Raw genomic sequence first — 113,772 nt, forward strand, 5'->3', positions numbered from 1 at the left:
AACAGCGGCCGCCCGCCCTGGGCGGGTACGGGGAACACGGAGGAGGCTCGCACCGGCCGACCCTACCCCGTTCGGACGGCTCGATTCCGTTCTCTGGGAGCACACGGGGCGGAACTCTCAAAATGTGGATTCTGTCGTGACCCGGAGATACTGTCCATTCCTCTGAACGAGTCATAGGAGTGTGTGCACGTGCGCTGGACACGGAATGTTCGAGTGGGCGCGGTGCTCGCCGCCGCCGTCCTCGGTATGACCGCCTGTGGGGGTGGCGACGACGCGGCGGCCCCGGCCGCGCAGAGCAAGGGCGGGGCGCCGATCGTCGTCGCCTCCTTCAACTTCACCGACAGCCTTGTCCTCGCGGAGCTGTACGCGAACGCGTTGGAGGCCAAGGGCTACCCGATCACCCGCAAGCTGAACCTCGGTTCGCGCGAGCTGATCTACCCGGCACTGAAGTCCGGCGAACTCCAGTTCATCCCGGAGTACCAGGGCGCCGCCATCACCACCGGCTTCGGCAAGGACGCCGCGAAGGACGCGGCGGGCGAGCACGAGCAGCTCAAGAAGCTGTTCGAGCCCGACGGCATCGGCCTGCTGGACTACTCGCCGGCGGAGGACAAGAACACCTACATCGTGAAGGCCGACCTCGCCAAGGAGAAGGGCCTCGCGAAGATCAGCGACCTGTCCAAGGTCGACAACGTCATCGTCGCGGGCGGGCCGGAGTGCGAGAAGCGGCTTCCCTGCTTCAAGGGCTTCACGGACGTCTACAAGCTGAAGGCGACTTTCCAGACCGTGCAGGAGGCAGGCCCGCGCGTCGAGCAGCTGCGGTCAGGCAAGGTCACCGTCATCCCTGTCGACTCGGTGAGCCCGCTCGTCAGCGACCCGCAGTTCGTGGCGCTGGAGGACGACCTCGCCATCGTGCCGACCGAGAACGTCGTGCCCGCGGTGAACAAGAAGGTCCTAGACGAGCGCGGCGCCGACTTCGCGGCCGCCGTCAACGCCGTGAGCAAGGCCCTCGACACGGTGCAGCTGCGTGAGCTGAACAAGCGCGTCGACTCGGACGGCGAGAAGCCGGGCGACGTCGCGAAGGACTGGCTGAAGGAGAAATCCCTCATCTAGCCCCCCGCGCACGCCATGAAAGGTCCTTTCCTTGCAAAATTCGCAAGGAAAGGACCTTTCATGGCATCCGGGGTCGGGGGTGGCGTGGCGCCGCACTCGCGTGATCAGGCGCCGCACACCTGAGTGCGGCCTCCAAGCACGTGAGTTCCGTCCCTGATCACGCGAGTCACGTCCTTGATCACGCGAGTCACGCCCACCCTCACGGCGTCTGGGGGCGGGGGCGCTCGCTCCTCCTGCGCCCGGCGGTGGAATCGTGGACGCTGTCTTGCAACACGGGTGAAAGGGAGTGGGATGGGAAAGGTCACGGCCATCGCGGAGCGCACCATCGAGGCGCCGGCGGACAAGGTCAGGGCGCTCGTCGCGGACTACGCCGAAACCCGGCCGAAGCTGCTGACGGAGCACTACCGCGACTACGAGGTCACCGAAGGCGGCGTCGGCGCGGGCACGAAGGCGAGCTGGAAGCTGCAGGCGACGTCGAAGCGTGTGCGTGACGTCGCCGCGACGGTGACCGAGCCGTCCGAAGGCACCCTCGTCGAGACCGACGCGAACTCCAGCATGGTCACCACCTGGACCGTCCGCGAGGTGCCCGAGGGCAGCCTCGTCCGCATCGAGACGAGCTGGGACGGCGCGGGCGGCATCGGCGGCTTCTTCGAGAAGACCTTCGCGCCCGGCGGCCTCAAGCGGATCTACGAAGGAGTGCTCGGCAAGCTCGCCGAGGTCGTGTAGCGCTCGCCACAATCGGAATGGTCGCCCCGGTTAGCTCGTTGTACCCGTCGTGAATACGGGGCGATCGCCCCGCTTGAGGTTCGCAACAGACTTGGAGTTACCTCGTGAACGCAACCGAGATCCGGCTCGCCTCCCGTCCGCACGGTGTCCCGACGCTGGAGAACTTCGAAATCGCCGACGTCGAGATCCCGACGCCGGTGCAGGGCCAGATCCTGGTCCGCAACCAGGTGCTGAGCGTGGACCCGTACATGCGCGGCCGGATGAGCGACGCGAAGTCCTACGCCGAGCCGTACGAGGTCGGCAAGGTCATGCACGGCGGCGCCGTCGGTGAAGTGCTCGAGTCCACCGTGGACGGTTTCGAACCGGGCGACATCGTGCTGCACGGCCTCGGCTGGCGTTCGCACGCCGTCGTCGACGCCAAGCACGCGGTGAAGGTCGACCCCGAGGCCGCGCCGGTCACGGCGTACCTCGGCGTTCTCGGCATGACCGGGCTCACCGCGTACGCCGGGCTGCTCGACGTCGCGGAGTTCAAGGAGGGCGACACCGTCTTCGTGTCCGGTGCGGCGGGCGCGGTTGGTTCCATCGTCGGCCAGCTGGCGAAGCTCAAGGGCGCGAAGCGGGTCATCGGCAGCGCGGGCACGGACGACAAGGTCAAGTGGCTGACCGACGAGCTGGGCTTCGACGCGGCGTTCAACTACAAGGACGCCCCCGTCATCGAGCAGCTGCGCGCGGCGGCGCCCGAGGGCATCGACGTGTACTTCGACAACGTCGGCGGCGACCACCTCGAAGCGGCCATCGACTCGATCAACCTGCACGGCCGGATGGCGATCTGCGGGATGATCTCGGTCTACAACAACACCGAACCGGCCGCGGCGCCGCGCAACCTCGCGTCGATCATCGCGAAGCGGTTCACCATGCGCGGAATGCTCGTGGGCGACCACTTCGCGCTGCAGCCGCAGTTCGTCAAGGAGGTCGCGCCGCTGGTCGCCTCCGGCGAGCTGAAGTACTCCGAGACCATTGTGGACGGTATCCGCAACGCGCCGCAGGCCTTCCTGGACCTGCTGGGCGGCGCGAACACCGGCAAGATGCTGGTCCGCGTCTGACCCGCCTCCCGATGCTATGAAAGGTCCTTTCCTTGCAAATTTTGCAAGGAAAGGACCTTTCATAGCGCGCGCGAGGGCTCAATACTGGGTCGTGAGGGCGCCTTCGGTCAGCGCGGCGTCCAGCGCCTCCGCCGTGACGTCCAGCTTCATCTGGTCCCGGAAGATCTGCCCCGCCGTCGGCAGGCTGGAGCGCTCCGGCCAGGTGTCCGGCTTCCACAGCGCGGACCGCAGGAAAGCCTTGGCGCAGTGCATGTACAGCTCTTCGACCTCGATCAGGATCGCCAGCGCCGGGCGCTTGCCCTTGACCACGAGGTCGTCGAAGAACGGCGCGTCCGCGACCAGTTTCGCGCGGCCGTTGATGCGCAGCGTCTCGTTCATGCCCGGCACCAGGAACAGCAGCCCGGCGTGCGGGTTGTCGAGGATGTTGGTCTGGCTGTCGAGCAGCTTGTTGCCCGGCCTGTCCGCCATCACCAGCGTCTTGTCGTCGAGCACCTTGACGGACCCGGCCGGGTCGCCGCGCGGGGAGACGTCACAGGTCCCGTCGGACGACGCCGTCGCCAGCAGGTAGAACGGCGAGTGGTCGATCAGCGTGCGCGCGTGCTGGTCGATGCGGGGAATGATCTTCCCTCGCGTCCGCTCGGCCGGGTGGCCCAGGTGCTCACGGAGCGCTTCGTGCGTCTCGATCACTTTGATCTCTGAGGTCCCCATGACCTCAGTGAACCACTAGAAGACGACAGTTCGGTTTCCGTGCACCAGGACGCGGCCCTCGAGGTGCCATCGCAGCCCGCGCGCCAGCGTCACCTTCTCGATGTCGCGGCCCTTGCGGACCATGTCCTCGACCGAGTCGCCGTGGTCGACGCGGATGACGTCCTGGTCGACGATCGGGCCCGCGTCGAGGTCGGCGGTGACGTAGTGGCAGGTCGCGCCGATGAGCTTCACCCCGCGCGCGTGGGCCTGGTGATACGGCCGCGCGCCGACGAACGACGGCAGGAAGCTGTGGTGGATGTTGAGCGCCCGCCCTGCCCAGGCCTCGCACAGGTCCGCGGGCAGGACCTGCATGAACCGGGCGAGGACGACGGCGTGCGGGTCGTGCTCGTCGACCAGTTTCCGCACCTCGGCGAAGGCGGCGGACTTGGCTTCAGCGTTGCCGGAGGGGAACGGGACGTGGTGGAACGGGATGCCGTGGGCGCGGGTGATGTCGCCCAGCGACGTGTGGTTGCCGATGACCGCGGCGACGTCGACGTCCAGTTCCCCGGACGCGACCCGGCCGAGGAGGTCGTAGAGGCAGTGCCCGGCCTTCGAGACGAGGATCACCGCGCGACGTCGCTCACCGGAGTCGCTGACCTGCCAGCTCGACTCGGCCGAAAGCGACTTCGCGACCTCGGCGAAGCGTGCGCGGAGTTCGGTGGCGTCGAACGGGAGCGAGTCGGCGCGGACGACCTGGCGGGTGAAGAACCAGCCGGTGTCCGGGTCCGTGTGGTACGCCGCTTCGACGATCCAGCCGCCGTGCTCGGCGAGGAAACCCGAGATCCGGGCGATGATCCCGGTGCGGTCAGGACAGCCGAAGGAGATCACATAGCGACGTTCAGGGTTCGACACACAAACCATTGTCGCCGGTCTCGGCCGCCGCGCGGCGCCGGGTCAGGATGCGGACGCGGACCCGCCGCCCGATCTCGATCGCCGCGACCAGCACCAGTCCGAGCGCGAAAGACAGCAGAAGGCCCTTCTCCGGTTCGTCGGCGAAGGCCGCTCCGCCGACGAGACCGATCAGGACGCTGTACACCGCCCAGACGCTCGCACCGACGGCGTCGAGCCAGACGAATTTGCCCGGCGGATAGCCGAGGCTGCCGTTGGCGAGGCCACTCGCGACGCGGCCGCCGGGCAGGTAGCGGGCGGCGAGGATCAGCAGGACGGCGTTGCGCCGCACCTGGATCTTCGCCCATTCGTAGCGCCGGATCCCGTCCGGACCACGCTGGAGGCGGGCGAGCGCCCGCGGGCCCGCGGCGGCGCCGACGGTGTAGCCGAGGCAGTCGCCCACCCAGGCCCCGAGCCCGGAGACCAGCGCGAGCAGCGCCAGCTGCGGGAAGTCCGGGCCGATCAGGACGGCGACGGTGATGACCGTCGTCTCGCTCGGCATGAACGGCAGGAGCGCGTCCAACCCGGACACGAGGAACACGATCACCCACAGCCAGGGTGATCCCAGCGTGCCCCGAAGCAGCTCGGTGACGTACTCCAGCAGTTCCACGGTCCCATGGTGATCACCGCAGGTCGCTACGGGGTGACGGAGTGGGGTTATACCGGTGAATTCCCGCTAAGGGACCAGTCCGCGGTCACTCGGGGCGACGGCGGACCAGGGCACGGTCAGCTCGCCGAGCCGCCACCGCGACGGCCGGTTCAGCACCGGCCAGCCTCTGCCGGTGAGCAAGTGCACGGTATGCGCCCAGCGGGCACGGACGCCGAAGTTCTGGTGCGGCGCCGCCGTCGCCCAGCAGACGTCCAGAGCGGACAGCAGCTCGTGGACCCGTTCGCCGGGGACGTTGCGGTGGATGAGGGCCTTGGGCAGGCGTTCGGCCACTGTGGACGGACGCTCCAGGCTGGCGAGATGGACCGACAGGGTCAGCGTGCGCGGCCCGTCGTGCCCGACCGCGACCCAGGTGCTCAACCGTCCGATCTCATCACAGGTGCCTTCGACCAGTAGTCCGCCGGGCGCCATCGCGTCCAGCATCAGCGACCAGGCCCCCGGAACCTCGGCTTCGTCGTACTGACGCAGCACGTTGAACGCGCGCACCAGCACCGGCCGCGTCCCGGCGAGTTCGAACCCGCCGCGCCGGAAGTCCAGCCACGGCTTGTCGACGGCGGCCTGCGCGACGGCGACCCGTTCGGCGTCCAGTTCCAGGCCCAGCACCCGGACGTCGCGGCGGACGGACCGCAGCCACCGCGCCATCTCCACAGTGGTCACCGGGGAAGCGCCGTAGCCGAGGTCGACCACCAGTGGTGCGTCCGCGCGGCGCAGCAGCCGCGTCACGGCCGGGTCGCGCGCGAGCCACCGGTCCACGCGGCGCAGCCGGTTGGGGTTGGTCGTCCCGCGTGTCGGTGCCCCGACCGGCTTCAGCGCTCGGCCAGCCACTTCGCGACGAATTCCGCCTCGCGTTCCAGCAGCTTGGTGACCTGTTCGGCGATCACGCTCTCCAGCTTCCCGCCGACGAACGGGATCCGCACCTTGACCTCGCCGCTGTTGACCAGGGTCGTCTGCTCACCTTCGCCGGTCAGCGACGTCTTCGCGGTGATCTCGCCCGGCACGCTCTGCACGGACGCCGTCGCGGAGCCGGTGTACCCGGCTCCGGAGGCCTTCCAGGTCTGCTCGCGCTCGACGATCAGATCGCCCCGGTGCAGCGTCCGCACGGCGGAGGGGAGCTTGTCCGAGCTGATGCCCTGACGCAGCTTGTAGCGCACGCCGTCCTCGGCCGGGACGTACTCCAGCAGCTCCGCGTCGTCACCGCCGATCTGCTCCAGCCTGGCCCGCAGAGCCGCCTCGCCGGCGACCGCGTCGAACGTGGTCGAGAGGTCTGCGGAGAACGCTGAGCGGTGCTCGATACGGGAGGCCATGGCGCCAGACAGTACCGTTCACGGGCGTGAGCACTGCCGAAACTCCCACTCAGCACGCCGCCCTCGCCGATCACACCACACTGCGGCTCGGTGGCCCGGCGCGGCGTTTCGCCGAGGCGAAGACCGCGCAGGCCCTGGTCGACGCGGTCCGCGAGGCCGACGACGCCGGAGAGCCGATCCTCCTGCTCGGCGGCGGCTCGAACCTCGTCGTCGCCGACGACGGTTTCGAGGGCGCGCTGCTGAAGGTCGGCAACATCGGCTGGACCCGTGACGGAGATCTCGTCGAGGTCGCGGCGGGACAGAACTGGGACGATTTCGTCGAGGGCCTGGTCGCCGAGGGCGCCGGCGGGCTCGAATGTCTCTCCGGGATCCCCGGCTCGGTCGGCGCGACGCCGATCCAGAACGTCGGCGCGTACGGCTGCGAGGTGGCCGAGTCCCTGGTCTCGGTCGACCTCTACGACCGCGCCGCCCGCGAGGTCCGCACGCTGACCGCCGAAGAACTCGGGTTCGGCTACCGCACGTCGATCCTGAAGGGGACCGACGCGGGCGTAGTGCTCACAGTGCGCTTCAAGGTCACCGAAGACGGCCTCTCGGCCCCGATCCGCTACGCCGAACTCGCTCGCACGCTCGGCGTCGAGATCGGTGATCGTGTCCCGGTGGCCGAAGCACGCGAAACGGTCCTCGGGCTGCGTCGCGGCAAGGGCATGGTCCTGGACACGGACGACCACGACACGTGGAGCGCGGGCTCGTTCTTCACCAACCCGATCATCGGGGAGGCGCGGCTGGCGAAGGTGCTGGCGGGGATCGTGGACGTCGTCGGCGAGGACGTGCGCGTGCCGCAGTACCCGGCGCCCGGCGGCACGAAGCTGTCCGCGGCATGGCTGATCGAGCGGGCCGGGTTCGGGAAGGGCCACGAGGGGCCCGGAGGCCGGGTCTCGCTGTCGACGAAGCACACGCTCGCGCTCACCAATCGGGGCAAAGCGTCGACAGCGGATCTCCTCGCCCTGGCGCGCGAAGTGCGCGACGGCGTCGAGGCCCGCTTCGGTGTCTCGCTGCACCCGGAGCCCCTGCTCATCAATTGCTCGCTCTAGCGGCGACCCGCGTGCCAGGCATTTCGTTATGCAAACCAGAAAATCGCGAACAACCCCGAGCCGTCTCCGTGCGTCTATCACTCCGAGGGGCGAGGGTGAGTTCCGTCGCCACGGGTAACGTCGGAGAGGCCCCCAGCGCTGAGCGGGTAGAAGCTCGCGGGGGGCTTATGGGAGGTACACGGTGATCGAACGGCGCACGGTGTTCAAGGCCGCGCTCGCCGCGGGCGCGGCCATGCTGGCCGCTGCCTGCTCCAGCGAAGAAGGCGGCAACGCCAAGCCGGAAGGCAGCAGTGGTGGCGGTGAGCAGGAGGCCGCGCCGGTAGCCAAGATCACCGCCGAACCCGCCGCCGACGCCAAGGACGCCCCGGTGGTGACCCCGGTCGTCGTGAAGGTCGCCGACGGCAAGCTCACCGAGGTCAAGGTCACCGCCGACGGCGGCAAGGACGTCAAGGGCGAGCTCTCCGCAGACGGGCTCACCTGGACCAGCTCCGAGGCCCTCGGCTACGGCAAGACGTACACCTACGCCGCCAAGGCCACCGGCAGCGACAACAAGCCCGCCGAGTTCAAGGGCACCTTCACCACGCTCAAGCCCGCCAAGGAAGTCCGCGCCACGCTGAACCCGGCCGACAACGCCGAGGTCGGCGTCGCGATGCCGATCAGCGTGAAGTTCGCGTCCCCGGTCAAGGACAAGGCGGCCGCCGAGAAGGCGCTCAAGGTCAAGACCGACAAGGACGTCGAGGGCTCCTGGGGCTGGCTTTCGGACACCCAGGTCGACTGGCGGCCCAAGGAGTACTGGCCCGCCAACATCACGGTCAACGTCGAGGCGAAGCTCTACGGCGTCGCGCTCGGCGGCGGCGCGTACGGCAAGGCCGACGTCACCACCAAGTTCAAGATCGGCCGTAACCAGGTGGTCAAGGTCAACACCCCCGACCACACGATGAAGGTCTACCGCGGCGGCGCGGAGTCGGCGAGCTACCCGTGCTCGAACGGCCTCGACGGCGACGTCCAGCGGAACACCCCGAACGGCACGTTCATCGTGATGTCGAAGGAGCCGACGGCGCGGTTCGACAACGCGCGCTACGGCTACACCAACGTCAACAAGAAGTGGGCCTGCCGGATCTCGAACAACGGCGAGTACATCCACGAGAACCAGGACAACGCGGCGAACATCGGCAAGTCCAACACCTCGCACGGCTGCGTGAACCTGCTCGAGGCGGACGCGAAGAAGTACTTCGACTCGGCGCTGATCGGCGACCCGGTCGAGATCACCGGTTCGAAACTGGGCAGTCCGACCAAATCGGACGTCAAGAACTGGTTCTACGACTGGAAGTCCTGGAAGGCGCTCTCCGCGGTCAAGTAGCGGGTCAGGGCGCCGGGGTCGAGTCGGTCGGGTTGGTCGTGAGTGTTTTGTGCCGTTCTAACGACACTTACCACTCACGACCACCTGTACCGACGCGTCACCGCCGCTTTGGTCACCGCCGCTTTGGTCACCGCCGCTTTGGTCACCTCAGGTGGAGGCGTGAAGGCCCCCTTCACTACACCGTCAGGGTAGGCAAGGGGCCCTTCACGGACTGGGATCAAGCGCAGCCAGAACCCAGTAGGTACTTAAGACACTCTTGGCCCTAAGCCGAATCGCCACTCACGACCCCCGGCCACCTCGGTACCGGGCCTGCCCGCCGCCTACCGCCACTTCTGGCGGGTAGGGACCACCCCGGCCGACCTCCTAAAGTGCGAGGCATGAAGACCGAGGTAGTCGGCTACGGCGGGACCCGCATCGGCCTGTGGGTCGAGGGCGCCGAGAACACCCGTCCGATCGTGTTCGTGCACGGCTGGGCCCAGTCCTCCCGGGCCTGGGCGCCGCAGCTGGCGGACCCCTCGCTCAGTGAGCGGTTCCGCCTGGTCGCGATGGACCTGCGCGGCCACGGCGACTCCGAGGTGCCCTCCGCCGGCTACGACGATCCGCGTGTCTGGGCCGAAGACCTCGCCTCCGTCCTCGACTTCGCCGGTGACGACGCGATCGTCGTCGGCTGGTCCTACGGCGGGCTCGTCATCGCCGACTATCTCCGGGTGCACGGTTCCGCCCGGCTCGGTGGCGTCGTCCTTGTGGGCGCGATCACAGAAATCGGCAAGAACCGGCCCGGCGGCAAGGTCGGGCCCGCCATGCGCGAGGCCATCCCGGCGGTGCTGTCGGACGATCCGGCGGTCGCGATTCCCGCGTTGGTGCAGTTCAGCGCGGGGATGACCGCCTCCCCGGTGTCCGGCACGCTCACCCAGTCGCTGCTCGGCGCCTGCCTCTCCACGCCGCCCGCGGTGCGTTCCGCGCTGTTCCGGCGCGACGTCGGGAGTGAGGATGTTCTTCGCGATCTGGACAAACCGGCGCTGATCGTCCATGGTCTCGCGGACGCTGTGATCGATCCGACGTCGGCGGAATACGCGGCCGGGAAGATTCCGGGGGCCGTCGTGCGTTGGTTCCCTGAGGTGGGGCATCTGCCGTTCGCCGAAGCGGCGGACGAGTTCGGTGAACTGCTGCGCGGGTTCGCCGATCAGTAGGACTTCAGGAGTGTTGACCAGGTGACGATCCCTCTGCACGGGTTCGACGCCGCGCCCAGGCGCGTCGCGGTGCTGTCCTTGCACACCTCTCCGCTGGAACAGCCGGGTACCGGCGACGCCGGCGGGATGAACGTCTACGTGAGCCAGACGGCCACCGAGATGGCCCGTCGTGGCGTCGAGGTCGAGGTGTTCACGCGGGCGACGTCCTCGGACCAGCCCCCGGTCGCCGAACTGGCGCCCGGTGTCCTGGTCCGGCACATCCCGGCCGGGCCGTTCGAGCCGCTGGGACGCGACGAGCTGCCGGCGCAGCTGTGCGCGTTCACCGCCGGGGTGCTGCGGGCCGAGGCGTTCCACGAGCCGGGCTACTACGACCTCATCCATTCGCACTACTGGCTCTCCGGCCAGGCGGGCTGGCTCGCCCGTGACCGCTGGGGCGTGCCGCTGGTGCACACCGCGCACACCCTGGCCAAGGTCAAGAACGCCGCGCTGGCCGAAGGCGACACCCCAGAGCCGCGCACTCGCGTGATCGGTGAGCAGCAGGTCGTCGAAGAGGCGGACTGCCTGGTCGCGAACACCCGCGTCGAGGCCCGCGAGCTGATCGAGCTGTACGACGCCGATCCGCACGCCGTGCACGCCATCCCGCCCGGCGTCGACCTCGACCGGTTCACCCCCGGTTCCCGGTCGGCCGCGCGCCGCGCGCTGGGCCTGCCGCAGGACGCGATCGTGCTGGCCTTCGCGGGCCGGATCCAGCCCTTGAAGGCGCCGGACGTCCTCCTGCTGGCCGCGGCCGAGATGCTGCGTGAGCGGCCGGAGCTGGCGTCGCGGCTGGTCGTGCTGATCGTCGGCGGCCCGTCCGGGACCGGGCTGGAGCAGCCGCAGGCCCTGCGCGAGCTGGCCGTCTCCCTCGGGATCGAGGAGCAGACCCGGTTCATGCCGCCCCAGCCCGGCCGGGCGCTGGTCAACGTCTACCGCGCGGCCGACCTCGTCGCCGTGCCGAGCTACAACGAGTCGTTCGGGCTGGTCGCGCTCGAGGCGCAGGCCTGTGGGACACCGGTGATCGCGGCCGAGGTCGGCGGGCTGCCGGTCGCCGTCCCGCACGGTGTTTCCGGGCTGCTGGTGCCTTCGCACGATCCGAAGGACTGGGCGGGCGCGCTCGCGAACGTCGCGTTGCGGCCCGGCTGGCGTGCCGAACTTTCGGCCAACGCCGTGGTCCACGCGCGGCGCTTCTCCTGGCGCCGGACGACCGACCGCCTGCTGGACACGTACGCTCAGGCGACCGGCGCGTTCCGGCGTGCCCTCGAACAGCGCGCGGAGGTGGCGGTTTGACGCTCGACGAGACCTTGCGGTCCTCTTTGGACAACGCGGGCCTGGAGTACGACAGGCGCGGCGAGGGAAAGTACTTCGTCACGTTGCCCGGTACCAAGAAGCTGCAGACCAACTGCTGGCTGGTCGCCGGGGATCACGCCTTCGCCGTCGAAGCCTTCGTCTGCCGCCGCCCTGATGAGTCCCATGAGGATGTTTACCGCTTTCTGTTGCGCCGCAACGCGAAGCTGTACGGCGTGCACTACACCGTGGACGCGATGGGCGACATCTACCTGGTCGGCAAATTCGGTCTGGACACGGTGACCGAGTCCGAATTGGACAAGATCCTCGGGCAGGTGCTGGAAGCCGCCGACGGCGATTTCAACACGCTGCTGGAACTCGGGTTCGCCGAGTCGATCAAACGCGAATGGGACTGGCGTGTCTCGCGTGGAGAGTCGCTCGCGAACCTGGCGGCGTTCAAGCATCTCGTCGAGCCTTCGAACGGGCACGAACCCGGAGCCTTGACCGACTCGTGACCCGGATGGTGCAACCGGCCTGAACCCGGTTCCGTCTCTTTCCGCAGCACTGGAGGGAGATGGACCGATGTACAAACGATTGAGATGGGTGGCCGTAGTCGGCGCCGCACTGGCGCTGGCGGGCTGCTCGGCGAGCGAGCCTTACAGCGAATCCGCCGCGATGCCGATGACGGCCGACGGGAAGCAGGGCGTGCCGAACCAGGGGGCGCCGAACAAGGGCGCCACCGACAGCGCGGGCAAGGCGGGCCAGGAGAAGGCGCCCGCGGCACAACCGGGGATCGCCGACCGCAAGCTGGTGCGCACGGCGAGCCTGGAGCTCACCGCGCCGAACGTCGCCGATGTGCTCTCGCAGGTGCGCGTCATCACCCAGGGCGCCGCCGGCTACACCGGGCAGGAGAGCACCCAGGAGAAGCGGGCGTCGGTCAACGTCATCGTGCCCTCCGAACGCCTCGACGGCGTGCTGGACCAGCTGGGGAAGCTGGGGAAGCAGGTCCGGCGGGAGGTCACCGCGACGGACGTGACCGACCAGATGGTCGACGTCGATTCGCGGCTGGCCAGCCAGCGGGCGAGCGTCGAGCGCATCCGCGCGTTGCTCGCGAGGGCGACTTCGGTGTCCGAGATCGCCTCGGTGGAGAGCGAGCTGACGAGTCGCGAGTCCGAACTCGAGTCGCTTCAGAAGCGCCGCGAAAGCCTGGCCGGCAGTGTCGCCATGTCGACGATCTCGCTGCAGGTGAAGGCGGAGACCGTCGCGGCCGCGGAGGAAGAAGCCCGCAGCGGGTTCTTCGGTGGCCTGGCCAACGGCTGGGACGCGTTCCTGACCTTCGGCGGCGGCCTGCTGACCGTGCTCGGCGCGATGGCGCCTTTCCTGCTGGTCTTCGGTATCCCCGCGGCCGCGCTGGTGTGGTGGCTGCGCAAGCGGCGCCGTCAGCCGGAACCGGCGATGGCGACCGCCTCGGAGCTGCCGTCCGCGCCTCCGCTGGACTGAAATGAACAGGCGGGACGGCTCGAGGGAGGGGGGAGTCGCGATCTCGAGCCGCCCCGCTGAAGTTCCCGCCAAGGTGGACCCGGTGACGAGGGGGATGCCAACGGGGCCGGCGGGCGCCGCGACTCGGCAGGGGGGAGACGAGTCGCGGTCGTCACCCGCGTCGAGCCGGGGAGTGCGTGGAATCCGGCCGCGCGGGACTTAGTCAACCTGTCAGATCTCCACCTGTAATCACAAGACTACCGGTTACTCCGTTCGAGTGAACTTCGAAAACCGGGATAACGGAGTGCAGCCTGATTGCCGGGGATTTGGACTTGTTGGCAACCCGTCTTCTGGACGGGTGAAGGTGTTACTCGCGGGTAACGCACTCTCTGTAGAAGAAAGCGCAATCCCAGCCCTCTGACCGGCGCTTCCGCTCTCTCTGGCAGGCTGAACCCCATGGCTGAGCTTGGGACTCTGGTGCTGCTGCGTCACGGGCAGAGCACGTGGAACGCCGAAAACCTGTTCACCGGCTGGGTGGACGTGCCGCTGTCGGACCAGGGCGAACAGGAGGCGCGCAAGGGCGGGCAGCTGCTCGCGGAGTCCGGCCTGCTGCCGGACGTCGTCCACACGTCGCTGATGCGCCGCGCGATCTCGACCGCGAACCTGGCGCTCGACGCCGCCGATCGGCACTGGATCCCGGTGAAGCGCGACTGGCGTCTCAACGAGCGCCACTACGGCGCGCTGCAGGGCAAGAACAAGAAGCAGACCCTGGACGAGTTCGGCGAGGAGCAGTTCATGCTCTGGCGCCGCTCCTACGACACCCCGCCGCCCCCGATCGACCCGGCCGACGAGTTCAGCCAGGTAGGCGACGCGCGCTACGCCGACCTCGGCGACTCCGCCCCGCTGACCGAATGTCTCAAGGACGTCGTCGCGCGGCTGCTGCCGTACTGGGAGACCGAGATCGTGCCGGATCTGCGCGCGGGCAAGACCGTGCTGGTCGCCGCGCACGGCAACTCGCTGCGGGCGCTGGTGAAGCACCTCGACGGCATCTCCGACGACGCCATCGCCGGGCTCAACATCCCGACCGGCATCCCGCTGCGCTACGACCTCACCGAGGACCTCAAGCCGGTCACCGCCGGCGGGACCTACCTGGACCCGGAAGCCGCCAAGGAAGCCGCGGCCGCCGTCGCGAACCAGGGCCGCTGACCCACGCAATTCGGCACCTGGTTGCGATAGTTCGAAGCACGAACCATCGCAACCAGGTGCCGAATTGCGTCAGGGGAGAGCCTGGACCGATTCGATCCCGGCGGCTTTCCAGCCTTCGGGCAGGCGCTTGAGGCGCAGGACGATCGGCAGGTACTTCTTCGTGGCCTGCCCGGCCGCGTCCGTGACGTCCGTCGCCGCGTAGAGCAGCACGCTCGCCTTGTCGTCCACGACCTCCATGACCCCGACAGCGGGGTTCGGCGCCATCGACGCCTTCGTGCCCGCTGCGCGGAACTGGGCGATCCGCGCCGCCTTGTCCCGCTGGAAGCCCGTCAGCAGCTCTCCGGTCGAGACGGACTCGTAGCGGGCGTAGCTGCCTTCCACATCGGCCGGGTTCACGTTCAGCAGGACCTCAGCGGCGCGCAGAGCGCCGTCACGGGCCGAGTCCCGCACCCGCGCGAGCGCCCGGTCTCCCGCGCCCGGTTTCTCCGCCGCCGGCGGCGATCCGGCCGGGTTCACCTTGATTTCGCCGATGCGCCAGCGTTCGCCCTCTCGCACCGTCGCGAGCAGCACCGACGCGATGCCCTTGCTGGTGCCACCCGCCCTCGTGCTGCTCTGGTCGAGCACGGTCAGCACGCGCGCCTTGTCCGGCGTCTGCTCGACGGCGGCCGAGACGATCACCCGCGTCACGAGCTTGATCGGCTCCGGCGAGTTCCGGACCTCGGTGAACAGCTTCGCGATCTCGTCCCGCGCGCCCGGTGTCAGGTTCTCGGCGAGCACCTTGTCGTAGGCGGGCGCGGCCGTGCTGTCGTAGGAGAACACCGCTTCGGTGGCCGTCTTCACCGCCGTCAGCACCGACGCCGTCCGCGACGGATCGACCAGCGCGAGGTTGGCGGGCGGGCTCTCCGGTTCGGGCCGGGCGGTGCCGGAGACGCCGGTGGTGCAGCCCGCGAGCGCGAGCAGCACGGCGAAACCCGCCCAGCGCCTCACAAGAGGCCGAGTTCCCGAGCCCGCGCGTCGACCTGGAGCCGCGAAGTCACGCCGAGCGCGACCAGCAGCTCCGAGACGCGCCGCTGATAGGTCCGCACGCCCATCCCGAGGCTCTTCGCGGCCTTGTCGTCCTTGCAACCGGTGGTCAGGAACTCGAGGATCTGCGGTGTCTCCCGCCGGATGTCGGCGAACCGCGCGTCGAACGTCTCCAGCGTGGCGGCCGCCAGCCAGGCGGTCTCGAACAGCGACAAGATCCCCTGGACCAGCTCCGGGCGCGAGATGACGCTGTACGAGCGCACTTCCTTGCCCTCGTCGCCCGCCATGATCGCGACCCGCTCGTCGAGCAGGATCGTCTCGTTGATCTCCTCGGTGCCGATCCGGATCTGCGCGCCGAGACCGGAGAGGTGGTGCAGGTGCTGCGCGGTCTGCTCGTTCAGCAGGACGCCGGGGCGGTACAGCTTGCGGACACGTTTGCCGGACAGCAGCCGTTCGCCTTGGCGCGTGAGCGACGGCCGGGAAAGCGCCCAGGTGTAGAGGTCGTCGGCCGCGCACGCGATGTCGGTCGCCGCGACGAACAGATGAGCCGTCCGGTCGAACAGCTCTTCTTCTCCGCGAATCAGGGAGATGTCACTGACGAGTTCCACGGCGACAGTCTTCCAACATTCTCCGGCGGCCGTGACGGGAACGTCGCTATTCGCCCGTGAGTGGGACGATCTCCGCCCGGATAGTCACGACGAAAGTCGGGATCCGGGCACGGGCCGCCGACGAGGTCCCCGTTTCGGGTGACCCCTCTCACCCAGGAGATCTCGGCCAGGGATCGGTCACGTGAACGGGGGCTGACCTGCAGGCGAACAGGGTCTCCCCAGGTGTCATAGGCATCACGAGTACGCAGCCGGGACTAGGCCAAAAGGCTACCCGCACGCTTACGATTCCCCTGTGACCACGCCTGTTGCACTCGCCCTGGCCGTCGGCGGACTGATCGTCGGTGTGGTCGTCGGCTTCCTGATCGCGAGGGACCGCGCCCGCCGCGAGGAACGGCGCCCGACCGGTCCCACCGTGGCCGAACTGCTCGAACGCCTCGTGCGCTCCAGCAACAACGGGGTCGTCGTCCTCAACAAGTTCGGGGACATGGTCCTGCACAACCCACGTGCCTACGAGCTCGGCCTGGTGAAGGTCAACCAGGCCGATCCGCGGGCTCGCAAGGCCGCCGAGCAGGTGGTCGAGACCGACGACCCGATGGAGATCGACCTGTCCCCGCTGGAGGCGAGGGGCCGTCAGCCCGAAGCCGTCCTCGGCGAGGTCCGCCCGCTGGGCGACGGGTTCACCGTGGTCGAGGCCGTCGACCACTCCGAAGCGATCCGCCTCGAAGCCGTCCGGCGGGACTTCGTCGCGAACGTCAGCCACGAACTGAAGACGCCGGTGGGCGCGATCGCGCTGCTCACCGAGGCTGTCCTCGACGCCGCGGAGGACGTCGAGGAGGTCCGCCGGTTCGGCGGCAAGATCCTCCGCGAATCGACCCGGCTCGGCCAGCTCGTCACCGAGCTGATCGCGCTGTCGCGGCTGCAGGGCGCCGAGCGGCTGCCCGACCTGAACGTGGTCGAGGTCGACGCCGTCGTCCGCGAGGCGCTCGGCCGGACGACGCTGTCGGCCGAATCCGCCGAGATCACCATCACCACCGACTCGGCCAGCGGGCTGCTCATCGAGGGTGACCGGACGCTGATGGTCACCGCGCTGTCGAACCTGCTGGAGAACGCCGTCGCGTACTCGCCGGCGGGCAGCCCGGTGTCGATCAGCAGACGGCTGGTCGACGGCAAGGTCGAGATCGCGGTGACCGACCGCGGCATCGGCATCGCCGAGGACGAGCAGCAGCGTGTCTTCGAGCGGTTCTTCCGCTCGGACAAGGCGCGGTCGCGGTCGACCGGCGGCACCGGGCTGGGGCTCGCGATCGTCAAGCACGTGGCCGCCAACCACGGCGGTTCGGTCGGCCTCTGGAGCCGTCCCGGCACCGGGTCGACGTTCACCCTGCGGATCCCCGCGCACATCGGCGCCGAACCGGCCGCGGCGCCGAAACAGGCTCCGCCGGCATCCCGGCCGGAGAAGACCCCCGAGCGGACACCCCGTCTCGTGGCAACAGGGCAAGAAAGCCCCGACCATGGAGGAAACCTGTGACGAGGGTTCTCATCGTCGAGGACGAAGAGTCGTTCGCCGACCCGCTCGCGTTCTTGCTCCGCAAAGAGGGCTTCACCGCCGCCGTCGCCGTGACGGGGCAGCAGGCGCTCGAGGAGTTCGACCGCAACGGCGCCGACATCGTCCTTCTCGACCTCATGCTCCCCGGTATGAGCGGCACCGACGTCTGCAAGCAGCTCAGGCAGCGTTCCGCGGTGCCGGTGATCATGGTGACCGCACGCGACAGCGAGATCGACAAGGTCGTCGGACTGGAACTGGGCGCCGACGACTACGTCACCAAGCCGTACTCGGCCCGCGAGCTCATCGCGCGGGTGCGGGCGGTGCTGCGCCGCGGCGGCGAGCCGGGCTCCGAAGGCGATCTGGCGCCGCTGGTGCTGACCGCCGGGCCGGTGCGGATGGACGTCGAGCGGCACGTGGTGACCGTCGACGGCCAGGAGGTCTCCCTGCCGCTGAAGGAGTTCGACCTGCTCGAATACCTGCTGCGCAACGTGGGCCGCGTGCTCACCCGCGGGCAGCTGATCGACCGGGTGTGGGGCGCGGACTACGTGGGCGACACCAAGACGCTCGACGTCCACGTGAAGCGCCTGCGGTCGAAGATCGAACCGGACCCTGGTTCGCCCCGGCACCTGGTCACGGTGCGTGGCCTGGGCTACAAGTTCGAGACGTGAGCTGAAGGGGACTTTCCCCGCATAGGACGAGGCGAAGGGCGCTTTCCCCGCATCGCATGTGGGGAAAGTCCCCTTCAGCCCCGGCCTCCTGCGATACAGATCACGGTTACGGTTTCGTGACCTGACGTGGGGGCGGGTACCGTAGACGCTCGTGCGCCTAGGGGTCCTCGACGTCGGTTCCAACACCGTCCACCTGCTCGTGGTCGACGCCCACCGTGGCGCCCACCCGACCCCGATGCATTCCGAAAAGGCCGTCCTCCGGCTCGCCGAGCAGATCACCCGCAACGGTGACCTGAGCCGCGCGGGCGCGGACAGCCTCGTCCGAGCGGTCGAATCGGCGAAGGCGGCCGCGGCCAGGCTCGGCTGCGAAGACGTCATGGCGTTCGCCACCTCCGCAGTCCGCGAAGCCAAGAACGCCCCGAAGGTGCTGGCGAAGGTCCACGAACAGACCGGCGTCGAGCTGAAGGTGCTCTCCGGGATCGACGAATCCCGGCTCACCTTCCTCGCCGTCCGCCGCTGGTTCGGCTGGTCGGCGGGAAAGCTGCTCGTGCTCGACATCGGCGGCGGCTCGCTGGAGGTCGCGATGGGCCGCGACGAGGAGCCGGATCTGGCCGAATCGCTTCCGCTGGGAGCGGGCCGGACCACCCGGACGCGGTTCCAGCACGACCCGCCGACCCGCTCGGAGCTCATCGCGACTTCGGCGTGGCTCGAAGAACAACTCGCCCCGCTCGCGAAGAAGGTCGCCAAATTGGGTGAACCCGATCGTGTCGTGGCGACGTCGAAGACCTTCCGGTCCCTCGCCAGGCTGACCGGAGCGGCGCCGTCGGCGGGTGGGCCGCATGTGCGCCGTACCCTGACCGACACCGCGTTGCGCCAGCTCATCGCGTTCATCTCCCGGATGACCGCCCATGACCTGGCACAACTCGAAGGGGTCAGCGCCGGCCGCTCGCACCAACTGGTGGCGGGCGCGCTCGTCGCACAAGCCACCATGCGGGCGCTTTCCCTGGAAGAACTGGAGATCTGTCCGTGGGCGCTGCGAGAAGGTGTCATCCTTCGACGGCTGGACCATTCGAACGGTGCGGACGAGACTGTGGGCGGCAGCGCCCGACTGGACTTAGTCGACGGAGAACGGGCACGGTGAAGAGGTGACGGAAATGCGGATGACGGTGGATAGCGCGCGCGACGCCGCCGATGCCCCGTCGTGTGCCGGTTCGCAACGGCCGGAGCGCGCATTGGACAGCACGGTATGACGGACGAGACAGAGAGCGGCCAGCCACAGAAGACCGTGGCGGAGCTGCTCGCACAGCATGGAGCCCAGCCCGAGGGCGGCCGCCGCAGGCGACGCCGCGCGGCCGACGACGAGGACGAGGCTCCCGAGCCTCCCCGCGGCCGACGCGCGCCGTCGGTGAGCGACACCGCGCCGCAGGCGATCATCGACAGGGTGTCCGGCGACACCCCGCCGCCGCCCAACCGTCCTCCGCGCCGTTCGCGGCCCCAGGACTCCGGACAGCGTCCGCTTCCGCCGCAGCAGCAGGACTCCGCGCCGCTGCCGGTGCCGCCGAACGCCGCGACCCCGACCCGGCAGACGCCGCCGGTGCGCCCGCCGCAGCCGCCGCAGGAGCAGAGCGGCTATCAGCAGCGTCCGCCGCAGCCTCCGCAGCAGTCGGGCCAGTTCGTGCGGCCCGCGCCGCCGCAGGAGCAGAGCGGTTACCAGCAGCGTCCGCCGCAGCCTCCGCAGCAGTCGGGCCAGTTCGTGCGGCCGACTCCGCCGCAGGAACAGTCCGGTTACCAGCAGCGTCCGCCGGACTCCGAAGGACTGCCTCCCCGTGGCCGTCCGCGGCCCGCGGACCCGGAAGAGACCCGCGGTGCGGTGCCGCCGGTCCGCCGTCGGCCCGAGCCGCCCGCGGGACCCCCGTCCGCCGGCTTGTCGGCGAGGCTCGACGGGGCCGACGCCCCGCCCGAAGACGTCCAGGACCAGCCCGGCCCGATGGCCAGCGGCGCGTTCCAGACCCCGCCCGCCCAGCCGGCGCGGCGCCGTCGTCCGGCGGCCCGTCCGCCGCAGCCGAAGGCCGAGCCGAGCACCGAACAGTTCGCCGCGGTCGGCGACGAGACCGGGGTCGATCCCGAAGGTTCCGCGCCCGCCGAACCGGCGGCACCGCCCGCCGGGCTCGCCGGCTGGCGCAAGCGCAGGCAGAAGGTGCAGTCCGAGGACACCGAGATCGGCGGGATCCCGCCGGTGCCGCAGCCGGTCGAACCGGACATCGATCCCGAACCGGACCAGTTCGACGCCGGGCCCCCGACCATGGGTTCGTCCCACCCGCCCCATCCCGCGCCGATGCCGTTCGTGCCGCCGCATTCGCTCGACGACCGCGAACGGCAGGACAACCTCGACGAGTACGAGAGCGAGTTCGCCGACCCGGCGTACCCCGACGGCGGCCCGGACTTCGCCCGTGACGACTACGGCTACCGCGCCGACGAGTACGAGGACGACTACGAAGACGACCGGGCCGACGCCAGCGTCGATGACGTCGACGAGGACGAGCCCGAGGCACCCGCCGAGAACGCGTCACCGGGGAAGCAGTGGCTGGCGCTGGCCGGTCAGCTCGCCCTCGGCGTGGTCGGCGGCGCCGGGGTCTGGCTGGGCTTCAACTGGCTGTGGGTGAACATCCCCGCCGCCGCGCTGGTCGCCGCGCTGCTGGTGATCGTCGCGCTGGTGTGGATCGTCCGGAAGATCCGCCGGGCGGAAGATCTGCAGACCACGGTGCTCGCGGTGCTGGTGGGACTGGTGGTGACGGTCTCACCGGCCGCACTCCTGCTGGTCGCTCGTTAGCGGCCTCGGGAAGGATGCCGGAATGGTTCAGCAGATTCCGGTGGGGATTTCGACCGCGTCCGTCTGGCCCTTGAAGGCGGGGACGGCCTTCGAGCTGGCCGCCGACCTCGGCTACGACGGTGTCGAGGTGATGGTCTGGGCCGACCCGGTCAGCCAGGACGTCTCCGCGCTGCGTCGCTGGTCGCGCCGCACCGGGGTGCCGGTAATGTCGATCCACTCGCCGTCGCTGCTGATCACCCAGCGCGTGTGGTCGCCGGATCCCGAGGTGCGCCTGCGGATGTCCGTGGACGCGGCGCTGGAACTGGGCGCGCGCACGGTCGTGGTGCATCCGCCGTTCCGCTGGCAGCGCCGCTACGGCGACGCGTTCGGCGACCTCGTCGACGAACTCGAAGAGGAGAGCGGCATCGAAGTCGCGGTCGAGAACATGTTCAAGGTCCGCCCGCCCGGCGGATCGCGGACGTCGCGCGTGTCGGCCTTCCGGCCCTCGATCGACCCTACGGACGTAGGGTTTCGCCACTACACGCTCGATCTGTCCCATACAGCGGCAGCCGGTATGGACGCCCTCGCGCTCGCCGAACGCATGGGTTCCGGGCTCACCCACGTCCATCTGGCGGACGGCACGGGCCTCCCGAAGGACGAGCATCTGGTGCCCGGACGCGGGATCGAACCCTGCGCCGAACTTCTCGAAAAGCTCGTGAACAGCGATTTCTCCGGACAGATCGTGTTGGAGATCAACACCCGACGCTCGCCGAACGCGGCACAGCGGTCAAGGGATCTCGCGGAGTCACTCTTGTTCGCGAGGTTCCACCTCGGCCAGTGACAAAGATCGTCCCCAGGTGCGGAGATTCATTCCTGCCTGCGCCCGAGGCGCTGGTACACGTAAAGTTCCGACCGTGAACCAGCTGCGCTTGTTGATCTCCCGCACCCCGATGGATCGGCTCGTGGCCTGGGTCAGTGCTCGGTGAACGCGTCCGACGACACGGGCACCTCCTTCGACGCGGCTTGCGCGACGAGATCACTGGGTGACGGCACGTTCACGGCGGTACTGCGTACCGAATGGTCGATCGGCGGGCATCCGCACGGCGGCTTCCTGATGGCCTTGATGGCGCGGGCCGCCCTCACGTTCCTGCACGAACGCGGCGAACCGCCGTCGGAGCCGCTGGCGATCAGCGCGGAGTTCCTGCACCCGCCCGCGGTGGGGCCGGTGTTGCTGCGCATGGACGTCCGGAAGGTCGGAAGGCGCGCCTCGGTCGTGGCGGTCCTGCTGGAGCAGCGGGGCCGCAGCTGTGTCGAGGCCAGGGTGACCACCGGGCGGCTGCCGATGCGGCGGCCGGAGTGGACCGACGTCCCGGCCATGCCCGCGGAGCCGCCGCCCGGCGCGGTGCCCGTGACCGGCGAGACGTCCGAAGGCCTGTTCAATCTCGCGAAGGGCTGCGAGGTCAGGCTGGATCCGGCGAGCGTCGGCTATCTGCACGGCCGGATCGGCGATCCCCCGAAGATGCGGCTGTGGGTCCGGCCCCGGCACGGCCTTCCCGATCCGTACTTCGCGCTGCTCGCGAGCGACGTGAACCCGCCGGTGGTCTACAACCTCGGCCGGGTCGGCTGGGCGCCGACCGTGCAGCTGACCGCGTTGCTGCGCACCCGGCCGGCGCCGGGGTGGCTGCGGGTGGTCGTGCAGGCCCAGTCGGTGCACGAGGCCTGGTTCGATTCCGACGCCGTCGTCGTGGACTCGCAGGGCAGGCTGGTCTGCCAGGCGAGGCAGCTGGCGCTCGCCCCGGCACCCGGGGGCTGACGGCGGTTTGGCACGCTGAACCGCATGAGTGTGATCGCGGTTCTGGGTGCCGGGAAGATCGGGGAGGCCCTGCTCTCGGGCCTGCTGCACGGCGGGCACAGCCCCGACGACCTGCTGTTCACCGAGCGATATCCGGCGCGCGCGGCCGAGCTGACCGAGCGCTACGGCGTGCACGGGAGCACCGTCGCCGACGCCGCGCGCCGGGCCGACGTGCTGGTCGTCGCGGTCAAACCGCAGGACATCGACCCGGTGCTGGACGAGCTCGCGCCGCTGCTCGGCAAGGAGTCGCTGGTGGTCTCGCTCTGCGCGGGCCTGCCGACCGCCCTGTACGAGCGCAGGCTGGCCGAGGGCGTCCCGGTGGTCCGTGTCATGCCGAACACCCCGATGCTCGTCGGAGAGGCGATGAGCGCCGTCTCCGCGGGCGCGCACGCGACCGCCGAGCACATCGCGGTGGTGAAGGACCTGCTTTCGCACGTCGGGCAGGTCGTCGAGGTGCCGGAGTCGCAGCAGGACGCCGTGACGGCGCTGTCGGGATCCGGGCCCGCGTACTTCTTCTTCCTGGTCGAGGCCATGATCGACGCCGGGATCCTGCTCGGCCTGCCCCGCGCGCTCGCCGGGCAGCTGATCATCCAGTCGGCCGTCGGCGCGGCGAAGATGCTCGCGGAGTCCGACGAGCACCCGGTGCTGCTGCGTGAAGCCGTCACCTCGCCCGCCGGGACGACCATCAACGCCATCCGCGAGCTGGAGAAGCACGGCGTCCGCGCGGCGCTCTTGGCCGCCATCGAGGCCGCGAAGGACCGCTCGACCGAATTGGGCCGCGCCCACGATCCCCGCAATTAGTCACCTACTTGCGGGGCCACCTGCTCGCGCGTGACCTCGACCGGCGCAAGTAGGTGACTAATTGCGGGGATCGGACGGGCCCATCTCGGTGACTCGCGTCGCTTTAGCCACATGTGTCCCGCTACTCTCAGGAGAGCACGTGCGTGTCGATACCACAGGTGGGGAAGCCGCGTGGCGCGACACGTGTCGAAGGGCACGGTGATTCATGCCGTCGAACAAGAAGGATGATCTGCCCTCAGTGGGTCAGGTCCAGTTCCTGACGGTCGCCGAGGTGGCCACGCTGATGCGGGTCTCCAAGATGACCGTCTACCGCCTCGTTCACTCGGGCGAGTTGCCCGCGGTGCGCGTCGGGAAGTCGTTCAGAGTGCCCGAAAAGGCCGTTCACGAATATCTGCAGGGCGCGTACTTCGACGTGGGCTGAGGCTCGCTTCGCGGAGCACAGCGTGCCCGCCCGAGGGCGTCTTCCGGGGCGCGAGTACCCTGGAAGACCGCTCGTGCCTGTGCGCTCCACCCGTTGGACGCTGCGCCGGGCAGCGTGACCGACGACGAAGGAAGGAGCGCTCTATGGGTTCTGTGATCAAGAAGCGCCGTAAGCGTATGTCGAAGAAGAAGCACCGGAAGTTGCTGCGCCGGACGCGCGTTCAGCGTAGGAAGGCCGGCAAGTAAGACACAGCCGGTGAGTGGCCCGTCCAGTTTCTGGACGGGCCATTCCCATTTGGTGGACGTTTTCCGCCCATTCGAGTGAGACGTGCATCCCCTCTGCGAGCGGCGGGTTAATAGCATGTAAGCGCTGGCTCGACTACCCCTAATGAGCGGTAACATCTCAAGGGCAGCCGCGCGATGCTTCCAGTGAGTGCAGGTACGCGCACGCTCGGTAGATCAATTCGCGCTCAAGGTCATCAGGACCCCGTGATCAAAAGTCCGAGAACAGCCTAAAGACGCAGGGAGTCCTATGCCGTCGAACATCGTGCTCGTGACCGGGGTCGGGGGAGACCTTGGCGGGAAGCTGCTCGCCAGACTCGGCAACAATCCGGAGTTCGAGCGGGTGATCGGCGTGGACACCACGCCCCCGCAGAAGTCGGTCCTGCAGCGTATGGGGCGCGCTGAATACGTACGGGCCGACATTCGTAACCCGCTGATCGCCAAGGTGATCAGCACGGCCAAGGTCGACACCGTCGTGCACGCCTCGTGCACCGCGCATCCGGCCGGGCCCGCTCGCCGTACGGCGATCAAAGAGGTCAACGTCATCGGCACGATGCGGCTCCTGGCGGCCTGCCAGCGCTCGCCGCTCGTGCGCAAGCTCGTGGTGAAGTCGACGGCCGCGGTCTACGGGGCGGGCGCGCGCTCGCAGGCAGTCTTCACCGAGGATTCCGAACTCATCCCCACCTCGACTAGCGGCTACGCGAAGGACGCCGTCGAGATGGAGGGGTACGTCCGCGGGCTCATGCGCCGCCGACCCGACATCACGACGACGCTGTTCCGGTTCGCCAACATCATCAGCCCCGAGATCGACACCGTGCTCTCGCGCTACTTCGCGCTGCCGGTGGTCCCGACGGTCTTCGGCTACGACGCGCGGATCCAGCTGCTCCACGCCACGGACGCGCTGGCCGTGTTCGAGCAGGCGACGCTGAAAGACAAGCCCGGCGTGTTCAATGTCGGCTCGGAGGGGGTACTCACGCTGTCTCAGGCGATCCGGCGAGCCGGCCGGGTCGAACTGCCGATGCCCAGCGGTGTGGTGCCGTCGGTCGGCAAGGTCCTGCGCGGAGCGAGGGTGGTCGACTTCTCCGCGGACCAGGTCCGGTTGCTGAACTTCGGCCGCGTCGTGGACATCACGAAGCTCAAGAAAGAGTTCGGCTACACCCCGCGGTGGACGACGCGGGAAGCGTTCGACGACTACATCACCGGCCGCGGGCTCAGGCCCGTGGTGGACGGAGGCAGGCTGGCAGGGTTCGCCGACAAGGTCCTCGTGGCCGCGGCGACAGGGCAGGCGGGGAACCGGTGAGCAGGCCCCACGAGAACACCCCCGAAAACTCTCACGAAGGCGAGGCGGAAGACGTGAGCGGCGCTGAAGCGCAGGTCATCCCGTTGCACGGCCCCGGCAGAGAGAAGCCGGACCCGGCCGCCCAGGCGGATCGGGATCTTCGCGAGTCCGAAGAAGCGCGAGAGCAGCTGGAGCAGGAGCGCCGGGCGGACGCGCCCGTCGTCGAGTTCCCCGGAGCGGCGCGGATCTCGCCCGCCCGGACCCGCCCGGCCGACGCCGACCTCCTGCCCGCCTCGCTCCGGACGGCGCTGGGGTTCCTGCGGGACAGGCTGACCGGTGACTACACCGTCGACGAGTTCGGCTTCGACGCCGAGCTCACCGAGACCCTGCTGTTGCCGCCGCTGCGCGCGCTGTACGAGAAGTGGTTCCGGGTCGACACCTTCGGCGTCGAGAACCTGCCCACCGACGGCGGCGCGCTGCTGGTGTCGAACCACTCCGGCACGGTGCCGCTCGACGCGCTGATGACCGCGGTGGCCGTGCACGACCACGCCCCCGGCGGCAGGCACCTGCGCGGCCTCGGCGCGGATCTGGTGTTCCAGGTCCCCCTGGTCGGCTCCTTCGCCCGCAAGTCCGGGCAGACGCTCGCCTGCAACGCCGACGCGGAACGCTTGCTGCGCAAGGGAGAACTCGTCGGTGTCTGGCCCGAAGGGTTCAAGGGCATCGGGAAACCATTCTCGTCGCGGTACAAGCTGCAGCGGTTCGGCCGCGGCGGTTTCGTTTCCGCCGCGCTGCGGACCGGGGTGCCGATCATCCCCGTGTCGGTCATCGGCGCGGAGGAGACCTACCCGAAGCTCGGCGACATCAAGCTGCTCGCGCGAGTGCTCGGCCTGCCGTATTTCCCGGTGACGCCGTTCTTCCCGCTGCTCGGCCCGCTCGGCGCTGTCCCGCTGCCGACGAAGTGGAGCATCGAGTTCGGCGAGCCCATCCGCACGGACACCTACGACGCGGACGCCGTGGACGACCCGATGCTGGTGTTCACGCTGACCGACCAGGTGCGGGAGTCGATCCAGCAGTCGCTGTACAAACGCCTTTCGCAGCGGAAGAGCGTCTTCAAGGGCTGACGCCTACGCAATTAGTCACCTACTTGCGCTGATCGTGTTCACGCGCGAGCAGGTGCCAACGCAAGTAGGTGACTAATTGCGTAGAGGCGGGTCAGCGGCGCCGGTAGGCCATGCCGGCCGCGACGGCACCGGCCACCGCACCGACGCCGAGCACCGAGGGCACGCCGATCTTCGCGGCCTTGCGTCCGGTCCGGAAGTCGCGGATCTCCCAGCCGCGAGCCCGCGCGACGTCGCGAAGACCGCCATCGGGGTTCACCGCGACCGCGGTCCCGACGACCGACAGCATCGGCACATCGTTCTGCGAGTCCGAATACGCCGTGCAGCGCTTGAGATTCAGCCCTTCGCGTGACGCCAGCGCCCGGACGGCGTGGGCTTTCGCGCGGCCGTGCAGCAGGTCGCCGACGAGACGGCCGGTGTAGACACCGTCCTTGGTCTCCGCGACCGTGCCCAGCGCGCCGGTGAGGCCGAGGCGCCGCGAGATGATGGCCGCGAGTTCGATCGGGGTCGCGGTGACGAGCCAGACGCGCTGCCCGGCGTCGAGGTGCATCTGCGCGAGCGCCCTGGTGCCGGACCAGATCTTGTCCGCCATCAGCTCGTCGTAGATCTCTTCGCTGATGTCGGTCAGTTCCTGCACGGTGCGACCGGCCACAAAGGACAGTGCGCGCTCGCGGTGGGTTTTGATGTCCTCCTTGTTCTCCCGGCCGCCGAGCCGGAATTTCACCTGCTGCCAGACGAATCCGGCCAGATCGGCGGACGTGAAGAACTTGCGCGCGGCCAGGCCGCGGGCGAAGTAGAAGATCGACGCGCCCATCATCATGGTGTTGTCGACGTCGAAGAACGCGGCCGCTGTCAGGTCCGGCGGAGCGGGCGGCGCGGGCGGTTCGAGGGCTTGTGCGGACGCGGTCGCCATGGCGGCCTCGGCCGATGCCTCGCCCGCGAGCTCGGCCAGCCGTTCGAGCTCTTGACTCTTATCCCTGCCCCGCCAAACTGACACGCACACCGCCTCCGGAATCCCAGGTGCCTGATGCACAGCGTAGCGAGCGGCCGACCACCCTGTCCCGGGTGTGGTGCCTCCCTCATCAACACCGTGTCAGCCGATGGTTATCGGCGGTAATCCCGGAATGAGCGGTGGAATCGAAATCAGCGGCGGCTTCGGCGTGGTGGTCGCCGGGGGCGATGTCCTCGTCGTCGGGCCCGGCGTGGCCACGACGGGTGGCGGTGTTCCGCCCGCGGGTGGCGTGAGCGGTCCGGTCGGGGTCGCCGTGTCCACGGCGGACGACGGCGGCACCGAGGTCGGCGACGGCGACCCGGCCGGTGCCGGCGACGGCGCGGGCAACGTCACCGGCGGCAGGACGGCGTCGGAGGAGCCGGGGTTGCGGACGCAGTCGCCGGCGGCCGGGACGGCGCCCAGTTCGTCGGACGAGCCCGTGGTGATCGTGTAGCAGACCAGCCGCGAGCCGAGATCCGACGTGCGCGTCTGGACCTTGTCGAGCAGGACACGGGCCGCGGCGAACTTGTCGCGTGCCTCGGCGGGCGCGTGCCCGACCTGGAGGCCGAGCCGGTCGGACTGCTGCCGCGCCCAGGTGCGGAGTTCGGCGAGCCGGGTCTGGCCGCCCTGATCGGTGACGACCGAGGTCAGCTGGGAGACGCCGGCCCGCAGGTCGGTCTCGAAATCGGCGAGGCCGGTGAAATAGGCGCCGGTGGCCGCGCCCTGCCGGGTCAGTTCGTCGAGTTCGCCGACGCGGTTCGCGGCGAACTCCAGATGCTTCTTCGCCTTGTCCCGCTCGTCGAAGGTGAGCCCGAGCGAGGCCGATTCACCCGCCCGCTTGATGCCGTAGAGCGGATCACCCGGCAACGCGTCCTTGGACAGCAGCAGGGTGATGCCACCCAGCGCGAGGACGAGCGCGACGGCGGCCGCGGCGAGGTTCGCGACGGCGTGACCACGACGCTTGGGCGAGGCCTCGGCTTCGGCGAGGCGTCCGGCGATCTCGTCTCGGATCCGCTGCCGGGTCTCCGCGTCGGGCGCGCCACCGGCGCCCAGCTCGCGCAAACCGCCGACGAGTGCGAGTTCGTGCGCGAACTCGTCGTCCGGGGTCTCGGCGCCGCCGTCGACAAGGTCCGCGAAGCGGTCACCGTCCGCCCGCTCACGCGCGAACCATCCCGGCACGCCCACGGCGAAGTCTCCATCTGCTCAGCCCGGTCCTGACACCGGTCTGGCTGGGAAAACGAGCGGAGGCGCCCAAGGGTTACGGCAAGGCCCGGTGAGGGACAAATATGGGACGTTAGCGCAATCCGGTGGGCAGAAGTTGTGCCAAACGGCGTACCGCGCGGTGCTGGAGGGCCTTGATGGCGCCTTCGTTGCGCTTCATGATCGCCGCGGTCTCGGCGACCGAAAGTCCCTGCATGAACCGCAGCACGATGCACTCGCGCTGGTCTTCGCCGAGTTCGGCGACGCAACGCAGCAGTTCGGCGCGGGTGGCGCGGCTGATGGCCTGCTGCTCGGGACCCACGACGGCCTGCACGCCGACGTTCCCGATCGGTGCCCCGTTCGGCTCGGCGACCTCGTCGGTGACGACCTCGAGGCGGAACCGGCTCGACTTCACGTGGTCGAGGATGATGTTGCGCGCGATGGTGACGAACCAGGCGCCGACGTCACGCCCCTGGTAGCTCACCGACGTGATGCGGCGCAGCGCGCGGAGGAAGGTCTCGCTGGTGACGTCCTCGGCGAGGTCCCGGTCGCCGAGGCGGAACAGGACGTAGCGGTAGACGACGTCGACGTAGCGGTCGTAGAGCCGTCCGAAGGCGGACGTGTCGCCGCCTTGCGCGGCGCTGACCAGCTCCCACGCCTCGGCCTTCGCGGCCTCGGCGGCGGCGTCGTTTTCCTCGACCTTGGCCCGCGACGGCGCGGCGGGGAAACCGCTCCGGCGGAGGATGTGGCCCGCCAGCATCGAGACGGGGTTCGGCGCGGGAAGAGTCACGCGGTACCTCCCGTTCCGGACAGGGAGAACCGGCCCGCATGTCCCACCGCCGCGTGGGCCTGCAAGATCTGCACGTCCGGACTCCCTTTCTCACCATCGAGTGATCAACACCACTCGACGACGCCCAGCAGCATACGTGTAGTTACCGCGAAGTAGGTAGCGGTGCCGGGGTTACGGAACTGCGACGAAAGCGAGTGACACCCATGACGGTGGGGGAGATGACAAACTGGCAACGCCGTTCACTCCAGGGAAGAGGTTCGCAGTTGAGCGCGGAGCAGGTTGCCGATCCAAGTGTGCCCACCTTGCTCGCCGAGGCCGCCCGGCAGTGGCCAGGGAAGGCGGCCGTCCACGAGACCGGCGGCGGGGTCGCGCTGACCTGGGCGGAACTCGACAACGCCGCCCACGCACTGGCGCGCGCCCTGCTCGACGCGGGAATCGAGCGCGGCGACAGGGTGGCGCTGCGGCTGCCGACGTCGGCCGCTTTCGCCGTCTCGCTCTTCGGGGCACTCCGGGCGGGCGCGGTGGTCGTCCCGATCTCGCCGCAGGCTCCGGTGGCGGAGCTGACCGGACTGCTGGAGCACAGCGGCGCACGGCTCGTTCTCGAACGCGAGGCGACCGAGGAGCTCCCCGATGAGGTGACAAGCCTCTCACCGCCCGTTACTTCGGATGGAGCAGCCGAACCGGTCGACGCGGCCGGTGCCGGGGAGGACATAGCGGTCATCTCGTACACCTCCGGCACGACCGGCCCGCCGCGCGGCGTGATGCTGTCGCACCGGGCGCTGCTGGCGAACCTCGACCAGCTGAGCCGGATCGTCCCGACGCCGCTCGTGCACGGCGACCGCGTGCTCATCACCATCCCGTTGTTCCACGTCTACGGCCTGGGGCCCGGCCTTCTGCAGACCACTTCGGTCGGGGCGACGGCGATCCTGTCCGAACGGTTCCTCGCCGAGCGGACCCTGGCCGACTGCACCGAGTACCGGGTGACCTCGATCGCCGGCGTGCCCGCGATGTACGCCGAATTCGCCGCGATGGACCCCGACGAACTCGGACAGGGCCTTTCCACCGTTCGGCGGATGACCTCGGGCGCGGCGCCGCTGCACCCCAAGATCCTCACCGCGCTCCGCGGCGCCACCGGGCTGGACGTCTACGAGGGCTACGGCCTCACCGAATGCGCGCCCGTGGTCACCACGACCCTGGTCACCGGCTACCCGAAGCCGGGTTCGGTCGGGCGGCCGCTGCCCGGCGTCGAGCTCCGGCTGGTCGACAGCGACGGCGACGCCGAGCCCGTCCCCCAGGACCCGGACGAACTCGGCGACGCCTTCGACGAGGACGGCGGCACCGGCCTGGTGTCGATCCGCGGCGCGAACCTGTTCTCCGGGTACTGGCCCGACGGCTCGCACGGGCCCGGCGAGGACGGCTGGTTCCGCACCGGCGACGTCGGCTACCTCGACACCGACGGCGACCTGCACCTGGTGGACCGCGCCAACGACCTGATCATCGTCAACGGCTTCAACGTCTTCCCGCACGAGGTCGAGAACGTGATCTCGATGCTGGACGAGGTCGTCGAGGCGGGAGTCGTCGGTGTCGTCGACGAGCGGACCGGTGAGGCGGTGAAGGCCGTCGTCGTCCCCGCGCCGGGCGCGTCGCTCTCGGAACAGCAGGTCGTCGAGCACTGCGCGGAGCACCTGGCCGGGTACAAGGTGCCGCACACCGTCGAGTTCGCCGAGTCCCTGCCGCATTCGGCCACCGGGAAGCTCCGGCGCCTTCGCCTCAGGTAAGGATTGACGCATGGCGCACCACGTGACCGTCATGACCCGCACCGGCTGCCACCTGTGCGAGGTCGCGGAACAGGACATCGAACGGATCTGCGGCGAACTGGGCGTCGCCTGGTCGGCGCAGGACGTCGACAGCGACCCCGAATGGCGGGCCGAATACGGCGACCGCGTGCCGGTGATCCTCGTCGACGACGCCGAGCACGGCTACTGGCGCGTCGAAGAGGACAGGCTTCGGAAAGCACTGGCGTAACACACTCGTAAGGGGCGATCGGCCGACCCGAAGCGCCTTTCGCTCCGAAGATGGAATCGTGGACGAAGAACGCAGGCTCACCTTCCGGCAAGCCGCTCTGACCGGGCTCCTGTCACTGGCGGCCGCCCTCGGCGTGGGGCACCTCGTCGCGGGCTTCGTCGGGTACACGGCCTCGCCGTTCGTCGCGGTCGCGAACTTCGTCATCGACCACAGCCCGCACGCGGTGGTCGCCTGGGCGGAACAGACGCTGGAGACCTGGGACAAGCCCATCCTCAAGATCGGCTTGGCCGTGGTGCTGGTGCTGGTCGCGCTGCTCGCCGGGCAGCTCTCGCGCCGCAAGCCGCTGCCGGGCCAGGTGCTCGTCGGTGTCCTCGGCGCGGCGGGTGTCGCCGCCGTCTACGTGCGCACCGACCTCGGGCAGATCGCGCTGCTGGCACCGGTGGCCGCGACGGTCGCCGGGCTCGTCGTCTTCACCCGGCTGCACCTGTTCTTCCGCCCGAAGGTGTTCTTCGATGATCGCGAAGGCGAGGGGCCGGACCGGCGGAAGGTGCTGATCACCGGCGCCTCCGTCGCGGCGGGAGCCGGTGTCGCCGCGCTGACCGGCCAGCTCGTCGGGACCAGGAAGAACGCCGCGGACTCGCGGGCCGCAGTCGGCAGGCTCGTCGTCGCGCGGACAGCGCCGCCGATCCCGGCGGACGCGGACTTCGTGAAGTTCGGGACCCCGCCGTATCTCACTCCTTCGAAGGATTTCTACCGGATCGACACCGCTCTGGTGGTCCCGCAGGTGCGCGCGGAGGACTGGAGCCTGCAGATCCGCGGCATGGTCGACCGCGAGGTCACCTACCGGTATGAAGACATCCGCTCGCGGCCGCTGATCGAACGCGACGTCACGCTGTGCTGCGTCTCCAACGAGGTCGGCGGCCCGTACATCTCCAACGCGCGCTGGATCGGCGTCGACCTGCGTGACCTGCTGCTCGAAGCGGGCGTGAAACCCGGCGCCGAGCAGATGTTCGCCACCAGCGTCGACGGCTGGACCTGCGGTACCCCGGTCGAAGCCGCCTTGGACCCGGCGCGTGGCGCGATGCTCGCGATCGGCATGGACGGCGAACCGCTGCCGATCGAGCACGGCTTCCCCGCGCGCATCGTGATCCCCGGGCTGTACGGCTACGTGTCCGCCACGAAATGGGTCACTGAGCTGGAGATCACCACCTGGGAAGAGCGTCAGGCGTACTGGCTCGACCGGGGCTGGGGCCGTGAGGGACCGGTGAAGACGCAGTCGCGGATCGACGAGCCCGGTTCGGCGGTGAACGCGGGCAAGGTCGTCGTGTCCGGGACAGCCTGGGCGCAGCACACCGGCGTCGCGAAGGTCGAGGTCCGCGTCGATCAGGGGCCGTGGCAGGAGGCCGTCCTGTCCACCGAGACGTCGAAGGACACCTGGCGGATGTGGTGGACCGAAGTCCGGGTCGGCCCTGGTCAGCATCAGATCGCGGTCCGGGCCACGGACCAGTCCGGCTACACGCAGACTCAAGAACGTGCCGGCACCGTGCCCGACGGCGCCACCGGCTGGCACACGGTGTCTTTTAACGCGCGCTGACGGAAACCTTTCGCAGGGCGCCTAGGCCGACCTGCATGTCACCCAGGTGCGATGGGCGCCCTGCAAAACGTTGCCGTGAGCCTTCGGCCCAAAAGAGGCGCGCGCTGGTGAAGTCCCTCGTCGCGCTGACGCGCTCCCGAGTGACGGTCCGCCGATGCCGGTAGAAGCCCTACGCGACCTTCGACACAGCACCTACCAGTGACTTTGTGCCTGCGTTCACAAGTGGCTACCGTAGATACGTCGCCTCCGACAGCGCCCGGCATCGAACCGGACTCAGCGCCGCGGGTCAAGAGCCGATTTCCAGGTTCAGGCGAATCATGTCGTCAGCAGGACCAGAGGAGCGGACAAGCGTGGTGTCGCAACGAGGCCGGCGCACCCGGGTGACACCGGACGCCGACAACGCGCCCACCGCGGAGATGCCCGCCGTCGAGGCCACCGCCGAGCCGGAAGCTGTCCGCGCGAAGTCGATCCCCGAGGCCGCCGTCGCCCGCCTCGCCGTCTACCTTCGCGTCCTCTCCGGACTGGCCGAGCAGGGCGCGACGACGATCTCCAGCGAGGAGCTCTCGCAGGCCGCGGGCGTCAACTCCGCGAAATTGCGCAAGGACCTGTCCTACCTCGGCTCCTACGGCACCCGCGGCGTCGGCTACGAGGTCAGCGTCCTGGTCAGCCAGATCGAACGGATCCTCGGCCTGACCCGCAAGCACAAGGTCGCCGTGGTCGGGATCGGCAACCTCGGGCACGCGCTGGCCAACTACGGCGGGTTCCCCGGCCGCGGCTTCCCGGTCGAGGCGCTGTTCGACCTCGACCCGGATCTGGTCGGCGTGCCGGTCGGCGGCCTCCTGGTCTCGCATCTCGACGAGATCCCCAAAGTCTGCGCCGAACGGCAGATCTCCATCGGCGTCATCGCCACTCCGCCCACCGCCGCGCAGTCGGTCTGTGACCGGCTTGTCGCAGGTGGCGTGCAGTGCATCCTGAATTTCGCCCCGGTGGTGCTGCAGGTTCCGGCACATATCGAGGTGCGCAAGGTCGATCTCGCGGTCGAGCTGCAGATCCTGTCGTTCCACGTCGCTCGCCGCGCCGATCTGGCCGCTAACGGCAACGGCGGAGGGGACGGTGGCCCCGGAGGCGCCGAGAATGGCAGCGTGAACGGCCACGGCAACGGAATGGTGGTGCGCTGAAATGAGCGTGTTGGCGGTCGGGCTCTCGCACCGCAGTGCCGAGCTGAGCACCCTGGAGCGCGTCGCGGTCCCCGCGACCGACGTGACCAAGGTGCTCCACGAACTGCAGCAGGCCGAGCACGTCAGCGAGGCGATCCTCGTCTCGACCTGCAACCGCATCGAGGTCTACGCCGTCGTCGAGACCTTCCACGGTGGCCTCAACGACGTCTCCGACGTGCTCGCCCGCCAGGCCGGGATGCAGCCCGCGGACCTCTACGAATCGCTGTACGTGCACTACGCGGGCGCCGCGATCGAGCACCTGTTCTCGGTCACGTCCGGACTGGACTCGATGGTCGTCGGCGAGACGCAGATCCTCGGCCAGATCCGGTCCTCCTACGCCACCGCGCGCGAGGCGGGCACCGTCGGCCGCACGCTGCACGAGCTGATCCAGACCACGCTGCGCGTCGGCAAACGCGTCCACTCCGAGACCGGGCTGGACCAGCTGGGCGCGTCGGTCGTCTCCGAGGCGCTGGCCGCCGCCGGTGACATCGCCGGCAAGCACGCGCTGATCGTCGGCGCCGGTTCGATGGGCGCGCTGACCGCGTCCCACCTGCGCAAATCCGGGATCGGCGAGATCACCGTCGCCAACCGCACCGAAGCCAGGGCCGCCCGCCTCGCCGCCGCGAGCGTCGAGCAGGGAGTGCCCGCGAAGGCCATCCAGATGAGCGGGATCGCGGCCGCCGTCGCCGAGGCGGACGTCGTCGTCTGCTGCACCGGCGCGAACGCCGCGGTGTTCACCGCCGAGCACGTCCCGGCTCGCGCCGGGCGGCCGCTGGTCGTCTGCGACCTCGGCCTCCCGCGCGACGTCGACCACGACGTCGCCGAGCTGGCCGACGTCACCGTGGTCGACCTCGAAACCATCCAGCGCCGCATGCGCGAAGCGGGCACCCCGACCACCGAACGCCAGACCGCGAAAGCCACCGGCATCGTGCTCGACGAGGTGCGCGAGTACCTCGCCGGTCAGCGCAGCGCCGAGGTCACCCCGACGGTGACGGCGCTGCGGCGCCGGGCGGCCGAGGTGGTCGACGCCGAACTGCTGCGGCTGGACAACCGCCTGCCGGACCTCGAAGCCGGGGTCCGCGAGGAGGTCGGCCGCACGGTCCGCCGCGTGGTCGACAAGCTGCTGCACGCGCCGACGGTGCGGGTCAAGCAGCTGGCCGCCGAGACGGCCGACACCGACTACGCCAACGCGCTGCGCGAGTTGTTCTGCCTCGACCCGCAGGCGCCCGCCGCCGTGGCGAGTCCCACCGCTACGAAAGACAGTGATCAGTGAGCAGAGTCATCCGTATCGGGACGCGCGGCAGCAAACTCGCCCTCGCGCAGACCGGCACCATCGCCGACGCCCTGCGTGCCACCGGGGCCGAGGTCGAGCTCGTCACCGTGACGACGCCCGGTGACAAATCGTCCGCGCCCATCCCGACGATCGGGGTCGGCGTGTTCACTTCCGCGCTGCGCGAAGCCCTGCTGCGCGAGGAAGTCGACGTCATCGTGCACTCGTACAAGGACCTGCCGACGAAGCCGGAGCCGGGCATCACGCTCGCCGCCGTGCCGCGCCGCGAGGATCCGCGTGACGCCCTGATCGCCCGTGACGGGCTCACTCTCGGTGAGCTTCCGCCGGGTTCGACCGTCGGCACCGGCTCGCCGCGGCGCACCGCGCAACTGCGCTCGCTCGGTCTCGGTTTGGAAATCGTGCCGATCCGAGGCAATATCGACACCCGCATGCGCAAGGTGATCGACGGAGAGCTCGACGCCGTCGTCCTGGCGCGTGCCGGACTGGCCAGGATCGGCCGGGCGGAGGAGATCACCGAGACCCTCGACCCGATCCAGATGCTGCCCGCGCCCGCACAGGGTGCGCTGGCGGTGGAGTGCCGGACCGGTGACGTGGACATCGAGCACCTGCTCGGGTCCACAGTGGACGATGAAGGCACTCGTGCCGTGGCGACCGCCGAGCGGGCGTTGCTCGCGGCATTGGAAGCCGGATGCAGTGCACCGGTCGGAGCGCTGGCGGAGATCGTCGAGGACCTGGACGCCGAAGGGCGGGTCGTCGAGCGGATCTCGCTGCGGGGCACCGCCGCCGTCGAAGGGGACGGGGACGCGGTCGACATGGTGCGCGCTTCCGCGCTCGCCGACATCCGTGATGCTGAACAGCTCGGCCGGACACTGGCCGCCGAGCTGCTCGACCTGGGGGCGGGCGCGCTGTCCGGCCCCGCCCAGTGAGTCAGAACGTTGAAGGTAGGGCCGCGATCGACTGCGGCCGCTCAAGAGGAGAACGCACAGATGACCCCCGCGCGTAAGACCACCGGGCGTGTCGCCTTCGTGGGCTCGGGCCCCGGTGACGCCGGTCTGCTGACCGTCCGCGCTCAGGAGCTGCTCGCCAAGGCCGAGGTCGTGGTGACCGACCCGGACGTCCCTTCGGGCGTCCTGGCCCTCACCGCCGAGGGCGCCGAAGTGCGCCCCGCCGTCGGCGAGGCCACTGAGGTCGCCAAGGACCTGGTGAACGAGGCCAAGGCCGGACGGCTGGTGCTCCGGCTGATCGCCGGTGACCCGCTGACCCAGCCCGCCGTCGTCGCCGAGGTGCAGGCCGTTTCCCGGACCAGCGCCGTCTTCGACATCATCCCGGGCGTCTCGCCCGGCGCCGCCGTCCCGGCGTACGCCGGTGTCGCGCTCGGCGGCACCCACACCGAGGTCGACGTCCGCGGCGACGTCGAATGGGCCGCACTGGCCGCCACCCCGGGCCCGATCGTGCTGCACGCGACTTCGGCGCACCTCGCCGAGGCCGCGTCCGCGCTGACCGAGCACGGACTGGCGCCGACCACCCCGGTCGCCGTCACGTCGAACGGGACTATAAATACCCAGCGCACTCTGGACACCACGCTGGCCACCGTCGCGAACGAAGCGGGCGAGCTCGTCGGCCCGCTCATCGTGACCATCGGCCAGGCCGTCGGCCAGCGCTCGAAGCTGTCGTGGTGGGAGTCGCGCGCGCTGTACGGCTGGAAGGTCCTGGTGCCGCGCACCAAGGAGCAGGCCGGTGAGATGGCGGAGCGGCTTCGCGGCCACGGCGCCACCTCGCACGAGGTCCCGACCATCTCGGTCGAGCCGCCGCGCAGCCCCGCCCAGATGGAGCGCTCGGTCAAGGGCCTCGTCGACGGCCGCTACCAGTGGATCGTCTTCACCTCGACCAACGCCGTCCGCGCGGTGTGGGAGAAGTTCGAGGAGTTCGGCCTCGACGCCCGCGCGTTCTCCGGCGTGAAGATCGCCTGCGTCGGCGAATCGACAGCCGCGAAGGTGCGCTCCTTCGGCATCATCCCGGAGCTGATCCCGGAGGGCGAGCAGTCCTCGGAAGGCCTCCTCGCCGAGTTCCCGCCGTACGACGACGTGCTCGACCCGGTCGACCGCGTGCTGCTGCCGCGGGCGGACATCGCCACCGAGACCCTTTCGGCCGGCCTGCGTGAACGCGGCTGGGAAATCGACGACGTGACGGCGTACCGCACCGTGCGGGCCGCGCCGCCGCCAGCCGAGACCCGCGAGATGATCAAGACCGGCGGTTTCGACGCGGTCTGCTTCACCTCGTCCTCGACCGTGCGGAACCTCGTCGGCATCGCCGGCAAGCCGCACACCCGCACGCTGGTCGCGTGCATCGGCCCGAAGACCGCGGAAACCGCCGTGGAATTCGGGCTGCGGGTCGACGTCCAGCCCGAAAAGGCCGACGTCCCGCACCTGGTCGACGCGCTCGCCGAGCACGCCGCGCGGCTCCGCGCCGAAGGTGCGCTTCCGCCGCCGCGCAAGGCGAAGCGGGCCCGCCGCTCCTGATTCCGTGAAAAGCCCCCTTTCCACATTTCGCGTGGGAAGGGGGCTTTTTCGTTCCTTAGTGAGTCCTTACCGCGTGTGAAGCGATGGGTCGTAGCTTCGTGGCTTCGACAATCACTGGGGAGTGATCATGAAGGCTCTTGCACGGGCCGCCGCCGTCCTGGGTGTGCTGGCTCTCGGTTCCGCCGGATTCGCGGGCACGGCGGCCGCGGCTCCCGGATCGTTCGAGGTGTGCGGCCCGCTCGGCTGCGCGGCGCAAAGTATCCGGACCACCATCGGTCGGGGAGAGGCGTTCGCCACGCTGACCGACAACTCGCCGGCGTCGACTCTCATCGCGCAGTTCATCGTGTCTCCGCCGACTCAGGTCTCCATCATCCAGGTCGGCGATGGGGAGACCGTGGCCGTGATCATGTTGCCGAGCACTTGGCGTCGGCTGACGGTGAAGGCCTGCGCCGACAGCATGGTCAACTGCAACAGCGAGTCCATCATCCGGCTGCCCTGATCCACTCGGTGCCGCCGCCCTGGTCGCTTCATGTACCAGGGAAGCCGTGAAGGCCTCCTTCCCTACCGTCAGAGTAGGGAAGGAGGCCTTCACGGACCGCGCCTGAGCCGGTAGGTACCGAAGACACCTGTGGCCAGAACCGTCCTCGCCGCTCACGAGGCTTCCAGCGCCTGCGGACCGCCTCTCAAGCGAGCCGGAGTACCGTCGGAGGGGTGTTTCCTGAGCATCGTCCCCGCAGGCTCCGTACCACTCCTGCCATGCGAAGGCTGGTCGGTGAGACGACGCTGCGCCCGCACCAGCTGATCCTCCCGATGTTCGTGGCCGAGGGCGCCGACGCGCCCCGCCCGATCGCCAGCATGCCCGGTGTCGTCCAGCACACCCGCGACACGCTGCGCAAAGCCGCCGTCGAAGCGGTCAACGCCGGTGTCGGCGGCCTGATGCTGTTCGGCATCCCGAAGACGCGTGACGCCGAGGGCTCCGGCGCGATCGACCCGGACGGCATCCTCAACGTCGCCCTGCGCGACTTGAAGGCCGAGCTCGGCGACGCGACGGTCCTGATGGCCGACACGTGCCTCGACGAGTTCACCGACCACGGCCACTGCGGCGTCCTCGACGCCGACGGCGGTGTCGACAACGACGCGACCCTGCGCCTGTACGCGGAAATGGGTCTGGCGCAGGCGGAAGCGGGGGCGCATCTGCTCGGCCCCAGCGGCATGATGGACGGCCAGGTCGGCGTCATCCGCGCCGCGCTCGACCGCGCCGGGCGCACGGACACCGGGATCCTCGCGTACTCGGCGAAGTTCGCCAGCGCGTTCTACGGCCCCTTCCGCGAGGCCGTCGACTCGCAGCTGAAGGGCGACAGGAAGACGTACCAGCAGGATCCGGGCAACGTGCGCGAAGCGTTGCGCGAAATCGAGCTGGACATCGCCGAGGGCGCCGACATGATCATGGTCAAGCCCGCACTGTCCTACTTGGACGTCATCAGGGCCGCCGCCGAGGCGTCGCCGGTTCCCGTGGCGGCGTACAACATCTCGGGCGAGTACGCGATGGTCGAAGCCGCCGCGGCGAACGGCTGGATCGACCGCGAGCGCACGGTCCTCGAGGTGCTGACCTCGATCCGCCGCGCGGGCGCGGACATGATCCTCACCTACTGGGCCGCCGAAGCCGCTGCCTGGCTCGACTAGGCTGCGTCGCGTGAGCGACAGCGAAGCGGGCGAAACGGACGACGAGCGCCGCAAGCGTGGACGGGCGCCCGACCCGATCCTCCCTGGCATGGTGCCGCCGAAGATCACGGCGCCGAAGCCGGTCGCCATCTCGTTCTGGCTGTGGATCCTGGCCGGGGTCGTCCTGGTGGCGGGGCAGATCGCCCTGCTGGTGCTGAGAGACGAACTGACCACCGGGATCCTCAAGCAGATCAAGGAGAACCCGGTCCCCGGTCAGCCCGCCGACCCGGCGCTGGTCGCTTCCGGCGTGAACACCCTGCTGTGGATGCTGTTCGGCGGCGCTGTCACCTTCGCCGTCCTGTTCGCGTTGTTCGCCTACAAGGCCCGCGAGGGAACACGATCGGCCCGGACGGTCCTGACCGTCGGTGCCGTCTTCCTGGTGCTGGTGGAACTGCTGATCCTCCGCGGCTCGCTCAACGTGTTCCTGCTGGTGTCCACCTTGCTGGTGGCGATCGCGCTGATCCTGATGTACCTGCCCAGCGTCTCCGACTTCTTCCCGAAGGTCGGGCGCAAGCTGCCATGACGCCCGAGCCGGCTGCTCTCTACGGCGAACCCGGCGTCGGCTGGACCGCGCTGCTGTGGGCACCGCTGTTCGCCGCCGCCGGGCTGCTCGCCGAACTGGCGACCGGCGGACCGGTCCACTGGCCGGCCTGGCTCCTCGTCGCGGCGGGGCTGGTGCTGATCACCGTGCCGTGGGTGTACGCCCGCCGCCGCTATCTCTCGCTCGAAGTCACCGCCGACGGCTTCCGGCAGGGCCGGGAAACCCTGGAAGCGGCCCGGATCGCCGAGGTCCTCGGGGACGAAGAGACCCCGGTCGGATCGCGGGTCCTCGGCGGCGGCTGGACGATCCCCAAGAAGCACGGCGAAGTCGGGTTGAAGCTCGAAGACGGTGTTTTCGTCCGCGCCTGGGCCAAGGATCCGGACGCGCTGCGCGAGGCTCTCGAGGATTTGGTGCGTGCCCGCACCACAGAGTCATGAGAAACTGCTCACCGTGATCGACCTTCCCCAGCCGACCGGTGCCGATCTGTGGCCACCGGAGGACGCCCGGCCCGCGGCCCGGCTGCACAAACCCCTGCGCGCCCTGGTGGGGGCCGTCGAGCTGATCCTCGCCGCGCTCGCGGTGTGGGGCGCCTTCGCCTGCTGGAAGGCCGGCGTCGTCCCGGTCGTGATCACCTACAACGAAACGACGATCCTCGAATCGCAGCGCTACTTCGGCGGCCCGCTCGCCGGCGCCATCGGGCTGGGCCTGCTGGCCGCGATCCTGGTGGTGGACGCCATCCGCCAGTTCCTGCTCGCGGTCCGCGCCAAAGGGCGCAAGCCCAAGGACTAGTTGAGCCAGACGACGGCGGCGTTGACCGCGGTCGAGAACAGCAGCCACAGCAGGTACGGCATTAGCAGCCAGGCCGCGAGCTTCGACCGGCGCGCGAACTCCATCATCGTGATGGGCACCACGAAGTCCAGGACGACGACGTCGGCCAGCGCCAGGGCGTGCGCGCTGCCGGCGAAGAACAGCGGCGTCCACAGCAGGGTCAGCAGCAGGCAGAGGCCGTAGAAGGCGAAGCCGCGCGTTTCGCCGTCCGTCCGCCAGTAGCACCAGCCCGCGACGGCGACCACCAGGAGCAGTGCCGACCACACCGGGCCGTAGAGCCAGCCCGGCGGCGCCCACGACGGGCGGGCCAGCGCGTTCTGCGCTTCCGGGCGGGTGGCCACGGCGAGCGCGGCCACCGCTCCCACGATCGCCGACAGGGCGACGAATCCGGCCAGGGCCTGCCAGCGCAGGCGACGATGGTGGGTCGGCGGTGATGGCACCGTGGACACGTGGATTCCTCCGCGAGGGTTTCGACGGGAGTGCTTCCCACCCTAGTGGGGCTGATCACGCGACGCCCGGGACCGCGAGGACTCGGCGGCGGGTGTCATCCGGGATTTGCGAGACTGGGGACGTGACTACCGGAGTCGATCAGTCCAAGGCATGGTTCGAACGAGCGAAGGCCGCGATCCCGGGCGGGGTGAACTCCCCGGTGCGGGCCTTCAATTCCGTCGGCGGAACCCCGCGGTTCATGGTGCGCGGCGAGGGCCCGTATCTCTGGGACGCCGACGGCAACCGCTACGTCGACCTGGTCTCCTCGTGGGGGCCGATGATCCTCGGGCACGCGCATCCGGACGTCGTCGCCGCCGCGCGCGAAGCGGCCCTCGACGGGCTGTCGTTCGGCACGCCGACCCGCGGTGAGGTCGAACTGGCCGAGGAGATCATCGGGCGCGTCGAGCCGGTCGAGCAGGTCCGCCTGGTCAACTCCGGCACCGAGGCGACGATGAGCGCGATCCGGCTGGCCAGGGGGTTCACCGGCCGGGCGAAGATCATCAAGTTCGCGGGCTGCTACCACGGTCACGTCGACGCGCTGCTCGCCGAAGCGGGCTCCGGCGTCGCGACCCTCGGTCTCCCGACGTCGCCCGGTGTCACCGGCGCGCAGGCGGCCGACACGATCGTCCTGCCCTACAACGACCTCGACGCGGTCCGGAAGTCCTTCGCGGACAACCCGGACTCGATCGCCGCGATCATCACCGAAGCCGCGGCGGGCAACATGGGCGCCGTCGCCCCGGCCGAAGGTTTCAACGCCGGGCTCAAGGAGATCGCGCACGGACACGGCGCGCTGCTGATCATGGACGAGGTGATGACCGGGTTCCGCGTCTCGAAGGCGGGCTGGTTCGGCCTCGACGGTGTCGCGGGCGACCTCTACACCTTCGGCAAGGTGATGTCCGGTGGGCTGCCGGCGGCGGCCTTCGGCGGCCGCGCCGACGTGATGGCGAAGCTGGCCCCGGGCGGTCCGGTATACCAGGCGGGGACGCTTTCGGGGAACCCCGTCGCCGTCGCCGCCGGACTCGCGGCGCTGCGCGCGGCCGACGACGCCGTGTACGCGGCCCTCGACGCCAACGCGAAGCGGCTCGGCGACCTGTTCGACCGGTCGCTGACCGAGGCGGGCGTCGCGCACACCGTGCAGTACGCGGGCAACCTGGTCAGCGTGTTCTTCAGCGAGAACCCGGTGACGGATTACCCGGGCGCGCAGGCCTCGGAGACCTGGCGGTTCCCGGCGTTCTTCCACGCGCTGCTGGACAACGGCGTGTACGGGCCGCCGAGCGCGTACGAGGCGTGGTTCGTCAACGCGGCCATGGGTGACGCCGAGTTCGAGATCATCTCCTCCGCGCTGCGCATGGCGGCTCGCGCGGCGGCCGAGGCGGTCCAGGCGTGAGCGAGACGACGATCGTGCACCTGCTCCGCCACGGTGAAGTGCACAACCCGGACAAGATCCTGTACGGCCGCCTGCCCGGCTTCAAGCTCTCCGACCGCGGTCAGCGCCAGGCGCTGACGGTCGCCGAGGCCGTCGCGAAGCACGACATCACGCACGTCGTCGCTTCGCCGCTTCAGCGCGCGCAGGAGACCGCGGCGCCGATCGCGGCCGCGCACCGGCTCGACGTCGACACCGACGAACGGCTCATCGAGGCGGACAACCAGTTCGAGGGTGAGCGGGTCGCCGTCGGCGATGGGGCCCTTCGCCAGCCGAAGCACTGGCCGAAGCTGGTCAACCCGTTCCGGCCGTCGTGGGGCGAGCCGTACGTCGAGATCGCGCACCGCATGCTCGGCGCGATCTACCGGGCACGGCAGGCGGCCGAGGGGCACGAGGCGCTGTGCGTCTCGCACCAGCTGCCGATCTGGACCGTGCGGCGGTTCCTGGAGGCGAAGCGCCTCTGGCACGACCCGCGCGTCCGGCAGTGCTCGCTCGCGTCGCTGACCAGCCTGGTCTTCGAGGGCGAGGAACTCGTGCGGATCGTCTACAGCGAGCCCGCCGGCACGACCGACCCGAAGGTGACCGGGGCATGAAGCGCGCGCTGGCGGCCTTGGCGGTGCTGCTGCTCGTCGTCACGGGTTGCAGTACCGGCAAGGACGCCGTCGTCACCGGCGGCACGTTCAACTTCGTTTCGCCGGGCGGGAAGGTCGACATCACCTACGACGTCGCGGACCGGCAGCCGTCGCCGACGCTGTCCGGCGACGATCTGATGAACGAGGGCAAACAGCTTTCGATCGCCGACTTCCCCGGCAAGGTCATCGTGCTGAACCTGTGGGGCCAGTGGTGCGGGCCGTGCCGTGTCGAGGCGCCGGAGATGCAGAAGGTCTACGACCAGACCAAGGCGTCCGGTGTCCAGGTGGTCGGCATCGACCTGCGCGACAACGACCGGGCCCCGGCGCAGGACTTCATGCGGGACCGGAAGCTGACGTATCCGTCGATCTACGACCCGTCGGGGCGGACGCTGCTGCAGCTCTCGGGCTATCCGCGCAACATCATCCCGTCGACGATCGTGCTGGACAACCAGCACCGCGTCGCGGCGGTGTTCCTGCGGGACCTGCTGGCCTCGGACCTGCTGCCGGTCGTCCAGCGCCTGGCCGCCGAACCCGCCTGACGCCGGCGAGTGGTTATCCTCCTCACCTCAGCCGTTCGAAAGCGGCTCTGAACTGGGGAGAAGGAAATGACGACCGCTTCGGACGTGCCCAGATCCGGTCAGCGTGACGCCGAGGCCATGATCGCGGAGGCCAAGAAGGCCTTCTGGGTCATGGTCGGCGCGCTCGTGGTGCTCTGGTTGATCCAGATCTACAACGCGGTGGACGGCTACAGCCTCATGTACGAGTACGGGACGCGTGCGCGCGAGGTCAGCTCTTTGCCGACAGTGCTCACCGCGCCGCTCCTGCACGCCAGCTGGGGACACATCGAGTTCAACTCGGGACCGCTGTTCATCTTCGGGTTCCTCGCGGCGTATCGCGGGGTGAAGAAGTTCCTCAGCGTCACGGTGCTGATCGCGGTCCTGAGCGGCCTCGGTGCCTGGACGCTCCACGACTCCGGCACGGTCGGGGTCGGCGCGAGCGGCCTGGTCATGGGGTACTTCGGATACGTCCTCGTGCGCGGGGTCTTCGACCGGCACAAGATCGACATCGTCATCGGGCTGGTGATGGCGCTGTGCTTCGCCTACCAGTTCGCCGGCCTGTTCCCGCAGGACGCCGGGATCAGCTGGCAGGCGCACCTCTTCGGGTTCCTCGGCGGCGTGATCGGCGGCTGGGTGTTCCGGGACCGCCGTCCCAAGCCCGAGGTCACGGCGCCCGCTTTCCCCACCATCCCGCTGACCCCGCCCGACTCCCTCAAATAACGCAATTCGTCATCTAGTTGCGGTCCTTGCGCGGGGCAACTACCGCAAGTAGATGACGAAACGCGGGGCGAGGAGCCGGGACCAACGTCCTGACCGGGTGCGACGTAGGTCCCGTTGAGGACGCCCCGGCGTTTTCACTTCGACCACACTGCCTACGCTCAGCCGGGTGAACTCCGTTTCCGAGCTGGCCCTCTCCGGGCCGTTGCTGCTCGCCGCGGGTGTCGCGCTGCTGGCCGGGACGATCTCCTTCGCGTCGCCGTGCGTCGTGCCGCTGGTGCCCGGGTATCTCGCGTACCTGGCGGCGCTGGTCGGCGCGGACGCCCCCGCGGTCAGCGCCGACGAGGAGCGCAAGAAGGGCCGCTACGCCGTCGTCGGCGCGGCGGCGTTGTTCGTGCTCGGGTTCACCGTCGTCTTCGTCGTGACGCTGGGGACGCTGGTCTGGATCGCCGACACCGTCGCGCTCAACATGGACCTCCTCCAGCGCCTCGGCGGCGTGCTGACGATCGCGATGGCGCTCGTCTTCCTCGGCTGGATCCCCGGGCTGCAGCGCGAGTTCCGGTCCCACCACGTGCCGCGCGGCGGACTGTGGGGCGCGCCGGTGCTCGGCGCGGTGTTCGGGCTCGGCTGGACGCCGTGCATCGGGCCGACGCTGTCCGCGGTCATCTCCATGGCCAGCGCCACCGGCGGGGCGGCGGCGCGCGGTTACGTGCTGATCCTGGTCTACTGCCTCGGCCTCGGCCTGCCGTTCCTCCTCATCGCGTTCGGTGCCCGCTGGGCCGTCCGCGCCACCGACTGGCTGCGCCGCCACGGCCGTCAGGTGCAGATCTTCGGCGGCGCCCTGCTGCTGATCGTCGGCGTCCTGCTGGTGACCGGGCTGTGGGGCGACATGACCGGCTGGATCAGGAACACCCTCGTGACCGACCTCAGGCTGCCCTTGTGACCACCGAATACCGCCCGACGCCGCTGAAGCGGGTCCTCGCCTTCCTGCGCAACACCTGGCGCGGATTGACGTCGATGCGCACCGCGCTGGTGCTGCTGTTCCTGCTCGCGCTCGCCGCGATGCCCGGTGCCCTCCTGCCGCAGCGGAACCTCAACGTCGCCAAGACCGACGAGTACATCGCCGCGCACGGCTGGTGGGGCGAACTGCTCGACCGCACGCAGTTCTTCGAGGTCTACGGCAGCGTCTGGTTCTCGGCGATCTACCTCCTGCTGATGGTCTCGCTCATCGGCTGCCTCGCGCCGCGCAGCCTCGAATACGCGAAGGCGATGCGCGCGAAGCCGGTGCTCGCGCCGCGCAAGCTCTCGCGGATGCCGCACCACCTGTCCACCACGACCGATCGGACCCCCGAGAAGGTCATGAAGGACACTCACGCGCTGCTCAAAGGCTGGCGCCGCGTCGAGCGCGAAGAGGTCGACGGCGTCCGAAGCATCTCCGCCGAACGCGGGTACCTCCGCGAGACCGGCAACCTCGTCTTCCACTTCGGCATGCTCGGCCTGATCATCTTCTTCGCCCTCGGCAAGATGTTCGGCTACGAAGGCCAGGTCATCGTCCAAGCCGACAACAGCCCGTGGTGCAACTCCGGCATCCTCGGCTACGACACCTTCAACGCCGGGCTGCGCGTCGACGGCACCGACCTGAACGCCTTCTGCATCCGGCTCAAGGACTTCGAAGCGCGCTACACCGCGACAGGGCAGGCGAACTACTACCACTCCAACATGGAGTACCAGTCCGGCGAAGACCTGAAGACCGGCGCGTGGAAGCCGTACGGGCTCGAGGTCAACTCGCCGCTGCGCACCGCGGGCGACCGCGTCTACCTGCTGAACTTCGGCTACTCCCCGAAGTTCACGGTGACCTTCCCCGACGGCACCGTGCGCACCAACATCACGCCGTGGCGTCCCGCCGACGAGCCGACGAAGCTCTCCGAAGGCGCGACGAAGATCGACCAGCCCGGCATCACCGACCCGATCGAACGCCGCACCCGTCAGCTCGCGATCACCGGCCTGCTCGCCCCGACGGCATTCATGCACGGCAACGTGCTGACGTCTTCGCGGCCCGAGGCGAACAAGCCGGCGGTGGCCGTCGACATCTACCGCGGCGACCTCGGCCTCGACGCCGGCCGCGGGCAGTCGATCTTCCAGATCGACCAGTCGCTCGTCGCGGACGGCAGGCTCAAGAAGCTCACCCGGCAGAACCTGGACCAGGGCCAGGAGACCGTGCTGGACGACGGCACGAAGGTCCGCTTCGACGGCGTCGGAGAATGGGTCGCCATCCAGGTCTCGCACGATCCGGTGCAGGGCTGGGTGCTGGTCTGCGCGGTCGCGATGCTGATCGGGCTGGCGGGATCGTTGCTGGTCAAACGGCGCCGGGTGTGGGTGCGGGTGACCCCGGCGCGCGAAGGTGAGACAGGTACCGTGATCGAGGTCGCCGGGCTGGCGCGCACCGATCAGGCGGGCTACGGCGAAGAGTTCCAGCGGATCAGCGGCAAGCTGGTCCAGGGGCAGAGAGGCAACTAGAGGTCATGCCGATCAACGAGACGCTGTCCCAGTACAGCGACTACTCCTACACCACCGCGACGGCGATCTACGTGCTCGCGCTGATGTTCACCCTGGTCGAGCAGGGTTTCGGCGCGAAGGGCCGCCTGGCGGCGGAGCGCAGCAAGCAGCGCGTCCGCGAACTGGTCGGTGCCGGCGGCCCGTCGGTGACCACCGTGACCCCCGCCGAACCTCCGCGTGAGGTCGGCCGCCCCGAGCGCATCGGCCGCATGGGCGCCGCGCTCCTGGTGCTCGCCGCGCTGCTGCACCTGGCCGCGATCGTGCTGCGCGGGTTCGCCGTGCACCGCGCGCCGTGGGGCAACATGTACGAGTACGGCATGGCCACGACCTTCATCGCGGTCCTGACCTGGATCGTCATCCTGCGGAAGTTCCCGGTCCGCCACCTCACCGGCTTCCTGCTCACGCCGGTCGTGATCCTGATGTTCATCAACGGGACGATGCTGTACACGACGGCCGCGCCGGTGCAGCCCGCGCTGCAGTCGTACTGGCTGATCATCCACGTCTCCGCGGCGATCATCGGCTCGGGCGTCTTCCTGGTCCCCGGTGTCGCGAGCGTCCTTTACCTCTTCCGCTCCGCCCACGACGGCAACCCGGCCAAGTTCCCCAAGTTCGGCCCGAAGCTGCCGACGGCGGACGTGCTCGACCGCATCGCCTACCGCACGACCATCTTCGCGTTCCCGGTCTTCACCTTCGGCGTGCTGTGCGGCGCCGTCTGGGCCGAGGCGGCCTGGGGCCGGTTCTGGGGCTGGGACCCGAAGGAGACCGTCGCGTTCGTCGCGTGGGTCATCTACGCGGCGTACCTGCACTCCCGCGCCACGGCGGGCTGGCGGGGCAAGCGGGCGGCGATCATCAACGTCGTCGGGTTCTCGGCGACGGTGTTCAACCTGTTCTTCGTGAATCTGGTGACTTCGGGCCTTCACTCCTACGCCGGGGGCTGACCGTCACCGCTGCACGCGAGCCGACTACCGTCAATACTGAGGTAACGGGGGAAGACGTGCGCGGAGGAGGAATTCAGCGGTGACCGGACCCAGTGAAGAATCGGCTCCTGGCCACCCCGAACCCACCGAGAGCGCCGAGCCCTCGGAGTTGTTCTCCGAGGACAGGACGGACTCGGCGCCGCACCCGCCCGCGAGCGCCTTCGAGGCCGAGCCGACGCAGGTCGTCCAGCCGCAGCTTCAGCAACCCCAGTACCCGCAGCAGGGTCAGTACGCGCAGCAGCAGCCGTTGCCGCAGCCGTCGCAGGGGCAGTACCAGCAGCCCTACGACCAGAACCTGCCCCCACTGCAGCCTCAGCAGGCGCCGCCGCAACAGGCCGCCCAGTACCCGCCTCAGCAGCAGTACGCGCCGCCGCAGCCTGTTCAGCAGCAGCCCGTCCAGCAGCAGGCCGTGCCGGGGCTTCCGCAGCCGCAGGGCAGGCACGCGCTGCCGGACGAACTCGCCACCGCGAGCCTGGTCAAACCGCAGAAGCGCAAGCCGCAGTCCGGCTGGCGCAAGGCGCTTTACGTGGGCACCGGCAAGCTCGTCAACCCGGGGGAGAGCCCGGCCGACACCCGCAAGCGCGAGCTGATCGCGCAGATCAACCAGCCGCTGCGCGGGTGCTACAAGATCGCGATGCTGAGCCTCAAGGGCGGCGTCGGCAAGACCACCACGACGACCACGCTGGGCTCGACGTTCGCTTCGCTGCGCGGTGACCGGGTCGTCGCCGTCGACGCGAACCCGGACCGCGGGACGCTGTCGCAGAAGATCCCGATCGAGACCACCGCGACCGTCCGGCACCTGCTGCGCGACGCGGACAAGATCACCCGCTACAGCGACGTCCGTTCGTACACGTCGCAGGGCGGGAGCCGGCTGGAGATCCTCGCCAGCGAGCAGGACCCGGCGGTTTCGGAGGCGTTCTCCGAGGACGACTACCGGCGCACGGTCAACCTGCTGGAGCACTTCTACAACATCGTGCTCACCGACTGCGGGACCGGCTTGATGCACTCGGCGATGAAGGGCGTCCTGGACGTCGCGGACGCGCTGGTGGTGGTCTCGTCAGGCTCCGTCGACGGGGCGCGCAGTGCTTCGGCCACGCTCGACTGGCTGGAGGCGCACGGCTACGGCGACTTGGTCAAACGGTCCGTCGCGGTGATCAACTCGGTGCGGCCGAAGGGCGGCTCCGTCGACCTCGACAAGCTTTCCGCGCACTTCGGCGCGCGGGTCCGCTCGGTCTGCCGCATCCCGTTCGACCCGCACCTGGAAGAGGGCGCGGAGATCGAGCTGGACCGGCTCGACGCCGACACCCGGCTGGCCCTGCTGGAACTGGCCGCCACCGTCGCCGACGGTTTCGGCGGCCAGCAGTACCAGCCGATCCAGCCCTAGCCTATTCCTTGTCCTCGTCTTTACCTTTGCGCTGCTGCTCACCGAGCTTGCGCAGGAAGTCGGGGTCGTCGTCCGGGGCCAGCGTCGGCCGCGACGAGGGCACCCCGACCCGCTCGATCCCGAACGCGCGCCACAAAACCACGGCGACGGTGAGCGCTCCGATGGCCGCGAGCAAATAGATCATGCTCGGTCCCTTTCCGCGTGGAGGACGTTGCTCAGTCCCACGAGGCTAGCCTCTTTGCCGGACACGGGGGGAACCATGGATACCCCAATGTGACGAAGGGCCATTGCGAACCCTTCGTCACTGGAGTCCCTTTTGGGAGAAATGCCTGGTCAGACCTTGCGGGCGGGCTCGCTGGCGTCGGTGGTCAGCTCGGCGAGGAGCTCGTTCACTTCGGCCTCACGGAACCTGCGGTGCCCGCCGGGAGTGCGGATCGAGCCGATCCGGCCCGCGGTCGCCCAACGGGTCACGGTCTTGGGGTCAACCCGGAACAGGGCCGCCACTTCACCGGGGGTGAGCAACCTTCCGCCCATGGTCGCGGTCATTTTCCGCCTCCTTCACGGCTTCACTGCTAAACCGGAGGCGGGCACAGTGCCCGTCGTGCCGGGTAGCCAACACGGCAATCGTTGCATCTCACCCGTCAGGTACTCGAACGGTTGTCCAACAGTAAAGAGCCCTTAAAGGTCAAAACCGACAACCGCGACATGCGCATCCACGCGCGAAGTACTTGTCACGGATGTACGAAAACGCGCCCTGATCTCGCGAATCGGGCCGTGGCCCCTAAGGTGTAGCGGTGGACCAGGTGGATCGGAAGATCATCGCGGCATTGCGGGAGAACGGCCGGGCTACCTATGCCGACCTCGGCCGGTCTGTCGGGCTCTCGGCCTCATCAGTGCACGAGCGGGTCGGCAAACTCGAGGCCGCCGGCGTGATCACCGGCTACCACGCCATGGTCGATCCCAGCACGGTCGGACTCGGGGTGACGGCGCTGGTCGGCATCCATCCCACCGACACCGCGACCGACGAAGACGTCGCGGCCGCGCTCGGCGCACTGGACGAGGTCGAAAGCTGCTACGCCGTCGCGGGTGACGAAGCGTTCGTCGTCAAGGTGCGCGTGGCGACCGTCGACGACCTGGAGCGGTCGCTCAACCGGCTGCGGCGAATCCCCGGCGTCGGCCGGACGAACACCACCGTCGTGCTCTCCACCCGCTTCGAGGGGCGGCCCAACAACGCGGGCCTGGACGACGTGCAGAACGGCAACGCGTAGCCTCCGTTGATGTGAGCGACAATCACCTGCCCCGAGACCTGACGTTGTACGTGCTGGCCAGGTTCGCCCTGGTCGGGGTCATCGGCGGCGGGTTGCTGCTGGCCAATGTCCCGCTGCTGGTCTCGCTGCTGATCGGGCTGGTCGTCGGGCTGCCGCTGGGCCTGCTGCTGTTCCGCCCGCTGAACGCGCGCGTGACGGCCGGGCTCGCCCGCCGCAACGAAAAGCGCGCTCGCGCCCGTGCCGAACTGCGCTCCCAGCTGCGCGGCGACCGAGTGGACGGGGCAGCGTGAGCCGGCTGCACAGCCGCAGCTGGGTCCGCGAAGCCGTCCGCATCATCGAGGCCGACGCGAACCGCAGCGCCGACACGCACCTGCACGTCTTCCCGCTGCCCGCCGACTGGGGCATCGACCTGTATCTGAAGGACGAGTCCGTCCATCCGACAGGCTCGCTCAAGCACCGGCTCGCGCGTTCGCTGTTCCTGTACGGGCTGGTGAACGGCCAGATCGGGCAGGACACCGTGCTCGTCGAGGCCTCCAGCGGCTCGACGGCGGTCTCGGAGGCGTACTTCGCGCGGATGCTCGGCCTGCGGTTCATCACCGTGGTGCCGCGAAGCACCTCGCCGGAGAAGATCGCGCTCATCGAGTTCTACGGCGGTGAGTGCCACTACGTCGACCGCGCGCCGGACATGTACCCGGAGGCCGAGCGGCTCGCTTCGGAGTGCAACGGGCACTACCTCGACCAGTTCACCTACGCCGAGCGCGCGACGGACTGGCGCGGGAACAACAACATCGCCGAGTCGGTGTACGCGCAGATGCAGTCCGAGCGGCACCCCGTGCCGACGTGGATCGTGGTCGGCGCCGGAACCGGCGGCACGAGCGCGACCTTCGGCCGCTACGTGCGCTACAAGCGGCACACCACGAAGATCGCCGTCGTCGATCCGGAGAACTCGTCGTTCTACGGCGCCTGGGAGACCGGCGCGCTCGACTACGCGACAGGCATGCCGTCGCGGATCGAAGGGATCGGGCGGCCGCGCGTCGAGCCGTCGTTCGTGCCCGGCGTGATCGACGAGATGCTGCAGGTGCCGGACGCCGCTTCGCTGGCGGCCATCCGCGTGCTGCGCGAGCGGACCGGGCACTGGGCGGGCGGCTCGACCGGGACGAACCTCTTCGGCGCGTTCACGCTGATCTCGCGGATGGTCTCGGAAGGTCAGGCGGGCAGCATCGTCACGCTGCTGTGCGACGGCGGCGAGCGGTACGCGAACACTTACTACGACGACGGGTGGCTGGCGCAGAAGAACATCGACATCGCGCCCTACCTGGAGAAGTACCGGGAGTTCCTGGCGAGCGGGAAGCTCGCTCCGGAGGCGTAGCTCAAAGCGCGAGGGCGACCGCGGTCAGGACCGCCCACCCCAGCATGGCGAACCCGGTGTCCCGCAGCGCCGGGATCAGCGCCCGGCCCTGCGCGCCGCCGCCGACGGCCTTGACCGACTTCAGCAAAAGAGGCGCGGTCAGCAGGCCCAGCAGCGCCCACGGCGTCACGAAGGCGAGCGCCACGCTCACGACGTACGGGATCGCGACCAGCGTCAGATAAAGCTGCCGCGTGCCGGCGTCGCCGAGCCGGGTGGCGAGCGTGCGCTTGCCGGACTCGATGTCGGTCGGGATGTCGCGGAGGTTGTTGGCGGTCAGCACGCCGGTCGAGAACGTGCCGACGGCGACCGCGCAGCCGAGCGCGGTCCAGCTGAGCTGTCCGGCTTGGACGTACACCGTGCCCAGCACGCCGGCCAGTCCGAAGAAGACGAAGACCGCGATCTCGCCGAAACCGTAGTAGCCGTAGGGCTTCTTGCCGCCGGTGTAGAACCAGGCGCCGAGGATGCAGACCGCGCCCATCGCCAGCAGCCACCACAGGCCGCTGATCGCGACGAGCACGAGCCCGAGGACTCCCGCGAGCCCGAGGGAAACGAGAGCGGCTGTCAGGACCGCTTTCGGCTTCGCGACCCCGGAGCCGACCAGCCGCAGCGGGCCGACGCGGTTTTCGTCGGTGCCGCGGATGCCGTCGGAGTAGTCGTTGGCGTAGTTGACGCCGACGATCAGGGCCAGCGAGACCAGCAGCGCGAGAACCGATCGGGACCAGGAGAAGCCGTCGAGCGCGACTGCGGCGCCGACTCCGGCGACCACCGGCGCCACCGCGTTGGGCAGCGTCCGCGGGCGCGCCCCTTCGATCCATTCACCAGCAGTCGCCATGCCGCCATTCTGGCCCTGGCGACTACCGGCCGGTATGCGGGGCTCGTCACCCCGCTCGCGGTGCCGAGCCACCGCGAGCAGGTGACGAATCGCGCTACTTCAGGTTGTTGATCGTGTCTTCCAGGGTCCAGGTGAGGGTGCCGCTGTTCGGAACGGCGGTTTCCGGTTCGTCCGCCAGCGCGGGCCCGGCCAAAGCGACCAGGCCCATCGTGACGGCGGTGCAGGCCAATACTGTGCGTGTCCAGCGCGTCATACCTAGACGTAAACCCGCGGGTAATGATCGTGTCAACAATGTCCCAGTAATCGGTGGAGAATTCACGACCTTCGTAGGAGATTCCGGACGGCCGTTCTGTCGACCTTTCCGGGGCCCCGCAACGGGAGTTCTTCGGCGAACTCGACCCGCTTCGGCGCGGCCGCCGCACCGGCCTGTTCGCGGCACGCCGCACGCAGCGAATCGACGTCGCAACCAGCACCGACGACGAGCGCGACGACGGCCTCGCCCCACTCGGGGTCGGGCACTCCGACCACGCACGCGTCCTGGATTCCGGGTTGTCCGGTCAAGATCCGTTCGACGGCCGAGGCGGCCACTTTCACCCCGCCGGTGTTGATCATGTCGTCGACCCGGCCGAGGATCTCCAGGCGCCCGTCGGCCGACCACCGGCCGCGGTCGGAAGTGCGGAACCGGCCCGCTTCGAAGGACTCCGCTGTCAGGTCGGGTCGCAATCTGTAGCCGTGCGAGAGCACGTCACCCGTGATACAGACCCGCTCGTCTTCGAGTTCGACGTGTACTCCGTCCAGCGGTACGCCTTCGTAGACGCAGCCGCTCGCGGTCTCGCTCATGCCGTACGCGGGGACGATCTTCACGCCCGCTTCGGCCGCGCGCTCGCGGAGCCCGGCGGTGGTGGCCGCGGCCCCGATCACGATCGCGTCGAAGGCACGAGCCGCCGCCAGCCCGGGGCCGCCCGCGTCGAGCAGCCGGCCGAGCTGGGTCGGCACGAGCGCCGTGTAGCGCGGCCCGTCGAGGGCCAGCAGCGGTGCGGCGGCTTCGGCGAAGTCGTCCGGCCGGAAGCCGGGGGCGTGGAGCGCGGCGGGCGTCGTCCCGGCCAGCAGCGAGCGGACCAGCACCTGCAGCCCGCCGATGTACTGAGCCGGGGTCGCGAGCAGCCAGTGCCCCGGCCCGCCGAGCCGCGCGTGGGTGGCGTGTGCCGACGCGGCCAGCGCGGCGGCCGAAAGCAGGACACCCTTCGGCTCGCCGGTGGATCCCGAGGTGGCGATGATCACCGCCGTCCCGGGCTCGGCCGGGCGTGTCGGCTCCATCGCGTCCCGCAGAGCGTCGGACGCGTAGGGGAGGACGGCCGGGCCGCCGCCGAGCGCCTCGGCCAGTGCCGCGGTCAGCCCGGCGATCGACTCCGGACTCCCGTCCACCTCCACGGCACGCATCGCTCCACCCTAAGCGCCCGCCCACCGGATCGCGGTTAGCCCGCTAAACGCAGGTCGGTGCCGGAGGGCACGCGGATCGCGATTAGGGGGCTAAACGCAGGTCGGCGGTCAGTAGTAGTACGGGAAGGCCGACCAGTCGGGGGAGCGCTTCTCCAGGAAGGAGTCGCGGCCCTCGACGGCTTCGTCCTGCATGTACGCCAGCCGCGTCGTCTCGCCGGCGAAGAGCTGCTGGCCGACCAGGCCGTCGTCGGTGAGGTTGAACGCGTACTTCAGCATCCGCTGCGCGGTCGGCGACTTGCCGTTGATCGCCCACGCCCAGTCGAGCGCCTCGGTCTCCAGCTCCGCGTGCGGGACGGCGGAGTTGACCGCGCCCATCGCCTGCATCCGCTCGGCCGTGTACTCGCGTCCGAGGAAGAAGATCTCCCGCGCGAACTTCTGCCCGACCTGCTTGGCCAGGTACGCCGAGCCGTAGCCGCCGTCGAAGGAGCCGACGTCGGCGTCGGTCTGCTTGAACCGCGCGTGTTCGGCCGAGGCGAGCGTGAGGTCGCACACCACGTGCAGCGAGTGCCCGCCGCCCGCCGCCCACCCCGGGACCACGGCGATCACCACCTTCGGCATGAACCTGATCAGCCGCTGGACCTCGAGAATGTGCAGCCGTCCGGCCCTGGCCGGATCGATCGTGTCGGAGGTCTCCCCATCCGCGTACTGATACCCGGAGCGTCCGCGAATACGCTGGTCACCACCGGAACAAAACGCCCAGCCGCCGTCCTTCGGCGACGGGCCGTTGCCGGTGAGCAGGACGCAGCCGACGTCCGAGCTCATCCGCGCGTGGTCGAGCGCGCGGTACAGCTCGTCGACGGTGTGCGGACGGAAGGCGTTGCGGACCTCGGGACGGTCGAACGCGATACGTACGACACGTTTGCCTGAGCGGCTCTCAGAGGAGCGGTGATAGGTGATGTCGGTGAAGTCGAAACCTTCGACCTCGGTCCACAGGGCGGGGTCGAACAGCTCGGAAACCTGGGCGTCATCCACGTTTGGGAGAATAGGACGTGTGGCCGTGAGTCGTAGTGTGAAACCCGAGGTCTGCCGGTGAATCCTTCCACCGCGCAGGCCAGGGTGATCGTCGACGAGCTCGTCCGCAACACCGTCTCGCACGTCGTCCTCTGCCCGGGCTCACGCAACGCCCCGCTGTCGATCGCGCTCTACGACGCGGCGGCCGCCGGACGCCTCCAGTTGCACGTCCGCATCGACGAACGCGGCGCCGCCTTCCTCGCCCTCGGCATCGCCGCGCGCACCGGGCGCCCCGTCGCCGTGCTGTGCACTTCGGGCACCGCGGCCGCGAACTTCCACCCCGCCGTCCTGGAGGCCGACCGCGCGGGTGTCCCGCTGATCGTGCTGACCGCGGACCGCCCGCCCGAGATGCGGGCCGCCGGCGCGAGCCAGGTCATCGACCAGCACCACCTCTACGGCAACGCCATCCGCTACTTCGACGAGCTCGCCGTCGCCGAGCGCCGCGCCGGGCAGAACTCGTACTGGCGCGGCCAGATCTGCCGTGCCTGGAACGCCGCGTACGGCGAATGGCGCTGCGGGCCGGTGCACCTGAACATCCCGTTCCGTGAGCCGCTCGTCCCCGACATCGACGATGACGGCGAGTGGTACGAGTCACTCGAAGGGCGTCCCGACGGCGCTCGCTGGACCGAACTCCCCGACTTCGGCGCGCTTCCCTCGTTCGTGGTGCCCTCGGCCCGCCACGGCCTGGTCATCGCGTGCGACACCGGCGTGCAGGCGGCCAGTGAGTGGGCCGAACTGCACGGCTGGCCGGTCGTCTCCGAGACCGGCGGCATCGGGATGGCGGGCGCGACGGCGATCTCGTCCGGCGCCTGGCTGCTCGGCGTCGAGGAGTTCATCTCGCGGCACAAGCCCGAGCAGGTCCTGTGCATCGGCCGTCCGACGGTGTTCCGGCAGGTCCAGCGCGTGCTGTCCGATCCCGACGTCGAGGTCCTGCTGGTCCGGCCCGATTCGGACTGGCCCGCGCCCGCGCACAACGTCCGCCAGGTCGGCCAGTGGTTCGACGAGCCGACCAAACCGGCCGATCCGGAGTGGCTCGCCAGCTGGCAGCGCGCGGACAAGGCGGCATCGTCGGCGGTGGCCGAGGCGCTGGCCGCCGAACCGTGGCCGAGCGGGCTGCGGCTGGCCACCGAGCTGGTCGACGCGGTCCCCGAGGGTTCGCTGCTGGTCGTCGGCTCGTCCAACCCGACCAGGGACGTCGCGCTCGCCGGACGGCTGCGGCCGGACGTCCTCGTGCACCGCAACCGCGGTGTCGCCGGGATCGACGGCATGGTCTCGACCGCGATCGGCGCCGCGACCGTCCACAGGGGACATTCGTACGCCCTGCTCGGCGACCTGACGTTCCTGCACGACGCGAGCGGCCTGCTGACCGGGCCCGCCGAACAGCGCCCCGACCTGACGATCGTGGTGCTCAACGACGACGGCGGCGGCATCTTCTCCCTGCTGGAGCAGGGGGCGCCCGAGCACAACGCCGGCTTCGAGCGCGTGTTCGGCACGCCGCACGGCGCCGATCTGGGCGCGCTGTGCTCGGGTTACCGCGTCCCGCACGTCGTCGCCGAGACGCTCACCGAGTTCCGCGCGGCGCTGAAGCCCGCGCCGGGGCTGCGGGTGGTGGAGGTCCGCGTGGACCGAACGCGCCACCGTGAGCTGCACGGGCGCCTCCGTACGGCGGTTTCCTCCGCGGTGCGCGCTGTCTAGCGGAGATCCGTCTCAGTCCAGAGGGTAGGAACCCCTCCTTCGGACGTGTCTCCGTGGTGATCATCTGGATAGTTTCGAGCGCGCTGACAAATCCTGGGAGGATTCGCAATGCGCTTGAAGACTCGCGCCGGCTTCGCCGGATTGACCGCGGGCGTCGTCTCGGTGCTGCTCGCCGCCACCGCGGCCGCCGCACCCGCGCCCGGCTCGATCGGCATCGGTGACCCGTACTACCCGCACGCCGGGAACGGCGGCTACGACGTCGGGCACTACGACCTCCGGCTGACCTACCAGCCGTCCACCGACCTGCTGTCCGGGTCGACGACGATCCTGCTCACCGCGACGCAGGACCTGTCGCGGTTCAACCTCGACTTCGGCCTGAAGGTGTCGAGCGTCCGGGTCGACAATCGGCCCGCGCAGTTCGCGACCTCGACCGATGGCACTGGCGAGCTGAGCGTCACGCCTGCCACGGCGCTCAAGAAGGGCCAGACGGCGACAGTCGTCGTGGCCTACGCGGACACCCCGTCGAAGGTGAAGATCGACGGGTTCACCGCCTGGAAGAAGACCCCGGACGGCGCGCTGGCCGTCGACGAGCCGCAGAGCGCGGCCTGGTGGTTCCCCTCCAACGACCACCCGACCGACCTCGCCACCTACGACATCTCGGTCGAGGTCCCCAACGACGTCGCGGCGCTGTCCAACGGCACGCTCGTGCGCAAGACGGTGCAGCGTCCCGGCTGGACCCGCTGGAACTGGCGCAGCACCAAACCGCAGGCGCCGTACCTGACGTCGCTGGAGGTCGGCAAGTTCGAGGTGAACGAGCAGACCACGCCGAGCGGCCAGCCGTTCATCACCGCCTACGGCGCGGACCTCGGCGAGTCGGCGGGCGCGGCCAAGGCCAGCATCGAGCGGACGCCGGAGATCACCGATTTCCTCGCCTCGAAGTTCGGGCCTTACCCGTTCGAGGCGCAGGGCGGCGTCGCCACCACCGGCATCACCTTCGCGCTGGAGAACCAGACGCGGCCGGTGTACGGCGCCCGGGCGTTCCGCTCCGGCTCCAACACCTCGGTCGTCGCGCACGAACTGGCGCACCAGTGGTTCGGCGACAGCGTCACGCTCGGCAAGTGGAGTGACATCTGGCTGAACGAGGGCTTCGCCTCCTACGCCCAGTTCCTGTGGTCGGAGGAGACCGGCGAGGGCACGGCCGACGAACTCGCCCAGTACATCTACGACGCGCATCCGGCCGACGACCCGTTCTGGCAGGTCCTGCCCGCCGACCCGGGCGCGGACAAGCAGTTCGACGCGGCCGTCTACGACCGCGGCGCGCTCGCGGTGCAGGCGTTGCGCAAGGCTGTGGGCGACGACACGTTCTTCCGGATCCTGCAGACCTGGCAGCAGGTGAAGAAGAGCAAGTCGGCGGTGATCGGAGAGTTCATCGCGCTGGCCGAGAAGATCTCGGGCAAGCCGCTGTACGACCTGTTCCAGACCTGGCTCTACACCAAGGGCAAGCCCGCGGTGGGTCCGAACGGGACACCGGTCGCCGCTCAGCGGGCCGCTGTGGCGCCGGTCGCACCCAAGTCCTACCCGCAGATCAAGGCGACCCAGGAATTCCTCGGCGAGCGACACGCCCACTGACGGGTAGCGCTACGCTCGCGGCGTGACGGCCAAAGCGGAGCGGGTGAGGCGCATCGGGTGGTATGCCGCCCTCGTTGTCGCCTCACTCGTCACCGTTCTCTGCGTCTCGCTGCTGTTCGCCGCCTTCCGCAACGACAGCGCGATCGAAGCGCAGCTCGGGCAGGCCACCGCGCAGGTCGAGTCGGTGTCGTTCGACCGGACGATCATCAACTACGCGACCCCCGACGGCATCATGCACAGCCCCGCCAACGGCGTGCTCTACCCGGCGGGACTGGCCGCCGGGCAGCTGGTCAACATCGAGTACGACGCGGGCGACCCGGAACTCGCGCGGGTGGCAGGGCGCTCGGGATCGAACACGCTGCTGCCGCTGGGCAGCATGGTCTTCTTCACCTGGCTGATCGCCGGTCCGCTGCTGTGGTGGATCCGGCGGCAGAACGCCCGGTCACGCGTCGAGTCCGCCGCCTGATCACGCGTGTTCCGCTTCCAATCACGCGAGTCCCGCCTCCAATCACGTGTGTTCGCCGTCTGATCACGCGAGTGGGCCGTTGAGGCACGCGAGCTTGCCGTGTGGAACCGGCGAACTCGCGTGATCAGACGGGCGACACGTGTGATTGGAGGCGGAACACGCGTGATTGAAGGCGCGACTCGCGTGCTTGGAGGCGGAACTCAGCCGACCGAGTCCTGCCACCACCCCAGTACCTCGTCGGCCACGCCCGGAGCCGCGACCAGCAGCGCGTCCACCGGCAGTGCCGAGTCCTCGCCGTGCCTGTCCAGCACCACGGCCCCCGCCTCGATGGCCAGCGCGACCGAGCCGGCGACGTCCCATTCGCGGTAGTTGTGCAGCACCGCCGCGGCCGCGTGCCCCAGCGCGACCTGCGCGATCGCCAGCGCCGCCGAGCCGAGCACCCGGACCCCGGCGTGCGCGGCGGCGGCCTGTTCGATGAACTGGCCCATCCCCGGCCACCCACCCTTGCGCGTGAGTTCCGTGCAGACGATCGCCCCGGCGGTGCCGTGGCGGTCGGTCAGCGTGATCGGCTTGCCGTTCGCCCGGGCGCCGCGGCCGCGGGCGGCGGCGTAGATCTGGGCGCGGTACGGGTCCGCGACCACACCCACCACCGGCCCCGAAGCGTCGATCAGAGCGAGACTGTAGGCGCACCAGGGGACACCGGCGACGTAGTTCGCGGTGCCGTCGACCGGGTCGACCACCCAGCGGTATTCGGCGACGTCGGCACCGTGGTCGGCGCCGAACTCACCGCCGACGACGGGGACGCCGGGGAACTCCGCGGTCAGTACGCGGCGGGTGTGGCGTTCGAGGATCCGGTCCGTGTCGGTGACCCAGTCGAAGGGCGAGTCCTTCAGATCGGGCTGGGTGCCCCGGCCCGCGGTCGCGGTGATCACGTCGGTCGCGTCGTTGGCCAGCCGCCCGGCCACTTCGAGGGCCCTCGACAGCAACCCGGGCTCGACGGGTTGCGGCGGCCTTGACGACAGGAGGGTCATGCCTGCCTAGTGTGGCCGAAACTGGTTTCCGGAACACGACCTTGAGATGACATGTCGTCTGTTCCGTTTTTGTTGGCGTGGGCGTCACAACCGGATGCGACAGTGATCGTCGTGCGAGTCGCGATAGTCACCGAAAGTTTCCTGCCCCAGGTGAACGGCGTGACCAACTCCGTGCTCCGTGTCGTGGAATACCTCCGCGACCGCGCGCACGACGTGCTGATCATCGCTCCGGGGCCGGGCCCCGGGGAGTACCTCGGCGCCCCGGTCGTGCGCATTCCCGCCCTCGACTTCCCCGGCGTGAACTCCCTCCCGGTCGGCGTGCCGACCCGGACGGTGCTCACCGCGCTGGCCGATTTCGGGCCGGACGTGGTGCATCTGGCGTCCCCGTTCGTGGTCGGCGCCCGTGGGCTCGCCGCGGCGCGACGGCTGCGGGTGCCGTGCGTCGCGGTGTACCAGACCGACATCGCCGGTTTCGCCGCCGCGTACGGCTTCGGCATCGCCGCCCGCGCGGCCTGGCGCTGGGTGCGCCGCCTGCACTCGCGGGCCGACCGCACGCTCGCGCCGTCGTCGGATTCGGTGGAACAGCTGAAGCTGCACGGGATCCCGCGGGTGCACCGCTGGGCGCGGGGGGTCGACATCGAGCGGTTCTCGCCGGTCCACGCCGATCCCGCGTTGCGCGCCGAGCTGGCGCCGAACGGCGAACTGCTGGTCGGGTTCGTCGGCAGGCTCGCGCCCGAAAAGGAGGTCGAGCGGCTGACCGCGCTCGCCGGGATCGACGGGATCCGCGTGGTCGTCGTCGGCGACGGGCCGGAGCTGCCGATGCTGCGGGAGCGGATCCCGGGAGCCGCGTTCCTTGGCGCCAGGTACGGCGAAGAGCTCTCCGCCGCGTACGCGAGCCTCGACGTCTTCGTCCACACAGGACCGCATGAGACGTTCTGCCAGGCCATCCAGGAGGCGATGGCGTCCGGGCTCCCGGTGCTCGCCCCGGACGCGGGCGGCCCGAAGGACCTGGTCCTGCCCGGCCGCACCGGCTACCTGCTGCCCGCCGACCGGGCCGGGTTCGCGACGGCCATGGTGGACAAGGTGAACGACCTGCGCGACGAAGCGTTGCGAGCCAGGCTGGGGGAGAAGGCGCGCAAAGTGGTCCTGGGCCGGACCTGGCCCGCGGTCTGCCGGGAACTCGTCGGCCACTATGAAGCCGTTCAGGGCAAAGTCGCGCGCGCGGCCTGATGCACATCGTCCAGCTGGCCAACTTCTACGGGCCACGCTCGGGCGGGCTGCGGACGGCACTGCACCATCTCGGCGCCGGCTACGTGGCGAGTGGCCATCAGGTGACCCTCGTGGTGCCGGGGCAGCGCTACGCGGACGAGACGCTGCCTTCGGGAGTCCGCCGGTTTTCCCTTCCCGCACCGCAGATCCCGGGAACAGGCGGCTATCGCGCGGTCGATCCGCACCGGGTCCGCACGGTGCTGAAACGCCTCGAACCGGACAGGCTGGAAGTGTCCGACAGGCTCACCCTGCGCGGTATGGGCGGGTGGGCGCGGCGCAACGGCGTGCCCAGCATGGTGATCTCGCACGAGCGGCTGGACAGGCTGCTGGAGCAGTTCCTGATGCCGGAACCCGTCGCGCGGCGCTTCGCGGACGTCGCGAACCGGCGGATGGCGCGGCGCTATGACACGGTGGTCTGCACGACGGCGTTCGCCCGCGCGGAATTCGACCGGATCGCCGCGCCGAACGTGCGGCGCGTCCCGCTCGGCGTCGACCTCACGACGTTCGCCCCGGCCCGGCGTGACGACGGCTGGCGGCACACGCTGTCCGGGAACGCGGACGCGCTGCTCGTCCACTGTGGACGTCTGTCGCCGGAGAAGCACGTCGAGCGCAGTGTGGACACTGTCGCCGCGCTGACCGAGGCAGGGCACCGCGTGCGGCTCGTGATCGCGGGCGACGGGCCGCGGCGGCGGGCGCTGGAACGGCGGGCGCGCGGACTGCCGGTGACCTTCCTCGGCTTCCTTGCCGGACGCGGCGACGTCGCGCGCCTGCTGGCCAGCGCCGACGTCTCCCTCGCGCCCGGTCCACACGAGACGTTCGGGCTGGCCGCGCTGGAGGCGCTCGCTTCGGGAACGCCAGTGGTGGTCTCGGCGTCGTCGGCGCTGCGGGAGATCGTGCGCCCCGGCTGCGGTGAGGCCGTCGACGATCAGGCCCCGGCGTTCGCGGGCGCGGTCACTGGCCTGCTGGAGCGCCCCGAGGACACACGGCGTGCGGCGGCGCGGGCGCGAGCGGAGGATTTCGCCTGGCCGAGATCGGTCGAAGGAATGCTCTCCGCACTCAAGTGATCTCCATCCATACCCCCGCCACCACCCTCAACGGAGGAGCTTCGCTCCCAGGCCTGATCATTTGTATCTTCTTTGTACAACCGGCATTCATCGTCCCCTCACGCCATCGAGCGAGAGGACGGCACGTGAGGTTCGAAGTACTCGGCACGTTCGGCATCTCTTCCGGTTCGCGGTCGGTCCCGCTGCACGGCCGGATGAGAAGAACGCTCCTCGGGGTGCTGCTGGTCCGGGCGAACACCTTCGTGCCGGTCAACGTGCTCACCGAGGCCCTGTGGGAGAGCAGGTGGGAGCCCCGCGCGGTGCCGAAGCTGCACTGGCACGTCCACAAGCTGCGGCAAGCCCTGCCCGAAGGTGACCGGCTCGGCTTCGACAACGGCGGCTACCGGCTGGAGGTCCACCCCGGCGAACTGGACGTCGAGACCTTCGAGACACTCGGGAGCCAGGCACTGAAGTCCGCGGATCCCGCGCAGCGTGTCTCGCTGATCCGGCAGGCTCTCACGCACTGGCACGGCGCGCCCTACGAAGGCTTGGACGTCCCGCTGCTTTCGGACGAGACGATGCGCCTCTCGGAGCACCGCCTGGTCTTGCTCGAAGAGCTCTACCAGGCCGAACTGGACCTCGGGCGGCACGCGAGCGCCGCCGTCGAGCTGGCGGATCTGGTGCGTCGGCAGCCGTTGCGGCAGCGTGCCCAGTACCTCCTGATGGACGCCCTTTGGCGAGCCGGGCGCACGTCCGACGCGCTGGCGGCGTACCGGCGTGCGCGCCGGGTCTCGGTCGATCAGCTCGGCCTCGAACCGGGGCCGGAACTGCGGTTGCTGGAGCGGAGGATCCTCGCCGGCGAGGTCGCGGGGGCCGGTGCGCACCGGGCCCCTGCGTTGCTTCACCGGACCAGGTGAACCTACGGGGCGTCGCTTTGCTCCCGCTTGGCCGAAGTGTCTCAGCGGAGGCGAGTTAGGGTTCGGGCATGTCCCGAGCGAGTCTTGACAAGGATCCGCACGAAGTCGCCGCCATGTTCGACGACGTCGCGGACGGCTACGACCGCGCGAATTCGTTCATGACCTTCGGCTTCGACCGCCGTTGGCGCACCATCACCGCGCGGGTGCTGGACGCCAAGAGCGGCGAGAAGGTGCTGGACCTCGCGGCGGGCACCGGCGTGTCCACCGTCGAGTACGCGCGCAACGGAGCCTGGTGCCTCGCCGCGGACTTCTCGGTCGGCATGCTCAAGGCGGGCAGGCATCGCGGCGTCCCGATGGTGGCCGCCGACGCGTTGAAGCTGCCGTTCGCCGACGGAAGCTTCGACGCGGTGACCATCTCGCTCGCGCTGCGGAACTTCGTCGACACCAAGGCCGCGCTCACCGAGATCGCGCGGGTGGTCAAACCGGGCGGGCGCCTGGTGATCTGCGAGGTGTCGACGCCCACATTCCCGCCGATCCGGTTCGTGCACCGGAAGTTCGTCCTGAAGCTGCTCACCTGGGTCGGCAGCCGGACCTCGACGAACCCCGAGGCCTACTCCTACCTGGCCGAATCCATGCTGGCGTGGCCGGATCAGCGGACGCTGGGCGAGATCATCGCGAGCGCCGGCTGGACCGAGGTGGAGTGGCTGAACCTCACGTTCGGCGTCGTCGCCATCCACCGCGCGAAAAAGCCCTCTGTAGATTCGTGAGCATGACCCGTCGCAATGCTGACCACGACGCCGAAGTCATCGTCGTCGGTGCCGGACCGGCCGGCTCCACGGCCGCCACGTACCTCGCCCGCGCGGGCGTCGACGTGCTGCTGCTGGAGAAGACCGAGTTCCCGCGCGAGAAGGTGTGCGGCGACGGCCTGACCCCGCGCGGCGTCAAGCAGCTCATCGACCTGGGGATCGACACCAGCGAGGACGCGGGCTGGGTGCACAGCCGCGGCCTGCGGATCCTCACCGGCGAGCTGACGCTGGAACTCGACTGGCCGGACCTGACGAGCTACCCGCCCTACGGCGTCTCGCGGACCCGTCAGGACTTCGACGACCTGCTCGCGAAGACCGCGGTCAAGGCGGGTGCGCGGCTCTACGAGCGCACCACCGTCACCGGTGCGATCACCAGCCCGACCGGGCGCGTGATCGGCGTCGAGGCGAAGGTCGGCCCGGAGAAGACGCCGGTGAGCTACCGCGCTCCGCTGGTCCTGGCCTGCGACGGCGTCTCGGCGCGGCTCGCGCTGAGCGTCGGCATCCAGAAGAACGAGAAGCGCCCGATGGGCGTCGCGGTGCGGCAGTACTACAAGAGCCCGCGTCACGACGACCCGTTCATCGAGGGCCACCTGGAGCTGTGGGACCGCTCGGACCCGCGAGACCCGAAGCTGCTGCCCGGCTACGGCTGGGCCTTCCCGCTGGGCGACGGCACGGTGAACGTCGGCCTCGGCATGCTGTCGACGTCGGCCGCGTTCCGCAGCACCGACTACCGCGCGCTGCTGCGCCAGTGGCTCGACGGGACGCCCGAGGAATGGGGCTACCGCGAGGAGAACGCCGTCGGCAAGGTCGGCGGCGCCGGTCTCCCGATGGGCTTCAACCGCACCCCGCACTACCGCGACGGCCTGCTGCTGCTCGGCGACGCGGGCGGCATGGTCAGCCCGTTCAACGGCGAGGGCATCTCGGCCGCGATGGAGTCCGCGCAGCTGGCGTCGGAGTTCGTCGTGCAGGCCTTGGCCCGTCGTGAGGGGCCGTCCCGGGAGCGCGCGCTGGAGGGTTACCCGCGCGCCGTCGGGGAGCTGATGGGCGGCTACTACCGGCTCGGCAACGTGTTCGCGAAGCTGATCGGGAAGCCGAAGGTCATGCATGCCGCGACGAAGTACGGGCTGCGGATCAACGCGATCCTTCCGTTGGTCTACAAGGGACTCTCGGGTTGCTACGACGCCAAGGGCGGGGACGGCGTCGACCGCCTCATCGCCGCTCTGGCACGCGCCACCCCCACCCCGCGCTGACGCACGCGCTTTGGGAGGGGCCGACGGTCACGGCCAACCCGACTCACGCCCACCCGCCCCCCGACCCCCTCGCTTCGCGAAGGACGCCATGCCCGCATCGCATGCGGTGAAGGCTCCTTTCACCCCGTCTGACGCGGGGAAAGTCCCCTTCATCTCCACACGTCTGGACCAGTCACGGGTACGCCGAGCAGTGGTATCGGTCACAGGACAAACGTGGTCAAACGGACTCCTCGACTCGATCTTGAGAACGACGTCGCAGGTCACCGGTACCGCACGCGGGAAGAAACCGTACTGGCCGTGCGGCCAAGTTAGGGCAGCCTTATAGCACGGGGCCTAGGGACAAGAATGTGAGTCACGTCCTACACTCCCCCCATGCTTTGTGAATCGCTTCACATCCTCGACGGGAGGCTTGTGAACTATTTCACAAGCAAGGGGGCCGTCATGCACGGCCCGTAAGGGTCGCCTAACCCTCGGAGGTGTGACCCAGGTGACTTAGGGTGCCGACCGAGGGAAGCGGTGAACCCCGACTCGAAAACCGCAGCGGCGCGGAAAGGATGGCGAAAACCCCGTGCTGATGTTGCCCGTGCTGGCCCAGGCCGGTACTCCCACAGTGCCCAACCTGGACATGTACCTCCCCCTGGTCCTGCTTTTCGTTCTCGCTCTCGGATTCGCGGTGCTTTCGGTGCTGCTCGGCCCGCTGGTGGGCCCGAGCCGGCCGAACAAGGCGAAGCTCGCGGCCTACGAATGCGGTATCGAACCGTCGCCGCAGCCGGTCGTCGGCGGCGGCCGGATGCCCATCGCGTACTACATCACCGCGATGCTGTTCATCCTGTTCGACATCGAGATGGTCTTCCTCTACCCGTTCGCGGTCTCCGCGGACGCGCTGGGCATGTTCGGCCTGGTGGAGATCGTGCTGTTCATCGCGACGGTCGGTTTCGCGTACGCCTACGTGTGGCGTCGCGGCGGCCTGGATTGGAACTAGAGAAGCATGGGCCTCGAAGAAAAACTCCCCAACGGCATCCTGCTGGCCAGTCTTGAAGGCCTGGTGAACTGGGCCCGCAAGAACTCGATGTGGCCCGCCACCTTCGGTCTCGCCTGCTGCGCGATCGAGATGATGACCGTCGGCGGTTCCCGCTACGACATCGCCCGCTTCGGCATGGAGCGCTTCAGCGCGACGCCGCGCCAGGCGGACCTGATGATCGTCGCGGGCCGCGTCACGCAGAAGATGGCGCCGGTGCTCCGCCAGATCTACGACCAGATGGCCGAGCCCAAGTGGGTGCTGGCGATGGGCGTCTGCGCCTCGTCCGGCGGGATGTTCAACAACTACGCCGTGGTGCAGGGCGTCGACCACATCGTCCCGGTCGACATGTACCTCCCCGGCTGCCCGCCGCGCCCCGAGATGCTGCTCGACGCGATTTTGAAGCTGCACGCCAAGATCCAGGACGAGCCGATCAACGCCCGCCGGGCCGCGATCCGTGCCGCCAGCGGTGAGCGCACCGAGCTGATCGCCTCCTCGATCAAGTACGCGAAGAAGTGAGCGACGTGCCCGAAGAAAACACCCCCGAAGTCCCCGAGACCGGCGGCGAGCAGTCCAGCGCCGACCGGCCCGAAGGCGGTCTCGAACCGCAGGGTGCCCGTCCGGCCGAACCTGTCGTCACCGGTAAAGAGCGCCAGGGCATGTTCGGCGTGCGCGGCACCGGTGACACCTCCGGCTACGGCGGCGTCCGCCTCCCCGCGTACAACCCGCCCCCGGCGGAGCGCCCGTACGGCGGCTGGTTCGACGAATTCGCCGACGAGTTCTACGCGGCCTTGGCGGACAACAAGATCCCTGCCGGCGCGGTCCTGCAGACCACGGTCGCCCACGGCGAGATCACCTTCTACGTCGCCCGCGAGCACCTCGTCGAGATCGCCAGGACCCTGCGCGACGACACCGGTCTCCGGTTCGAGCTGCTCAGCTCGGTGTCCGGCGTGGACTACGGCGTCGACGTCCCGCAGCGCCTGCACTCGGTCTACCACCTCACGTCGATGACCTACCGCCGTCGCATCCGGCTGGAAGTCACGCTCGACATCGAGGACCCGCACGTCCCGTCGCTGGTCGGGCTCTACCCGACCGCCGACTGGCAGGAGCGGGAGACCTGGGACATGTTCGGCATCGTCTACGACGGGCACCCCGCGCTCACCCGCATCCTCATGCCGGACGACTGGGACGGCCACCCCCAGCGCAAGGACTACCCGCTCGGCGGGATCCCGGTCGAATACAAGGGCGCGGAGATCCCGCCGCCGGACCAGCGGAGGTCGTACTCGTGAGCACCGAATTCCAAGAGACGGAAGTTCCCGAGGCCGATTCCCGGGACACCACCGAAGGCCGCGTCTACACCGTCTCCGGCGGTGACTGGGAAGACCTCATCGAGGACTCCCGCCACGACGAGCGCATGGTCATCAACATGGGCCCGCAGCACCCGTCGACGCACGGCGTGCTCCGGCTCGTGCTGGAGATGGAGGGCGAGACCGTCACCCAGCTCCGTTCGGTCATCGGCTACCTGCACACCGGGATCGAGAAGAACTGCGAGTACCGCACGTGGACCCAGGGCGTCACCTTCGTGACGCGCATGGACTACCTCGCGCCGCTCTCCACCGAACTCTCGTACTGCCTCGGCGTCGAGAAGCTGCTCGGCATCCAGGCCCCGCGCCGCGCCGAACTGCTGCGCGTGATGCTGCTGGAGATCAACCGCATCGGTTCGCACCTGGTCTACATCGCCACCGGCGGTATGGAGCTCGGCGCGACCACGGCGATGACGCTCGGCTTCCGTGAGCGCGAAGAGGTTCTGCACCTGCTGGAGCACCTCACCGGTCTCCGGATGAACCACGCGTTCATCCGCCCCGGTGGCCTCGCGCAGGACATGCCGGACGACTACCAAGAGGTCGTCAGCGCGTTCGTCAAGACGATGGACGAGCGGCTTCCGCTGTACGACAAGCTCTTCACCGGCCAGCCGATCTGGCGCAACCGGCTCAAGGGCGTCGGGTACCTGCCTGTCGACGCCTGCCTCGCGCTCGGCGTCACCGGCCCGGTGCTGCGCAGCGCGGGTCTGCCGTGGGACCTGCGCAAGACCGAGCCGTACTCCCGCTACGACGAGTTCGAGTTCGACATCCCGACCTCGACCGACGCGGACTGCTGGGCGCGGTACCTGATCCGCGTCGAGGAGATGCACCAGAGCCTGCGGATCATCAAGCAGTGCCTGAAGAAGCTCGAACCGGGCCCGGTCATGGTCGAGGACAAGAAGGTCGCTTGGCCCGCGCAGCTCTCGCTCGGCAGCGACGGCTTGGGCAACTCGCTCGAACACGTCCGCAAGATCATGGGCCAGTCGATGGAATCGCTGATCCACCACTTCAAGCTGGTCACCGAGGGCTTCAAGGTCCCGGCGGGCCAGTCGTACACGACCGTGGAGTCGCCGCGTGGCGAACTCGGCGTGCACCTCGTGTCCGACGGCGGCACCAGGCCGCTGCGGGTCCACGTGCGCGAACCGAGTTTCGTGAACCTGCAGTCGATGCCCGCGATGGCCGAAGGCGGCCTGGTGGCGGACGTCATCGCCGCCATCGCCTCGATCGACCCCGTCATGGGGGGAGTGGACCGTTGAGCACCCAGCCCGGAACGACACCGACGCCCGAGCCCGGCCCCGACCTGGCCGAGCAGACCCACATCGCCGCCGGTGGTGACGTCGACGTGATCGCGATCGCGCCGGATCCCGCCGAGGCGGAGGGGATCCTGGAGAACGCGAAGCCCGAAGACATCTTCGACGCCGACACCCACGCCAAGGCGCAGGACCTGATCTCGCGCTATCCGCAGTCGCGGTCGGCTCTGCTGCCGTTGCTGCACCTGGTGCAGTCGGTGCAGGGTTACGTGAGCCAGGAAGGCATCGCCTTCTGTGCCGCGCGGCTGGATCTGTCCGACGCCGAGGTCAGCGCGGTCGCGACGTTCTACACCATGTACAAGCGCCGCCCGTGCGGCGAGCACCTGGTGAGCGTCTGCACCAACACGCTGTGCGCGGCCATGGGCGGCGACGCGATCTACAAGAAGCTCCAGACGCATCTCGGTTCCGACGAGAAGCCGTTGGGGCACAACGAGACCGCGGGTACGCCGAACGAGCCCGGCTCGATCACGCTGGAGCACGCCGAATGCCTCGCGGCCTGTGACCTCGCCCCGGTCATCCAGGTCAACTACGAGTACTTCGACAACCAGACCGAGGACAAGGCCGTCGCGCTGGTCGACGCGTTGCAGGCCGGCAAGAAGCCCGCCCCGACGCGCGGCGCGCCGCTGACGAGCTTCAAGGGCGCCGAACTGCAGCTCGCCGGGTTCTTCCCGGAGGACGCGCAGCAGTACCGCACGGACGTCGACGGTCCTTCGCAGGCCGTCGAAACCCTGCGGGGCGCTCAGGTCGCGCAGGACCGCGGCTGGACCGCGCCCGCGATGCAGGAAGTGGCCTTGCCGACTCTGCCTTCCAACACCGGGGAGAAGAAGTAATGGCAGACCCGATCACTCCGGTCCTCACGAAGCGCTGGCTTTCGCCCAACTCGTGGACGATCCAGTCCTACGAAGCCCTCGAGGGCTACACCGCGATCCGCAAGGCGCTCAAGGGCACTCCCGAGCAGATCGTCCAGCTGGTCAAGGACTCCGGCCTTCGCGGCCGTGGCGGCGCGGGCTTCCCGGCCGGCATCAAGTGGTCCTTCATGCCGCCGAACGAGGACAAGCCGCACTACCTGGTCATCAACGCCGACGAGGGCGAGCCGGGGACCTGCAAGGACATCCCGCTGATGATGGCGGACCCGCACTCGCTGATCGAGGGCTGCGTCATCGCCTCGTACGCGATGCGCTCGCACCACTGCTTCATCTACGTCCGCGGTGAGGCGCTGCACTGCATCCGCCGTCTCAACGCGGCCGTGCGCGAGGCCTACGACGCGGGCTACCTCGGCAAGGACATCCTCGGCTCCGGATTCGACCTCGACATCACCGTGCACGCGGGCGCCGGGGCGTACATCTGCGGCGAGGAGACGGCGCTGCTCGACTCGCTGGAAGGCCGTCGTGGCCAGCCGCGGCTCAAGCCGCCGTTCCCGGCCGCCGCGGGGCTTTACGCCGCGCCGACCACGGTCAACAACGTCGAGACCATCGCCAGCGCGCCGTACATCATCAACGGTGGCTCGGACTGGTTCCGCCAGATGGGCCGCGAGAAGTCGCCCGGCCCGAAGATCTACTCGATCTCCGGCCACGTCGAGAAGCCCGGCCAGTACGAATGCCCGCTCGGCACCACGCTGCGCGAGCTGCTCGACATGGCGGGCGGCATGAAGGACGGCGTCCCACTGAAGTTCTGGACGCCGGGTGGTTCGTCCACACCGATGTTCACCAAGGAACACCTCGATGTTCCGCTGGACTTCGAAGGCGCGGCCGAAGCCGGGTCGATGCTGGGCACGACGGCCGTGCAGGTCTTCAACGAGACCGTTTCCGTGCCGTGGGCCGTGATGAAGTGGACGCAGTTCTACGAGCACGAGTCCTGCGGCAAGTGCACACCGTGCCGCGAGGGCACGTACTGGCTGGCGCAGATCCTGGAGCGCATGGTCGAGGGGCACGGCACCGAGGAGGACATCGACACCTTGCTCGACGTCTGCGACAACATCCTCGGCCGTTCGTTCTGCGCGCTGGGCGACGGCGCGGTCTCGCCGATCCAGAGCGGGATCAAGTACTTCCGGGACGAGTTCCTGGCGTTGTGTGAAACCAACAAGCGCGAATTGGTGGGGGCGCAGGCATGACGATCGCACCCGACAAGCCCGGGACGGCCGCGGAGGAGACTCCGGTCCCCGAGGGCCACGTCAAGCTGGTCATCGACGGTGAAACGGTCATCGCGCCCAAGGGCGAGCTGCTGATCCGCACCGCCGAACGGCTCGGCACGGTCATCCCGCGGTTCTGCGACCACCCGCTGCTCGACCCGGCGGGCGCCTGCCGCCAGTGCCTGGTCGAGGTCGAAATGGGTGGCCGTCCGATGCCGAAGCCGCAGGCTTCGTGCACCATGACGGTCGCCGACGGCATGGTCGTGAAGACCCAGCTGACCTCGGCCGTCGCGGACAAGGCCCAGCAGGGTGTGATGGAGCTGCTGCTCATCAACCACCCGCTGGACTGCCCGATCTGCGACAAGGGCGGCGAATGCCCGCTGCAGAACCAGGCGCTCGCGCACGGCCGCGCGGAATCCCGTTTCGTCGACACGAAGCGGACGTTCGCGAAGCCGCTGCCGATCTCCTCGCAGGTGCTGCTGGACCGGGAGCGCTGCGTGCTCTGCCAGCGCTGCACCCGGTTCTCCCGCGAGATCGCCGGCGACCCGTTCATCGAGCTGCTCGAACGCGGCGCCCACCAGCAGATCGGCACCGCCGAGACCGCGGACGTGCTGGACCTCGCTTCCCGGACCACGTCCGGCCAGCCGTTCCAGTCGTACTTCTCCGGCAACGTCATCCAGATCTGCCCGGTCGGCGCGCTGACGTCGGCCGCGTACCGGTTCCGCTCGCGGCCGTTCGACCTGGTGTCCGCGCCGAGCGTGTGCGAGCACTGCTCGTCCGGCTGCGCCGAGCGGACCGACTTCCGCCGCGGCAAGGTCATGCGGAAGCTCGCGGGCGACGACCCCGAGGTCAACGAAGAGTGGCTTTGCGACAAGGGCCGGTTCGCCTTCCGCTACGCCACCGCCGACGACCGCATCCGCCGTCCGCTGGTCCGCAACGCCGACGGCGTGCTGGAAGAGGCTTCCTGGACCGACGCGCTGCGCGCGGCCGCCGAGGGGCTGGCCAAGGCACGTGACGGCAAGGGCGCCGCGGTGCTGACCGGTGGCAGGTTGACCGTCGAGGACGCCTACGCGTACTCGAAGTTCGCGCGGATCGCCTTGGGCACCAACGACATCGACTTCCGGGCCCGCCCGCATTCGGCCGAGGAACTGAACTTCCTCGCGTCGCACGTGGTCGGGACGACGCCGGAAAGCGGCGTCACCTTCGGCGAGATCGAGCGGGCGCGCACGGTGCTGTGCGTCGCTTTCGAGCCGGAGGACGAGGCGCCGATCGTGTTCCTGCGGCTGCGCAAGGCGGCCCGCAAGAACCGCACCCGTGTCGTCCACTTGGGACAGTGGACCACGTCCTCGGTCCGCAAGACCTTCGGTGAGCTGCTGGCGTGCGCGCCGGGCAGCGAGGCCGCCGCGATCGACGGTATCGCGCAGCACGCACGCGATCTGGACGAACACTTGTCAGGTGACGGCGCCGTGATCCTCGTCGGCGAGCGTGCCGCCGAGGTCCCCGGCCTGTTCTCGGCCCTGCACCGGCTGGTGGAGCGCACCGGCGCCCGGCTCGCGTGGATCCCGCGTCGCGCGGGTGAGCGCGGTGCCCTGGCGGCGGGCGCGGCGCCGACGCTGCTGCCCGGTGGCCGTTCGGTCACCGACGCGGCGGCTCGCGCCGAGGTCGAAAAGGCTTGGGGCGTCGAGCTTCCCGCCACCGCGGGGCGCGACACCACCGCGATCCTCAAGGCCGTTTCCGGCAACGACCTCGACGGCCTGCTCGTCGGCGGCGTCGACCCGGACGACCTGCCGGACCCGGATCTCGCCCGCCGCGCGCTCGAAAACGCGAAGTTCGTCGTCAGCCTGGAACTGCGGCACAGCGCGGTCACCGAGCACGCGGACGTCGTCCTCCCGATCGCCCCGGCGGTCGAGAAGTCGGGCACCTACCTGAACTGGGAAGGCCGCCGCCGCGAGTTCGCCGTCACCCTCGAAGGCACCGGCGCCCTGCCGGACTGCCGGGTGCTCGACACCCTCGCCGTCGAGATGGACGCCGACCTGTTCACCCAGACCCCGGCCGCCGCGGCCGCCGATCTGGCGAAGCTCCCCGTTGAGATGAATGGGACTTTCATCGCGAAATTTGAGATGAAAGCCCCATTCATCTCACGCGCGGAACCCGAGGAAGGCAAGGTCCTCCTCGCCACCTGGCGGCAGCTGATCGACAACGGTTCGCTGCAGGACGACGAGCCGCACCTCAAGGGCACCCAGCGCGAGGTCGTCGCCAAGCTCTCGGCGAAGACCGCCGAAGGTTTGGGCGCCACCGTGAAGGTCTCCACCGAACGCGGCTCCATCACGCTGCCGATCGAGGTCGCGGACCTGCCGGACGGCGTCGTGTGGCTCCCGGGCAACTCCGACGGCTCGGCCGTCCGCGCCTCCCTGGGCGCGGGCCACGGTTCGGCCGTTTCGCTCACCGGAGGTGAGAAGTGACTCCGTTGCTCAGCCAGATGCCGGACGCCGCCGAGCGGGCGGCGCTGCTGGCGGACGACCCGTTGTGGCTGGTCCTGCTCAAGACGGTCGTCATCCTGCTGATCGGCCCGATCCTGACGATCTTCCTGATCGTCTGGGAGCGCAAGGCCGTCGGCCGGATGCAGAACCGTCCCGGCCCGAACCGGGTCGGTCCCGGCGGCTACCTGCAGTCCCTCGCGGACGCGATCAAGCTGCCGTTCAAGGAACAGATCATCCCGGACACCGCCGACCGCAAGGTGTACTTCCTCGCGCCGGTGATCTCCGCGGTGCCGGCGCTGATCGCGCTGGCGGCGATCCCGTTCGGCCCGGTGGTCTCGATCTTCGGCGAGCGGACCGTGCTCCAGCTGGTCGACCTGCCGGTCGGCGTGCTGGTGATCCTGGCCTGCTCCTCGATCGGCGTGTACGGCCTGGTGCTGGCCGGCTGGTCTTCCGGTTCGCCGTACCCGCTGCTCGGCGGACTGCGAAGCGCGGCGCAGGTGATCTCCTACGAGATCGCGATGGGCCTGTCCATCGTGGGCGTGATCCTCTACTCGGGTTCGATGTCGACCTCGCAGATCGTCGACTCGCAGCAGGGCGGCTGGTACTTCTACCTGCTCCTGCCGAGTTTCGTGATCTACCTGATCTCCATGGTCGGTGAGACCAACCGCGCCCCGTTCGACCTCCCCGAGGCCGAATCCGAGCTGGTCGGCGGTTTCCACACCGAGTACAGCTCGATGAAGTTCGCGATGTTCTTCCTCGCCGAGTACGTCAACATGGTGATCGTCTCGGCGTTCGCGACCACGTTGTTCCTCGGTGGCTGGAAGTTCCCGTTCGTGAGCGCGGACCACGCGCTCAACCAGGGCTGGCTCCCGCTGCTGTGGTTCACCGCGAAGCTGTTCATCCTGCTGTTCGGCTTCATCTGGCTGCGCGGCACGCTGCCGCGGCTGCGGTACGACCAGTTCATGCGGCTGGGCTGGAAGGTCCTGGTCCCGGTCAACCTGGTCTGGATCGTCGTGATCGTCACGGTCCGCGCGATCAAGAACTCGGGCGGGCTGTCCACCCCGCAGATCCTCATCGGCGGCGGCGCGCTCATCCTCGTCGTCGTCATCCTGAGCCTGCTGCTGCCGGACAAGAAGGTCCCGGACGACGACTACGTCCCGGTGACCGGCGGCGGGTTCCCCGTACCGCCGCTCGACCTGCAGGTCCCGGAGCACACTCCGCGTCAGAAGGCCCTCGCGAAGGCCGAAGCCCGGGCTGCCAAGCGCAAGCCCGCGGCGGTTTCCAGTGGAAGGGAGGCCGGCGATGGGGATTCTTGATCCCATCAAGGGTTTCGGTGTCACCTTCGGCATGATGTTCAAGAAGGTCGCCACCGAGGAGTACCCGGAGGCGGGCGCCCCCGCGGCCCCGCGCTACCACGGCAGGCACCAGCTCAACCGGCATCCGGACGGGCTGGAGAAATGCGTCGGCTGCGAGCTGTGCGCGTGGGCCTGCCCGGCGGACGCGATCTTCGTCGAAGGCGGCGACAACACCGAAGAGGCACGTTTCTCGCCCGGTGAGCGGTACGGCGCCGACTACCAGATCAACTACCTGCGCTGCATCGGCTGCGGGTTGTGCGTCGAGGCCTGCCCGACCCGGTCCCTGACGATGATCAACTTCTACGAGCTGGCCGACGACGACCGGCAGCGGTTGATCTACACCAAGGAAGACCTCCTCGCGCCGCTGCTGTCCGGTATGGAGCAGCCGCCGCATCCGATGCGGCTGGGCGAGAACGAGCAGGACTACTACGTCAACGGCCCTGAGCTCGCGCGTCAGAAGCCCGTCGAATCGACGGAGGCCGTCAAGTGATCACGGCTCTCCTCGCCCAGGCGCCGGACGTCTCCGCCGGGATCACCACCGGCGAGACCATCGCGTTCTGGGTGCTCGGCCCGCTCGCGCTGCTCGGCGGGCTCGGCATGATCTTCTCCCGCAACGCCGTGCACTCGGCGTTGTGGCTGGTCCTCACGATGCTGTGCCTCGGCGCGCTGTACATGATCCAGCAGGCGCCGTTCCTCGGCTTCACGCAGATCATCGTCTACACCGGCGCGATCATGATGCTGTTCCTGTTCGTGCTGATGCTGGTCGGCCGGGAGAGCTCGGATTCGGTCGTCGAAGTCCTGCGCGGGCAGCGGGTCATGGCGACGCTGCTCGGCATCGGTACCGGCGGGCTGCTCGCCGCGGGTCTCGCCCGCGCGCTGGCCAACGTCACCCCGGCGCTGCCGCGAGACCCGGCGAACCTCGACGGCGGCGGCCCCGGCGGGCTGGGACGGCTGATCTTCACCAAGTACCTGTTCCCGTTCGAGCTCACCTCGGCGCTGCTGATCACCGCCGCGCTCGGCGCGATGGTGCTCGCCTTCACCGACAGGCACGCCAAGGGCGGCAAGAAGTCGCAGAAGGAACTCGTCGTCGACCGGTTCACCGGCAAACACGACCGGCCTTCGCCGCTGCCCGGCCCGGGTGTCTTCGCGACGGCCAACTCGGTCGCCACCCCCGCGCTGCTGCCGGACGGTTCGATCGCCCCGGAGTCGCTCTCGGACATCATCGAGTCGACTTCGGCCTCGCGGCTGGAAAACGAGCGCAAGCAGGTGTCGGGCTCGGAACCGGGCCCGGACGCCCACGCGCTCGTCGGCAAGAAAGAAGGGGACGAGGAATGACCCCGACGTACTACCTGCTCCTGTCCGCGCTGCTGTTCGCCATCGGCGCGGTCGGGGTACTGGTGCGCCGTAACGCGATCGTCGTGTTCATGTGCATCGAGCTGATGCTGAACGCGGCGAACCTGTCCCTGGTCACGTTCGCCCGGATCAACGGGTCGCTCGACGGTCAGGTGATGGCGTTCTTCGTGATGGTCGTCGCCGCCGCCGAGGTCGTGGTGGGGCTCGCGATCATCATGGCGATCTTCCGCACCCGGCGCTCGGCCTCGGTCGACGACACCAACCTGCTGAAGTACTAGGGAGCACCGAGAGTGACCGCATCATCGTGGCTGCTGGTGGCCTTCCCGGCTCTCGGCGCCCTTATTCTTTTGCTGGCGGGTAAACGAGCCAGGGGCTGGGGACACCTCCTCGGCAGTGCGACCGTCTCACTGTCCTTTGTGTACGGCCTGATCCTCTTCTTCACGGCCGACACGAAGAGCATCGCGGACGTCAAACTGTTCTCGTGGATCCCGGTCTCGGCGCTGCAGGTCGACTTCGGACTCCGGATCGACGCGCTGTCGCTGACGTTCGTGCTGCTGATCACCGGCGTCGGCATGCTGATCCACTTCTACTCGATCGGCTACATGGCCGAGGACCGCGACCGTTCGAGGTTCTTCGCCTACCTCAACCTGTTCGTCGCCTCGATGCTGATCCTGGTGCTGGGCAACAGCTTCGTGACGCTGTACCTCGGCTGGGAAGGCGTGGGTCTCGCGTCGTACCTGCTCATCGGCTGGTACCAGGACCGCCCGTCCGCGGCCACCGCGGCGAAGAAGGCGTTCCTGATGAACCGCGTCGGTGACGTCGGGCTCGCGCTGGCGATCTTCCTGATGTTCAAGTACGTCGGGAGCACCGGCTACGCCGAGGTCTTCGGCGCGATCGACAAGATCCCCACCGGCGCGATCACCGCCATCGCGATCCTGCTGCTGCTGGGCGCCTGCGGTAAATCCGGTCAGTTCCCGCTGCAGGCCTGGCTTCCGGACGCGATGGAGGGCCCGACCCCGGTCTCGGCCCTCATCCACGCCGCGACGATGGTCACCGCCGGCGTCTACCTGGTCGCCCGCGCGCACGAGATCTTCAACGCCACCCCGGACGGCCGCCTGATCGTCACCCTCGTCGGCACGGTCACGCTCCTGATCGGGTGCATCATCGGCTGCGCCTACGACGACATCAAGAAGGTCCTGGCGTACTCCACGGTCAGCCAGATCGGCTACATGATGCTCGCCGTCGGCCTCGGGCCGATCGCCTACGCGCTCGGCATCATGCACCTGGTGGCGCACGGTTTCTTCAAGGCAGGGCTGTTCCTCGGGGCCGGTTCGGTCATGCACGCCATGAACGACGAGGTCGACATGCGGAAGTTCGGCGGGCTGCGCAAGCACCTGCCGGTCACCTTCTGGACCTTCGCGCTCGGCTACCTCGCGCTGATCGGCATCCCGCCGCTTTCCGGCTTCTTCACCAAGGACGCGATCATCGAAGCGGCGCTGAGCCAGGGCGGCTGGCGCGGCTGGGTGATGGGCGGCGCGGCACTGCTCGGCGCCGGGCTCACCGCGTTCTACATGACGCGCCTGATGGTGATGACCTTCTTCGGCAAGGAACGCTGGAAGGAGATCAAGTCCAGCGACGGCCGCGACTTCCACCCTCACGAGTCTCCCGCGGTGATGAAGTGGCCGATGATCATCCTGGCGATCGGCTCGATCGGCGCCGGTGCGTTCTTCGCACTGGGCGACCGGTTCGCCGAATGGCTTTCGCCGGTGGTCGGTCCGCTGGAGGAGGGTGGCCACAGTGTCATCCCGCATCTGCTGGTCCCGTTCCTCACCGTGGCGCTGTCCGTGGTGGGCGCGCTCGCGGCGTGGCTCTTCGTCGGTCGTAAGGAAGTTCCGGTGGAACGGCCCGAGCGGGTCTCGGTCGTGGTCAAGGCCGCGCGCAACGACCTCTACGGCAACACCCTGAACGAGACGTTGGTCGGCCGTCCGGGTACCTGGCTCGCTCGCGCGCTGGTCTACGTGGACAACCGCGGGGTCGACGGCGCCGTCAACGGCCTCGCCGCCGCGCTCGGCGGCGGATCCGGACGCCTGCGCCGCCTGCAGACCGGCTTCGTCCGCTCGTACGCACTTTCCATGCTGGGCGGCACATTCCTGCTTCTGGCGGCACTCCTGCTGGTGAGGTTCTCCTGATGACCTGGGTTCTCGCATCCATCCTGCTGCCGCTGCTCGGTGCGGCGGTCGTCGCCGGGATGAAGAAAAACGACCGCCTGGCGACGCTCACCGCGCTCGTGGTGTCCCTCCTGACGTTCCTGCTGGTGATCCCGATGTGGGCGAGCTACACGCCCACCGGGGACCGGATCCAGCAGACGACGTCGATGGACTGGATCCCGAACTTCGGCATCCACATCTCGTTCGGCATCGACGGCATCGCGCTGGTGATGATCGCGGTCATCGGCCTGCTCGTCCCGATCGTGGTCGGCGCGCTGGGCCTGACCGACAAGCTCCCGGCCGGGCGTTCGGCGGGCGGGTTCCTCTCGCTGATCCTGGTGCAGGAGGCGCTGACCATCGCGGTGTTCGCCGCGACCGACGTCTTCCTGTTCTACGTGCTGTTCGAGATCATGCTGATCCCGATGTACTTCCTGATCGGCGGCTACGGCGGCGCGAACCGGCAGTACGCGGCGGTCAAGTTCTTCCTGTACTCGTTCCTCGGCGGCCTGATCATGCTGGCCTCGGCGATCGGGGCGTACTCGCTGGCTTCGGACAAGCTCGGCAAGGGCACCTTCGACTGGGCCACGCTCGTCACCGTCGTCCGCGACGCCCCGACAGGCACCCAGATCTGGCTGTTCCTCGGGTTCTTCCTCGCGTTCGCGATCAAGGCCCCTTTGGTGCCGTTCCACACCTGGCTGCCGGACGCCGCGGGCCAGGCGCCCATCGGCGTCGCGGTCCTGCTGGTCGGTGTGCTGGACAAGGTCGGCACGTTCGGGTTCCTGCGCTACTGCCTCCCGATGTTCCCCGACGCCAGCAAGGAACTCGCGCCGTGGGTGCTGGTGCTCGCCGTCGCGGGTGTCCTCTACGGGTCGATCCTCGCGGCCGGGCAGCGCGACATGAAGCGGTTCATCGCCTACGTGTCGATCGCCCACTTCGGGTTCATCGCGCTCGGCATCTTCAGCTTCAACGAGCAGGCCATGGTCGGCTCGGTGTCGTACATGCTGAACCACAGCCTCGCCACCGGCATGCTGATCGTGGTGGTCGGCCTGATCGTGATGCGCGGCGGATCCACCAGGATCTCCGACTACGGCGGCATGGCGAAGGTGACCCCGCTGCTCGGCGGCATGCTGCTCATCGCCGGTCTGTCCACGTTGTCCCTGCCCGGCACGAACTCCTTCATCAGTGAGTTCCTGGTGCTGCTGGGGTCCTTTGTGGACTACCCGGTGTACACGATCATCGCGACGGTCGGCATGGTGCTGGCCGCGGCGTACGTGCTCTGGCTCTACCAGCGCGTCATGCAGGGACCCGTCCGCGGTGACGCCCTGATCGGCGCCGGCGGTGGGCCCGGCACGGCCATCGCACCCGAACTCGGGGCGACCAAAGCAATCAAGGACCTCGGCGGCAGGGAGATCGCGATCCTGGCGCCGATGGTGGTGCTGATCATCGCGCTCGGGTTCTACCCCAAGCCGGTGCTCGACACGATCACCCCGTCGGTGCAGCAGACCATGTCTGCCGTGCAGGGAGGCAAGTAAACCGTGCTCTTCTTGACTCAGGCGCCACCGGTGCAGGTGCCGTCTATCGACTACTTCGCCGTCACGCCGATCCTGATCATCCTCGGGGCCGCGTGTGTCAGCGTGCTGCTCGAAGCCTTCCTGCCCAAGCACATGCGGTGGCCTTCGCAGGTCTTCCTGTCCCTGGTCGGGATCGGGGCGGCAGGCGTCTTCCTGGTCTGGTACGCCAGTTCGTCCGCGCCGAAGGGCGGTGTCACGACCTTCAGCGGCGCCATCGCCGTCGACCGGCCGTCGCTGTTCCTGTGGGGCACCCTGCTGGCGCTGGCGCTGGGTGCGCTGCTGCTGATCGCGGACCGCTCGGTCGAGCCGGGCGGCGCGTTCGTCGCGCAGGCCGGTATCCGCCCCGGCACGGTCCAGGACCGCGCGCAGGTCGGCACCACCGGCATGCAGACCGAGGTCTTCCCGCTGACGCTGTTCGCGCTCGGCGGCATGATGGCGTTCGTCGCGGCCAACGACCTGCTGACCATGTTCATCGCGCTCGAAGTGCTGAGCCTGCCGCTGTACCTGATGTGCGGTCTCGCCCGCCGTCGCCGCCTGCTCTCGCAGGAATCTGCGGTCAAGTACTTCCTGCTCGGCGCGTTCTCGTCGGCGTTCTTCCTCTACGGTCTCGCGCTGCTCTACGGCTACGCGAACTCCGTGAAGCTTTCGGACATCGCCAACGCCGCCGCCGGTTCGGACCGGTCGGACACGCTGCTGTTCGCCGGGCTCGGCCTGCTCGCGGTCGGTCTGCTGTTCAAGGGTTCGGTCGGCCCGTTCCACACCTGGACCCCGGACGTCTACCAGGGCGCTCCGACCCCGGTCACCGCGTTCATGGGCGCCTGCACCAAGGTCGCCGCGTTCGGCGGGATCCTGCGGGTGTTCTCGGTGGCGTTCGAATCGACCAGCTGGGAATGGCGCGGTGTCCTCTGGGGCGTCGCGATCCTCTCGATGCTGATCGGCGCGGTGCTGGGCCTGACCCAGACCGACGTGAAGCGCATGATCGCCTACTCGTCCATCGCGCACGCCGGATTCCTGCTCATCGGCGCGATCACGATGACCGAGGAAGGCCTGTCGAGCACGCTGTTCTACCTGCTGGCCTACGGTTTCACCACGCTCGCCGCGTTCGGTGTCGTCTCGCTGGTGCGGGACTCGAACGGTGAGGCGACGCACCTGTCCGCCTGGGCGGGGCTGGCGAAGCGGTCTCCGGTGCTGGCGGGGGTGTTCACCTTCCTGCTGCTCGCGCTGGCCGGTATCCCGCTGACCAGTGGTTTCGTCGGCAAGTTCGTGGTGTTCTCGGCGGCCCTGTCCGACGGGATGGCGCCGCTGGTCGTCATCGCGCTGATCTTCAGCGCCGTCGCCGCGTTCTTCTACCTGCGGGTGATCGTGCTGATGTACTTCTCCGAGCCTGCACCCGACGGCCCGACCGTCACCGTGCCCGGCGCGTTCACCACGACGGCGATCACGCTCGGCGTCATCGTCACGCTGGTGCTCGGCCTGATCCCGGCGTTCGCCCTCGACTGGGCGGGCTCCGGCGGTTTCGCCCTCAAGTAGTCCTTCTGTCGCGAAAGGCCCCCTCGCTGTCGTGAGGGGGCCTTTTCGTGTCAGAGCGACGTCAGGCTGGTGACAGACCGGCCCGCGATAGTTCCCTCATGACCAAGAACAGCACCGCCTCGACCACCTCCACCGCCGCCTGGACCGGGATGCTCCCGGTCGAAGACACCCAGCTGGCCGTCACCGACACCGGCGGCCCCGGCATCCCGGTCGTCTACCTCAACGGCCAGTTCGCGACCCAGGGCTACTGGCGGCGGATCCTCGCCGACCTGGGAACGGAGTTCCGCCACATCACCTACGACGAGCGGGCGCGCGGCAAGTCCGGGCGTTCGGCCGACTACTCCTTCGAAGCCGCCGTCCGCGACGTCGACGCCGTTCTCGCGGCCAGGGGAGTGGAGCGGGCTGTCGTGGTGGGCTGGTCCTACGGCGCGGTCGTCGCGGCGCACTGGGCCGCCCGCAATCCGGAGCGCACGCTGGGCGCGGTCCTGGTCGACGGCGCCTTCCCGTACGACTGGCTCGACGACGCCATGGAGGCGCGGATCCGGAAGCTGTTCAAGCGCCTGAGCCTGGTCTTGCCGCTGCTGCGCCCGACCGGCCTGACGCCGCGCATGACCGCCGCGCAGCAGGCGGAGAGCAACATCGAACTCGGCAAGCTCTCCCGGGAGGCCGAGCTGGGCCCGGTGCTCGACGGCATCACCGTGCCGACGCGATACGTGATCGCCTCGGGAACCTCCTTCGGCAGCAAGGGCGACGAGCAGGAACAGATCCGCGCCGGCCTCGACGCGGTGACCGGCCGCAACCCGAACGTCAAGGTGAGCGCGAAGGTCGACAGCAACCACGGCGCGCTACTGAAGAAGGACTTTCCCAGCATTTCGGCCGCCATCCGCGAAGTCGCCGCCATCGGGGAATGACTTGCCAGAGCGCATCGGGCAGGTTGCTGGCGATGCCGAAACCGAAGCCCACACCTCAGGCGAGGGCGCTGGCCGAAGGACTTCGAGACGCGCGGAGGGCCGCCGGACTCGCGGCGACCGAAGTGGCGGACAAGCTGGCTTGGTCCCAGCCGACGATCAGCCGGATCGAAACCGGCGCGCGTCCGGCGTCCGCCGAAGAGGTGTCGGCGCTGCTCGCGGTCTATCGGGTGACCGGGGAGCGGCGGGACGCGCTGCTCTCACTGTCTCGCGACAGCGGGGCTTGGTGGTTCGCCGACGTGTCCCTTCAGCGGAAAACCCTCGCACTGTACGAAAAGGAGGCCACCAAGATCGTCGAGTTCGGAACCGTGCTCCTGCCGGGCCTGCTGCAAACCCCGTCCTACGCAAGGGCCGCGGACCTCCCCGTCGCGACGATCGAAGCGCGGCGGGAACGACAGAAGATGCTGGGGCACAAGAAGTTCGTCGCGTATATCGACGAAGGGGCGCTGCGCCGTCAGGTCGGTGGGCCCCGGGTGATGGCGAACCAGCTCCGGTACCTGGTAACACTCGCCGAGCGACCTGCCGTCGAACTGCGGGTCATCCCCTTCGTGGCCGGAGCACATCCCGGCGGCGCCTACGTTTTGCTGGAATTCGGCGACGGTCGGCAGCTGGTGTACGCCGAACATCGGCGATCCGGGCTGTTCCTGCACCGGCCCGACGACGTCGAGCCGTATCTTCAGTCCACCGTGGACGCGGTAGCGCTGGATCCCGGGCGGTCGGTGCGGCTGATCGAGTCAGTGATCGAGGCCTGCCCGCAGCGCGGCGACTTTTTGGGCCAGTAGAACGGGTTCACCGGGCAGGACGGTGATGTATCGGTTCCGGGGCGAACCGGTCACGTGCATGGCCACTCGTCCGGCGTCGAGGTCCAGGTACGTCAGGCCGTCGACGGCCTCGGTGCGTCTGCCTCCGTCAGGACGCTTGGCCGCGGCGAAGAACCCGACGCCGAAGTACGGCTGCTCGAAGATCACGTCCAGCCGCCGCGCTTCGCGGCTTCGCGACTCGGGTTCGTCGTAGAGCTCGCTTCCGGTCGTGAGCTTGAAATCGTCCTGGGGCAAGGAAAACGGCGCGAACCGCGCCGGCGGATACTCGGGCAGGTTCATCACGAGCGCCGCCGCGCGATCGGCGGTCCGCACGCCTTTCAGCCACACTCGGCCGCCTTCGCAGATCGCGGTGACCGCCGCCCGCCCGCGCACGGCCACGAGCACGCTGTACTGCTCCGCCTCCGTCCGCACCGTCGCGTAGTACTCGGTGTTCGGTCGGTCGAGGATGTGCAGGACGTCCTCGAAGTCGCTGGTCAGCCGCCTGCCCTCGGTGAACCCGAGCCCGCCGAGCTCCTCGAACGCGGCCCGGTCTTCGCCGTTTCGCGACGACGGCGGGACATAACGCAGCCCGCCCGCGAAGACCAGATGCGGATCTCCGCAACCGGCGTGACGGAACGCGGTCAACAAAGTGTCGAGCGTGATCTCGACAGGGCGCGCGAGCACCACGTGTCACCCTCCCCTGGGACTGTGGTGCTAATTCTTCTTCTCGCCGATCACCGGCGGCGTCGGCTTTTCGATGTAGCCGCCGAAGGTCTCGTCCGGATCCGGGTTCTGGAGGTAAGCCGGAGCCTTCTTCTCCTTGTCCTCCTCGCCTTTCCCGCCGCGACCCGCGCCCGCCCCCATCGGCATCCCGTTCGTGCCGCCACGACCGGCGGCTCCCGCGGAACCCGCCGTGCCACGGCCGCCGGCGCCCTCGCCCGGCATCCCGGCGCCGCTCCGGCCACCCATGCCAGGCTGCCCGCCGGGACCACCCGGGACTCCGCCCCGGAAGCCGCCGCCGGACACCGCCGGTGTCTTGCCACCAGTTCCCGTTCCCGGCACGCCGGTCCCTGGTCCTCCGGTTCCCGGTCCTCCGGTTCCCGGACCGAATGGGCCGTATCCGGGCGGGAACGTGCCGGGCGGGTTGTAGGAGGTGGGCGGCCTGCCGTTCGGCCCGAAGTCGAGATTCGCCGCCGGCGGCACGACCGGTGTGGTCTGAGGCGGCGTGTACGAATTCGCGCGGGTCCCGTCGTCGGGCTGCTGCTGATGGGTGCCCGGCTGCTGACCCGGCAGGTGCTGACCCGGCTGGGGGCCTTGCCCGGGCTGCGGGCCGCCGCTCTCGACGGGGCCGCCCTGACCCGGCCCAGGCGTGCCGGTGCCCGGTCCGCTCGGTCCGCTCGGTCCGCGGTAGGGCTCGCCGATTCCGGGATCGTGCCTGTCGGAACCGTCGCCGAATCCCTTCGCCGTCGGCTTCCCGGAGCCGCCTTCGTCCAGGGCGACACTGCCGCCAGGGTCGGTGAGCTGCGCGTACTGGGCGGGCAGCTCGTCGCCGTTGGACGTGCTGGCCGAGTGGTAGGTCGCGAAAGTATCGATGTTGTGCTGGCTGTCGGCCTGGTAGCCCTTGACCCTGTCCCAGTACCCGAACTGGCCGCCGCCGCCCATGAGGGCCTTGACGTCCTCGGCCGTCGGGGCGGGCTGTTCGGGCGGCACCGGCTTGACCGAGTTCTTCGCCGACCCGAACGCGCCCATCTGGGCACTCATCGCCGTTTGAGCCCGCGCCAGATGCATCGCGTCGTCGTACGCGGCCTCAATGACGGGCTTCGTCGCGTCGGCAGCCGCGTCGCTGGCGCCGCCTTGCCAGCCGGCCATGGTCTTCTGGGTGAGCGCGGTGAGCCTTTGTGCCCGTTCGTGGTGTCGCTGGGTCAAGTTGAACCCGCTTTGTTGGGCATCGGATAGAGAGCCGGTGCCTTTACCGCCAGTGATCTGTTCGTAGATCTGGGCGGCGGTGAGCGGTCCTTCAGTAGCCATCAGTTGCCCCCTCGGACTGTGGCGAGGACCCTGATCGCTGCTTCGCGTGCGATAGCGCACGGCTCTTTCTTGCCGATATTGGCCTCGGATAGCTCCAGCGCGATGTCGATGGTTTCGGTATCGCTGGCTCCGAGCGCGACCGAGCACTTTCCTGAGGGGCGTTCGTCTTTCGCGCCGTAGGCGGTCAGCGGGTATCCGTCGATCGGCTCGAGCGGTTCAACGAACTCGTAAGCGCCGCCCTTCGCTTTGTAGACACTCGCCGTGCCTCCATCTGGAGTCTTGCTGAAGATCACGTTGACTCGCGGACGAGTGGTAGAGGGGACGGACCACCTGCAGGCGGGCCCTGCCGCACCGTCCGGCTGTCCAGCAGTTTCGGTGGTAGGACCGAGGAGCTCTTTTGCCTGTGCTTCAGTCAAGGCGTTGCACGGGGCCTGCTTGATCTGTGCCAGGTCGATCGGTTTGTTGACCTTCGGTACCTCGGGAGCAGGGCTGGTCGATTTCGACGGGCTCGGGTTCGTTCCGCCGCTGGTGGGCGTGGAGGTGCCGTTGGTGGTGGGTGTGGAGCATGCGGTGAGGGCAAGGGCGGCCGCACTGAGGACAAGGACGGTACGTCGCATCAGGCGATGCCCTTCGGCTGTTGATTGATGACTGAGGTGGCGTGGTCTTCCGCAGCGGCATACTTGCCGAGGGCGGTCAGGTACTTCTTGGCCATGGTTTGGCAGTAGTTGACGCGCTGCGTTAGGGCTTCCATGAGTGCTTTGCCAGACCGCTGGGTGACGTCAGCGTTGTTGCCGCTGGCGTACTCCAGTCCTGGTGGCAGGGCCCGGGCTATCTTGCCGGCTGCATCGAGGTCGTCCTTGAACTCCTGGGCTAAGTCAGACCACTCTGCCGCCAGTTCGTGAAGGGTCGCCTCGTCGTACTTGAACCCCGCCCCTTCGGCAACTGGCGTGCCGTAGCTGCCGCCGGTCGGTGGGGCTTTGCAGACCGAGCCAGGGTTGAAGCCGGGCGTGTAGACAGGTGGCTGGTCAGGCACGGCTATGCACCCCTGCCGCCTCGAACCGATCCCCGCTGAATGGCCGAAGCCGCCCCGAAGTCACCGTCGTCATGTGCCCCTCCCGTGGCTACAAGGCGCGTCTCCCCGATGCACCCTGTGTAATCCGACGCCGGGAAGATTACCAGGGTTCCCGTGGCGACGAACCGGCCTGCATAAAGTTCCGGTCGTCGCTGAATAGGGGCAGCGAACTTGGTGACTATCAGTGAAAATCGTTCAGGTGAACGTGTCGTGGAAAACCGGGTTCCACCTGGTAGGCGCGGTGCGTGATTTGCATACTCTGCGTAATTAAGTTCCGAAGAGTGATTCTCGGCGCGGTACTGGTCAGTCTGCTGGCGGCTTGTACGAATTCCGTGGATATGCCCCCACTGCGACCGCAGTTTTCGAAATGGGACCCGAAACAACCGCGCCCGGCTGATCGTGATGAACAGGCCGTTGATGCCGCGCTGGCCGCCCTCGATTTCTGTCCACTGATCGACCAGGCCGCCTACGAGCGCAGGCGGGGAGGTGACACCCGCCCGGTCGAGCGGAAAACAGCGGTGAAAGACGGTAGGAAGCGGTGCACGTTGTTCCGTGGCGGCTACGACATCATCAACGTCGGGGACGTGGACCCGAGTCACCTGGTTCTCCGGCTGGTCGACGGAGCCGTCATCGATCTGGGCGGGGTGAAGGCCTACCAGGTCGAAACGCACCGCGAGGGCGGGATCAGTGGGTGCGAGATCACCGTTCCGGTCAGTTTCCAGCGCGCCATCGGGTTCGAGATCGGCAGCGCCAGTCGCGGCAAGGAGTGCGAACTCCTACGCGACTTCGCTACCGCAGGGGCCGCGAAGCTTCCCCGCGACCTCGTCTACCCGCCGGACGGTCAGGACAGCGCCCGCGTCGGGGCCTGCGCAGATTGGGTCTCCACCAGCAAAGGCGAGACCTGCGATCCGGCCGTCGACGTGCAGGTGCCCACGGGGGCCGAGCTGACCCTCGACGCCGGTGCCGCCGATCCGAACGTCGAATGCGCGGTGTTCCGCGACGCGGTCAAGAAGACCTTCGGCCAGGATTTCGAGCCGATCGCCACGCCGGGTTCCTGCTACTTCGTCGAGCCGAAGCATCGACTGCAGATCGAGGCCGGGGTCACCGCGAACGGAGGCGCTCCAGGAGAGTGGCTCGCGGATCCGAACAAGACCTACAAGGACCACCACCAGACTTCGTTCAGCGGCAACCCGGGAGTCACGTTCCGCTCGACGGACGACAGCGAGTTCTCCCTCTACGTCTCGCCGCTCGGCGACCTCGACAAAGTAGGGCATGTCCGGCTGAAGATCACGCCCGAACGGGAGCGGGGGATCGACGACTGGGACCGCTCGAAGGTCGTTTCGGCCGTGGACGTCGCCAAGGCACACGCTGTGATGGAACTCGTGATGGCGACCCACTTTCGGGTGGCGAGGTGACGTCCGTGCCGTCGTAAGCTTCCTGCATGTATATCGAGCGGGTCCGGCTGGAGAACATCCGCGGCTTCAGCGGTGCCCGCGCCGTCGACCTGCGGTTGCCCGGTCCCGGCTGGGTGGTGCTCGCCGGGCGCAACGGTTCGGGCAAGACCTCGCTGCTGCGCGCCATCGCGGTCGCGGCGGCGCCGGACGTCGCCTGGGGGCTGCTGTCGGACGCCGGCAGCTGGATCTCGATGGACCAGACCTCCGGGTCGATCGAACTGTCGGTGATGCGCGAGGAGGGCCCGGCGCCGGTCGAGGTCCGTTGGCTCGACTCCGGTCTGCTGCCGATCTCCGGACTCCCGCCGGGTCAGCCGTTCTGCGCGGCGTACGGGCCTTTCCGGCGGCTCGCGGGCGGCAGCGGCGAGGCCGAGTCGTGGATGCGTGGCGCGGGATCGCTGGCGCGGATGGCCAGCTTGTTCCACGAAGACGCCTCGCTCGCCGAGGGCGTCACGTGGCTGATCAACCAGCATCTTCGTGCGCTGGAAGGAAAAGCGGGCGCTCGAGAGCTGAAGGACACGGCGCTGGAGATCCTCGGCGACGGTCTCCTGCCCGGCGGTTACCGGATCCGGGACGTCGATTCGGACGGGCTCTGGGTCGAGTACCGCGGCGACAGGTTCCCCTTGCGCGAGATGAGCGACGGCTACCGCACGGTGACCGCGCTCGTGGTCGACCTGCTCAAGCAACTCGACGTCGCGGGTCTCGATCACGAGAGTCCCGGTGTCGTGATCATCGACGAGGTGGACGCGCATCTCCACGTGTCATGGCAGAAACGCATGGGGCCGTGGTTCAAGGCGCACTTCCCGCGCATCCAGTTCATCGTCACCACGCACAGCCCCTACGTCTGCCAGGCCGCCGACCCCGGCGGGCTCATCCGGCTTTCCGGGCCTGCCGAGCAGGTCCCGCCGCGTGTGGTCTCCGAGGAGTTGTACGAGCGGGTCGTGTTCGGCAGCGGGGACGACGCCGTGCTGTCGGACCTTTTCGGCCTGGACACGCCCTATTCGCCGCAGGCGGTCGAACTGCGGGAACACCTCGCCGAACTCGAGTTCCAGGTGGCTTCCGGGCGCGCGGACGCGAAAGGCGTCCGCGAATGGGAACGTCTCCGGGACAGGCTGAGCAGCTCCCCGCCGAGCCGGGTGGACGAGGTGGCCAGGCGGTTCGAGGCCGACGATCGGTGATCGGGATCCGCCGGGTCGAGCTGCCGGGGCGGGTGGTGGCCGATCTCGAAGACCTGACCGCGCGGATCCCTTCCGGTGACAGCAAAGAAGCACGCCGCCTTTGGCGCGTTTCCCGTGCCGTACGGCGTTCTTTGCGGGCCGGCCTGGATGTCATGGCCGCCGGCCGCGGCTACTGCATGTACTGCGGCGACGGCCTCGGGTCCACTGTGGACCATTTCGAGCCGATCGCGCGGAATCCGGGGCGCGCTTTCGACTGGCTCAACCACGTGCTCGCGTGCGAGTACTGCAACAGCCACCACAAACGCGACCTGTTCCCGGTGGACGGCGACGGCGAAAGCCTGCTGATAGATCCGACCGCCGAAGACCCGCTGGATCACCTGTTCCTGGTGCTGTCGATCGGTACCTATCGCGCGCTGACCGCGAAAGGCGAGCAGACGATCAAGGTATGCGGGCTGAACCGAGCGCAACTGGCGCGGGGACGGGAAACGGCGGTCAACCAGGTGAGCGCGCTCGTCATGGGCTGGTGGACCGCGCGTGAACTGGGGGACGACGCGAAGCGGCGCGCGATGGCCTGGACCCTGCTCGACCAGCCGCACGCCGACGTCCTCCACGCGATGCTCCGGCAGGCTGGAATGCCGGGAGCCCGCGCCGTGTTCCGGGCGGACGACGAGCTCATCGAGCTGCTTCGCACCCCGGAACTCGCCGAAGATCTTCAGCTCTCCGGCGGCGCGGTGTAGGCGGCCAAGGTGGCGTCGGCCCGCCTGCGGGCGGTGTCCGCGTCGGTTCCATGGGCGACGTCGGCTTCGTACCAGGCCTCGTTGCTCAGGGTCATGAACCGCACGCCCTCTTCGCTGGTCATCCAGGCCATGGCGGCCTCGGGATCAGCGGCCTCACCGGATTCGAGGTGCAGCGCGAGCCCGTTCACCATCATGTCCCAGCCGATGCCGACGGCACCCGGTCCGAACTGGTTCCAGTGTTCGTTGGGGATGGCGGTGTGGTCGAGTTCGAATCGCGTGCGCCCGTCGGCTACCGGGCTCAGCCGGACTTCGATCCAGCTGACGTCGCCGCCGTACTCCCAGGTCGCGGCGAAGCTCTTCGGGGGATCGCAGCGTTCGACCGTCCCACCCGCGTTGCCTTCGAGCTGGTACTTGCCGCCGGCGCGCAGGTCGCCGCTGACCGGCAGGAACCAGCGCGGGATGCGTTCGGGGTCGGTGCAGGCGTTCCAGAGGTCGTCGATGCCGGTGTCGTAGACCTGGCTGACGGTGGCCGTCACCGCCTCGCCCGCTTCGACCACGCGCTTGCCCAGCTTGCGCTGGACGGAGTTGATCTGACCGGTCACGTCGACCATCGGTGCCCTCCTCGGCTCGGTTGCGGCCAAGATATCAGCACAAGCTTATATAAGCCAGATTGGAAAGAGGGCGCTCGGGCAAAGCCCCGGACGCCCCCTTCCCGGCGTGATGGCTTACGGAGTGGGGGAGCAGGCGGTGCGCCCGATGACCACTTCGCCGGTGATGTTCGAGGCCGGGGCGAACTTGATCCGCAGCATGGTCAGCCCGATGCTGCCGTCGCCCGGCAAGGTCTGCTCGTTGAAGACCGCTTCGGCGAGCAGGGTGCCGTTGGACTTGGTGATCGGCTTGACGTAGCCCACTGGCACCGGCGACGGCAAGGTGCCGATCCCGGTCGCGCCGCCGTAGGTCCAGCTCGCGTTCGTGCTGGTCTGCGTCGCGTTACAGCTGACCTTGTAGGTCTTGACCTTGATCCGCGGCCCGCCCGCGGACACGAGTGCCGACAGTTCGAAGTTCTTGCCTTCGGCGACCGAAGACGTCGCGGTCACGTCGTTCGCGGGGTCGACGACGGTGGTCGTGCACGTCGACGTGCCGCCACCGAACGTGATCCCGGTCTTGCTCACGGCCCCGGACGAGTTGCTCGTCGGCCCCTCGACCGCGCAGTCGGCGAGCGACGCGATCGAGATCGGCGTCGAACTGCCCTTCGTGAAGGCGGCGGAGCCGAGTGAGGCCACGCCCGACGGGTTCGACGCGGCGGCCGGTGCCGCGCCGGCGCCGAGGCCCGCCAGCAGCAGTGCGCCGACCAGGCCGGCCCGGCTTGCGATGGTGATGCGCATGGGCTTCCTCCTCACGTGATGGAGAGCGAGCCGGATCGGCCGTTCTTCCTTTGTGATCACTATCTGCGTGGCGGATTCGACCGTTGCGCGCGTGACGGTCGTTTCACTCGACCGTGGATCAGGGGCACCCATTGGATATTCGGGTTCGTATCCGGATGCAGATCTGTATATTCGGACGCATGCCGACCTACCGCGTCCTCGTCAACGGCAAGTTCGACCATCCCGACGCCGACACCCGCGCCCGGCTCGTGGCCGGACTGAGTCACCACCAGGCGATCGGGTTCACCGAGGACGGCCTGCTCACCTACAGCGCGCACCTCGGCGCGTTCACCTTCCGCGTCACGCTGCGGGGCGAAGAGGAACGCGACGTGCTCGACGAGGCCGAGCTGAAGGTCATGGAGCTGCTGGACGCGAAGGGTTACCCGTATCGCGACGTCGCGGGGAAGGCGACCTGCATGGACGACATCAAGATCCGTCGCCGTCCAGGGTCCTGAGGATCTCCTCGGCCAAGAAGAGCCGGACTCGCCCTGGCGACTGGATCTCCGTCAGCACCCCGGCGTCGACCAGTTTGAGCACGTTCTGGGTCGCGGCCCGATGGGTGATTCCGAGGACCTTCGCGGCCCGGTTGATCGTCATCGCGGGGGACTCGAACAGGGCGTCGACGAGTTGCGGGAGCAGGCTCGAAGTGCGGGCGGAGGTCGCCCTTGTCCGGTACTCCTGCCGGAGCGAGTGCAGCGCGATGGCGCGGTTGCGCGCGTCGATCGCCTGGTTTTCCAGCACTGAAAGAAAGAAGCGGATCCAGCCGGTCCAATCCCCCTTGGTGCTGACGGCCAGGAGCCGGGCGTAGTACTCGTCGCGCCGTGGCTCCAGATAGGCGGACAGGTCCAGGAGCGGAGCGGGCAAGAGGCCCCATTCGACGAGAAGCAAGGTCACCAGGAGCCTGCCGACGCGGCCGTTGCCGTCGATGAAGGGGTGGATCGCCTCGAACTGGTAGTGCAGGCAGGCGATCGTGATGAGCGGTGGCAGGACGTGCTCCGCGTGCAGGTACTTCTCGAAGGCGCCGAGGCAGTCCCAGAGCAGTTCCGGCGGCGGGGGAACGTAGCTCGCGGTGTCGAGAACGCGGCCGGGAGGGCCGATCCAGTTCTGAGAGCGGCGAAACTCGCCCGGCGTGGCGTATCCGCCGCGGACTCCGGTGAGCAGAACCTGATGGGCTTCGTGAAGGAGGGGAAGGCTCAGCGGCAATCTGCGGTCGGGTGCGAGTACGTGTCCCAGTGCGGTCACGTAGTTGAGCACCTCCTCGACGTCGGAGCCTTGCTTCGAAGCGGTCGGCTGCAGTTCGAACAGCACGAGTTCGGACATGGTCGCTTCCGTGCCTTCGATCCGGCTGGAGAGCACGGCCTCGCGTCGCACCATCGAGTGGACCAGGAACGCCGCGCTGGGCAGCGTGCGCCCGATGCCCGCCAGTTCGCCGACGGCCCGGTCCGCGGCGGAAAGCGCGCTCGCCAGGCCGAGGTCGAACTCGACGTCCGGTGGCAGAGGGGGCGGCACGAAGGCTTGGTAGCCGCGGTCCGAGCGCACGAGGTGGGACCGCTGGCGTTCTGACACGGCCGCGGTCCGCATTGATACTTACCTCTTCCAGTTCGTATCTTGTGATACTTGAAGCGGCTAAAGTATCACAAAAGCCACGGTGTGCTACTTGGCTACGAGAAGGCTTGCCCAGTCTCGAACTGTCAGGAGACCTCGCTCGCAGGGGCGGCGAAGGTGTTGCACGCCGAGGTGTCCTTGGCGTTCAGGCCGCGCTTCTGCCACAGCGCGGCGCTCTTCGACGAGCCGTGGGTGTCGCTGTCGTCGAACGTGCTCTGCTTGAGCTGGGAGATCAGCCCGGCGCCGATCGAGCCGCGGCCGGCGGCGTTGGCCAGGAACATCGAACTGAAGCAGTCGGCCTGGAGTTCGAGCCGCCTGCTCAGTTCGAGGATCTTCGGCTGGTCGCCGTCCGCCTCGTCGTAGAGCAAGTCGTGCTTCGAAAGGATGCCGGACTGCTCTTGGACGTGGTGCCCGTATTCGTGCGCGAGCAGGAACAGCTGGGTCAGGAGGTCGGGCCCGCCGCGCTCGAGTTGCCTCGGCAGCGGGACGAAGATCGTCGTGCCGTCCGAGCAGTAGAAGCCCAGGGCCTCGTCGGGCGGCGGAGGAAGGCCGCAGGCGGTGTTCTTGACGTCCTCGGCGTTGACCGAGACGGGGATCCTCGGTTCGCCGACCTGGGTCAGGACCGGATGCCACGCCCGTTCCAGGCAGGGGATCAGCGCCCGGTAGAACTCTTCCAGCTTCTCTTTCGTGCCGCGGAGCTTGGGCAGCTCGCAGGTCACCTTCGGCATCGTCGCGCCGGGGGCGACGAGCGGGTTGGCCGCCGTCTCGTACTTGCGGGTCGGCACCTCGGCCGGTGGCGTCGCCGAGGGCGAACCCGTGGGCGCAGGCGCCGACGAGGAGACCGTCGGCTGCCGGGACTGGACGGCGCCCGCCCTCGACTCCTTCATGCCGCCCACCACGAGCGCGGCGACGACCAGCATCACCGCCATGAACGCGGCGAAGAGGATGACAGTGATCCACACCGTCGAACGCTGCTCCCGATGCTCTTCGGCGGGAGGTCTCCACGCCGGTCTGTCGCCGGAATCGCCCGGTCTTTCCATGGTGTTCCCCCAGTTCGTGCCGAGGTCGGCAGGATACGCGGCGGGGGTGTCATGTTCGTCACCGTTTCCCCTGGACAGCAGGTCAACAGGGCTCAGTGGGTAGCCACTACGCTGGAAGCAATTCCCGAACGGTGTCAAAGAGAGCGGAGCCGACGTGTCTGTGTCTTCACCTGCCCCAGGTGGTGCCATCGAGGACCTGCGCGCGTCCGTCGGGCTCCAGATCGCCGATGAACAGCTTCTGCGCACGCTCGCGACCGGTCTCGCCGACGTCGAAACCCTGCTCCGCGATGTCGTCCGCAGTGACGTCAAGGCCGTCGAGGACGCCGCTTCGCACCTGGTCGAGGCGGGGGGCAAACGTTTCCGTCCGCTGTTCACGCTGCTGTCCTCGCAGTTCGGGCCGAAGCAGGGCGATCAGGTGGTCATCGCCGCCGCGGCGGTCGAGCTGGTGCACCTCGCGACGCTGTACCACGACGACGTGATGGACGAGGCGACGATGCGCCGCGGCGCGGAAAGCGTCAACGCCCGCTGGGACAACACCATCGCCATCCTGACCGGCGACTTCCTGTTCGCGCACGCCTCGCGGCTGGTCGCCGACCTCGGCACCGACGCGGCCCGGATCATCGCCGAGACCTTCGGCGAGCTGGTCACCGGCCAGATGCGCGAGACCGTCGGCCCGGCCGACGGCGACGACGCGGTCGAGCACTACCTCACGGTCATCGCGCAGAAGACCGGCTCGCTGATCGCCACCTCCGGCCGGTTCGGCGGGATGATGTCCGGCGCGCCCGACGACTACATCGACGCGCTCCGCCGCTTCGGCGACATCATCGGGACGGCGTTCCAGATCTCGGACGACGTCATCGACATCGCGTCCGCCTCGGACGAGCTCGGCAAGGCGCAGGGCACGGACCTGCGCGAAGGTGTCCGCACGCTTCCGATGCTGTACGCGCTGGCCGACCCGGCCACCGACCCGCGCCTGGTCGAGCTGCTGTCGGGGCCGATCTCCGACGACAAGCTCGTCGCCGAGGCCCTGGATCTGCTCCGTGCTTCGTCCGGACTCGAACGCGCACGCGAAACTCTTTCCGACTACGCTCGTCGGGCGCGTGCCGAGCTCGCGGCGCTGCCCGCGTCGCCCGCCCGGGACGCCTGCGAATCGGTCGCCGACTACCTGGTCGCGCGAACGCATTGACAAAGGGCGGGTTGGATGTCCATTTTCGGACAGGTTTGGCTGTGGAGTCTGCTGGCGTTCGTCGTCGGCGCGCTGCTCACCTGGCTGGTGCTGGTGATCCCGGCGCGCAAGCGCATCCGTGAGCTGGAAAGCTCGCTGGCCACCGCACACGCCGAGACGTCCAGACTGCCCGCCGGGGTCAGCCTCGGCGCGGGGGCCGCGGCCGTCGCCGGCGGGACCGCGTACCTCACGAAGCCGTCGCACGACGAGCTCGACGAGGAGTTCGCGGCCGCCGAGGAGCCGCCGCCCGCGTACCCCGCGACGCTCGCCGAGCAGGAGCCCGCGCAGCGATGGTCCGAACCCGTCGCGGAGCAGGCTCCGGAGCCTGCCCAGGGCGTCCAGGACGACTTCCGCGAGGACGTCGTCGCGGAGCCGGAGCCCGGCGCCACCGAGACGCAGGTCTTCGAGCCCACCGAGACGCCGACCTTCGAGCCTGAAGACGAGTACGAGGCCGAGTACCGCACGGCGCCCCAGAGGGACCTGGAGCCGGACCCGGAGCCCGATCCGGAGCCCGCGGCCGAGCGGACGCAGTTCATCCCGGCGGCCCAGCTGGAGCCGGAACCCGAGCCCGAGCCGGAGAACCCGTACGCAGCGGCGGCGACCGAGTACCTCCAGCCCGCGTCGACGCTGGACGTCGAACCGGAGCCCGAGCCCGAGCCTCTGCCGGTCTTGCCGGGCGACGGGCCGTACCGGTCCCGCCTGGAGATCCAGCTGGACCCCGAAGGCGTCGAGACGCAGCCGGAGCCGGTCTCGCTGTTCAGCCCCGCTTCGCGCGTCGACGCGGAGCAGCCACCCGTAGAGACCAACTGGTTCGAGCGGGAGGAAGAGCTGCACGACCCGCCCGCGTACGCCTTCGGTTCCGACGAAGAAGCGCAGGCCGGTCTCCTCGACTCGGAGCCCGAGACCCCCGCCGAAGCCACCCAGGTGCTGCCCAAGCGCACGCCGAGGGGCGCGGTGCGCGGCGGTTTCGAGCCGCCGCAGCCGATCCAGCCGTCGATGCGGGCGATCGAACGTCGTGAGCCGGAGCTGTCCGGCGGTCAGAGCGGTTCGCTGTTCGAGCCCGCCGTCCAGCCGGGCGACGCGATGCCCGCCCCGGAGCCGCCGCCCGCGCGGCAGGCCGCCCCGGTGACCGAGTCCGTTCCGCCCGGCCCGTTCGGTCCCGGGTCGGCGATGCCGCGCCCGGGCGGTGGCCGTCCCGCCGACGACTTCGCGGTCAAGGCCAGCGTGACGGCTCTGCGGTACTGCACCGAGGAGTCGCCCCAGTTCCCGAAGATGGTCGCGGAGGTCTGGTTCCGCACCGCCTCCGACGCTGAGCGTGTGGGCTTCCGGCCGTTGACTTGAGCGCGCGCTGACGGAAACGCGCCGAAGGGGCGCCGTTCGCACTGAACGCCAAGCTCAGTGTGAAGGCGCCCCTTCATCGCGTTTCCGTGGGCCTCCGGCCCGAAAGAGGGCGCGCGCTGTGCGGACAACTCGTCGCGCTGACGCGCTACCGAACCGTCAGCCTGCCGGTCGGGTTCCGCTGCCTCCGGTTAACTGACGACGGTCCAGGTGTCCTTGCCGCGAAGCAGCCCCTGCAGATCCGGCTTGCGAGCCGCGCGGGCCTCCTCGACCTGGGCGCGCGCCTGGTCGTCGTAGGTGGGCCGCTCGACCTGCCGCAGGATGCCGGTCGGCACGTGGTTCAGGTTCTGGTCGCCGATCCGCGAAAGCGCGAACGCGTACGAGGTGTCCTCGATCGCCGGGTCGTGCACGACGAGGTTCTCCTCGCCGATGTTCGCGACCTTCCCGACTTCCAGCCCGGCCCAGCCGCTGCGGGTGACGCCGTACTCGCCCTGCGGCCCGAACCTGATCGGCTCGCCGGGCTTCAGCGGGATGAGCCGGGTGGCGGCCTCGTCCTTGTCCTTGAGGACTTCGAAGGCGCCGTCGTTGAAGATCGGGCAGTTCTGGTAGATCTCCACCAGCGCCGACCCGCGGTGCTGCGCGGCGGCCTCCAGCACCTCGGTCAGGCCCTTGCGGTCCGAGTCGAGCGCGCGGCCCACGAACGACGCCTCGGCGCCGATCGCCAGCGAAAGCGGGTTGAACGGGGTGTCGACCGAGCCCATCGGGGTGGACTTCGTGACCATGCCCGGCCCGGACGTCGGCGAGTACTGGCCCTTGGTGAGGCCGTAGACCCGGTTGTTGAACAGCAGGATCTTGATGTTCACGTTGCGCCGCAACGCGTGGATCAGGTGGTTGCCGCCGATGGACAGCGCGTCGCCGTCACCGGTGACGACCCACACCGACAGGTCCGGCCGCGCGGTCGCGAGGCCGGTCGCGATCGACGGCGCGCGGCCGTGGATCGAGTGCATGCCGTAGGTGTTCAGGTAGTACGGGAACCGGGACGAGCACCCGATGCCCGAGATGAACACGATGTTCTCGCGCTTGAGGCCGAGCGTCGGCAGGAACGACTGCACGGCGTTGAGCACGACGTAGTCCCCGCAGCCGGGACACCACCGGACCTCCTGGTCCGACTTGTAGTCCTTCGCCTTCTGCGGTTCGGTTTCGGTCGGCACGAGGTCCAAGCCGCCGAGGGTGGGAATCCCCAGGTCTATCGCGGTCACTTCGCCGCCTCCGTACTGGTGATGATCTCCGTGAACACGCCTTGCAGCTCTTCCGCCTTGAAAGGCAGCCCGGCGACCTTCGTGTACGACTTCACGTCCACGAGGTACTTCGCCCTCAAGAGCATCGAAAGCTGGCCGAGGTTCATTTCAGGGACGACGACGGTGTCGTACGAACGGAGTACGTCACCGAGGTTGCCCGGGAACGGGTTGAGGTGCCGCAGATGCGCCTGCGCGATCGGCATGCCGTCCTTGCGGACGCGGCGGCACGCGGCGCCGATCGGCCCGTAGGAGGAGCCCCAGCCGAGTGCCAGCACCCTGGCCTTGCCACCGCTCGGGTCGTCGACGACGAGGTCCGGGATGTCGATGCCGTCGATCTTGGCCTGCCGCAGGCGGACCATCTTCTCGTGGTTGTCCGGGTCGTAGGAGATGTGGCCGGTCTTGTCGGCCTTCTCCAGCCCGCCGATGCGGTGCTGCAGACCGGCCGCGCCCGGGATCGCCCAAGCGCGGGCGAGGGTCTCGGGATCGCGGACGTACGGCCAGAACTCCCCGGAGTCGTCCTCGGCGTTCGGCTCGGTGGCGAATTCCACCCGCAGGTCCGGCAGCGTCTCGATGTCCGGGATCAGCCACGGCTCCGAGCCGTTCGCGATCGCGCCGTCCGACAGCAGGAAGACCGGGGTGCGGTACTTCAGCGCTATCCGGGTGGCCTCCAGAGCCGCGTCGAAGCAGTCCGCGGGGGACAGCGGCGCGACGATCGGCACCGGGGACTCGCCGTTGCGGCCGAACATCGCCTGCAGCAGGTCGGCCTGTTCGGTCTTGGTCGGCAGCCCGGTCGACGGGCCGCCGCGCTGGACGTCGACGACGACCAGCGGCAGTTCGGTCATCACCGCGAGGCCGATGGCTTCGGACTTCAGCGCGACACCGGGCCCGGAGGTCGAGGTGACTCCCAGCGCACCGCCGTAGGAGGCGCCGAGCGCCGCGCCGATGCCGGCGATCTCGTCCTCGGCCTGGAAGGTGAGGATGCCGTAGTTCTTGTGCTTCGAGAGCTCGTGGAGGACGTCCGACGCCGGGGTGATCGGGTACGTGCCCAACAGGATCTGCAGGCCGGACTGTTGCCCGGCGGCGACCAGCCCGTAGGCCAGCGCGGTGTTCCCGGTGATCTGGCGGTAGGTGCCCTGGTTCAGCTTCGCGGGCGCGACCTCGTACGTCGTCGCGAACGACTCCGTCGTCTCGCCGTAGTTCCAGCCGGCGCGGAAGGCCAGGATGTTGGCCTCGGCGATGTCGGCCTTCTTCGCGAACTTCTCGCGCAGGAACCGTTCCGTGCCTTCGGTCGGCCGGTGGTACATCCAGGAGAGCAGCCCGAGCGCGAACATGTTCTTCGCGCGTTCGGCGTCCTTTTTGGACAGTCCGGTCTCTTCGAGCGCGCCTCTGGTCAACGTCGACATGGCCACCCGGTGGACTTGATAGGCCGAAAGGGTGTCGTCGTCGAGGGGATCGTTCTCGAAGCCGACCTTGACCAGGTTCCGCTTCGTGAAGTCGTCGGTGTTGAGGATGAGCGTCCCACCTGCCGGGACATCGGCGAGGTTGGCCTTCAGCGCGGCAGGGTTCATGGCGACCAGGACGTCCGGCCGGTCGCCCGGCGTCAGGATGTCGTAGTCGGCGAAGTGCACCTGGAAGCTCGAGACGCCCGGGATGGTGCCCTGTGGCGCGCGGATCTCCGCGGGAAAGTTCGGCATGGTGGACAGGTCGTTGCCGAAGGCGGCCGCTTCCGAAGTGAACCTGTCGCCCGTCAGCTGCATGCCGTCACCGGAGTCACCGGCGAACCGGATGACAACCCGGTCCAGCTTGGCGACCTCGGTGGGCCTGACGGCCGACAAGGAGCCGTTGCCGTTCGCACTCGTGCTCATAGGTCAGGGATTCCCTCTCTCCCGACGTGCGCCGTCCCCGGCCGTGCCGGAGATCGGCGTGCCTCGCCCGGCGGTGTCGGCCAGGTCACAGGTGCCATGTCCCGAGGTTAGTCCCCGGCACACTTCCCAGGTTGCCCTAAAAACGGTCTGGACCTACTTCTCGAGTGTCCTGAGCTCGGCGCTGAGCGGGGGTTTTCCGGTTTATATGTTACCGATGGTAACGGTTAACGATGCGACCCGATTGTGAGCCGTATCTCGTTCCAGCGTAGTGAAGTCCGGTCGAGGAGCGGTCATTGGCCGGTCATCGCCGCCCTCAGCTTGGCGAGCCGCTCGGCGAACGCGGGTGCGGTGAGTGACGCCAGCTGCGGCTCGATCTCGGCGTCGACGGCGGCCGAATGGTCGGTCAGCGCGGCGGTGTGCCGAAGCGTGCGCTTCGTCGCCAGGAGGACGTCGCGAGGAGCGCCGACGGCGGGTTTCGCCAGTTCACGGGCGGCCTCGACCAGATCCCCCTCGACGAGCCGGAGCGCGAGTCCGGATTCGACAGCCGCTTCGGCGCCGACGACCTCACCGAAGAGTGTCATCGCGGCGGCCTTCTGCGGTCCGACGAGCCGCTGGATCATCCACGTCATCCCGCCGCCGGGATGGATGCCGAGATCGAGAAATCTGGCCACGAACTTCGCCTTCGGTCCCACGATGCGGACGTCCGCCGCGAGCGCGAGGTTCAATCCGGCACCCACGGCGGCGCCCCCGACGGACGCGATCGTCGGCAGGGAACACCGGGCGACCGAGAGGAAACCGGCATAGATCGCGCGGAGCCCGTCCTCCCGGGCGTCGGCGAGCGTGTCCAGGTCCGCGCCCGCGCAGAAGGCCGGCGGAGCGCCGGTGATGACCAAAGCGTGGACACTCTCGTCGGCTTCGGCACGCGCGACGGCCTCGACCAGCTGCGCGGAGAGGTCGAGGGTCAGGGCGTTGCGGGTCGCCGGGGCGTCGATGGTGAGCACGGCGACGCCGCCGTCGTGGCTGGAGCGGATCTGATCGGTCACGGGGCCGAGGGTGTCATGCCTCGGGGGTCGGCGGTCGTTCCAGGAGCCGGGACAAGACGACGGTGGAGACCGTGCGGTCGACGATCTCCAGGCCGCGCAGCCGCTCCAGCGCGGTCTCCAGGTGATGGATGTCCGAGGCGCGCAGGTGGACGATCGCGTCGGCCGCGCCGGACACCGTGTAGGCCGCGACGACCTCCGGCAACGGCTCCAGCCGGGCGCGGATCCGGGCCGGGGTGATGTTGCCGTTGCAGGTCATCTCGACGAACGCCTCGGTGCCCCAGCCCAGCGCCTCGGGGTCCACGACCGCGGTGAACCCGCGCAGGACCCCGGTTTCGAGCAGTCTGTCGACCCGCCGCTTCACCGCGGGCGCGGACAGGCCGACGACTTTGCCGATGTCGGCGTAGCTGGACCTCGCGTTGGCCATCAGGCATGAAACGATTCGCTGGTCGATGGTGTTCACACGCAATGTTTAGCAGGTATACGCGCAGCGAACAGCGATTGATTGCGGAATTAGGTGGACCTTACCCTTCGGGTATGCCGGAACTGGAGCAGCAGCCCCGTGTACCCACGACGCGCCGCTACCTCATGTGCCCGCCGCGGTACTTCGCGGTGGAGTACGTCATCAACCCGTGGATGGACCCCTCGGTCCCGGTCAGCGTCGACACCGCGATGGCGCAGTGGACCGAACTCCGTGACACCTACCGACGCCTCGGCCACACGGTCGAGGAGATCGACGCCCGGCCCGGCCTGCCCGACATGGTGTTCGCGGCGAACTCCGGCACCGTCGTCGACGGCCGTGTCCTCGGCTCGCGGTTCCGCGCCCCGCAGCGCACCGCCGAGGCCGAACACTTCCGCCGCTGGTTCGTCGAGCACGGCTACCGCGACATCACCATGCCCGAGAAGATCAACGAGGCCGAGGGCGACTTCGCCTGGACGGGCAAGGTCCTGCTCGCCGGCACCGGCTTCCGGACCGACCCGGCCGCGCACGCCGAAGCGCAGGAGGTCCTCGGTGTCCCGGTCGTCTCGCTGCGGCTGATCGACCCGAGCTACTACCACCTCGACACCGCGCTGTTCGTGCTCGCCGAGGCCACCGACACCACGTCCGCCCAGATCGCCTACTACCCGGAAGCCTTCTCGGCCGGGTCGCGGAAGGTGCTGGAGCGGATGTTCCCGGACGCGGTAGTCGCGGACCGGGCCGACGCGGAGTGCTTTGGGCTGAACGGGGTGTCCGACGGCCGCAACGTCGTCCTGCCGGTCGAGGCGACCGGATTGGCGGCTCGGCTGACCGGACGCGGCTACGAAGTCGTCTTCGTGGACATCTCCGAGCTCAGGAAGGCGGGCGGCGGCCCGAAGTGCTGCACGCTGGAGATCCGCAAGTAATCCGTTCGTGGACATCTCGCCGGATCATGTAACTACTCCATTCGCCAACTCGATTAATCGGGAAACACACTAGGCCCCGAATGAGGCGCGGATGGTGATCCTGGCGATTGGCGGCGTGGGCAGGCCCGTGCGCGCGCTCGATCCAGGCGAGAACGAAACATGGGTGACGGTCGATCAGCTCGATCGGGTGCTCGACATGGTGGCCGGACGGGAAGACGTCGGGCTCACCTTCGACGACGGCAACGTCTCCGACCTCGAGATCGCGCTCCCCAAACTGGTGGAGCGCGATCTCACGGCGGAGTTCTTCCCGCTGGCGGGCCGGATCGGTGAGCGGGGCTTCGTCGACGCGGACGGCCTCCGGCGGCTGGCCGAGGCGGGTATGTCGATCGGCTCGCACGGCTGGGAGCACCGCGACTGGCGGCGGCTCGACGACAGGCACGCCCGGCGCGAACTCGAAGTCGCGCCGAAACTGCTCGCGGACCTGAGCGGGAAGCCCGTGCGCGCGTACGCGCCGCCGTTCGGCGCCTACGACCGGCGGGTGCTCAGCAGGCTGCGGCGTTCCGGTGCGACGAGGGTCTACACGAACGAAGGCGGCGCGGTGGCGCGCGACAGCTGGCTGCGGCCGCGGACCGGGGTCCGGTCCGACGTCGACCAGGAGTGGATCGACAGCGTGCTCGGTGAACGGGACGGCCTGTACCGACGAGCGGGACGAGTGATGGCACGAGTCGCCAGGCTTGCCCGGTTTTGACTGGTTTTCGTTGCGTGGTTGGAAAACAACCCCCCGCCGGCCCTTGAGCTGACCCGCGCCCGGCGGCATCCTGAGCACCCTCGGTAAAGAAGTCTTACTAACTAAGGGGTGCACGGTATGCGGAAGTTGCTCCTGTTCCCGGCGATGGTGGTGGCCGCGGGACTGGCCCCCGCGGCGGCCGCCGTGGCTTCACCGGCCGCCGTGACCTCGCCGGCTCCTGTCACCGTCCAGGCGGGCCCGACCGCGCAGCAGCTGCTGGCGAAGACAGCCGGCTGCAAGCAGGTCTCGAACGGCAAGTACAAGACCGACGAGGAAACCGGCCGGACCATCGCGGTCTGCGACGCGGGCGGCGCCGTGTTCTGGAAGGCCGACATGGACGTCGACTGCGACGGACAGCCGACTCCGCGATGCAACAAGAACACCGACCCGTGGTTCCAGGACGGCACGGCGTACCCGCGCTCCGACGGCAAGGCGCTGATCGCCGACCAGACGCCCTACATCGTCGTGCCGAGCATCAGCAGCACGTGGAACTTCGAGAAGGCCGGGCTCAAGGGCGCCGGCTCGTGCGCGGTGATCTACAACAACAAGGTGCTGTACACCGTCATCGGTGACACCGGCCCGAAGGACATCATCGGCGAAGCGTCCTACGCGGCAGCGAAGTCGCTGGGCATCAACCCGGACCCGGCGAACGGCGGCGTCGACTCGGGGGTCACGTACATCTGCTTCAAGAACTCGAAGGTGACGCCGACCGAGGACCACGGGAAGGCGACGTCCGTGGGGGAGGGTCTCGCCGCGAAGTTCGTGCAGGGCTGAGACTGTTGAACGGCAACGGCCCCGGGAGCTTTCGCCCCCCGGGGCCGTTCGTCTTGCGGCCGATCAGCGTGGTGCTACCTGCTGGGACCAATCGCCGAGCCGATAGGGCGGTGCGGCGACGTAGTTCCACGTGTCGCCGATGGGCTGCCACGGCCCGGCGTCTCGCAGCCGGTAGACGCCGACCTGGGGGAAGGTCGCGAAGCCGTTGGCGTCGGTCCGGGCCCAGGACGCCAGCCCGTTGTCCTCCGTGACAAGGGTGACCGTCGTGTTCGGGACACCTTCTCCGGTGTCCACCCGGCCGTTCCCGTTCTTGTCCGTCCAGACCTGCCCGTGGTCGTCCACACGCTTGCCGGGCACCTTGCCCGACGCCTTGAGTTCCACTTGTTGGCCCGGCGCGAGCATTCCCGCCTGCTTCACCGAGTCGAAGTCACCCCACTGTCCCGGCGGCATCACGAGAGAGTTGGGAGCGGCAGAGGGACCGGGGGTCGGGGTGGTCGTGAGTGGTAAGTGACGCTCTAACGACACTTACCACTCACGACCACCCCGACCCGTTCGGTACCGCCGCCCTTCCCTTACGCCGCCTTCCTGGCTCCCTTTCCGCATCGTGAACAAGTCACCGCTCGCGCGCCTGCCGGGTCCCAGCCCTCGCGGACCAGGATGGTTCGAACCTCGGCTGCCACTTCGCAAGGTGAGTTCCGGACGTCCTGCCAGCCGTAGACGAGCCTTGCCCGCCCAGCCAGTTCCGCCGCGTTGTCGCGGCGACGGTCCCGGAAGGCGACCCCGGCCATGGCATGGGTCGCCCGGCCGTCGAGCCGGACCGTCACCGCTGCCCCGTGCGGGTCGTAGGTGACGTCCTCCCAAAGCGTTTTGCCATCCACGTCGATCGGGGTCTGCCGATTTCCGCGGGGTAGTCCGTGCTCGTCTTCGACTTTCTCCTTGTACTCCACTTCGAGCGCGGACATGAGTCCGCCGCCGACGAGGGCGAGGCCGTATCCAATAGCGGGCCGATACTGGAATGGTGGCCTGACGAGTACGCACGCCTGCATGGCGGCCACCGAGATCCTTGTCCGGCCGAGCAGGTCGACGATGACGTTCGTCGCCTGCCGCGGCGTCCGCTGCGCGGTGGCCAGGTCGAGGATCGTGTCCGTGATCCTGGTCCGTGGTGGATTCGTTCCGGCGGCGATATGGGGTAGCGCACGGGATCTGTGCACTATGACCAAGGGCGCCTGCGAGATCGCCGAGAAGGTGTACGGGACTGTGATTTCGACAGGTCCCTCGACGATCGGGAGAATTTTCCATTCTTCCGCGGCCGTGCGATGGCTCAAGATGGCGTAACCGCTCCCGTAGAGCAACGCGGCATGGATCTTCGCTGAACGGGACAACTCGCCGGTGAACGTCGAGTAAACGCGCGGGAGGACCCGCTGCCAGCGACCGCCCGCGAGATTCGCCCTGATATCCGACATGGAGTGGCCGTAGGCGTGCAATTGCCGCCTCGAGACGATTCCACGTTGTTCGTCAAGGAGGACTGGCCAGCTCGGGCGTTGTTCGGCCGGGATCGACTCTTCCGACCATCGTTGGTGAGTGGGCACCCTTCGACGATCGCCGCTGAACCGGGGGTGTGGGGGGCTCGGAGCGGATCTGTGGATAACAGGGTGAGCGGGGAGGGTGTCTGTGGATAGGTGGGTCCGGGTGGTCGTGAGTGGTAAGTGACGCTCTAACGACACTTACCACTCACGACCACCTGTACCGACGCCCACCTCCACGCCTCCGCCTCCGCCTCCGCCTCCGCCTCCGCCTCCGCCTCCGCCTCCGCCTCCACCTCCACCTCCCCGCTCACCTGCCCGAATCCCTCACGAGATCGTTACGCGTCCCCTGTAGCGTTTCGCGCCCTCCGAGCGATGAGTAATTCCCTTGCCGCACAGGCATTCCGCCAAAAGCAGGCGACTTCCGGACGGCGGTAACGAACCCGGTCCGTCCGCCGACCAACGGGCAGCGGAATGCGGCTGGAGGAATTCGTCATGAAGATCAGTGTCTTCGGGCTCGGTTACGTCGGTTGTGTGTCGGCGGCGTGCCTTGCCGGGCGCGGGCACGAGGTCGTCGGGGTAGATGTGAACCCGGTGAAGATCGACCTCATTTCCGGGGGCAAGGCGCCGGTGGTCGAAGAGCGCATCGGGGAACTGACCGCGGAAGTGGTCGCCCAAGGCAAGCTGAGAGCGACCACCGACGTCAGACAGGCGATCGCGGACAGCGAAGTCTCCCTGATCTGCGTCGGTACCCCGTCGGCGCCGAACGGCAGCCTGTCGACGGCGTTCCTGGAGCGGGTCGCCGAGGAGATCGGCGAGGCCCTCAGGGACAAGGCCGAACGGCACACCGTCGTCTTCCGCAGCACGATGCTCCCCGGCACCTGCCTGGACCTGCTCGTCCCCATCCTCGAGAAGTCGTCCGGCCTCACCGCCGGCGTCGACTTCGGGGTCGCGGTGAACCCCGAGTTCCTGCGCGAGGGGAGCAGCGTCAAGGACTTCTTCGACCCGCCCAAGACCGTCATCGGCCAGCTCGACGCGGCCAGCGGCGACGTCGTCGCGGCGCTCTACGAAGGGCTTCCCGGCGAGGTCTTCCGGGTCGCGATCCCGGTCGCCGAGATGACGAAGTACGCCGACAACTCCTTCCATGGGCTCAAGATCGGCTTCGCGAACGAGCTGGGCGCGATCTGCCGGGCCCTGGGGCTCGACTCGCACCAGGTGATCGACGTCTTCCTCGCCGACCGCAAGCTCAACATCAGCCCCGCCTACCTTCGCCCCGGGTTCGCTTTCGGCGGCTCGTGCCTCCCCAAGGATCTGCGCGGCCTGGTCTACGCCGCGCACCGCGCGGACGTCGCCGTCCCGATCCTTTCGCACGTGCTGCCCTCCAACGACGAACACCTCCAGCGTGCCTTCGATCTGGTCGCGCTCACCGGAAAACGGAAGGTCGGCCTGTTCGGCCTGTCCTTCAAACCCGGCACCGACGACCTCCGTGAGAGCCCTCTCGTCGAGCTCGCGGAGCGGCTGCTCGGCAAGGGCTACGACCTCCGCATCTACGACGCCAACGTCAGCCTTTCCCGGCTGATGGGCGCGAACCGCGAGTACATCGAGGGCAGGCTGCCGCATCTCGGCCAGCTGCTGGCCGGTTCCATCGAAGAGGTCCTCGACCACGCCGAGGTCTCCCTCATCGGCTGCAACGACCCGGACGTCCTCGCGGCGCATCCGGTGGGCGGCGGCCGCACCATCATCGATCTCGTCCGCGTACCCGACGCCGACCGGCGCCGGGCTGAAGAGGGATATGTCGGTCTTGCCTGGTAAAGCTCTCATCCTCGTCGAGAACCTTTCCGTCCCCTTCGATCGCCGCGTCTGGCAGGAGTGTCAGACACTTCGCGACGCCGGCTGGGAAGTCCACGTCATCTGTCCACAAGGGACGAAACGGGACACCGAAGCCGAGGTCACCATCGACGGCGTCCACATCCTGCGATACCCGCTGAAGGCCGCCACCGGCGGTCCGGCGGGGTACGTCCAGGAGTACGGCTCCGCGCTGTGGCACACGCTCCGGCTCGCCCGCAAGGTCGGCCGGGTGGACGTCGTGCATGCCTGCAACCCGCCGGACATGCTGTTCCTCGTGGCGCTGTACCTCAAGCGCCAGGGCGCGAAGTTCATCTTCGACCAGCACGACCTCTGCCCCGAGCTGTACCTCTCGCGCTTCAACCGCGGCGAAGACCTCCTTTACCGCGCGGTCCGCGCGCTGGAGCGCCGCACCTACAAGACGGCCGACGTCGTCATCGCGACCAACGAGAGCTACAAGGACGTCGCGGTGAAGCGCGGCGGCAAGTCGCCGGACGACGTGTTCGTCGTGCGCAGCGCGCCCGTGGTCGAGCGGTTCCACCAGGTCCCGGCCGAGCCCGAGCTGAAGAAGGGCAAGCCGTATCTGCTGGCGTACCTCGGCGTGATGGGCCCGCAGGACGGCGTCGACTACGCGTTGCGCGCGCTCGCTTCGCTGCGTGACGAGGTCGGCCGCACCGACTGGCAGGCCGTGTTCATCGGCTCGGGCGACGCTTTCGACGCCATGGTGGCGTTGTCCAAGGAACTGAAGCTCGACGACCAGGTCGAGTTCACCGGCCGGATCTCCGACGAGGACCTGCTGCGCTACCTGTCCACCGCCGACGTCTGCCTTTCGCCGGATCCCCTGAACCCGCTCAACGACGTGTCGACCATGAACAAGATCATGGAGTACATGGCGATGAGCCGCCCGATCGTCTCCTTCGAGCTGCGGGAGGCGCGGGTTTCGGCGGGGGAGGCCGCGCTGTACGCGCCGGCCAACGACGAGCCGGAGTTCGCGAAGCTGATCGCGCACCTCCTCGACTCGCCGGAGGAACGGGCGAAGATGGGCGAGCTCGGCCGAGCGCGTGTCGCCGGTCCTCTCTCCTGGGAGAACTCCCAGAAAGCCCTGCTCACGGCCTACGCGGCCGCCGTCCGTTGATCGGCTTCCCGATCGCGTTTTGAACAAGACTCGGGCAATCCTGTAACCAACACCGCGGTCGGTCCGACGGGATTGATGCTGCACCCGCACGCACCGATGGGAGATCCCGGCTTTGACTGACGACACGGTGCGCCTGTCCATGATCGGACAGGTCCTGCGCGGGCGATGGCGGACCCTGGTGGTCCTCGCCCTCCTCGGCACGCTGATCGGCGCGGGATCGTCGGTGCTCCTTTCCCCCGGCTACCGGACCGCGTCCAGCGTGCTGCTGCAGGGCCCGCGCGAGGCGGACGAACTGCTCACCCAGGCCTCGGTGGCGACCAGTTCGGTCGTGCTCGACCGGACCGCCGCCGGACTCGGTGACGGAGAGACCGGCGCCGACCTGCGGGACAAGGTGTCCACGACGGTCGCACAGGGCAATGTCATCACCATCGGTGTCACCGGGGACACCGCCGAACAGACGCAGCGGATGGCCGACCAGATCGCGGCCGAGTTCGTGAAGTACTCGACGCAGATCATCGCCGGTTCCGGCGACGCCGCGGTGCAGCTGGCGCAGGAACGCCGCGAGACGTTGCGGCAGCAGGTCGCGCAGACGAACCAGCGGATCAGCGAGCTCTCCACGAAGGTCAACGAAGGCAAGACGACCGTGGAGAGCGTCCAGCTCCGCACCGAACTGCAGGGCCTGCGCACGTCGATCGAGGCGGCCATGTCCACCCTGAACGCGGCCGACACCGCCAGCGGCCTCGGCAACATGGTCGTGCTCGGCTCGGCAGAGCTGCCGTCCTCACCGGCGGCGCCCACGCTGCCGCAGCTGGCGCTGGGCGGTGCGCTGCTGTTCTTCGTCATCGGCCTGTTCGGGCATCTCTTCACCGCTCGCACCGACAGGCGGCTGAAGGACGAGGAGGAGATCGCCGCGGCGATCGGGGGGCCGGTGCTGGCCACCTTCGACGCCGTGGACGAGCGGCTTCCCGCGAGCACCTTGCGGGCCAAGCTCCTCCGTGACGACAGGCCGTGGAACATCCCGCGGGTCGACGTGTACGCCGACGAGATCGACGTCGACGTCCACTACCGGCGGCTGGTTTCCCGGCTCCCGAACCGGCGGCTGCTCGTCGTGGCCGCCGAAGACGACCACGCCGGGCGGATGGCCGCCGAGCGGCTCGCCGCCCTGGCCGACCGGTGGTGCACCGTGGCGACGGTCTCCCCGGTGCGGCCGGTCATCGAAGACGCCGAAGACACCGACGCCGAGGGGATCCTCGTCGTGGCGGGCCTCGGTTCCCGGTCCGCCTGGGAACTGGTCGGGATCGCCGAAGCGGTCGCCGACGCCGGTCTCGCCGTGGTGGGCACCGTGCTGATCCGGCCGGTCCGGCCGACCCGCACCCGGTCCGCCGCCTCCACCCCCACCGACCACGAAGCACTGGCAGGTACCGCGTGACCAGCGCAGAAAAAACGAAGTCCGAGCCGCTCATCGACCTGCAGCGGCTGGTCGTCTCGATCCGGAGACGCCGCCGCCTGTGGATGGCCACCGCCCTGCTGGGACTGATCGCCGGCGGGCTCGTCGCGATGCTCCTGCCGTCGCCGCCCACCGCGGTGGCGCAGATCCTGGTCATCCACCCCGACGACTCACCGACCGACAGCGGAACGCTGATGCGGACCGACGTCGCCGTCCTCAAGACCACGAAGACCGCCGGCGAAGCGCTCAAGAAGCTGAACAGCACCCAGGCGCCGGAGGAGTTCATCAAGGACTACGACGGGCTCGGGCTGACGAACAACGTCCTCCAGCTGACGGTCAAGGGCAAGACCAAGGACGAGGCGCTGGCCCGCGCGCAGGCGATTTGCGACGCCTTCATCACCGAGTACATCGGCCGTAACCAGGCGGCCGCGGCGGCGCAGCAGAAGGCCCTGCTCGACCAGCGCAACCAGGCCCAGAACGAGCTCACCCCGATCGAAGCGTCGATCGTCACCGAAGAGGCCAAGGGCCGTAACGCCAACCCCGCCCAGCTGGAGCGGCTGTACTCGCGCCGGTCGGAGCTGAACTCCAAGATCTCCGACTACGACGGCCGCGCGCAGGAGGCGGGCATCGGCACGCCGAAGGTCGCCGCCGGGACGCAGATCGTGGACGCGCCGCGGATCCTGCCGAAGTCGCTCCTCAAGACCCTGGGCACCGACATGGGGATCGGCCTCGCGCTGGGGCTGCTCGCCGGGCTGGGGCTCGCGGCCATCCTGAGCGTGATCAAGGACCGGCCGGTGCTGCGCCGCGAGATCTCGCGGCATCTCGGTGCCTCCGTGATCGCGCAGCTGCCCGAACCGCCGCGATTCCTGCGGCGTTCGCGGGCGGTGACCCGCCGTCAGCGGGTCGCGGCGACGCTGGTCCGCGCCGTCCGGCAAGAGGGCGGTTCGGTGTCGCTGCTCGACCTCGGCGCCCGTCAGGTCACCGCCGCGCTCGCCGTCGACATGGCGCGCGAGCTGGCGGAGAAGGGGCCGGTCTCGCTCGTCGACGATCTGCCGAAGGCGAACCTCCGCGAGCTGGCGGGTGACGGCCCGATCCAGGTGCTGGACCGCGCCGACGCGCCGGTGGCGGGCAAGGAACGCCGCATCGGCGTCGGCTCGATCGAGCCGGGCACGGCGTGGACCGACCTCGAATTCCTCGGTGAGGAGACGATCCTTGTCGTCCGCACCGCGCACGCGAACACCGAATGGCTGCACACCGTTGCCCGCCAGCTGGCGGACCGGCGCATCCCGATCATCGGGGTCGTCCTGGTGGATCCGGATCCGCGGGACCACACCGACGGGACGCTGTGGGACGGCCTGCACACCGCGTTGCGCGGGCGGGGCGGAGCCGTCGCGGAGCCGGTGTCCGTGCCCGCGCGGCCGGTGATGGCCGCCCGCCCGGTCGCTCCGGCCCGGGTGACGGCGCCGGAGCGCAAGGTCCTGCCCGAGCGGAAGGTCTCGCCGGAGCGGCGGGTGCCGCGGCCCGCGCCGAAGCCGGTCGAGATGTTCCCCGACGAGGACGCCCCGGTGCGGCGGCTCTCGACGGTGGCGCCGGTCGAGACGGACGCCGAGCGCACCGTCGAGCGGGTGCTGGAGCAGCCGAGGGAGAAGAAGACCGCGCGGCGACGTCCGCCGACGCCGTACAAGCGGCCGGAAGACCAGGACAACGCCGATCAGCCGACCAAACGATTCTCGCCCGTGTCACCGGATAACGCCGAAGCGCTTTAGGGAGCGAACTAGATGTGCGGCATCGCAGGGGCCTACTTCTGGCCGGACGGGGGACCGCTCACCGATCGGCTGACCAAGATCCTCGCCCATCGCGGACCGGACGGTTCGGGGCGGTACGACCACCGTGCCGGGGAGGGTGAAGTCCACTTAGGACATCGACGGCTGTCGATCGTCGACCTGACCGAGACCGGCGCGCAGCCGATGGTCAAGGACGGGCTCGCGCTGACCTACAACGGCGAGCTGTACAACTCGCCGGAACTGCGCAAGGAACTCGAAGCCGCCGGCGTGCGCTTCCGGGGCACCTCCGACACCGAGGTCGTCCTGGAAGCCTGGCGCAAGTGGGGCACCGAGGGCCTGCACCGGCTGCGCGGCATGTTCGCGTTCGGTGTCTTCGACGAGCGCACCGGCGCCCTGACCCTGGTGCGGGACCAGCTGGGCATCAAACCGCTCTTCCTGGTGCGCCGCGGCAAGGGTGTCGCGTTCGCCTCCGAGTTGAAGGCGCTGGCCGCCGAACTGGGCGGCTCGCTGACCGTCGACGACACCGCGCTCGTCGCGTCCTTGCTCTACTACTGGGTCCCGGACGGCCGGTGCGCGTTCAGCGAGGCCGAGAAGCTGCCGCCGGGCAGCTGGGCGCGGTTCCGCCCGAACGGTGACGTCGAGCGCGGCACCTTCTGGTCGCTCCGCCAGGTCGCCGAGGAGGGTGCCGCCTTCGAGGGCGAGTTCGACCTCAACGCCGTCATCGAGGACTCCACGCGCAAGCACCTGATGGCCGACGTCCCGGTCGCGACCTTCCTTTCCGGCGGGCTCGACTCCAGCTACCTGACCGCGATCGCCGCTCGTGAGCAGCCGGGGATCTCCGCGTACACCATCGGTTTCCGGGCCGAGGACGCGAAGTTCGAGGCGATGCCGGACGACCTCATGTACGCGAAGAAGGTCGCCGCGAAGTTCGGCGTCGACCTGCACGAGATCGAGATCGCGCCGCAGGTGCTGGACCTGCTGCCGCGGATGACGTATCACCTCGACGAGCCGATCGGCGACCCGGCGGCCATCAACAGCTACCTGATCTGCACCGCCGCGCGCGAGGCAGGCGTCAAGGTGATGCTGTCCGGGATGGGCGCCGACGAGCTGTTCGCCGGGTACCGCAAGCATCTCGCGAACAAGATCGCCGTGCAGTACCAGCGGGTGCCCGGTCTCGTCCGTCGTCCGGTGGAGTCCCTTGTGGACAGACTGCCGGTGGCGACGTCGAAGCGCGGGTTCCGGTCGGTCCGGTTCGCCAAGCGGTTCCTCTCGTTCGCGGAACTGCCGGAGGAGACCGCGTTCCGGCGCAGCTACACGATGTACGACCAGGCCGAGCTCGCCGGACTGCTGAACCCGGACCTCGCGGGCGCCGTCGACGACGTGATCACCGAGCACGCGGACACCTACCACGACAACACGTTGTCCGACTTCGTGAACCGCATGTGCCTCGCCGATTCCCGGCTCTTCCTGCCCGGCCTCAACCTCGCCTACACCGACCGGTCGAGCATGGCGGCCTCGACCGAGGTGCGGACGCCGT

The 113,772-nt window shown here is 69.0% G+C and carries 115 protein-coding genes (2 of these 115 cut by a window edge); 82 read left to right on the top strand and 33 right to left on the bottom strand.

Translation table 11 applies throughout. The features are described 5' to 3' along the window. A protein-coding gene (locus ACFOSH_RS09620; RefSeq protein WP_378238817.1) for an ABC transporter permease crosses the window boundary here: on the bottom strand, positions 1-38 show its 5' portion. Its footprint begins 649 nt before the window's first position; only the first 38 of its 687 coding nucleotides appear in the window; its start codon is at positions 36-38; the stop codon falls past the left edge of the window. A gap of 175 nt (positions 39-213) precedes the next feature. On the opposite strand from ACFOSH_RS09620, the gene ACFOSH_RS09625 reads away from it, so the two are divergent. From ACFOSH_RS09625 to ACFOSH_RS09635, 3 genes are all read left to right on the top strand, one after another. Then, positions 214-1,110 carry an ABC transporter substrate-binding protein gene (locus tag ACFOSH_RS09625; RefSeq protein ID WP_378238818.1) on the top strand — a complete coding sequence of 299 codons (897 nt, stop codon included), beginning with the start codon at positions 214-216 and terminating at the stop codon, positions 1,108-1,110. Positions 1,111-1,401: 291 nt separating this feature from the next. Further along, a complete protein-coding gene (locus tag ACFOSH_RS09630; protein ID WP_364200485.1) occupies positions 1,402-1,836 on the top strand; it encodes an SRPBCC family protein in 435 nt (144 codons plus the stop codon). A 104-nt stretch (positions 1,837-1,940) separates the two neighbouring features. Then, positions 1,941-2,939, top strand: coding sequence for an NADP-dependent oxidoreductase (locus tag ACFOSH_RS09635; RefSeq protein WP_378238384.1), 999 nt, complete (start codon positions 1,941-1,943; stop codon positions 2,937-2,939). Positions 2,940-3,017: 78 nt separating this feature from the next. Here ACFOSH_RS09635 and ACFOSH_RS09640 read toward each other — a convergent pair whose 3' ends face one another. The 5 genes from ACFOSH_RS09640 to ACFOSH_RS09660 all read right to left on the bottom strand — a co-directional run bounded on the left by ACFOSH_RS09640 (position 3,018) and on the right by ACFOSH_RS09660 (position 6,545). After that, entirely contained in the window at positions 3,018-3,647 is a 630-nt protein-coding gene (locus ACFOSH_RS09640) for a pyridoxamine 5'-phosphate oxidase family protein (RefSeq protein WP_378238385.1), read from the bottom strand. A 15-nt stretch (positions 3,648-3,662) separates the two neighbouring features. After that, positions 3,663-4,547 (bottom strand): formyltetrahydrofolate deformylase, encoded by an 885-nt coding sequence (gene purU / locus ACFOSH_RS09645; protein WP_378238386.1) that lies wholly within the window; start codon positions 4,545-4,547, stop codon positions 3,663-3,665. After that, positions 4,525-5,184: a DedA family protein gene (locus ACFOSH_RS09650; RefSeq protein ID WP_378238388.1), complete on the bottom strand. Its 660-nt coding sequence runs from the start codon at positions 5,182-5,184 to the stop codon at positions 4,525-4,527. The genes purU and ACFOSH_RS09650 overlap by 23 nt, the downstream gene beginning before the upstream one ends. A gap of 66 nt (positions 5,185-5,250) precedes the next feature. Continuing rightward, complete coding sequence (locus tag ACFOSH_RS09655; RefSeq protein ID WP_378238390.1) at positions 5,251-6,066, bottom strand: class I SAM-dependent methyltransferase; 816 nt, start codon at positions 6,064-6,066, stop codon at positions 5,251-5,253. Then, positions 6,048-6,545 carry a DUF2505 domain-containing protein gene (locus ACFOSH_RS09660; RefSeq protein WP_378238391.1) on the bottom strand — a complete coding sequence of 166 codons (498 nt, stop codon included), beginning with the start codon at positions 6,543-6,545 and terminating at the stop codon, positions 6,048-6,050. Before ACFOSH_RS09660 ends, ACFOSH_RS09655 begins: the two co-directional genes overlap by 19 nt. A 26-nt stretch (positions 6,546-6,571) precedes the next feature. On the opposite strand from ACFOSH_RS09660, the gene ACFOSH_RS09665 reads away from it, so the two are divergent. The 7 genes from ACFOSH_RS09665 to ACFOSH_RS09695 all read left to right on the top strand — a co-directional run bounded on the left by ACFOSH_RS09665 (position 6,572) and on the right by ACFOSH_RS09695 (position 14,194). Continuing rightward, entirely contained in the window at positions 6,572-7,636 is a 1,065-nt protein-coding gene (locus ACFOSH_RS09665; protein WP_378238392.1) for a UDP-N-acetylmuramate dehydrogenase, read from the top strand. A gap of 181 nt (positions 7,637-7,817) precedes the next feature. Then, the gene (locus ACFOSH_RS09670; RefSeq protein ID WP_378238393.1) at positions 7,818-8,996 is read left to right on the top strand and encodes a L,D-transpeptidase; all 1,179 of its coding nucleotides are present in this window, start codon (positions 7,818-7,820) and stop codon (positions 8,994-8,996) included. 377 nt (positions 8,997-9,373) lie between these two features. Then, on the top strand, positions 9,374-10,186 hold the full coding sequence (locus ACFOSH_RS09675) for an alpha/beta fold hydrolase (protein ID WP_378238394.1): 813 nt from the start codon (positions 9,374-9,376) through the stop codon (positions 10,184-10,186). A 21-nt stretch (positions 10,187-10,207) separates the two neighbouring features. Next, positions 10,208-11,512, top strand: a complete 1,305-nt coding sequence (gene mshA, locus ACFOSH_RS09680) for a D-inositol-3-phosphate glycosyltransferase (protein ID WP_378238395.1) — start codon at positions 10,208-10,210, stop codon at positions 11,510-11,512. Beyond that, positions 11,509-12,024: a type III secretion system chaperone family protein gene (locus ACFOSH_RS09685; RefSeq protein WP_378238396.1), complete on the top strand. Its 516-nt coding sequence runs from the start codon at positions 11,509-11,511 to the stop codon at positions 12,022-12,024. The genes mshA and ACFOSH_RS09685 overlap by 4 nt, the downstream gene beginning before the upstream one ends. A gap of 67 nt (positions 12,025-12,091) precedes the next feature. Continuing rightward, positions 12,092-13,009, top strand: a complete 918-nt coding sequence (locus ACFOSH_RS09690) for a DUF4349 domain-containing protein (RefSeq protein ID WP_378238397.1) — start codon at positions 12,092-12,094, stop codon at positions 13,007-13,009. Between the two features lie 435 nt (positions 13,010-13,444). Continuing rightward, entirely contained in the window at positions 13,445-14,194 is a 750-nt protein-coding gene (locus ACFOSH_RS09695; protein WP_378238398.1) for a phosphoglyceromutase, read from the top strand. Between the two features lie 69 nt (positions 14,195-14,263). Here the strand turns inward: ACFOSH_RS09695 and ACFOSH_RS09700 are convergent, their stop codons facing one another. Continuing rightward, positions 14,264-15,181, bottom strand: coding sequence for a hypothetical protein (locus ACFOSH_RS09700; RefSeq protein WP_378238399.1), 918 nt, complete (start codon positions 15,179-15,181; stop codon positions 14,264-14,266). Then, entirely contained in the window at positions 15,178-15,825 is a 648-nt protein-coding gene (locus tag ACFOSH_RS09705) for a DNA-binding response regulator (RefSeq protein ID WP_378238400.1), read from the bottom strand. The genes ACFOSH_RS09700 and ACFOSH_RS09705 overlap by 4 nt, the downstream gene beginning before the upstream one ends. 292 nt (positions 15,826-16,117) lie before the next feature. Here ACFOSH_RS09705 and ACFOSH_RS09710 point away from each other — a divergent pair, with 292 nt between their 5' ends. The 11 genes from ACFOSH_RS09710 to ACFOSH_RS09760 all read left to right on the top strand — a co-directional run bounded on the left by ACFOSH_RS09710 (position 16,118) and on the right by ACFOSH_RS09760 (position 26,600). Next, positions 16,118-17,350, top strand: a complete 1,233-nt coding sequence (locus ACFOSH_RS09710) for a sensor histidine kinase (protein ID WP_378238401.1) — start codon at positions 16,118-16,120, stop codon at positions 17,348-17,350. Then, positions 17,347-18,036: a response regulator transcription factor gene (locus tag ACFOSH_RS09715; protein ID WP_005167072.1), complete on the top strand. Its 690-nt coding sequence runs from the start codon at positions 17,347-17,349 to the stop codon at positions 18,034-18,036. The genes ACFOSH_RS09710 and ACFOSH_RS09715 overlap by 4 nt, the downstream gene beginning before the upstream one ends. Before the next feature lie 151 nt (positions 18,037-18,187). Further along, the gene (locus tag ACFOSH_RS09720; RefSeq protein WP_378238402.1) at positions 18,188-19,177 is read left to right on the top strand and encodes a Ppx/GppA phosphatase family protein; all 990 of its coding nucleotides are present in this window, start codon (positions 18,188-18,190) and stop codon (positions 19,175-19,177) included. A 105-nt stretch (positions 19,178-19,282) separates the two neighbouring features. After that, positions 19,283-20,866 (top strand): hypothetical protein, encoded by a 1,584-nt coding sequence (locus tag ACFOSH_RS09725; protein ID WP_378238403.1) that lies wholly within the window; start codon positions 19,283-19,285, stop codon positions 20,864-20,866. Positions 20,867-20,888: 22 nt separating this feature from the next. Continuing rightward, positions 20,889-21,686, top strand: a complete 798-nt coding sequence (locus ACFOSH_RS09730) for a sugar phosphate isomerase/epimerase family protein (RefSeq protein ID WP_378238404.1) — start codon at positions 20,889-20,891, stop codon at positions 21,684-21,686. Between the two features lie 141 nt (positions 21,687-21,827). Further along, on the top strand, positions 21,828-22,658 hold the full coding sequence (locus ACFOSH_RS09735; RefSeq protein ID WP_378238405.1) for a thioesterase family protein: 831 nt from the start codon (positions 21,828-21,830) through the stop codon (positions 22,656-22,658). Positions 22,659-22,682: 24 nt separating this feature from the next. Beyond that, the gene (gene proC / locus ACFOSH_RS09740) at positions 22,683-23,498 is read left to right on the top strand and encodes a pyrroline-5-carboxylate reductase (RefSeq protein WP_378238406.1); all 816 of its coding nucleotides are present in this window, start codon (positions 22,683-22,685) and stop codon (positions 23,496-23,498) included. 205 nt (positions 23,499-23,703) lie between these two features. After that, positions 23,704-23,919: a helix-turn-helix domain-containing protein gene (locus ACFOSH_RS09745; protein ID WP_076164244.1), complete on the top strand. Its 216-nt coding sequence runs from the start codon at positions 23,704-23,706 to the stop codon at positions 23,917-23,919. Between the two features lie 143 nt (positions 23,920-24,062). Next, entirely contained in the window at positions 24,063-24,164 is a 102-nt protein-coding gene (locus tag ACFOSH_RS09750) for a 30S ribosomal protein bS22 (RefSeq protein ID WP_007030867.1), read from the top strand. Between the two features lie 286 nt (positions 24,165-24,450). Then, positions 24,451-25,500 carry an NAD-dependent epimerase/dehydratase family protein gene (locus tag ACFOSH_RS09755; protein WP_378238407.1) on the top strand — a complete coding sequence of 350 codons (1,050 nt, stop codon included), beginning with the start codon at positions 24,451-24,453 and terminating at the stop codon, positions 25,498-25,500. Continuing rightward, a complete protein-coding gene (locus tag ACFOSH_RS09760) occupies positions 25,497-26,600 on the top strand; it encodes a lysophospholipid acyltransferase family protein (RefSeq protein WP_378238409.1) in 1,104 nt (367 codons plus the stop codon). Before ACFOSH_RS09755 ends, ACFOSH_RS09760 begins: the two co-directional genes overlap by 4 nt. Before the next feature lie 91 nt (positions 26,601-26,691). On the opposite strand, the gene ACFOSH_RS09765 is transcribed toward ACFOSH_RS09760, so the two are convergent. The 3 genes from ACFOSH_RS09765 to ACFOSH_RS09775 all read right to left on the bottom strand — a co-directional run bounded on the left by ACFOSH_RS09765 (position 26,692) and on the right by ACFOSH_RS09775 (position 29,578). Beyond that, entirely contained in the window at positions 26,692-27,594 is a 903-nt protein-coding gene (locus ACFOSH_RS09765; RefSeq protein WP_378238410.1) for an HAD family hydrolase, read from the bottom strand. A 96-nt stretch (positions 27,595-27,690) separates the two neighbouring features. Next, complete coding sequence (locus tag ACFOSH_RS09770) at positions 27,691-28,773, bottom strand: DUF5667 domain-containing protein (protein WP_378238411.1); 1,083 nt, start codon at positions 28,771-28,773, stop codon at positions 27,691-27,693. A gap of 109 nt (positions 28,774-28,882) precedes the next feature. Continuing rightward, positions 28,883-29,578, bottom strand: coding sequence for a sigma-70 family RNA polymerase sigma factor (locus ACFOSH_RS09775; RefSeq protein ID WP_378238412.1), 696 nt, complete (start codon positions 29,576-29,578; stop codon positions 28,883-28,885). Positions 29,579-29,871: 293 nt separating this feature from the next. Between ACFOSH_RS09775 and ACFOSH_RS09780 the strand changes: the two genes are divergently transcribed. The 12 genes from ACFOSH_RS09780 to ACFOSH_RS09835 all read left to right on the top strand — a co-directional run bounded on the left by ACFOSH_RS09780 (position 29,872) and on the right by ACFOSH_RS09835 (position 41,276). Further along, positions 29,872-31,356: an AMP-binding protein gene (locus tag ACFOSH_RS09780; RefSeq protein WP_378238413.1), complete on the top strand. Its 1,485-nt coding sequence runs from the start codon at positions 29,872-29,874 to the stop codon at positions 31,354-31,356. Between the two features lie 10 nt (positions 31,357-31,366). After that, on the top strand, positions 31,367-31,603 hold the full coding sequence (locus ACFOSH_RS09785) for a glutaredoxin family protein (protein ID WP_038520134.1): 237 nt from the start codon (positions 31,367-31,369) through the stop codon (positions 31,601-31,603). Between the two features lie 58 nt (positions 31,604-31,661). Continuing rightward, positions 31,662-33,197 carry a molybdopterin-dependent oxidoreductase gene (locus tag ACFOSH_RS09790; protein WP_378238414.1) on the top strand — a complete coding sequence of 512 codons (1,536 nt, stop codon included), beginning with the start codon at positions 31,662-31,664 and terminating at the stop codon, positions 33,195-33,197. 350 nt (positions 33,198-33,547) lie between these two features. Further along, positions 33,548-34,375: a redox-sensing transcriptional repressor Rex gene (locus ACFOSH_RS09795; protein WP_378238415.1), complete on the top strand. Its 828-nt coding sequence runs from the start codon at positions 33,548-33,550 to the stop codon at positions 34,373-34,375. A 1-nt stretch (position 34,376) separates the two neighbouring features. Beyond that, on the top strand, positions 34,377-35,687 hold the full coding sequence (locus ACFOSH_RS09800; protein ID WP_378238416.1) for a glutamyl-tRNA reductase: 1,311 nt from the start codon (positions 34,377-34,379) through the stop codon (positions 35,685-35,687). Further along, positions 35,684-36,631, top strand: a complete 948-nt coding sequence (gene hemC, locus ACFOSH_RS09805) for a hydroxymethylbilane synthase (protein ID WP_378238417.1) — start codon at positions 35,684-35,686, stop codon at positions 36,629-36,631. Before ACFOSH_RS09800 ends, hemC begins: the two co-directional genes overlap by 4 nt. A 60-nt stretch (positions 36,632-36,691) precedes the next feature. Further along, positions 36,692-38,224 carry a bifunctional uroporphyrinogen-III C-methyltransferase/uroporphyrinogen-III synthase gene (locus tag ACFOSH_RS09810; RefSeq protein ID WP_093939093.1) on the top strand — a complete coding sequence of 511 codons (1,533 nt, stop codon included), beginning with the start codon at positions 36,692-36,694 and terminating at the stop codon, positions 38,222-38,224. A 127-nt stretch (positions 38,225-38,351) separates the two neighbouring features. Beyond that, positions 38,352-38,723, top strand: coding sequence for a hypothetical protein (locus ACFOSH_RS09815; protein WP_378238418.1), 372 nt, complete (start codon positions 38,352-38,354; stop codon positions 38,721-38,723). A gap of 212 nt (positions 38,724-38,935) precedes the next feature. Then, positions 38,936-39,907 (top strand): porphobilinogen synthase, encoded by a 972-nt coding sequence (gene hemB / locus ACFOSH_RS09820; protein ID WP_378238419.1) that lies wholly within the window; start codon positions 38,936-38,938, stop codon positions 39,905-39,907. Positions 39,908-39,917: 10 nt separating this feature from the next. Continuing rightward, entirely contained in the window at positions 39,918-40,469 is a 552-nt protein-coding gene (locus ACFOSH_RS09825) for a hypothetical protein (protein ID WP_378238420.1), read from the top strand. Next, the gene (locus ACFOSH_RS09830; protein ID WP_378238421.1) at positions 40,466-40,924 is read left to right on the top strand and encodes a hypothetical protein; all 459 of its coding nucleotides are present in this window, start codon (positions 40,466-40,468) and stop codon (positions 40,922-40,924) included. The genes ACFOSH_RS09825 and ACFOSH_RS09830 overlap by 4 nt, the downstream gene beginning before the upstream one ends. Continuing rightward, positions 40,902-41,276, top strand: a complete 375-nt coding sequence (locus ACFOSH_RS09835) for a hypothetical protein (protein ID WP_378238422.1) — start codon at positions 40,902-40,904, stop codon at positions 41,274-41,276. Before ACFOSH_RS09830 ends, ACFOSH_RS09835 begins: the two co-directional genes overlap by 23 nt. Here ACFOSH_RS09835 and ACFOSH_RS09840 read toward each other — a convergent pair. After that, complete coding sequence (locus tag ACFOSH_RS09840; protein WP_378238423.1) at positions 41,273-41,764, bottom strand: TspO/MBR family protein; 492 nt, start codon at positions 41,762-41,764, stop codon at positions 41,273-41,275. The genes ACFOSH_RS09835 and ACFOSH_RS09840 overlap by 4 nt on opposite strands. Before the next feature lie 122 nt (positions 41,765-41,886). Between ACFOSH_RS09840 and hemL the strand changes: the two genes are divergently transcribed. The 8 genes from hemL to ACFOSH_RS09880 all read left to right on the top strand — a co-directional run bounded on the left by hemL (position 41,887) and on the right by ACFOSH_RS09880 (position 50,050). Beyond that, positions 41,887-43,191, top strand: coding sequence for a glutamate-1-semialdehyde 2,1-aminomutase (gene hemL / locus ACFOSH_RS09845; protein ID WP_378238424.1), 1,305 nt, complete (start codon positions 41,887-41,889; stop codon positions 43,189-43,191). Next, the gene (locus ACFOSH_RS09850; RefSeq protein ID WP_378238425.1) at positions 43,188-43,820 is read left to right on the top strand and encodes a histidine phosphatase family protein; all 633 of its coding nucleotides are present in this window, start codon (positions 43,188-43,190) and stop codon (positions 43,818-43,820) included. Before hemL ends, ACFOSH_RS09850 begins: the two co-directional genes overlap by 4 nt. Continuing rightward, the gene (locus ACFOSH_RS09855) at positions 43,817-44,398 is read left to right on the top strand and encodes a TlpA family protein disulfide reductase (RefSeq protein ID WP_378238426.1); all 582 of its coding nucleotides are present in this window, start codon (positions 43,817-43,819) and stop codon (positions 44,396-44,398) included. Before ACFOSH_RS09850 ends, ACFOSH_RS09855 begins: the two co-directional genes overlap by 4 nt. Positions 44,399-44,464: 66 nt before the next feature. Then, positions 44,465-45,136: a rhomboid family intramembrane serine protease gene (locus ACFOSH_RS09860; protein ID WP_378238427.1), complete on the top strand. Its 672-nt coding sequence runs from the start codon at positions 44,465-44,467 to the stop codon at positions 45,134-45,136. 166 nt (positions 45,137-45,302) lie between these two features. Continuing rightward, positions 45,303-46,076: a cytochrome c biogenesis CcdA family protein gene (locus ACFOSH_RS09865; RefSeq protein ID WP_378238428.1), complete on the top strand. Its 774-nt coding sequence runs from the start codon at positions 45,303-45,305 to the stop codon at positions 46,074-46,076. Next, on the top strand, positions 46,073-47,650 hold the full coding sequence (gene resB / locus ACFOSH_RS09870) for a cytochrome c biogenesis protein ResB (RefSeq protein WP_378238429.1): 1,578 nt from the start codon (positions 46,073-46,075) through the stop codon (positions 47,648-47,650). Before ACFOSH_RS09865 ends, resB begins: the two co-directional genes overlap by 4 nt. A gap of 5 nt (positions 47,651-47,655) precedes the next feature. After that, positions 47,656-48,627, top strand: a complete 972-nt coding sequence (ccsB, locus tag ACFOSH_RS09875; protein ID WP_378238430.1) for a c-type cytochrome biogenesis protein CcsB — start codon at positions 47,656-47,658, stop codon at positions 48,625-48,627. Positions 48,628-48,706: 79 nt separating this feature from the next. After that, positions 48,707-50,050, top strand: coding sequence for a MinD/ParA family ATP-binding protein (locus ACFOSH_RS09880; protein ID WP_378238431.1), 1,344 nt, complete (start codon positions 48,707-48,709; stop codon positions 50,048-50,050). Between the two features lies 1 nt (position 50,051). Here ACFOSH_RS09880 and ACFOSH_RS09885 read toward each other — a convergent pair whose 3' ends face one another. Both ACFOSH_RS09885 and ACFOSH_RS09890 read right to left on the bottom strand, forming a co-directional pair. Further along, positions 50,052-50,234, bottom strand: coding sequence for a hypothetical protein (locus ACFOSH_RS09885; protein ID WP_005151794.1), 183 nt, complete (start codon positions 50,232-50,234; stop codon positions 50,052-50,054). Positions 50,235-50,383: 149 nt separating this feature from the next. Continuing rightward, entirely contained in the window at positions 50,384-50,596 is a 213-nt protein-coding gene (locus ACFOSH_RS09890; RefSeq protein WP_005151795.1) for a BldC family transcriptional regulator, read from the bottom strand. A gap of 248 nt (positions 50,597-50,844) precedes the next feature. Between ACFOSH_RS09890 and ACFOSH_RS09895 the strand changes: the two genes are divergently transcribed. Genes ACFOSH_RS09895 through ACFOSH_RS09905 form a run of 3 tightly spaced genes read left to right on the top strand, consistent with a single transcriptional unit; the run spans position 50,845 to position 52,687 of the window. Next, positions 50,845-51,318, top strand: coding sequence for an Lrp/AsnC family transcriptional regulator (locus ACFOSH_RS09895; RefSeq protein WP_168214478.1), 474 nt, complete (start codon positions 50,845-50,847; stop codon positions 51,316-51,318). An 11-nt stretch (positions 51,319-51,329) separates the two neighbouring features. Further along, on the top strand, positions 51,330-51,608 hold the full coding sequence (locus ACFOSH_RS09900; protein ID WP_378238433.1) for a DUF4229 domain-containing protein: 279 nt from the start codon (positions 51,330-51,332) through the stop codon (positions 51,606-51,608). Further along, a complete protein-coding gene (locus ACFOSH_RS09905) occupies positions 51,605-52,687 on the top strand; it encodes a PLP-dependent cysteine synthase family protein (RefSeq protein WP_378238434.1) in 1,083 nt (360 codons plus the stop codon). Before ACFOSH_RS09900 ends, ACFOSH_RS09905 begins: the two co-directional genes overlap by 4 nt. A gap of 1 nt (position 52,688) precedes the next feature. Here the strand turns inward: ACFOSH_RS09905 and ACFOSH_RS09910 are convergent, their stop codons facing one another. The 4 genes from ACFOSH_RS09910 to ACFOSH_RS09925 all read right to left on the bottom strand — a co-directional run bounded on the left by ACFOSH_RS09910 (position 52,689) and on the right by ACFOSH_RS09925 (position 56,030). Continuing rightward, positions 52,689-53,558, bottom strand: coding sequence for a 1,4-dihydroxy-2-naphthoate polyprenyltransferase (locus tag ACFOSH_RS09910; RefSeq protein ID WP_378238435.1), 870 nt, complete (start codon positions 53,556-53,558; stop codon positions 52,689-52,691). A gap of 94 nt (positions 53,559-53,652) precedes the next feature. Then, positions 53,653-53,811 (bottom strand): hypothetical protein, encoded by a 159-nt coding sequence (locus ACFOSH_RS09915; protein ID WP_167336152.1) that lies wholly within the window; start codon positions 53,809-53,811, stop codon positions 53,653-53,655. Positions 53,812-53,873: 62 nt separating this feature from the next. Then, positions 53,874-54,998 (bottom strand): o-succinylbenzoate--CoA ligase, encoded by a 1,125-nt coding sequence (gene menE / locus ACFOSH_RS09920; RefSeq protein WP_378238436.1) that lies wholly within the window; start codon positions 54,996-54,998, stop codon positions 53,874-53,876. Between the two features lie 108 nt (positions 54,999-55,106). Further along, on the bottom strand, positions 55,107-56,030 hold the full coding sequence (locus ACFOSH_RS09925; RefSeq protein WP_378238437.1) for a 1,4-dihydroxy-2-naphthoyl-CoA synthase: 924 nt from the start codon (positions 56,028-56,030) through the stop codon (positions 55,107-55,109). 57 nt (positions 56,031-56,087) lie between these two features. On the opposite strand from ACFOSH_RS09925, the gene menD reads away from it, so the two are divergent. The 3 genes from menD (at position 56,088) to ACFOSH_RS09940 (ending at position 59,859) form a co-directional block, all read left to right on the top strand. Next, positions 56,088-57,764, top strand: coding sequence for a 2-succinyl-5-enolpyruvyl-6-hydroxy-3-cyclohexene-1-carboxylic-acid synthase (gene menD / locus ACFOSH_RS09930; protein WP_378238438.1), 1,677 nt, complete (start codon positions 56,088-56,090; stop codon positions 57,762-57,764). 108 nt (positions 57,765-57,872) lie between these two features. Next, positions 57,873-59,393: a M1 family metallopeptidase gene (locus ACFOSH_RS09935; RefSeq protein ID WP_378238439.1), complete on the top strand. Its 1,521-nt coding sequence runs from the start codon at positions 57,873-57,875 to the stop codon at positions 59,391-59,393. 22 nt (positions 59,394-59,415) lie between these two features. Then, the gene (locus tag ACFOSH_RS09940) at positions 59,416-59,859 is read left to right on the top strand and encodes a DUF3592 domain-containing protein (protein WP_378238440.1); all 444 of its coding nucleotides are present in this window, start codon (positions 59,416-59,418) and stop codon (positions 59,857-59,859) included. A 200-nt stretch (positions 59,860-60,059) separates the two neighbouring features. On the opposite strand, the gene ACFOSH_RS09945 is transcribed toward ACFOSH_RS09940, so the two are convergent. Beyond that, positions 60,060-60,890 (bottom strand): inositol monophosphatase family protein, encoded by an 831-nt coding sequence (locus ACFOSH_RS09945; RefSeq protein ID WP_378238441.1) that lies wholly within the window; start codon positions 60,888-60,890, stop codon positions 60,060-60,062. A 111-nt stretch (positions 60,891-61,001) separates the two neighbouring features. Between ACFOSH_RS09945 and ACFOSH_RS09950 the strand changes: the two genes are divergently transcribed. The 21 genes from ACFOSH_RS09950 to ACFOSH_RS10050 all read left to right on the top strand — a co-directional run bounded on the left by ACFOSH_RS09950 (position 61,002) and on the right by ACFOSH_RS10050 (position 84,238). Beyond that, positions 61,002-62,120: a glycosyltransferase family 4 protein gene (locus ACFOSH_RS09950; protein ID WP_378238442.1), complete on the top strand. Its 1,119-nt coding sequence runs from the start codon at positions 61,002-61,004 to the stop codon at positions 62,118-62,120. Beyond that, a complete protein-coding gene (locus tag ACFOSH_RS09955; protein WP_378238443.1) occupies positions 62,120-63,223 on the top strand; it encodes a glycosyltransferase family 4 protein in 1,104 nt (367 codons plus the stop codon). Before ACFOSH_RS09950 ends, ACFOSH_RS09955 begins: the two co-directional genes overlap by 1 nt. Before the next feature lie 125 nt (positions 63,224-63,348). Beyond that, on the top strand, positions 63,349-64,119 hold the full coding sequence (locus ACFOSH_RS09960; protein WP_378238444.1) for an AfsR/SARP family transcriptional regulator: 771 nt from the start codon (positions 63,349-63,351) through the stop codon (positions 64,117-64,119). Between the two features lie 68 nt (positions 64,120-64,187). Continuing rightward, positions 64,188-64,886, top strand: a complete 699-nt coding sequence (locus tag ACFOSH_RS09965; protein ID WP_378238445.1) for a demethylmenaquinone methyltransferase — start codon at positions 64,188-64,190, stop codon at positions 64,884-64,886. 2 nt (positions 64,887-64,888) lie between these two features. Then, positions 64,889-66,175 (top strand): geranylgeranyl reductase family protein, encoded by a 1,287-nt coding sequence (locus ACFOSH_RS09970; protein ID WP_378238446.1) that lies wholly within the window; start codon positions 64,889-64,891, stop codon positions 66,173-66,175. Positions 66,176-66,749: 574 nt separating this feature from the next. Next, positions 66,750-67,157: an NADH-quinone oxidoreductase subunit A gene (locus ACFOSH_RS09975; RefSeq protein WP_378238819.1), complete on the top strand. Its 408-nt coding sequence runs from the start codon at positions 66,750-66,752 to the stop codon at positions 67,155-67,157. A gap of 6 nt (positions 67,158-67,163) precedes the next feature. Then, on the top strand, positions 67,164-67,712 hold the full coding sequence (locus ACFOSH_RS09980; RefSeq protein ID WP_005151847.1) for a NuoB/complex I 20 kDa subunit family protein: 549 nt from the start codon (positions 67,164-67,166) through the stop codon (positions 67,710-67,712). A 5-nt stretch (positions 67,713-67,717) separates the two neighbouring features. Beyond that, positions 67,718-68,482, top strand: a complete 765-nt coding sequence (locus ACFOSH_RS09985; RefSeq protein WP_378238447.1) for an NADH-quinone oxidoreductase subunit C — start codon at positions 67,718-67,720, stop codon at positions 68,480-68,482. Then, positions 68,479-69,810 carry an NADH-quinone oxidoreductase subunit D gene (locus ACFOSH_RS09990; RefSeq protein WP_378238448.1) on the top strand — a complete coding sequence of 444 codons (1,332 nt, stop codon included), beginning with the start codon at positions 68,479-68,481 and terminating at the stop codon, positions 69,808-69,810. Before ACFOSH_RS09985 ends, ACFOSH_RS09990 begins: the two co-directional genes overlap by 4 nt. Beyond that, on the top strand, positions 69,807-70,694 hold the full coding sequence (gene nuoE / locus ACFOSH_RS09995) for an NADH-quinone oxidoreductase subunit NuoE (protein WP_378238449.1): 888 nt from the start codon (positions 69,807-69,809) through the stop codon (positions 70,692-70,694). Before ACFOSH_RS09990 ends, nuoE begins: the two co-directional genes overlap by 4 nt. After that, positions 70,694-71,974, top strand: a complete 1,281-nt coding sequence (gene nuoF / locus ACFOSH_RS10000) for an NADH-quinone oxidoreductase subunit NuoF (protein WP_378238450.1) — start codon at positions 70,694-70,696, stop codon at positions 71,972-71,974. The genes nuoE and nuoF overlap by 1 nt, the downstream gene beginning before the upstream one ends. Next, the gene (locus ACFOSH_RS10005) at positions 71,971-74,454 is read left to right on the top strand and encodes an NADH-quinone oxidoreductase subunit G (protein WP_378238451.1); all 2,484 of its coding nucleotides are present in this window, start codon (positions 71,971-71,973) and stop codon (positions 74,452-74,454) included. The genes nuoF and ACFOSH_RS10005 overlap by 4 nt, the downstream gene beginning before the upstream one ends. Further along, entirely contained in the window at positions 74,451-75,788 is a 1,338-nt protein-coding gene (nuoH, locus tag ACFOSH_RS10010; RefSeq protein WP_378238452.1) for an NADH-quinone oxidoreductase subunit NuoH, read from the top strand. Before ACFOSH_RS10005 ends, nuoH begins: the two co-directional genes overlap by 4 nt. Beyond that, entirely contained in the window at positions 75,775-76,317 is a 543-nt protein-coding gene (nuoI, locus tag ACFOSH_RS10015; protein ID WP_378238453.1) for an NADH-quinone oxidoreductase subunit NuoI, read from the top strand. Before nuoH ends, nuoI begins: the two co-directional genes overlap by 14 nt. Next, a complete protein-coding gene (locus ACFOSH_RS10020) occupies positions 76,314-77,162 on the top strand; it encodes an NADH-quinone oxidoreductase subunit J (RefSeq protein ID WP_378238454.1) in 849 nt (282 codons plus the stop codon). Before nuoI ends, ACFOSH_RS10020 begins: the two co-directional genes overlap by 4 nt. After that, positions 77,159-77,458 carry an NADH-quinone oxidoreductase subunit NuoK gene (gene nuoK, locus ACFOSH_RS10025; RefSeq protein ID WP_005151882.1) on the top strand — a complete coding sequence of 100 codons (300 nt, stop codon included), beginning with the start codon at positions 77,159-77,161 and terminating at the stop codon, positions 77,456-77,458. The genes ACFOSH_RS10020 and nuoK overlap by 4 nt, the downstream gene beginning before the upstream one ends. A 12-nt stretch (positions 77,459-77,470) precedes the next feature. After that, the gene (gene nuoL / locus ACFOSH_RS10030; protein ID WP_378238455.1) at positions 77,471-79,369 is read left to right on the top strand and encodes an NADH-quinone oxidoreductase subunit L; all 1,899 of its coding nucleotides are present in this window, start codon (positions 77,471-77,473) and stop codon (positions 79,367-79,369) included. Further along, positions 79,369-80,919: an NADH-quinone oxidoreductase subunit M gene (locus ACFOSH_RS10035; protein ID WP_378238457.1), complete on the top strand. Its 1,551-nt coding sequence runs from the start codon at positions 79,369-79,371 to the stop codon at positions 80,917-80,919. The genes nuoL and ACFOSH_RS10035 overlap by 1 nt, the downstream gene beginning before the upstream one ends. A gap of 3 nt (positions 80,920-80,922) precedes the next feature. Then, a complete protein-coding gene (gene nuoN / locus ACFOSH_RS10040; protein WP_378238458.1) occupies positions 80,923-82,488 on the top strand; it encodes an NADH-quinone oxidoreductase subunit NuoN in 1,566 nt (521 codons plus the stop codon). 98 nt (positions 82,489-82,586) lie between these two features. Further along, entirely contained in the window at positions 82,587-83,399 is an 813-nt protein-coding gene (locus tag ACFOSH_RS10045; protein ID WP_378238459.1) for an alpha/beta fold hydrolase, read from the top strand. A 32-nt stretch (positions 83,400-83,431) separates the two neighbouring features. Continuing rightward, positions 83,432-84,238 (top strand): helix-turn-helix domain-containing protein, encoded by an 807-nt coding sequence (locus tag ACFOSH_RS10050; RefSeq protein WP_378238460.1) that lies wholly within the window; start codon positions 83,432-83,434, stop codon positions 84,236-84,238. On the opposite strand, the gene ACFOSH_RS10055 is transcribed toward ACFOSH_RS10050, so the two are convergent. The 4 genes from ACFOSH_RS10055 to ACFOSH_RS10070 are packed head-to-tail and all read right to left on the bottom strand — an operon-like array spanning position 84,191 to position 87,317. Then, positions 84,191-84,943 (bottom strand): ESX secretion-associated protein EspG, encoded by a 753-nt coding sequence (locus ACFOSH_RS10055; protein ID WP_378238461.1) that lies wholly within the window; start codon positions 84,941-84,943, stop codon positions 84,191-84,193. The genes ACFOSH_RS10050 and ACFOSH_RS10055 overlap by 48 nt on opposite strands. Positions 84,944-84,970: 27 nt before the next feature. Then, the gene (locus ACFOSH_RS10060; RefSeq protein WP_378238462.1) at positions 84,971-86,284 is read right to left on the bottom strand and encodes a PPE domain-containing protein; all 1,314 of its coding nucleotides are present in this window, start codon (positions 86,282-86,284) and stop codon (positions 84,971-84,973) included. Next, positions 86,284-86,901 carry a DUF3558 domain-containing protein gene (locus tag ACFOSH_RS10065; protein WP_378238463.1) on the bottom strand — a complete coding sequence of 206 codons (618 nt, stop codon included), beginning with the start codon at positions 86,899-86,901 and terminating at the stop codon, positions 86,284-86,286. The genes ACFOSH_RS10060 and ACFOSH_RS10065 overlap by 1 nt, the downstream gene beginning before the upstream one ends. Continuing rightward, entirely contained in the window at positions 86,901-87,317 is a 417-nt protein-coding gene (locus tag ACFOSH_RS10070) for a hypothetical protein (protein ID WP_378238464.1), read from the bottom strand. Before ACFOSH_RS10070 ends, ACFOSH_RS10065 begins: the two co-directional genes overlap by 1 nt. A gap of 284 nt (positions 87,318-87,601) precedes the next feature. On the opposite strand from ACFOSH_RS10070, the gene ACFOSH_RS10075 reads away from it, so the two are divergent. Genes ACFOSH_RS10075 through ACFOSH_RS10085 form a run of 3 tightly spaced genes read left to right on the top strand, consistent with a single transcriptional unit; the run spans position 87,602 to position 90,722 of the window. Beyond that, positions 87,602-88,771 (top strand): hypothetical protein, encoded by a 1,170-nt coding sequence (locus tag ACFOSH_RS10075; protein WP_378238465.1) that lies wholly within the window; start codon positions 87,602-87,604, stop codon positions 88,769-88,771. Positions 88,772-88,797: 26 nt separating this feature from the next. Continuing rightward, positions 88,798-89,985 (top strand): AAA family ATPase, encoded by a 1,188-nt coding sequence (locus tag ACFOSH_RS10080; protein ID WP_378238466.1) that lies wholly within the window; start codon positions 88,798-88,800, stop codon positions 89,983-89,985. Then, positions 89,982-90,722, top strand: a complete 741-nt coding sequence (locus ACFOSH_RS10085) for an HNH endonuclease (RefSeq protein WP_378238467.1) — start codon at positions 89,982-89,984, stop codon at positions 90,720-90,722. The genes ACFOSH_RS10080 and ACFOSH_RS10085 overlap by 4 nt, the downstream gene beginning before the upstream one ends. Here ACFOSH_RS10085 and ACFOSH_RS10090 read toward each other — a convergent pair. Together ACFOSH_RS10090 and ACFOSH_RS10095 are read right to left on the bottom strand one after the other, a co-directional pair. Beyond that, positions 90,698-91,333 (bottom strand): SRPBCC family protein, encoded by a 636-nt coding sequence (locus ACFOSH_RS10090; RefSeq protein WP_378238468.1) that lies wholly within the window; start codon positions 91,331-91,333, stop codon positions 90,698-90,700. The genes ACFOSH_RS10085 and ACFOSH_RS10090 overlap by 25 nt on opposite strands. A gap of 114 nt (positions 91,334-91,447) precedes the next feature. Continuing rightward, the gene (locus tag ACFOSH_RS10095; protein ID WP_378238469.1) at positions 91,448-92,107 is read right to left on the bottom strand and encodes a hypothetical protein; all 660 of its coding nucleotides are present in this window, start codon (positions 92,105-92,107) and stop codon (positions 91,448-91,450) included. A gap of 179 nt (positions 92,108-92,286) precedes the next feature. Here ACFOSH_RS10095 and ACFOSH_RS10100 point away from each other — a divergent pair, with 179 nt between their 5' ends. Further along, complete coding sequence (locus ACFOSH_RS10100; protein WP_378238470.1) at positions 92,287-92,601, top strand: DUF6204 family protein; 315 nt, start codon at positions 92,287-92,289, stop codon at positions 92,599-92,601. Here ACFOSH_RS10100 and ACFOSH_RS10105 read toward each other — a convergent pair. Both ACFOSH_RS10105 and ACFOSH_RS10110 read right to left on the bottom strand, forming a co-directional pair. Beyond that, positions 92,573-93,655: a Fic family protein gene (locus ACFOSH_RS10105; RefSeq protein WP_378238471.1), complete on the bottom strand. Its 1,083-nt coding sequence runs from the start codon at positions 93,653-93,655 to the stop codon at positions 92,573-92,575. The two genes, ACFOSH_RS10100 and ACFOSH_RS10105, sit on opposite strands and share 29 nt — an antisense overlap. A gap of 182 nt (positions 93,656-93,837) precedes the next feature. Continuing rightward, positions 93,838-94,713 (bottom strand): neutral zinc metallopeptidase, encoded by an 876-nt coding sequence (locus tag ACFOSH_RS10110; protein WP_378238472.1) that lies wholly within the window; start codon positions 94,711-94,713, stop codon positions 93,838-93,840. Between the two features lie 238 nt (positions 94,714-94,951). On the opposite strand from ACFOSH_RS10110, the gene ACFOSH_RS10115 reads away from it, so the two are divergent. Both ACFOSH_RS10115 and ACFOSH_RS10120 read left to right on the top strand, forming a co-directional pair. After that, the gene (locus tag ACFOSH_RS10115) at positions 94,952-95,977 is read left to right on the top strand and encodes a polyprenyl synthetase family protein (RefSeq protein ID WP_378238820.1); all 1,026 of its coding nucleotides are present in this window, start codon (positions 94,952-94,954) and stop codon (positions 95,975-95,977) included. A gap of 15 nt (positions 95,978-95,992) precedes the next feature. Then, positions 95,993-97,357 carry a sunset domain-containing protein gene (locus ACFOSH_RS10120; protein WP_378238473.1) on the top strand — a complete coding sequence of 455 codons (1,365 nt, stop codon included), beginning with the start codon at positions 95,993-95,995 and terminating at the stop codon, positions 97,355-97,357. A gap of 188 nt (positions 97,358-97,545) precedes the next feature. On the opposite strand, the gene ACFOSH_RS10125 is transcribed toward ACFOSH_RS10120, so the two are convergent. The 4 genes from ACFOSH_RS10125 to ACFOSH_RS10140 form a co-directional block, all read right to left on the bottom strand. Continuing rightward, positions 97,546-98,613: a 2-oxoacid:ferredoxin oxidoreductase subunit beta gene (locus ACFOSH_RS10125; protein ID WP_378238474.1), complete on the bottom strand. Its 1,068-nt coding sequence runs from the start codon at positions 98,611-98,613 to the stop codon at positions 97,546-97,548. After that, entirely contained in the window at positions 98,610-100,517 is a 1,908-nt protein-coding gene (locus ACFOSH_RS10130; protein ID WP_378238475.1) for a 2-oxoacid:acceptor oxidoreductase subunit alpha, read from the bottom strand. The genes ACFOSH_RS10125 and ACFOSH_RS10130 overlap by 4 nt, the downstream gene beginning before the upstream one ends. Before the next feature lie 290 nt (positions 100,518-100,807). Continuing rightward, a complete protein-coding gene (locus tag ACFOSH_RS10135; protein WP_378238476.1) occupies positions 100,808-101,560 on the bottom strand; it encodes an enoyl-CoA hydratase in 753 nt (250 codons plus the stop codon). Positions 101,561-101,573: 13 nt separating this feature from the next. Continuing rightward, a complete protein-coding gene (locus ACFOSH_RS10140) occupies positions 101,574-102,020 on the bottom strand; it encodes an Lrp/AsnC family transcriptional regulator (protein ID WP_005151923.1) in 447 nt (148 codons plus the stop codon). 74 nt (positions 102,021-102,094) lie between these two features. Between ACFOSH_RS10140 and ddaH the strand changes: the two genes are divergently transcribed. The 3 genes from ddaH (at position 102,095) to ACFOSH_RS10155 (ending at position 104,501) form a co-directional block, all read left to right on the top strand. Next, the gene (ddaH, locus tag ACFOSH_RS10145) at positions 102,095-102,940 is read left to right on the top strand and encodes a dimethylargininase (protein ID WP_378238477.1); all 846 of its coding nucleotides are present in this window, start codon (positions 102,095-102,097) and stop codon (positions 102,938-102,940) included. A gap of 91 nt (positions 102,941-103,031) precedes the next feature. Beyond that, the gene (locus tag ACFOSH_RS10150) at positions 103,032-103,688 is read left to right on the top strand and encodes a polysaccharide deacetylase family protein (protein ID WP_378238478.1); all 657 of its coding nucleotides are present in this window, start codon (positions 103,032-103,034) and stop codon (positions 103,686-103,688) included. A gap of 117 nt (positions 103,689-103,805) precedes the next feature. After that, a complete protein-coding gene (locus ACFOSH_RS10155) occupies positions 103,806-104,501 on the top strand; it encodes a glycoside hydrolase family 75 protein (RefSeq protein WP_378238479.1) in 696 nt (231 codons plus the stop codon). A gap of 63 nt (positions 104,502-104,564) precedes the next feature. Here the strand turns inward: ACFOSH_RS10155 and ACFOSH_RS10160 are convergent, their stop codons facing one another. Further along, positions 104,565-104,951, bottom strand: coding sequence for a hypothetical protein (locus ACFOSH_RS10160; protein WP_378238480.1), 387 nt, complete (start codon positions 104,949-104,951; stop codon positions 104,565-104,567). Between the two features lie 122 nt (positions 104,952-105,073). Beyond that, positions 105,074-106,090 carry a hypothetical protein gene (locus tag ACFOSH_RS10165; RefSeq protein WP_378238481.1) on the bottom strand — a complete coding sequence of 339 codons (1,017 nt, stop codon included), beginning with the start codon at positions 106,088-106,090 and terminating at the stop codon, positions 105,074-105,076. Between the two features lie 429 nt (positions 106,091-106,519). On the opposite strand from ACFOSH_RS10165, the gene ACFOSH_RS10170 reads away from it, so the two are divergent. The 5 genes from ACFOSH_RS10170 to asnB all read left to right on the top strand — a co-directional run. Then, a complete protein-coding gene (locus ACFOSH_RS10170) occupies positions 106,520-107,836 on the top strand; it encodes a nucleotide sugar dehydrogenase (protein ID WP_378238482.1) in 1,317 nt (438 codons plus the stop codon). Continuing rightward, entirely contained in the window at positions 107,817-109,004 is a 1,188-nt protein-coding gene (locus ACFOSH_RS10175; RefSeq protein WP_378238483.1) for a glycosyltransferase family 4 protein, read from the top strand. Before ACFOSH_RS10170 ends, ACFOSH_RS10175 begins: the two co-directional genes overlap by 20 nt. A 139-nt stretch (positions 109,005-109,143) precedes the next feature. Beyond that, on the top strand, positions 109,144-110,433 hold the full coding sequence (locus tag ACFOSH_RS10180; protein WP_378238821.1) for an exopolysaccharide biosynthesis protein: 1,290 nt from the start codon (positions 109,144-109,146) through the stop codon (positions 110,431-110,433). Continuing rightward, a complete protein-coding gene (locus tag ACFOSH_RS10185) occupies positions 110,430-112,217 on the top strand; it encodes a Wzz/FepE/Etk N-terminal domain-containing protein (protein ID WP_378238484.1) in 1,788 nt (595 codons plus the stop codon). The genes ACFOSH_RS10180 and ACFOSH_RS10185 overlap by 4 nt, the downstream gene beginning before the upstream one ends. A 12-nt stretch (positions 112,218-112,229) precedes the next feature. Continuing rightward, positions 112,230-113,772: the 5' portion of an asparagine synthase (glutamine-hydrolyzing) gene (asnB, locus tag ACFOSH_RS10190; protein WP_378238485.1), read on the top strand. The gene runs 365 nt beyond the window's last position; the window shows 1,543 of its 1,908 coding nt (coding positions 1-1,543); it begins with the start codon at positions 112,230-112,232; the stop codon falls past the right edge of the window.

It is taken from the genome of Amycolatopsis speibonae (assembly GCF_042647925.1).
GTDB classification, from domain to species: Bacteria; Actinomycetota; Actinomycetes; order Mycobacteriales; family Pseudonocardiaceae; genus Amycolatopsis; species Amycolatopsis speibonae.

Bases quoted from the DNA above. Each gene is read 5' to 3' on its own strand.
- ACFOSH_RS09630 (WP_364200485.1), top strand. From the start codon at position 1,402: ATGGGAAAGGTCACGGCCATCGCGGAGCGCACCATCGAGGCGCCGGCG.
- ACFOSH_RS09640 (WP_378238385.1), bottom strand. From the start codon at position 3,647: ATGGGGACCTCAGAGATCAAAGTGATCGAGACGCACGAAGCGCTCCGT.
- purU (WP_378238386.1), bottom strand. From the start codon at position 4,547: ATGGTTTGTGTGTCGAACCCTGAACGTCGCTATGTGATCTCCTTCGGC.
- ACFOSH_RS09660 (WP_378238391.1), bottom strand. From the start codon at position 6,545: ATGGCCTCCCGTATCGAGCACCGCTCAGCGTTCTCCGCAGACCTCTCG.
- ACFOSH_RS09675 (WP_378238394.1), top strand. From the start codon at position 9,374: ATGAAGACCGAGGTAGTCGGCTACGGCGGGACCCGCATCGGCCTGTGG.
- ACFOSH_RS09690 (WP_378238397.1), top strand. From the start codon at position 12,092: ATGTACAAACGATTGAGATGGGTGGCCGTAGTCGGCGCCGCACTGGCG.
- ACFOSH_RS09695 (WP_378238398.1), top strand. From the start codon at position 13,445: ATGGCTGAGCTTGGGACTCTGGTGCTGCTGCGTCACGGGCAGAGCACG.
- ACFOSH_RS09725 (WP_378238403.1), top strand. From the start codon at position 19,283: ATGACGGACGAGACAGAGAGCGGCCAGCCACAGAAGACCGTGGCGGAG.
- ACFOSH_RS09730 (WP_378238404.1), top strand. From the start codon at position 20,889: ATGGTTCAGCAGATTCCGGTGGGGATTTCGACCGCGTCCGTCTGGCCC.
- proC (WP_378238406.1), top strand. From the start codon at position 22,683: ATGAGTGTGATCGCGGTTCTGGGTGCCGGGAAGATCGGGGAGGCCCTG.
- ACFOSH_RS09745 (WP_076164244.1), top strand. From the start codon at position 23,704: ATGCCGTCGAACAAGAAGGATGATCTGCCCTCAGTGGGTCAGGTCCAG.
- ACFOSH_RS09750 (WP_007030867.1), top strand. From the start codon at position 24,063: ATGGGTTCTGTGATCAAGAAGCGCCGTAAGCGTATGTCGAAGAAGAAG.
- ACFOSH_RS09755 (WP_378238407.1), top strand. From the start codon at position 24,451: ATGCCGTCGAACATCGTGCTCGTGACCGGGGTCGGGGGAGACCTTGGC.
- ACFOSH_RS09785 (WP_038520134.1), top strand. From the start codon at position 31,367: ATGGCGCACCACGTGACCGTCATGACCCGCACCGGCTGCCACCTGTGC.
- ACFOSH_RS09800 (WP_378238416.1), top strand. From the start codon at position 34,377: ATGAGCGTGTTGGCGGTCGGGCTCTCGCACCGCAGTGCCGAGCTGAGC.
- ACFOSH_RS09810 (WP_093939093.1), top strand. From the start codon at position 36,692: ATGACCCCCGCGCGTAAGACCACCGGGCGTGTCGCCTTCGTGGGCTCG.
- ACFOSH_RS09815 (WP_378238418.1), top strand. From the start codon at position 38,352: ATGAAGGCTCTTGCACGGGCCGCCGCCGTCCTGGGTGTGCTGGCTCTC.
- ACFOSH_RS09830 (WP_378238421.1), top strand. From the start codon at position 40,466: ATGACGCCCGAGCCGGCTGCTCTCTACGGCGAACCCGGCGTCGGCTGG.
- ACFOSH_RS09855 (WP_378238426.1), top strand. From the start codon at position 43,817: ATGAAGCGCGCGCTGGCGGCCTTGGCGGTGCTGCTGCTCGTCGTCACG.
- ACFOSH_RS09860 (WP_378238427.1), top strand. From the start codon at position 44,465: ATGACGACCGCTTCGGACGTGCCCAGATCCGGTCAGCGTGACGCCGAG.
- ccsB (WP_378238430.1), top strand. From the start codon at position 47,656: ATGCCGATCAACGAGACGCTGTCCCAGTACAGCGACTACTCCTACACC.
- ACFOSH_RS09885 (WP_005151794.1), bottom strand. From the start codon at position 50,234: ATGATCTATTTGCTCGCGGCCATCGGAGCGCTCACCGTCGCCGTGGTT.
- ACFOSH_RS09890 (WP_005151795.1), bottom strand. From the start codon at position 50,596: ATGACCGCGACCATGGGCGGAAGGTTGCTCACCCCCGGTGAAGTGGCG.
- ACFOSH_RS09910 (WP_378238435.1), bottom strand. From the start codon at position 53,558: ATGGCGACTGCTGGTGAATGGATCGAAGGGGCGCGCCCGCGGACGCTG.
- ACFOSH_RS09915 (WP_167336152.1), bottom strand. From the start codon at position 53,811: ATGACGCGCTGGACACGCACAGTATTGGCCTGCACCGCCGTCACGATG.
- menE (WP_378238436.1), bottom strand. From the start codon at position 54,998: ATGCGTGCCGTGGAGGTGGACGGGAGTCCGGAGTCGATCGCCGGGCTG.
- ACFOSH_RS09935 (WP_378238439.1), top strand. From the start codon at position 57,873: ATGCGCTTGAAGACTCGCGCCGGCTTCGCCGGATTGACCGCGGGCGTC.
- ACFOSH_RS09945 (WP_378238441.1), bottom strand. From the start codon at position 60,890: ATGACCCTCCTGTCGTCAAGGCCGCCGCAACCCGTCGAGCCCGGGTTG.
- ACFOSH_RS09955 (WP_378238443.1), top strand. From the start codon at position 62,120: ATGCACATCGTCCAGCTGGCCAACTTCTACGGGCCACGCTCGGGCGGG.
- ACFOSH_RS09965 (WP_378238445.1), top strand. From the start codon at position 64,188: ATGTCCCGAGCGAGTCTTGACAAGGATCCGCACGAAGTCGCCGCCATG.
- ACFOSH_RS09970 (WP_378238446.1), top strand. From the start codon at position 64,889: ATGACCCGTCGCAATGCTGACCACGACGCCGAAGTCATCGTCGTCGGT.
- ACFOSH_RS09975 (WP_378238819.1), top strand. From the start codon at position 66,750: ATGTTGCCCGTGCTGGCCCAGGCCGGTACTCCCACAGTGCCCAACCTG.
- ACFOSH_RS09980 (WP_005151847.1), top strand. From the start codon at position 67,164: ATGGGCCTCGAAGAAAAACTCCCCAACGGCATCCTGCTGGCCAGTCTT.
- nuoF (WP_378238450.1), top strand. From the start codon at position 70,694: ATGGCAGACCCGATCACTCCGGTCCTCACGAAGCGCTGGCTTTCGCCC.
- ACFOSH_RS10005 (WP_378238451.1), top strand. From the start codon at position 71,971: ATGACGATCGCACCCGACAAGCCCGGGACGGCCGCGGAGGAGACTCCG.
- nuoI (WP_378238453.1), top strand. From the start codon at position 75,775: ATGGGGATTCTTGATCCCATCAAGGGTTTCGGTGTCACCTTCGGCATG.
- nuoK (WP_005151882.1), top strand. From the start codon at position 77,159: ATGACCCCGACGTACTACCTGCTCCTGTCCGCGCTGCTGTTCGCCATC.
- ACFOSH_RS10035 (WP_378238457.1), top strand. From the start codon at position 79,369: ATGACCTGGGTTCTCGCATCCATCCTGCTGCCGCTGCTCGGTGCGGCG.
- ACFOSH_RS10045 (WP_378238459.1), top strand. From the start codon at position 82,587: ATGACCAAGAACAGCACCGCCTCGACCACCTCCACCGCCGCCTGGACC.
- ACFOSH_RS10050 (WP_378238460.1), top strand. From the start codon at position 83,432: ATGCCGAAACCGAAGCCCACACCTCAGGCGAGGGCGCTGGCCGAAGGA.
- ACFOSH_RS10060 (WP_378238462.1), bottom strand. From the start codon at position 86,284: ATGGCTACTGAAGGACCGCTCACCGCCGCCCAGATCTACGAACAGATC.
- ACFOSH_RS10065 (WP_378238463.1), bottom strand. From the start codon at position 86,901: ATGCGACGTACCGTCCTTGTCCTCAGTGCGGCCGCCCTTGCCCTCACC.
- ACFOSH_RS10080 (WP_378238466.1), top strand. From the start codon at position 88,798: ATGTATATCGAGCGGGTCCGGCTGGAGAACATCCGCGGCTTCAGCGGT.
- ACFOSH_RS10090 (WP_378238468.1), bottom strand. From the start codon at position 91,333: ATGGTCGACGTGACCGGTCAGATCAACTCCGTCCAGCGCAAGCTGGGC.
- ACFOSH_RS10095 (WP_378238469.1), bottom strand. From the start codon at position 92,107: ATGCGCATCACCATCGCAAGCCGGGCCGGCCTGGTCGGCGCACTGCTG.
- ACFOSH_RS10100 (WP_378238470.1), top strand. From the start codon at position 92,287: ATGCCGACCTACCGCGTCCTCGTCAACGGCAAGTTCGACCATCCCGAC.
- ACFOSH_RS10120 (WP_378238473.1), top strand. From the start codon at position 95,993: ATGTCCATTTTCGGACAGGTTTGGCTGTGGAGTCTGCTGGCGTTCGTC.
- ACFOSH_RS10130 (WP_378238475.1), bottom strand. From the start codon at position 100,517: ATGAGCACGAGTGCGAACGGCAACGGCTCCTTGTCGGCCGTCAGGCCC.
- ddaH (WP_378238477.1), top strand. From the start codon at position 102,095: ATGCCGGAACTGGAGCAGCAGCCCCGTGTACCCACGACGCGCCGCTAC.
- ACFOSH_RS10150 (WP_378238478.1), top strand. From the start codon at position 103,032: ATGGTGATCCTGGCGATTGGCGGCGTGGGCAGGCCCGTGCGCGCGCTC.
- ACFOSH_RS10155 (WP_378238479.1), top strand. From the start codon at position 103,806: ATGCGGAAGTTGCTCCTGTTCCCGGCGATGGTGGTGGCCGCGGGACTG.
- ACFOSH_RS10160 (WP_378238480.1), bottom strand. From the start codon at position 104,951: ATGCCGCCGGGACAGTGGGGTGACTTCGACTCGGTGAAGCAGGCGGGA.
- ACFOSH_RS10170 (WP_378238482.1), top strand. From the start codon at position 106,520: ATGAAGATCAGTGTCTTCGGGCTCGGTTACGTCGGTTGTGTGTCGGCG.
- ACFOSH_RS10175 (WP_378238483.1), top strand. From the start codon at position 107,817: ATGTCGGTCTTGCCTGGTAAAGCTCTCATCCTCGTCGAGAACCTTTCC.
- ACFOSH_RS10180 (WP_378238821.1), top strand. From the start codon at position 109,144: ATGATCGGACAGGTCCTGCGCGGGCGATGGCGGACCCTGGTGGTCCTC.